This window comes from Thermococcus sp. JCM 11816 (assembly GCF_055396515.1).
Genome location: NZ_AP043741.1, coordinates 326970 through 436326, shown reverse-complemented (window position 1 = coordinate 436326; position 109357 = coordinate 326970). Strand labels below are relative to the sequence as shown.

Here is a 109357-nt window from a genome sequence, read left to right as displayed (position 1 = left end):
AGAGGAGTTCGCTGATGTTCTCGCCTGGCTCGCCAGCCTCGCCAACCTGCTTGGGATAGATCTCGAAGAGGCCGCGAAGAAGAAATATCCTGGAGTCTGTCCATACTGCGGCAAGAACCCATGCGAATGCGAGGAGAAGTTCTGAACTACCGGGTAAAAAGAGGGAAGCGGAAGTATTCAACCGAGGATTTCCCTCTTTATAACCTCGGCAATCTCAACTATGGCCTTTGAAGCCCTGGCCTCTGGGAAGGCCTCGACTACGGGCTTAAGCATGCTCATGCTCTCTGGAACGGCTCTGTCGTAGGGTATTCTTCCCAGTATCGGTATTCCTTCTTTCTCAGCCCACTCCTCAAGGCCAGTAAAGCCGGGGTTGATGTCGGCTTTGTTGATTATCAGGTAAGCCGGCTCCCTGAAGTGCTGGACGACCTTGTAAGCCCTCTGAACGTCGCTGAGCGAAGCCGGGGTAGGCTCTGCTATGAGTATGGCAACGTCTGCCCCACCGAGGCTCGCTATCACCTGACAGCCTATTCCAGCGGCCGAATCAACTATCATGTGCTCGAGGTTGAGCTCCTTCATCAGCTTCGCGGCCCACTCTTTCTCTTCGGTTACCAGCTTTCCGCTCTCGGGCCTTCCGACGTCGAGCTGGGCCGAGATGAGCGGGAAGCCGTACTTGGTTGTCGCCTTCCTGATTACCCCTGAGCGGACTTCCTCAAGGGTTATGGTTCCGGCCACCGGGCAGACCAGGCCACAGACGTTGCAGCCCTCGCAGGTGAGCTCGTTCACGACGTAGTTGCCTTCGTCATCGATGTAAATGCACCCGTAGGGACAGCGCTCGTAGCAGATTCCGCACCTTACGCAGCTCTCTGTGTTTATCCTGGCTATCTTGGCACCTATATGCTCCCTCTCCTCTTTCCACTCGGTCACGCCGAGGAGCAAACCAAGGTTCGGGGCCTCAGCGTCGGCGTCAACTGCCACAAACGAGTAATCGTCCTTCAGAAGGTAGAGGAGCGAGGCCGTTATCGTGCTCTTTCCAACGCCGCCCTTACCGCTCGCTATCGTCACCTGCATCACTCACCACCTCCAAGGAACTCTGCGACCCTTTCGGCGAGGCCTTTGAATATCTCTGCCTCGGGATAGTCCGTCAGGGCTATGGGTTTTCCCTCGACGTAACTTTTGACTATGTTCTCGCTGTAGGGGATCTCAGCCACGATCTCGGCGCCGTACTTCTCTGCCAGTTCCCTGACCTTACCAACGTCTCCGAGGTCAGACCTGTTCACCACAACCCACGTCGGAATCTTCATCAGCTTCCCGAGCTGTAGGATAAGCTCCGTGTCGTGTATGCCGAGGGGAGTGGGTTCTGTTACTGCTATGAGTAGCTTTGACCCTTCAACGGCCTTTGAGACCGTGTTCCCAGTTCCAGCGGCTGTGTCCACCATGAGAAGACCTTCCCTGACCTCTTCGGCCCTCTTCTTCGCCGCAACCACGAGCGGCATTGACCTCTCCTCTCCCTCCCTGAGCTTCCCCGTGACGAGCGTGAAGCCGTAGGGTGTTGGGGTAACGTACGTGTGGCCTATAACTCTGAAGGCCTCTTGAATGGCCCCTGGTACAGGACAGACTATCTCACAGGCCCTGCAGCCGGAACAGAGGGTCGGCATGAGGAAGGGCGTCCCGTCCTTCAGCGTCACTATAGCGTGCTCCTCACACACCTCGGCGCACTTCCTGCACTTGGTGCACTTCGAGTAGTCGAAGCGCGGCATGAACTGGTTCACGGGTTCTTCGTTTGCAAGCTCCACACCGAGGAGGATGTGGTCGTTCGGCGCCTCGACGTCGAGATCTGCCAGAGTCAGCTTGACTCCGATCTTTCTGAGCGCCACCGCGAGGTTTGTCGCGACCGTTGATTTTCCGGTTCCGCCTTTTCCACCGCTGATCGCTATCTGCAAGCTCTCACCTCCGGAAATTAGGGAAGCCGAATTGGTTATAAGCTTTGTGCATACGCTCATTACTCCCTGCTCCTCAGCCTTCTCATGTAGAACTTCTTCCCGTTGTACTCAAGCTCTATCAGCTTCCCCTCTCTCAGGAGCTTCTCAACGACGCTCCAGTCAGCGTTCGCCTTCTTCAGGAACTCTCTGACGGCATCTTCGCGCATTGGATGGACTGCCGTAATGCTCAACAGATCTTCCTCAACGTTCCCAGTAAAGGCGAAGGCGTTCCCCTCGTAGCCGATCAGGTATTCCACGCGCCCCTCACCGAGGATTTCGCTGAAGACCTGATAGGCGTGGTTGATGACCTCTTCCTTAGCGGGTTTGACCCAAGGCTCCGCCGGCGGCCTCGTTGGAACGGCTATGTAGGCTTTGTCCGGTTTCAGCTCCCTCAGAAATTCCGCTATCTTCTCGAACTCGTCGCCGTAGTCTATCCCGTCTATCAGCATCGTCTCTGTGACGACCCTTCCCCCAAACTCTTTCCTGAACTCCAGCATGCCGTCGAGGATCTTCTCAAGGCTCAGGCTCTTGTGAGGCCTGTCGATTCTCCTCCAGAGCTGCTCACTGACAGCATCAACTTTCAGCGAGACGAAGTCAAACTTCAGAAGGTCTTCCCTGACATCTTCTTTCCAGATGAGCGAGGAGTTAGTGAGGATAGCCAGGGGGATTCTGAGGGCTTTTAAAAGCTCTACCTCCTTCCCGAGGTTGATGTCGAGGGTTGGCTCTCCATCGGGGACGAAGGTTATGTAGTCTATCCTCTCGTTCCTCGCGAGGGCCTTCTCGACTTTCTCCTTGACTTCTCTGAAGATCAGTTCGGGCTCGTAGAAGGGCCTCCTCTCGATTTCCATCCTGAGGGTTTTCCCTATCTGACAGTAGACGCAGGCGTAGGTGCATACCTTGTCGGGGATGTTGTTTACCCCAAGACTCCTTCCGAGCCTCCTCGAGGGGACGGGTCCAAAGGCTATCATACCACCACCAGAATTAGGTCGACCTAAAGGCGTATAAACCTTGTGAGGAACAAAAGCAATAAACGGGAAGCACGAACAAAGGGCGGGATGTTCTATGCCGAAGATCGAGCCCTTCGAGAAGCACCGCGACAGGTACGAGAACTGGTTCGAGAGAAACCGCTACGCTTACCTCTCCGAGCTCGAGGCCGTCAAAAGGCTCCTGCCGAAGGACGGAAAGGGAGCTGAGATAGGCGTCGGGACCGGAAGATTCGCGGCACCCCTCGGGATAAAGCTCGGCGTTGAACCTTCCAAAGCGATGGCCGAGATAGCAAGGAAGAGGGGAATTGAGGTCATCGAGGGAACGGCTGAAAATCTTCCTTTCGAGGACAACAGCATGGACTACCTTCTGATGGTCACGACTATTTGCTTCGTCGACGACCCGGAGAAAGCTTTGAAGGAAGCCTACCGCGTCCTGAAGCCGGGTGGGGCGTTGATAATCGGCTTTGTAGACAGGAACAGCCCGATAGGAAGGTTCTACGAGGAGCACAAGGACGAGAGCGTTTTTTACAAAGAGGCGAGGTTCTTCTCGACTGAGGAACTGTTGGAACTCCTCAAAAAGGTCGGCTTCAGGGAGTTCGAGATAGTGCAGACCCTCTTCCACAGGCTCAATGAGATTAAGTCCGTCGAGCCGGTAAAGCCGGGCTACGGTGAGGGTAGCTTCGTTGTGATAAAGGCGGTGAAGTGATGGCCATGCTGCTCTCGGAGATTAAGAAAAAGGCTTTGAATCTCGCAAAAGGGCTTGAGTTAGTTGATTTCGGCTTTGCTCTGCCTTACACGTGGGTATTGGCTGAGGGGCCCGAGGGAAAATCCCTAGGCGTTGCAATGACCCTCCCGGAGGAGGTTCAGAGGTACACCAACTCCATAAGTGAGCCTTCCATCGAGGCCTTCATCGAAAAGGCCGACAGCCTGAACGTCATCGAGCGGACCCTCGGGATAGCGGCGGTAAACGCGGTCTCCCAGTACCACCTCGACGTCTCAGACCTTCCAGATGTTGATGTGGTTGAGCTTGTTGAAGGCTTCAGTGAGGTGGCAGTGATAGGCAACATGCCACCCGTTGTCAGGGCACTCCGCGAGAAAGGAGTTAAGACACTCGTTTTCGAGAGGAACCCGAAACTATGGGACAGGGAGACGCTCAGCGACGCTTTGGAATACATCCTCCTTCCCGAGGTTGAAGCGGTCATCGTCAGCGGCTCGGCACTGGTTAACGGAACGCTCGAGATGATCCTCGACCGGGCGAAAAAGGCAGAACTGATAGTCCTGACTGGCCCAACCGCTCAGATACACCCGGAGCTTGTCAAAGGGACTAGAATCACCCATCTTGCGGCTATGAAAGTTGTGGACCTTGAAAGGGCGCTCCTCGGCCTCAAGCTCGGCTCCTTCAGGGGCTTTGAGAAGGGGAACAGAAAGTACGTGGTAGGGGTTCACTAATGGCGTAGTTGGGGCAGAAAACGGGAAGTTTTTTCCACGTATCCCCTCCACTCATCGCCGAACCTCTCCTCGAGGGCTTTCTCCTCCTCGCCTATGAACCCGAGCACGCCCGCCCAGTAAACGAGAGGAAGTAAGAGCATGAAGCCTCCGAAGAGGAGAGAGAAGCCTGGAATCACGAGAAAGCCCCAGATGGAGTATATCGGATGCCTCACCCTTGAGTAGCAGCCCTCCGTGAGCAGCTTTCCCTTCGAGTAAGCCCTTGAGACCTGAAGGTAGCAGAGAAACCAGAGGGAGAGGCCGAGGAATACCATCAGGAGCCCAAGGGCTGGAAACGCGAGAAAGCTAACCCCAAGCCTCTCGTTGAGGTAGAATGCAACAACGGCATAGATGGAAGAAATGAGGGCAACCTTTGGAAAGATGCCCCAGAACTTCATGTTCACTCCTCTATCGGCGGTTTTTCGGCCTTCTTTTTCTGCACCTGCTCCCAGAGGTCGTCGAAGTTCTCTACGACCCTCTGGAGTGCAAGGTTTAGATCCCTTGTTCTCGTGAAGAAGGCCACCTTGTTGGTCTTGTCCCTTATCCTGAGGAAGTTTGGACCCATCCTGAAGGCCGCTAAAACGTCAACGTCGAGGAGCTGGCTGACGACTGCCTTGAACTTCCTCGGGTCGCCGTGCCCCTCGTCGTGTTCTTCCTCTATGTCTTTAGCCTTGTTGTGCCTCTTTTCGAGGAGTTTTATGCTTCCATCCTCGCAGATTTCGTAGATCGCGAAGAACTCTGAATCACCGTAGTGTGCATCTATGAGGTGTTCATCATCTTCCATTCCGAACGCGACTTTAAGGCATCTCTTCTCAGCCATGAGCATCACCCTAATTAGGTGTCCCTAATGGGTTATAAGGTTTCCCTATGTTCATAACGTATCTGACTAGAAAAATGAAAGTTCAGAAGTCGATGTCCTCAAACCACTGCTCTATTAGATCTTCTGGAATTTCTTCCTCTTCTGTCTGTTCCTGCATGAACTGCCACATCTCGAGGTGCCTCTCAAGTATCATTGCGTGTTCCTCAGATATTTCTGCAAGCCATTTGAAGAGCCGTCTCCATTTTTCCTTTCCAGCTCTCATGGAGAGCTCCCTATAGAGCCGAGCGCTTGCGCGTTCAGCATCGATGGCATAGCGGTAGAAGTCTTCGACATTCATGTTTGGATCGGCTAGGGCTTTCTCTAGGAATTCAATTGCGGTTTTGATGTCCTCTATCCCGTGGATGTTTTCAGCTTGGATCCTGGCTTTTTTCAACAGCTCCCCGTTCCTCTCTGAGTGGCTGGCCAAAAGTCTCAAATCTTCTTTGAAGTCTTTGGGTACGAGGGGAATAAGCGCCCGGTACAGTCTTGCCTTCTTCTCTTCAAGCATTACTAGCTCGTTCATCCGCATCACCCAATTTTACTAACTTTCAGTTAATTTAAACCTTTCGATGCATCTATTAGGCTCACCGAAAACTTTAAATGCTGTGCATATGCACAAAATAATAGACGAAAGAATGGAGGTGGTTGGCATGAGGATCGCTGTCCCGACTAACGGTGGAGGTAGAGAAGACACTGTCGCCCCAGTCTTCGCGAGGGCACCGGCATTTTACATAGCGGACGTTGATGAGAACGGGAACATCGTTAGCGAGAAGGTCATTCAGAACAGTGCTGCAATGGCCGGCGGAGGGGCCGGACCAATGGCAGTTCAGACCCTCATCAATGAGGGCGTTGAGGCAATAATAGCTCCACAGGTCGGCCCGAACGCACTCGGTGCCATACAGGCCGCTGGTATCAAGCTCTACCAGGTCGCCCCAGGGACGCCCGTTGAGGAGGCCATAAAGAGCGTCGTGAGCGGTGGAGCGGCCCAGTTCACGGCACCCGCTCCGCAGGCTCCGGTTGTTCCAGCGGCCCCTGCAACTCCAGCAACACCGGTGCCGCCAGCGTACGGCCCAGCCTACCCGGCTTATCCTGCCTACGGCTACGGTTTCGGCCCTGGGTGGGGCAGAGGCTGGGGTCGCGGATGGGGTAGAGGACGCGGCTTCGGCAGAGGTTGGGGCAGAGGAGGAAGAGGCTGGGGAGCGAGGCTCAGCTACTGCCCGTGGACAGGAATGCCCAGCAGGAGAACCCTCCGCTGGTATTACGGCTGGTGGTGAGGCCGTTCCCTTTAACTTTTTGAGGTGTTAGAAATGCCACGCGGTTACGGAAGGGGCATGGGCAGGGGTGGAAGATTCGGCCCGTATCCACCCTATTACGGGGGCTTCTTCGGCCGCTTTGGCCTCTATGGCATAATAGACCTCGTCTTCCTGCTCCTGATCCTCTACCTGCTCTTCAAGCTCTTCCTAGTGGCTTCAGTCTACGTCGTAGCCCTCGTGTTGGTTTACATCCTCTGGGGCTTCCTAAGTCCGAGGAGAGGCCGCTGGTTCTGGCCTTAGCTCTCTTTTCCATGCTTCTTTTTCAGGCCGTTCAATACAGGTTTTTGAGACGCTCTATCGAGAGGTATGTGAACAGCAGTGTTAGAAATACTAAGACCAGCGCCGAATAAACCGGATGAACGACCTCTGTGTATTTCAGCATCGAGAAGCGGAGCCCCTCCACGAGATAAGTCATCGGTGTCAGGTAGCCTGCTATCAAAAACCAGCGTGGAAAGAGGAGGAGAGAAGCTATCGCACCGCTCGTGAACATCATAGGGAGTCTAAGGAGGTTCAGCCAGGTCATGGCGCTTATTGGGTTCTCGACGACGAGCGAGATATAGAGAGCCAGCCCCGAAAAGGCCAGCCCGCCGAGGAAGGCGTAGCCAACAACCATAGGCACGTTCCAGATTGGATAGACCATGAAGTGGGACACCAGAGCGAGGCTTACTAAAGCCACAAAGAGGCCGAAGAGGGAGCCGACTAAGAGCTTGGCAAGGATTATCTCGATGTAGCTCACAGGAGCAACGAGGAGGCGCTCAAAGGTTCTGAGCCTCCTCTCGAAGATTATGGACGAGGCCACAAATGAAGTCGTACCGAAGACTATCGAGATCGAAACGAGACCCGGGGCGAGGTGGTCTATGTCGCCGAAGCGGACGATGAACGCTAATGTGAAGACGATCGGAAACACCACTCCCCAGCTTATTGAGCCCGGCTTGAGAACGTACTCCTTGAGTTCCTTTCTCGCTATCGTGAGAACCTTCAAAGCGGACACCCCCCACAGCCGCACGCCCCGCCTTTTGGAACCTCTGTCGTCAGCTCTATGAAGACTTCCTCTATGCTCGGCGCCTCGGTCGAGACCTTGAGGATCTTAAAGCCGAGCTCTCCCCTGAGCCTGCACAGCTCTGCCATGAAGACATCGGCATCGGTAACCGTTATCACGATATCTCCCTCATCGAATGTCGGCCCGTAGATGTAAAGAGCATCGAGGAGCTTGTTGGAGAGCGGCTCGACCTGAAGCCTGACTCTCGTTCCCTTCCCAATGAGCTTCGGAAGCTCCGTCCGCGTCCCCTCGGCGATTATCTTTCCTTTGTTCATTATAGCGACTCTCTGCGGTATCGTCTCAGCTTCAACCATATTGTGGGTGGTAAGGAAAATAGTCATGCCCCTCTTGTTCAGCTCCCTTATGAGCGCCCTAAGGGCCTTGGCTGAGTGGACGTCGAGCCCATTCGTCGGCTCGTCTAAAAACAGTATCTCAGGCTCGTGGACTAAGGCGGCCGCTATCGTTACCCTCCTCTTGAAGCCCGAGCTGAGCTTTCCGAACTTCCTCTTTGCAGGGAGGTTGAACTCCTTGATTAGTCTGTCAACGTTCTCCCTTGGAGCGTCGTAGAGGTCTGCGGTGAACTTCAGGTTCTCCTCGACGGTAAGCTCCTCGTAAAGATTGGATATGTCGGGGACAAGGCCTATCGAGCGCCTAACCATTAGACCTTCCTTCTTCACGTCGTAGCCGTTCACGTAGGCCTCTCCAGAGGTTATCCTGGTGAGGGTCGTGAGCATTCTCACGGTCGTTGTCTTTCCGGCCCCGTTCGGACCGAGAAGTGCAAAGGCCTCCCCGCGCTTAACCGTGAAGCTTATCCCCCTAACGGCCTCAAAGTCGCCGTACCTCTTCACGAGGTTTTTCGCTATTATTGCTTCCTCCGCAGCCATATCAGCACCCCGAGGAGGGCTATTCCGACCAGAATTCCACCAGCAATGAAGGGGTTGTAGCCGGGTTTTACTGAGCTTTCCTCTCCCGCGGTTTCCGACTGGCCCTGGGCGGTTGGAGCAACTGAGTAAGCAACTATAACGCTGTAGCAGTTGTCTATCTCGTGGGAGCCGTAGTCAACAACGAAGTAGCCCGTGGGCGAGAAGCCGACGTGGTAAACAGTCCCGTTGAAGCTCTCGAACCACTCGACCGTCCCGTTGGGGGCTATAAGCTCGGCGTTCTTTCCGTAGGCCACCACAGTGTAGCCTTTAAACGTTGCAACGTCGTTGGCATAACTCAGGAGGGGCGTTGAATAGAGGAGCTTTCCGGCAGAGTCAAGGAGCGTCACGTTCCCCGTCATTCCTGCGGCCGCTATGTACTCCCCGTCGGTTGAAATCGAGCGGACGTAGCCGTTGAAGTGCCTTTCCCAGGTAACTGAGCCGCTATCCGAGAGGAAAATCAACTCGCTCCAGCTCTCGTCCTGCGGAACTACAAGAACTGCTATGCCGTTTTTGAGAGGTACAATCTTCCTAACGGCTCCATTAAATGCTTTCTTCCACAGGAGTGTTCCATCGAGCTTGAATACATGTATTCCAGCATTGCTACCTGCGAGAACTCTTTCACCTGAAAGGACAACGCTCCAGACGTATTTCCCAATGTTCTTCTCCCACTTCAGCCCCCCGTCCTGGAAAAGGTAAACGTAGCCAGCGGCATCTCCAGCGACGGCGACTTTCCCATCGGCCGATATGGAGACGCTCACAACAGCTTCCCTTAGCTTCCTTTCCCAGAGCAGTTTTTTGGGCTCCGAAAACGCCTGAACCCAGCTTCCTTCCGTCCCTATCAGGAGGACGTTGTTGTCAGAAAGGGCCGAAGAATATGCGATGCCCCTCGTTGGAGCTTTGAGGAGGAGCTTTCCCTCGGGAGAGAGCAGCTCAGCGTCATAGCCAAAGGCTAGCCCAACGTAGCCTTTCGAGTTGAAAGAGACCGAAAACGCCGCGCACTGGTCGGTGTAGCTCCATATTTGAACGGGCTCTGCGAGGGCCAGCGGGAGGGTGAGCGTTAGCATTAACATAAGGACTGCAGGAAGTCCAAACTTCATCGTTCGCACCAGCTTTTAATTTCAAAACCCAGAAATAAACCTTCCGCATGGGATCCGAACTCCGCTCGGGCTTAGTCCTTATCGTTCTTTGCCACTATGAGCCTGACCACGCCGCTGTAGTAGGCTTCCTCTTTCTCCACTTTGAAGTGCTCCCTCACGAGCCTGTGGGTTTCTCTCAACGGGTCATCGTCAAGGAGAGGCTTCAGGAGGAGTTTCATAGGCAGGAGGAAAAGGTAATTCACCAGCCTGCTGTCACTTCTCGTGTGTTCGAGAAAAATTGCTCTTCCGTTGGGCTTGAGAACGCGTTTTATTTCTTCCATTGCCTTCTCCGGCTCCGGGACAGTACAGAAAACGAAGGAAGAAACAACCGTGTCGAAGAAGTCATCAGGAAAGGGAAGGCTCTCCGCCTCGGCAACCCTGAACTTCACGTCCATGCCAAGTTCTTTCGCCCTCTTCTTGGCAACTTCAAGCATCTTTTCCGAGCCGTCAACGGCGTAGAGCTCAACGCCCGGAGGGTAGTATCCGAGCGTCTTTCCGGTTCCAACGCCGATTTCAAGTGTCCTCCCTCTGGCGAGAGAAACCGCCTTCTCCCTGAGCGGGTTGAAGAACATGTTCAGTGGTCTCTCCAGAAGCTCGTAAAAGCCCGCTATCCTGTCGTACTTCTCGCGGTACATAAAAGACACCGGGAGGGGGCTCACATGCCCCCGCTTACAGCAAGCTCGATTATCTTCCTTATCTCGACGAGGAACTCCATCGGGATGTCCTTGAGCATCGGATCGAGGAAGCCCTTGACTATAAGCTGGGTTGCCTTCTCCTCGTCCAGTCCCCTCGACATGAGGTAGAACAGCTCTTCTTCCCTTATCTTGCCTATCGCCGCCTCGTGGCTGAGTTCAGCGTCGTCCACCTTGCTTATAAGCCCAGGATATGTCTCCATCACTGCTTTATCGCTCATTAGGAGGGCGTCACAGCTTATGTGCCCCTTCGTTTTCGGAGCCTCGGCCTCGATGATTCCCCTCGTTATGACCTTGCTCTCGTCCATTATGACTGCCTTGCTCGCGTTGATCCCGCTCGCTCCTGGCCCCTGGAGGAACATCCTGCCGCCGAGGTCAACGTAAAAGTCCTTCTGGCCAAGGATTATGCCGTTCAGCTCGACGTGGCCGCCTTCATCCACCCAGTAGTGCGGGTCGCCTATGTTGCTCTTCCCTGAGCCAAGGGTCACCGTCGTGTTGATGAAGCGCGCGTTCTTCCCAACCTTTGCCCTCGTCATTGGCCTCGTGTGCACATACTCGGGCCAGTTCTGGAGAACTGTCAGCTGTCCCTTTGCTCCCTCGTGGAAGTAGGCCTCGGTCATGTCGAGGTGGAGGGAGTGCTTGAGGAGTATCGGGGCCGTACAGCCCTCGATGAGGTGGAACTCTGTGTTCTTCTCGGCTATGATGATTATGTGCGGCGCCTGGGCCAGCGCGCTCTCCTGTATGAGGAAGAACAGGTGAAGCGGGAAGGGAACCTTCAAGCCTTCCTTCACGTAGAGGAATATTCCGCCGTTCCATACCGCCGTGTGATAAGCGGTCAACTTGCTCTCATCTACACGGAAGAGCTTGAGGAAGTGTTGCTTGACTATGTCGGGGTATTTTCTAACGGCCTCCTCTGTCGGGAGGACTATGAGGCCCTTCTTGGCCCAGTCCTGCAGGAACTGGTTGTATATGACGCCCGTGTCTGTCTGAACCGCAAGCCCGGCTATGTACTTCTGCTCCACCTCGCTTATGCCCAGCCTGTCGAGGAGGGCCTTCATCTCGGGTGGAAGGTCGTCGAGGCTCTCTATATGATCTGGAAGGCCTTTTACCTCTGGTTTGGCTATGAAGTGGAGGAGCTGCTCCTCGCTTATGACAGGGTCTTTGTGAGGCGCCCTCTCAAAGGCTTCCAGCGCCTTGTACCTTATCTTTGTCATCCACTCCGGCTCTTTGTTCCTCCTTGCGAGCTCCTCAATCTGGTTCTCGATGATGGCCTTGGCATCAGCGAGTGTTATCGTCTCGGTCATGCTCCCACCTCCTCGAATATCTTGGCGAACCCTTCGCGGTCTATCTGGTCTACCAGCTCACCGGAGCCGGTCTTGACGATCCTGCCGTCCTTCATGACGTGAACCGTAAGCTTCTCCCTGTCGAGGTGGCCGAGGATTCTGCCGTAGTGGGTGATGAGGAGTATCGCCGTCCCGCGCTGGTGGAGCTCCTCTATCTTCCTGCTGATTATGCTGAGGGAATCCACATCAACGCCGCTGTCCGGCTCATCCAAAATGAGAAGCTTCGGCTCGATGAGAAGTGCCTGAAGTAGCTCAAGCCTCTTCCTCTCACCGCCGGAGAAGCCAACGTTCACGTAGCGGTGTAAATCCTCCTCCTTGAACCAGAGCTCCTTGGCCTTTTCAACTACGAGATCGTAGGCCTCAGCGGGGTCCATTCCCTTCAGCTCCACAAGCACCTGCTGGAGGAACTCTATGACTTTAACGCCGTCAACCTCCGGAGGAACCTGAAAAGCGAGCAGAATTCCCCTCTTTGCTCTCTCGTCAGGGCCGAGTTCGGTGATGTCCTCTCCCTCGAAGAGGATTTTTCCATCGGTAACTCTGTACTTGGGATGACCCGCTATCGTCAGGGCCAGCGTTGACTTTCCTGAGCCGTTCGGCCCCATGATTACATGAAACTCACCCGGGTTAACTTCAAGATCTACGCCCCTTAGAATCTCCTTGTCCTCAACTGAGACGTGAAGGTTCTCAACTTTGAGCATTCGCCCACCTCCATGGGTAACGTTGATGGGACGTTTTTTAAGCATTTTGGAACAGACTTGTGTAATGAGCATATGCACAAGGCTTTTAACTTAGGCTTTCCTAACTCCGATGGAGGTGAAGGACATGAGGATAATCGTGTCAACTGTTACCGGAGGTCTTGATGACAGGGTGAACCCGGCCTTTGGAAGAACGCCAACGTTCACGATCGTGGACGTTGAGAACGGAGAGATAGTGAACGTTCAGGTGGTACCGAACCCCGGCTACTCACAGCCGAGGGGAGCGGGGGTTACGGCGGCGCAGTTCGTCATAGACCAGGGCGCCGACGTTGTCATATCTGGCCAGTTCGGTCCCAACTCCTCAGGAGTTCTGCAGGCCGCCGGCATAAAGATGGTCTCAGCCCCGGCCACCATGACCGTCAGGGAGGCCGTTGAGGCATTCCTCAGGGGAGAGCTGACCACTGCAGTCTTCGGTCCCGAGGGCGGAATGGGACCAGGCATGGGACGCGGTATGGGCGGCATGGGTAGAGGAATGGGCCGTGGCAGAGGCGGTGGAATGGGAAGAGGCCGCGGAATGGGAGGCGGCAGAGGAGGTGGATGGGGCTGGTGAGGCCCTTCACTAACTACTTCTACTTTTCTTTCTGACAAAACTTTAAATCTCTTCACGACCAAAAAACAACGGTGAACAATGATGGAGATTATTGAGGCCGTTTACGAGAATGGCGTCCTGATACCCCTGAAAAAACCCAAACTTAAGGAGCACTCAAAAGTCATTATCAAGATAATAGATGAGGAAGAACTTGATAAGCTTCTAGACTCACTCATCATTGAGAAGGTTGAGAACATAGACTACAAAAGGCTTAAGGAGGCCTATTATGAGTTGCTCTGAGGTCTTCGTGGACTCTTCTGTCCTCGTTGGGCTGAATCTAGGAGACGAAAAAGCGAAGAAGCTCGTGAAGTCCCTCATCGAGGAGGGCCACGCCCTTGTTATAAACCCAATAGTATTTTCCGAGACAGCTTACAAGGTTATGTTCACTCTCGCTATCAGAGATGGGCTGAAAGGTGTCTACGACCTCAAGAAACACTTGGATGAGTACACGTGGGTTTATGAAAAGGTCAGGGACTCAATTGAGAAGCTCGTGAAGAGCGGATTTTTGAGGGTTCTTGAAATTGACTGGCAAATCTCAAGGCTCTCCGCCGAGCTCGGGGAGAAATATGGTTTGCTGACCAACGATGCCATGATAGTAGCCACCTGCAAGTCCTATGAAATAGAGAAGATAGCAACTTTTGACAGCGACTTTGAGAAGGTTGATTTCCTGGAAGTTATCTCTCCTTTAATCTCAGAACAAGACGGATAACGAAACTGTTTGGTGAGCAGTATGAAGGTCACAATCCTTTTTGAAAACCACGCCGGCTGGAGGAAGGGCCTGATAGGCTACCACGGCTTTTCTGCCCTTGTAGAGCACAACGGCCACAGGGTTCTCGTAGATACGGGCACGGACGGTAGGGTGCTCCTCAACAACATGGGGGAACTTGGGGTTGAGCTGGACTCGATAGATGCCCTCTTCATAACCCACGGCCACTACGACCATACAGGCGGAATAGCCGAGCTGCTCAAAGCTCGGAGCGAACCGCTCGACGTTTACGCCCACCCAGGGATCTTCGCCAGAAGGATAGCCCTAAAGCCGAGGCGGAGGGAGATAGGGATTCCCTTCACGATGGAGGAGCTTGAGCGCCTTGGGGCAGTCTTCCATCTGAGCGAGAAACCCTTCGAGTTCCTTCCGGGCTTCATCTCCTCCGGAAAGATTGAGAGAAAGACATGGGACAGGGCCGTTGGCTACCTTGTTAAAGACGGAAAAGAAGTCAAAGACCCTGTTAAAGATGACATCGCGCTCATACTTGATCTTGGAGACAGCGTGGCCGTCATGACCGGGTGCGGGCACAGCGGAATCCTCAACATTGCTCGGCATGCGATAGACCTGACTAGAAAACCGGTAAAGGCCCTGATCGGCGGCTTTCACCTGAGGGGAGCACCCGAGCATCTCTTGGACGATGCCGTTGAAGGGCTCAGGGAGCTCGGCGTGGGAACTCTCTACGCTGGCCACTGCACAGGAATAGATGAGTACGCCTATCTCAAGGGGCACTTTGGGCTTGCGGAGCCTCTATTCGTTGGGAAGGAGATTAGGGTATAGTTTTTTACCTTTGGAATCAAACTATTCTTGGTGATGTGGATGCTTGGTATAGACCTCTCTGGGAAGCTGGCCTTCACGACCGCCTCAAGCAAGGGCATAGGCTTCGGCGTTGCGAGGGTTCTGGCAAAGGCTGGAGCGGACGTAGTACTCCTCTCCAGAAGCGAGGAGAACCTGAAGAGGGCAAAGGAGAAGATCAGGGCCGCGAGCGATGTTGAGGTGAGCTACATCGTTGCAGACCTCACCAGGAGGGAAGACCTTGAGAGAACGGTGAAGGAACTTAAAGATATCGGCGAACCCGACATATTCTTCTTCTCCACAGGCGGGCCCAAGCCTGGCTACTTCATGGAGATGGACATGGAGGACTGGGAAGGGGCAGTTAAGCTTCTCCTCTATCCTGCGGTCTATCTCACGAGGGCACTCGTTCCGGCTATGGAGCGGAAGGGCTTCGGGAGGATAGTCTACTCCACAAGCGTCGCCATAAAGGAGCCGATACCGAACATCGCCCTCAGCAACGTGGTCAGGATATCAATGGCCGGCCTTGTGAGGACGCTCGCGAAAGAGCTCGGGCCGAAGGGAATAACCGTCAACGGCATAATGCCCGGCATCATAAGGACAGACAGGATGATACAGCTGGCCAAAGACAGGGCAGCCAGGGAAGGCAAGACCGTTGAGGAAGCTCTTCAGGAGTACGCGAAGCCGATACCCCTCGGAAGGCTGGGAGAACCGGAGGAGATAGGCTACCTTGTGGCCTTCTTGGCCAGCGACCTCGGGGGCTATATAAACGGCGCCATGATTCCGGTTGATGGTGGAAGGCTCAACTCGGTATTCTGAGCTCGCTTTCTTCGCATCCATCTCTATTTTTGGAGATTTCGAGCTAAGACTCATTCCAGAATTCTCCTCAACAACATATACTCCCTCTCATCCAGGGCGTTTTTGTCAATAACAACTATGAGCGCCCCTTTGTTGGAGATAATATAATCTCTTACCGTGCTCATCATCTTTGCTATCGACGGGAATTCGTTGTGTATTCTAAGGTATTCCAACCCCTCCACAAGCACAATGCCCTTGACACCGCTTCTTTCTGCCTCCAGGAGATATCTGTGGACTGTCTCGACCATTTTATAAAGGTCGGTCGGCCGGATTGTGTTTGGAATCTCCATATTGTTCGCTGTGGTGAAGAAAAAGGGTTTCCAGCTCTCTGGGGGCTTTAAAGTTCTCAGAAACGCAAGAACGGGGACGTTTTCCAGCTGGGCTTTGATATTTTTGAAGTCCTCTGGCGAAATTATTTGGACCCCTTCAAACTCCGGTATCTCGATGTTCTTCACATCGTAGCCCCTTAGGAAGCGCGGGCTGAAGATTACCCGGTAGTAGAAGTAAAGCGAGCCTATTCCAAGCACTACCGCGACTATCTGAACCGAAGGCAGCAGCTTATGTGCCGTGAGGCCGTACTGGTATGGTAGGGGGTAGATTATGGAAAGCAGGCCCGAGAGCGAGACAAAGATTCCCAGCATTTTTCCGTCCCTGCCGTAGTTCCTGGAGAGCACGTCCATCCCGAGTATTCCAAGCATCATTATCAAAAATCCGCCGAGGAAGTATATATCCCAGGGGAGGTCTTTTTTGAGTATGCTATCGGCCACACCGAGGATGAGTAGAAGGATGAAAGCGGCCCTGTAGAGTCCTTTCATAAAAGGACGCGATGAGTCTTCCCATATCAGATAAAAGAGGCCCGCAGAAGCCAGGGCAAAGGCAAGCGCGATGAAGAAGTTCTCAACGCTCATGCCAGCAAGGTCAAAGACCACCTCGAAGATTCCTGCGACATGGGTGAGCGCGAGAAAGAGGGCGGATTTCCTCCTACTCATGTGATAGGCGTACAGAAACATGGAAGCACCGAACGTTCTCACCGCTATCAGCGAGACGGCACCTATCACCGAGGAATTCACCATACTCCCTTCCCCTCAGATATGACGCTATGTTATGCAGTTATATAAACCTTTGCGGAATGGGGAAAAGAGGGCTATGCAACTTTTTTCCCTATCTCCCGGCAACCTTCTCGTAGGCTCGCTTTATCCTCTCGTAGCTCCCCTTTGTGAACGTGCACTCCTTCACGCAGACCGAACAGCCGAGGGTTCTTGAGAAGACGACGGCGCACTTCGTGTAATCTATGTGCACCTCCCGGCTGTTCTCCCTCTTCGGCGTGATGTATATCGCCTGGGCCGGGCAGGCTCTAACGCAAGCGTTGCAGCGGTCGCAGAAGTCTGGAATCCACTCGTATTCCCGAACGCGCTCGTCGGTGTAGGGAAGCTCAAGATCGGTGTAAAAAGCCCCTATCCTCACGCTTGGCCCGTTTTCAGGGGTTATCAAGAGCCCGTGCTTGCCTATGTATCCCAGTCCAGCTTTCTGGGCCAGAAGCGGGAAGTTCGTGCTCCCGCCAACGGCCGGGTCGGGCTGGGCGTTGTAGCCTCTCTCCCTCAAAAACTCCGCTATCTTGTAGGCCGCCCGGGTTAAGCGGTAGTAGGTTCTCCAGACTTCTATACCTGCTCTAACGCCGGGTGCCTTCGCTATCTCCTCCTTCCTCATCTCGCCGATGAGCACTATCGCATTCTCGAAGAGCACGGTTCTATTAGAGAAGACCAGTTCCGGAGTAAGCTTCGTGTATCCGATCTTCAGAACGCCGAGCGATTTCGCATAGCTCTCAAGCTCCTCAAAGAACTCCGGCGGGGCGATCTTCTTGCCCCTTCCAGGGTTCTTTCTTACGCTCGTCACGCTCTTTCGGGCGTAGTAAGCCGTGCCCACAAGATATGGAAGAACGAGGGCCATCTTGAGGATGTGGATTCCAGGCTTTCCGTATAACGCAACAACCTCGGGCACCAGGCGGCCCTCTGGGGAGTCCGGCGAGTTCTCAAAGGCCGGTTTAAGGGTCGTGTACTTCCTCACGTCCGGGAAGACTGCGTAGACGAACTTCCTCGCGAGTTTCGCCTTGAAGCTCATCTCACCACCGAAGACCAATCGGGGAAAAGGAATAAAAGGATGTTGTAACTACTTGGGTTACATCACCCTATCGGTGAGCAGTATGCTCGATGAGAAGCTCGTTGAAAACCTCAAACGTCTTGGCCTTAAGGACTATGAGGCGAGAGTTTACGCCGCTTTGGTGCTCCTCGGCCCTTCAAAGGCAAGCGAAGTGGCAAGGGAGAGCGGCGTTCCGAGGCCGAAGGTCTACGAGGTGCTGAAAGAGCTTCACAGGAAGGGCTTCGTTGACTTCAGCGAGGGGAAGCCGGCCTTCTTCCGCGCGGTGGAGCCGGAGAAGGTCATAGGGGCACTCAGGGACGAGTACATAAAGTCGGCCGAAGAGGCGATAATCTCCCTCAAGAGCGGGGGTAAGCGGGAAGAGGAGTGGTACCCCGTGTGGTACCTACAGGGGGAGTGGAACATCCGCGGGAAGGCCGAGGAACTCATCGAAGGGGCACAGAGGGAGGTCATGGCGGCCTTTGCTGACAGGCGCTTCTCTAGGAAGCTTGCAAGAGCACTAAGGAACGCCCACGGGAGAGGGGTTGAGGTTACCGTCCTTCTCCTCGGAGGAAAGAGGCCGAAGTACCTTGAGGGAGTGAGAGTTGAGTTGGTTGACCCGAGGAAGCTCCAGAGAAAGGAAGACCTTAGAGACATCTTCATCAACTCGATGTTTGAAGGCCCCTACGCTGTTAAAGCCCTGATCATCGTCGATTCCAGGGAGTCGCTCATGATATACGAGGAGAAGGGCGCACTAAAGGGCATCCTCGTGACGATACCCTTCATCCCGACCTTCCAGAGGGCGGCGCTGCTCTATCTTATGGACGAGACAGGGATTTAAAGTCATTTTCTGAATCTTCGGGTGTCTTTCTCGGGTTTTTCCTTTTCTGCCGTGATATGGAGAGAATAGTTAAAATACTCCTAACCCTATAGGGGGAGGGACTAAAATGAGGTTGCCAAAGAGGTACATCTTCTGGTTCATCATCGCTTCCCTTTCGGCGCTCTTCGGTGAGGTGGCTATAGGTGCCACTCTCTATCCGTTCTTCTCCCCTTGGGGGATCCTCGTTATCCTCCCCCTTTACGGCCTCCACGCGCTCGTTCTGGCTTCCATAGTCTACCGCTTCGGCAGGCCGCGCTTCGAGACCCTCTATCTGGCGGGCGTCATCTTTGGCCTCTACGAGGCGTACATCACCAAGATAATCTGGAACCCGGACTGGGAGTCCCCGATTCAGGTGGGTGGAATCAGCGTTCTCGAGCTTCTCGTTGTTGTGTTCTTCTGGCATCCCTTCATGTCTTTCATGATGGCCGTTGGGACTGCCGAACTGCTGACTTCAAGGAGAAAGCTACTTCCCGAATTCGTCTTAAAGCGGCCCCTTCTCTTTGCCATGGTTCTTGGGGCCCTGGAGAGCTCAAACTCTCCCTCGCCAGTTCATTCATTTCTATCCCTGGCCTCAACGCTGGCGGTGATTCTCCTCCTCGTGCGGTGGTGGAGAAACCGCTATGAAGGAGAAAACCTGGACGACCTCCTTCCCACGCTGGGAGAGCTAAAGTTTCTCGTCCCGATCCTTTTGATGTATTACGTCGTCCTCGGCCTTGGAATCAAGAGGGAAGCGATACCCGGGCTTGGGCCTCAGGCCTTTGTCTGGTTTCTCTACGCCCTCACGTTCTATCTCCTTTACAGGGCGCTCAAGAAGTCGAGGGGGCTGGAAGTTGAGCAGACTGCCGCCCCATCGTTGAGAAAGCTGGCCGTGCTCTCGGCTGTTTGGATTATCTCTGGAGTTGCATTCTCCACCCTGGAGCTTTTCATCCCCGAGTTAAAGTTCGTGATAATCGCCCTTCTCTGGCTCTTTGGGGCCGTAGTAGGCCTTGTAAGCTTCTTCAGGAGTGCACAGTGGGCACTGGCGGAGTGAGACACCTTTTTATACGGCAGCGTGCTAGATAACAGGAGGTGTTAAGGAATGGCTATTATGAGGCTGTGGCACGGGCGCGTGCCGAGGGAGAAGAGAGACACCTACGAGCGCTTTTTGATAGAGAGGGCGGTTCCAGATTACAGCTCCGTCGAAGGGCTTTTGAAGCTCTACTTCACGAGGAGGGACGAGGAGAAAGAAACCCACTTCCTGCTCGTGACGATATGGGATTCATGGGAGTCCATCAAGAAGTTCGCGGGAGAAAATCCAGAGCTGGCCAAGTACTACCCGGAGGACGACGAGTTCCTGCTTGAGAAGGAGAAGTACGTCCAGCACTACGAGATATTCTATGAGAAGTGAGCAAGCTTTTAATTTTTGGATCCCAATAATTTTTTGGTGATGGGGATGAAGAGGTCGCAGTTGTGGGCAGGGCTGATAGCCCCGCTCGTTGCTTATTCTGGAATTCTCACGGCTATCTATGTGAACCGCTCGTGGTGGAGGTTAACCGACAACGCGATAAGCGACCTCGGGAAGCTCGGCCTCCCCAACAACTGGCTCCTCAACGTGCCGCTCGTTATAACGGCGGTGCTGGCAATTTACTACGCCCTCGGCGTCCTCGACATGGCTAGAAACAGCGTAGAGAAGGCTGGGATCTGGGTGCTCATAGCGGGCTTTGTCTTCTTAGCTCTGATAGGCATCTTCCCAGAGGGAACATCGCCCCACTACTACGTCAGCTGGGGCTTCTTCCTGACGGCGGGCTTTGGGCTCTTGATAGCCGGCATCGGCATGGGACTCTCAGGAGAGGGAAAGATGCTGTACTTCACGGTAGTTCTATTCGTTCTGGCGTGGATTCTCGCCATCTGGGCCATGAGAACTTTCAAGGGTGTTGCGATACCAGAGTTCATCGGAGCACTGGCGGTTACGATCTGGCACTACGCAGTCCTTTCAAAGATCTGGGGCAAAACCCGTTGAGTTCTCTCTTTTTCTTTTTCCTGCTAACTGGAACTAGAGAAGGGAGAGAAAAGAAAAAGAACCCACAAGCTCAGAGCTGGAGGATCATCTGGGCGGGATCCCTTATTGCTGGCCCAAGACCGAGGATGTAGATGGCCAGATACCAGAAGCGCCTTTCTTCTTCATCCGTAACGAGCTCCTTCAGGGCGTAATAGACCACAACGAGGATCAGGGTTATCCACGGATAGTAGATGTAGGCCCCGAACCAGTTGACGAGGTGGTTTTCAATCCAGTGGACTTCACGGTAGCCGTAGAAGTGTATCGCAACGACGGTTGAGGCCACGTCAAAGTAGTGGGCGAGGACAGGGTAGAGGTAGAGCCTGTCGAAGGGCCTCCACCTGTAGAATATAAACACTGCGGCAAAGCTAACGGCTGTGTGGATAAGGGTAAGCTCGTAGGGCTCCCAGTTTTTGGCGTGGGTCACGAGGAGGTAGTTTGCCCAGAGCGCCAGTATCGTTCCCCATGCAACAGTTATCTTGGGATACATTCCAAGCTTTGAATCGGCGTAGATTGCAGGCAGTATCAGAAAGAACGCCGTGAAGAAGATTCCGGGAGTGAGGATGAGCGGATGCTGGGGCAGGACTCCGCCGTCCACAAGCGCCCTCACAGTTGCGCCGAAGACGACCATCGGTGTAACGGCCCAGAAGAGCCTCTCGTCCACGGGTATCTTCAGCGGTTTGATTATCCATTTGTATGTGTAGATAACACCCAGACCGAAGAGGAGCGCATATACAAAGGTGTTAACCGCGTTGTAGCCGCTCCTCGTGAACATCGGTTCCCAGAAATACCTGTAAAAGAAGTCAATTACAGCCCCTTCAACGCTCATTCTAACCACCGGACTTTGTTGAACTGGTGCTTTAAAGGACTTTTGGGCGCAACCTATAAATAGAACTTCCACCCAGTTTGATTGATGCCGGGCTTTTTCCAGCCAGCGATTGAAACCAGCGGGGTAAAACCCTTCGAGGACTTCCCGATTGAGTTCTCCGAGGGGACCCTATCGGGGGTCATTTCCACAGATGAGCTAGCCTCTGTTCTATTCGTCCACTACCTTGCCGCCGGCTGTCCCGACGATAAAAAGGCCTACGTTGTTGCCCCTGGCAGGTTGGTTTATCCAAAGACTCTCTCACTGCTCGGAGCCGACCCGTCGAAGCTCCTCATAGGCAGCGTTTACTCCCCCGATGAACTCATCTCGGCGCTGGACCTCGTTGAGGAAGGCTCTCTTCTCATCGTCGGGAACTTCCCTGCACTAAACCCATCTTCCGAGACCGTCCTTGGGATAAGGAAGGTTGTGGACGATAAGGGTCTGATAGCTGTTCTCCACCACTCTCCCGTGGCCTTCAACGAGCTTGATCATCCCGGTGAGTTCACGCGCCTGTTCAAACTCCCTGAAGTCCTTGATGCGCTCTTAATCCTGAGAACGAACTCGTACCGCGGCCACTACCGGCTCAACATGACCCTCTCAAAAGCTCCCCCCGAGTGGGTGGGCTCCCTCGGCGACCACTCCATACCAATTGACGGCCTCGTCAGGCCCCTCCTTGGTAAAGGTTGACGTGCCCGAAGCCGAGGACGTAGCGGGCGTAGAGGGCCAGGGAAAACCCCACCAGAAGGAGCGCGAGAACCGCGTAGTCCCTGGGCTTCATTTCAAGGTCCCTCAGAAAAGTCCTCTTCTTGCTCGCTCCAAAGGCCCTGCTCTCAAGGGCAATGCTCAGCTCGTGGGCGGTCTTAAGCGACGCGACGATAAGCGGGATGAGGACTGAGGTCATCTTCCGCATCCTGGTTAAGAGGTTTCCCTTGTCAAGTTCCAGTCCCCTGCTCCTCTGGGCGTCCATTATGGTTCTGGCCAGCCAGTACAGGGTCGGGATGTAGCGGAGGGCTATGGTCAGGGTCAGGCCAAGCTCGTAGGGAAGACCGAGCCTGACGAAGCCCAGGACGAGCTCTTTCTGCGTGGTCGTCATGAGGAGGAGGAACGTAACGAGCGCGAAGCCGAGAAGTCTCGCCGAATATGCGATTCCGATGAAGAACCCCTCAAGGCGCGGTTTGTAAATCACCGGCCAGAGGGCGAGGGTTATCAGGACTATCGGGAAGAGAGGCTTCAGAAGCCTGAACTGGTAGGAAAAGTCCGCACCTGCAAGCACTTTTCCGATGATGAGCAGGCCGATAAACAGAGCGAGAAGGAGGAGGGGCTGGTTGAAGAGCATGAGTGTGATTATCCCGAGGAGCATCCCGATTATCTTGACCCTCGGGTCGAGGGAGTGCATGAAGCTGTCTTTCCTGATGTAGAACTGCCCGATCACACTTCTCCCCCCAGTCTCGCGAGGATTTCCTCAATGCTCCTCACAAAACCAACCCCAAGCCTCTCTCCCAGCTCGACTACCTCGGGTCTCTCAAGGCCGTACTTCTCAACGTCAAAGGCCGTGAAAAACTCCTCGACCGGGCCGTCGAAGAGCTTCCGCCCCCCGTGGAGAAGGACTACCCTCTCGGCCAGCCTCACGACGAGGTCCATGTCGTGGGTTATCAGTAGTATCCCATGGCCACTCTCGTGGAGGGAGCGTATCACCTCAACAACCTCCTCCTCTGCCCTCGCGTCAAGGCCAGTTGTTGGCTCGTCGAGAACCAGGTATTTCGGCTTCATCGCAAGGACGCAGGCTATAGCCAATCTCTGCTTTTCACCGCCGCTGAGGGAGTAGGGCGTCCTGTCCTCAAAGCCCTCAAGCCCCACTGACTCCAGCGCCCACTTCACCCTCTCCTCAACCTCTTCCTCGCTCAGACCGAGGTTTCTCGGACCGAAGGCGACCTCGTTAAAAACCGTCTCCTCGAAGAACATGTGCTCCGGGTTCTGGAAGACGTAGCCAACGAGCCTGCTGAGCTCCGCGACTGTGTGCTCCCTCGTGTCGAGGCCGTCCACGAGGACTCTTCCCTTGGAAGGCTTGAGAAGGCCGTTGAAGTGCTTTGCGAGTGTCGTTTTTCCGCTCCCGTTTGGCCCGACTAGCGCCACTATCTCCTGTCCCATTTCGAAGTCTATGCTCCTGAGGACTTCCTTCCCGTTGTAGGCGAAGTGAACGTTTTCAGCTTCGATCATCGGATTGGAATTGAGGGGAGCGTTAAAAAGCTTTCAGGTTGTCCAGAAGCTTCGGCAAAAGCTCCCTGGCTGTGCCCAGGAGACTGACGTCGCCGAGTTCGAGCGCCATTGATGTAGCTCCTTCTGGAACCGGGTTCTTCACGTTGATGCCGACGCCAACAACGGCGAAGCGGATTGCGTCTAGCTCCCCTGCAACCTCCACCAGAACTCCAGCTATCTTCTTGCCGTGAACGAAAACGCCGTTTTCAGAAACCTCCGCAGGAATTCCTTTCCCCTGCAAATACTCGGCTATTACTTCCCTAGCCGCCTTGGACATCTTCCCAGCCTCGGAAAGGCTCAGTTCTGGACTGGCCACAAGGCTGAACCAAAGTCCACCCGGGGGTGAAAGCCACCTGCTCCCCTTCCTCCCCCTGCCCGACTTCTGAGAGCCCGCGATTACGAAAAAGTCTCTCCCCCTTTCAGCCAGCTTCCAGGCGACGTCCATCGTTGAGCTCGTTTCCTCTAGGTAGTACGCCTTAACTGGCAGTTCCCAGGGGTACGGCACGTCGGGCCGTTCCCTCAGGAAGTATCCAGCGTGAGAGGCCTCTATTTTGTAACCGAGCCTCTTAAGCTCTCTTATGTGCTTCCAGACTGCAACCCTGGAGATCCCTAGTCCTTCCGCGAGCTTCTCGCCTGAAACTGGCCCATCCTCGATTGCCGCGAGTATTCTTCTCTTCACTGCACTATCTCTCATAAGCCGCATGGTTTTCGTTAACCTAAATCTTTTAAAAGATTAACCAAGTTCCCATCGGTGGCTAAAATGAACGCACGAGAAGTTGCTTACGCTGGGATATTCATTGCCCTCATAGCTGTGAGCGCCCAGATAAGCGTGAACATAGGCCCGGTTCCGCTGACCTTTCAGGTCTTTGCCGTCCTCCTGACGGGCCTCCTTCTCGGCCCCAGGCTCGGCTTCCTGAGCGTCCTCTCCTACGACATAGCCGGAGCAATTGGCCTTCCTGTCTTCGCTGGCTTTACTGGAGGTATAGCGCACCTCTACGGCCCGACGGGAGGATACCTCCTTGCCTTCCCGATAGCAGCATTTATGGCAGGGCTTTCAAAGGGAAAGGGCGGAAAGGCAAAGCTCGTCGCTTCCCTGGTTGCCATAGCTTTGATCTACGTCCTCGGCTGGCTCCGCCTGGGCCTCTACTTTGGGGGCAACTTTGGAAAGGCGTTTGAGCTCGGCGTTGCCCCCTTCGTGATTCCAGACCTCATTAAGGCCCTTATAGCGGTGGAGATTTCGGAGGTCGTGGAGAGAAGGCTTGAGCTCTAAACAGCCAGTTTCCCTTTATCTTACCTCTCTCCAAGGTTCTCCTCGGCGAAAGCCTTATCGAGCGAGCTTTTCACCCTGAAAAAGCTGAGAGAAACCTTCGGGTTCTTCTTTATCAGCTCTTCAACTGACACCGGCTCGAAATCAAGGAACTCGGTGATGGAACTAAGCGTTTTGTGCCCCTCGCTGAGCGCGGCCTCTATGGCCGCGCTAAGTGCATCCGGCTCATAGACGGCATGTGTGACTTCTGCGGTTCCGTCCTTCCATACGGGTATGACCGCCTCGGGCTCGTCTTCAAGGTAGAGGCCGATTAAATAATTCACGAGGAATGGCTGTATGAGCGGCATGTTGCCCTCGGCGAGGAAGAAAGGTTCGTCGGGCATGGCCTTGAGGAGGGCTTCCATTTTATTCCTTGCAATGACCGGCACAGGGTTAGAGACATGGAGAGAGTAAATCCTGAGCTTGTCCTTTCGGACTATGGTCAGAACCTCGTCAATCCGCTTGCTCATTCTGAGCCTCATCTCGGTGAGCTTTACAACTAGCTTGTCCTTTATGGGAATTGTGTAGTTTTCCCACGGCTTTTCTGGAAAAGCTAGGATTACTGCTTTCATGCTCCTTCCTTTGAGGAGGTTCTTTAAAAGTCAATCGCTGCCCTCTGCGAAAGATTTATATACTCGAGGTTACTAAAACTGGATTGGAGAAAACAAACGGAGGTGAGAAAATGGCGGAGATGATAATACCCTACCCACAGCTCCAGAAGATCCTTGAGAGGACCTGCGAGCTCGCGGTTATCAAGCCCCGCGCTGAGGAGATGATGGACATCGTCGAGAAGAAGCTGGCTGATCTCTTCGAGGTCGCCTACGAGAACGCGAAGGCCGAAAACGCTGACACGATAAAGATGCGCCACATCCCGATAACCAGGGGCTTCAAGAACAGTATGAACCTCTTTAGGGCGGTCATTGAGGACGAGGGCGTTGAAATAGAGCCGATAAGGAAGTACGTCCTCAAGAAGATACCCGGCGACAGGCCGCTTGAGGAGGACGTCGTGAACGAACTTCCGATCATAGCCGGAACTCTCTTCGTGCTCATCGGAAGGGTTATCAAGGCCCTCCACCCGGAGATAAAGAACGTCTACCCGGAGCACATCGAAGAGGCCAAGAAGGTGCTGGATTACACGCTGTGAAGAAAGATATTGAACTTTTGACTTTTCCTATTTCTTGATCTTACTCTTGGTGACTATTGTTACAATTCTTCTGCATCTGAATTTTTGTTTTGATTTATGCTCAACTTGGAGAAAAATTAAAAAAGAAGATACGATATTTATCGTGGTGATCTAAATGACACACCTCAAAAAACTTGTTCTAGCACTACTTTTGATAGGAGTAGTCACAATAAGTGGATGCGTTAGCATTGAAGAACATGTGAAGGTCTCTTCGGATGGTACTATAGAGTCTATGACTCTGGTACTGGAAATGCCACGGACGGTGTACTCTCTCATGGTTCAAAACACAACAACAGGAACATTTTGTGGAGACATTCGAGCAAATATAACGTCTGATCTTAAAGATAAAGTCACCTGTGAAGAGTCCTTTACAGGAGACAATGTTACAATAACAATACATGCAGAGCACGTAAAGCCCAAAGATAACGCCGACTTTGCTAAGGGTATTGAAATCTATAAGGAGAATGGATATCTAATCTTCAAGGACAACACTTGGCATGAAGAATCTGCAAAGGATCAGGAGGATATCAAAGAGTATGGAAGCTTAGTTACAATAGATTACTATCTCGAGATGCCAGGAAAAATCATAGATTCTAATGCTCACAAAGTTGATGGGAACAAAGCTGAGTGGCATTTAGATATGTATACTGCCAGTAAGACCCCAATCTATGCAAAGTCAGAGATACCAAACTCCAGTATTTGTGGTCCAGGGATTATAATGGCACTTGCAGTGATTCCTCTCTTGATGATGAGGAGAAAAAGGGCATAGCTTCCTCTCTGTCTTATTGTCCCTCTTAAATCTACTCTCTTATCACCCTTTTATCTATGAGTACGTGAGTTATTAAAACGTTTTAGCGTTTTATAGGAGAAAATGGAAAAATGCATGCATCATTTATTAAGCCACCTCTCCATCCACCCAGCTATCAGCTCAAGTCTCCTAACCCTGTGCTTTGGCTTTCCGCTCCTGCTGAGGTCGTGGTTCTCGCCCGGGAAGAGGGCAAGCTCGACGGTTTTACCGAGGTACTTCAGAGCCGTGAAGAACTGCAATGCCTCCGGAAGCCAGCAGCGGTAGTCCTCCATGCTGTGGATTATGAGGAGCGGCGTCTCAACGTTGGGTGCGTACTTTAGCGGGCTCTTCTCCCAGTAGCCTTCGGTGTTGCTCCACGGGTCGCCGCCTATCTGGTCGGGCGCGAAGAAGTAGCCGATGTCCGTCGTTCCGAAGAAGCTCGTCCAGTTCGATATCGAGCGCTGGGTCACAGCGGCCTTGAAGCGGTTTGTGTGCCCGACTATCCAGTTCGTCATGAAGCCGCCGTAGGAGCCGCCGGTAACCCCTATCCTCTCAGGGTCGATGAAGTCAAACCTCTTTACTGCCTCATCAACGACTTCCATTATGTCCTGGTAATCGCGCTCGCCGTAGTGTCCCCTTATGTCGGCGAACTCCTCGCCGTAGCCGTCGCTTCCCCTCGGGTTGGAGAATATCACCGCGAAGCCTTTAGCGGTCAAAACGTGGAACTCGTGCATGAAGGCGTAGCCGTAGGCCGTCTTCGGCCCGCCGTGTATCTCCAAAACGGCCGGATACTTCTTGCCCGGCTCAAAGTTAACCGGCTTCATAATCCACGCGTCAATCTCAACGCCGTCGCTGGCTTTGACCTTGAAGTGCTCCGGCTTCGAGAGGCTGTACTCCTTTATCCAGCCGTTGAAGTCGGTTACTTTCTTCTCCTTTCCGTCGCGGAGGACGTAGAGCTCAAGCGGCGTAACCGCGTCCTGGGCTGTGAAGGCTATGTAATCCCCTATAGCAAAGCTCTCGACGCTCCTGTCTCCACCGATGACGCGCTCGATCTTGCCGTCGAGGTTGACCCTGAATAGGTTCGCCCTCGGACCGTCGGTAGCTATGTAGTAGACCCAGCCGTCCCTAAAGACAAGCTCGGCCCTCTGGGCACCCCTAACGTCGCTGTTGAGGGAGTTATAAGCTGCCCTGTCGAGGTCTTTCGTCAGCTTTCTCATTTCTCCTGTCTCCGGGTTGTAGTGGTAGATGTGGGTGTTCGTCGGAATCCCGCGCTCGCGCGTGTTGGCCTTGAGGATGAAGGTTCCGTCGTCTAGCGGGATGAAGTCGGAGATGCTCCACTTGCCCGGCGTTAGCCTCTTTGCTTTCCTGCCCTCAAGGACGTAGAGGTCGCTAACCATCGGCTTCCTCTCGCGGTCTTCCTGGGCGGTGAAGTAGAGCTTGCCATTGTGGAAGCGGATCTGGCCGACATCGAGGTTCTTCGGGGTGAGACGCTTCTTCTTCCCGCTCTCGACGTCAACGAGGTAAACCACGCTCCTCTTCCCATAGATCCAGCCGACACCGTTGAACCAGAAGGGAAGCTCCTTGATGATGTGGACGTCGTCCTTGGGCTTCTTCTCGACGTCTATAGGAGTAACGACAGCTATGCCCTTCCCGTCCTCTGTGAAGCGGAGGTTTTTAATTCCGTACTTGAACTTCGCTAAAAGCCTCGCCTCGCCGCCGTCGGTGGGGATGACGTAGAGCTCGGCTTCCTTGCTCTCCTTATCGCGCTTCGATGTGAAGGCAACGAGCTTGCCATCCGGCGAGAAGCGTGGGTTGGCGTCCTTCTTCCCAGAGGTGAAGGGCTCGACCCTTCTGCCGTCGTAGAGGTAGAGCCTTGAGAAGTAGTCGTCTTTCTCGACGCTTATCTCCGTCACCTGAAAAACGAGCTTTCTCCCCAAGGCGTCTATGTTTCCCACGAGCTTGAACTTTCCGAGGTCCTTCTCGGTCAGACCTTTCACCATTTAGAATCACCGAATAAAGTCGGGCTTTTTCGTATAAAAGCTTAGCGTTTCGATGTTTGTTTTAATTAGGGACAATGCGAAAGAGTAATAAAGATAATTTTCAAGTTCCGTCCATGCGTCTTATACTAAAAGTTGTCTCGGTTTTGGTTGCGGTGTTGCTCATAATCTCCACGGTACAGTGGATAGCGTTCCATCGGGCTGAGGAGAGAGTGGAATCCTTGCCCTGCGACACCAGGCTTGCTCCTTACAGGGTTGAAGTCGAGTCGATGTTGCCTCCCTCTAAACTTCTAAAAAACGCAACAGGATACCGCCTAGATGATGGAAAAGTGGAGGCTATAGTTCCCGGAAGGCTTGGCTCACACAGTCCGGATTATGAGATTATTCTTTCAAGGGCTGAGAGTGACCTAAACTTTAGTGTTGCCTCCTTGAGAGATGTCTTGAAGGCAGGGAACGAAGAAATTATAGACGAAGCGTTCTATTCTCTGAAGATAGACTACTTCAAACTGAAATTCGTGAAGGAATACAGGCAAACCAACATCACGGAGGTCAGTTTTAAGCCATCACCTCCCCTAAAATGGGTACTTCGGGCGAGAAACGTTTTTATGGCATTTTTACAAAGCTCTTACGTCCGCGCCGCAATTGCTGCGCTTCTAATAAGCACCGCGTTCTTTGGGGCGATGCTTCTTGGGATGTTTCTTATCGCAAAGCTTCCCGAAATGAACGGCACTCTAAAGTCCGCCCTTGCTCTCGCAGTCTTGGTTATCGTTTTTGTGGCAGTTTTTGGAGGGTTAATTGTCGTTTTCAAACATTTTGGTCCAGCTGATAATGATGCTATCCCAGAGATACCAAAAAATCCTTGTGAGAAGTCCTACAACCTCTATCCGAACTTAGAGGACTTCCACAGAACTGCTCTAAACCATATCTGGGAAAGCGAGAGGAATACTACCTCATGCGAAGTGCTCCAATATCTCCACACGGCTTTGAGTGAGGAAGAACTAGACACCCTCCAGAAAACCCTCAACGTTTCCTGCCCTTAGCTACCTTTTTAAATCCCCCTCATCCTTTTCTTTCGGGAGGTGGCGGCCGTGACCGTCAAGGTCCGCTTTGATAAGGAAGTGAGGGAGTACGCTAAAGGCGAGAAGGTTAAGGATTCGGTTCTCAAGATCACCGAGACGGCCCTTGCTCAGGCCCTTGAGAAGTTCCACAGGAGAATGATAGTCATAGAGGGAGACACGCTGAAGAAGGCCGAGCTGGCCGGAATCCTCGCTGGTGCTTCCGCGAGGGTTCTCTCTGATGTGGTTGGCGAGCTCATCGAAAAGCGCCTTAGAGATGAGAGCGAGGATAAAATCGAGGTTCTCTACGCCACGGATGCCCTTGGCGAGGAGACCTTTGGAAGGAAGCGCTACGAGGCCTTCAGGAAGCACTTCGATGTTCTGGCCGGTTCCGAGGTGAACGTTACGGCTGTTACTTTCAAGCACACGAGAGAGATACTCGGAAGAACATACGACCTTCTTGTCTTGGACATGAGTTATGATTACTCTCCCAACGACCTCGGAAGGATCATCGAGACAGTCCGCGGCGGCGGGCTGATATTTATCCTTGCCCACCCGTTCGAGAAGTGGAAGGACATGTGGACGGGATTCCACAAGAGCCTCGTCACGCCGCCGTACACTATAGAGGACGTCAAGAAGCGCTTCAACAGGAGGCTCATAAGGAAGTTCACCCAGCACGACGGGATATACATCATCACCGAGAACGGAAAGGCGAAGAAGAAGCCCAAGAAGAGTAAGAGCCAGGCCAAAATACGAGCGAGGAAAGGGGTTGAAATCCCTGAGGAGACCATCTTCCCGAAGGAACTGTACGAGATGGCCCTCACGAGGGGACAGGTGGAGGTTCTCAAGGCCTTCGAGGAGCTTGTCGATAAGGAGGGAATGCTCGTTCTTACTGCGGATAGGGGCAGGGGTAAGAGCGTCTCCGTTGGAATAGCGGCTGTAGGCCTCGCCGTTGCTCTGAAGAAGAGGACGAGGATAGTGGTTACCGCGCCCGAGCTTGAGAACGTCCAGTCCCTCTTCAGGTTCGCCAAGAGGGCCCTGGAAAAGCTCGGCTTTAAGCCCTATGTCGTCGAGGAGAAGGGCCTCATAAAGGAGCTCTACGCGAGGAAGATAGGCCTACGCTATTACCCTCCAGCGGAGGGCTACAAGAAGAACGCTGACCTCTACATCCTCGACGAAGCAGCGGGAATCCACGTGCCCATACTTCACAAGTACCTCAACAAGCCGCGCGTTGTCTATTCCTCAACGATCCACGGCTACGAGGGCGCTGGAAGGGGCTTCTCAGTCAAGTTCCTGAAGAAAGCCAGGGAGAAGCGCTCTTTCAAGGAGCTCCACATGGAGGAACCGATAAGGTACGCCTACGGCGATCCAATAGAGAAGTGGCTCTTCGACGTTCTCCTGCTCGATGCAGAGCCCGTCGAGCTGACTGAGGAGGACTACGAGCTGATAAAGCGGAAGGAGGTCTATCTGGAGGAGCCGGACCTCGACGACTGGTTCGAAAACGACAGGGAAGACCTCAGGCACTTCGTTGGCATCTACATTTTGGCTCACTACCGCAACAGACCGAGCGACGTGGCCCTGCTGGCCGATGCCCCGCACCACGAGGCGAGGGTCCTCCGCCTGAAGAACGGCAAGATAGTCACGGCCGTCCAGATAGCAAAGGAAGGCGGAATCCCGAAGAACGTGATAGACAAGATGGCCAAGGGCTACAAGCCGCGCGGGAACATCATTCCGGACATGATGGTCAAGCACCACTACCTCAAGGAGTTCGCCAAGCTGAAGGGCTACAGAATAGTCAGGATAGCAACTCACCCGGATGCAATGGACATGGGGCTCGGAAGCAAGGCCCTTGAGCTCCTCGAGAAGGAGGCGAGGGAGAAGGGCCTCGACTGGATAGGTTCTGGCTTTGGAGCCAGCGAAGAGCTCGTCCGCTTCTGGGTCAGGAACGGCTTCGCGGTTGTCCACCTCAGCCCGGCCAGAAACCCTGTCAGCGGTGAGTTTACTGCCATAGTCCTCAAGCCAATAAGCAAGAAGGCGAAGGAGCTCATCAAGAAGGCCAACGACGAGTTCAGGATCAGGTTTACCGAGTGGCTTGGCGACACCCACAGGGAGCTTGAGCCCGAGATAGCGCGCTGGCTCTTCGAGACGCCCTTCGGCGAGGCCGTTGACTATCCAATTCACCTGACTGAGACCCAGAAGAAGCGCCTCGATGCCTTCACGGGCAAGGTTCTCACCTATGACACTGTGGTGGACGCTGTAAAGCCGATAGTGAAGCTCTACTTCCTCGACGGCTGGATGAAGCCCTACCTCGACGAGAGGCAGATAAAGCTCCTCATATACCGCGTCCTCCAGGCCCACAGCTGGGAGGAAACGGCAAAGCTCATCGACAGGACAGAGATGTTCACGATGATCGAGGTCAGGGACATCATCAGGGGCCTCTGGTACTACTACAAGAGGCTCCTCACCTGAGAGTTTTAGCAATTTTTTTAACCTCTTTTAACTACTTCCGTTGGTTTGAAAATTACGGCGGTGTCAGCGATGCCCAGTGGATGGGAGAAGATAGTTTCGATGACGAAGAGCGGAATGAGGATCATCGGCCAGATGAAGCGGAAGGTCTCGAGGGGAAAGAGGATAGCGCTTCTCATAGACGGGCCTAACATCCTCAGGAAGGAGCTCGGGGTAAAGCTTGAGGACATTGCGGAGGCACTCAGCGAGATCGGGGATATAAGGGTTGCCAAGGTCATTCTCAACCAGTACGCGCCTCAGGGGCTTATCGAGGCAGTCTCAAATCAGGGCTTTGAGCCGATCATAGTCTCCGGCGAGACCGGCGTGAAGCTCGCCGTCGAGGCCATGAAGGAGATCTATAACCCGCACATAGACGTCATAGCCCTCGCCACGAGAAACGCGGAGTTTTTGCCCGTCATCCTGAAGGCGAAGGAGAAAGGAAAAGAGACCGTTGTTATCGGCGTTGAACCGGGCTTTTCAGTGGCTCTTAAGCACGCCGCTGACTACACGATCATTCTCGGCGGTGAGGAGGAATGAAGGAGCGGTTTTTCAAGATTCTAAAGAGGGAGAGCGAGAAAAAAGAGGAAGAGACTCCAAAGAAGACGATAGGGCTTATCATAGACGGGCCGAACATCCTCAGGAAGGAGTTTGGGATAAAGCTTGAGGACATCCTTGAGGCCCTCAAGAGGATAGGAAACGTGAGGGTCGCAAAGGTGATCCTGAACCAGTACGCCCCACAGGGACTTATTGAGGCCGTCGTAAACCAGGGCCTTGAACCTGTCATCGTTGCTGGAGACACCGACGTCCGCGTTGCCATAGAGGCGATGGAGCTGATCTACAACTCCGACGTTGACGTCATAGCCCTCGCATCAAGGGATGCTGACTTTCTCCCGATAATTATTGAGGCAAAGAGGCGCGGCAAGGAGACCGTTGTTATCGGCGTTGATCCGGGCTTTTCTGTGGCCCTTCAGAACGCGGCGGACTACGTAATCAAGATGGAAGGGAGAAAGACCCCTGAAAACAAAGAAGGGTAAGTTAATGGTCTTTTTGCCGCAAGTTCCCAAATCTGCCCACAAACTTTTTTAAACGCTTCTATTATCGAGTTATTGAAGATAACAACTTGTTAATCCCTGGGGGTGAGAAAATGAGGAAGATGGGTGCATTGTTCGTGCTCGGGGTGATCCTAGCGTCTCTCTTCGCGGCTTCCTCGCCGGTTTCGGCAGAGGAGACGCTGACGGTCTACTCCTACGACAGCATCGAGCCGTGGATGAAGGAGATAATCCCCATCTTTGAGCAGAAGTATAACGTCAAAGTCCGCCTCGTACTCTTCGGTGACGCTGGTGAAGTCCTCAGCAGGCTGATAATGGAGAAGGACAACCCGCAGGCTGACGTCGTCGTCGGCATAGACAACAGCTACCTTCAGAAGGCCATAAACGAGGGGATTCTCGTCCCGTACAAGCCGGAAAACGCCAAATACATCCCCGACTGGATAATTAAGAACTTTGACCCAGAGTTTTACTTGACGCCCTACGACTACGGAGCGATAGCGGTGGTGTACAAGAAGAACGAAGTCCCAAACCCACCCAAGACTTTCGAGGAGCTCACAAAGCCCGAGTGGAAGGGCAAGCTCATAGTTGAGAATCCGCTGACGAGCTCCACGGGAATGGCATTCCTTCTCTGGACAATTGCGGTCTACGGTGATAAGTGGCCCTACTACTGGGAAGCCCTGAGAGAAAACGACGTCATCGTTGTCAAGGGCTGGTCTGCAGGCTGGGAGATGTGGGACAAGGGGCAGGCTCCTCTCTTCGTCAGCTACGCAACTGACCCGGCCTACGACGCCTGCAACTACAACGACACCAGCATTGGAGCGGTATTCCTCAACAACACGGCCTACGTGCAGATAGAGGGCGCTGGTATCGTAAAGGGAACGAAGCACCTAGAACTTGCAAAGGCCTTCATTAACTTCCTGATAAGCAAGGAGGCCCAGGAGAAGCTCCCGCTCAACCAGTGGATGTACCCTGTGAACAGCGAGGTCGAGCTTCCAGAATGCTTCAGCTACGCCCTCGACGTGAGTAAGGCTAAGGTCGTTTCAATTCCCACTGATGAGCTTGCGAAGAACACCGACAAGTGGCTCAAGGAGTGGAGGGCAATAATGGTCGAGGGCAAGAGCGCCTCAGAGATTTCGCCGACGAGCACCGCATCAGCCGAGAAGTCCGGCGGCATCTGCGGGCCTGCTCTACTCGTCGGTCTCGCCATCCTTCCACTCGCGCTGAGGAGGAGAAGGTGAGCCTACTCTCCTCCCTTTTTCCAGACTATTTTTCCGTTTACCATTGTCATCACGACGTCACTTCCCCTGGCCGAGTACACGAGCAGGGAGTAAGGGCTCTCCCTCGGCTTGAACCACGACTTTCTGGCGTCTATCAGAAGGAGGTCTGCTAGGTAGCCTTCCCTGATGAGACCGGCTTTAATCCCCAGCGCCCGTGCGCCCCCGACGGTTGCTATCTCGAAGATTTTTCTTGCTGGGATGGAATGGGCTTTTCTTTCGAGGATGTTCGCAAAGAGTGCCGAAGTCCTCATCTCGAGAAACATGTCCATTATGCCAACGGGATTGGGAGAGTCGTTGCCTATGGCCACGTTCACCCCAGCGTGAAGAACTTCTGGGAGGTTTATCGTCGTCCCTTCAAGCTTCACGTTGCTCGTTGGACAGTGAACGAGCGTTGAGCCTGCTGATGCGAGGGTTCTAATTTCTTCGTTGGTAAGATAGACGCCGTGGACTCCAATCAGACGGTCGCTTAACGCCCCAGCTTGCTTTAGATACTCCACCGGTTTTAGACCGTAGCGTCTTTTAACTTCCTTCACTTCGGCCCTGCTCTGGGCGAGGTGGACGTGAATTCTGGCGTTGGTCTCCTCCGACAGTTCGGCCATCTCCCTCATAAGCTCCAGACTGACCGTGTTGGTCGCGTGGGGAGCGAGGGTGGGCGTTACGAGTTCGCTCTTTTCCTGCCAGCGCCTGAAGAATTTGAAACCCTCCTCTGGATCGGCGTGTGGAAAATCTACCAGATCCATTACAGTCTGTCCGATAAAAGCCCTTATCCCCATCTTCTCGGCTTCCCGAGCTATTTCGTCGGCGAAGAAATAGTGGTCGTTTATCGTTGTCGAGCCGTTCATAAGGGCCTCCATGATACCTATTCTGGCCCACTCTCGGATTTCACTTGTTGTCCATTCCAGTTCCATAGGCCAGATTATCTTCTCTAGCCATTCCTCCGTTGGCATGTCCTCTCCAAGTCCTCTAAACTTCGCCATCGCCACGTGGGTGTGTGCGTTTATCAAGCCTGGAATCACAAAGAAGCCTTTTCCGCCGTAAACCTCATCGGGGCCGAATTCCCGGACTTTCTCGGCGGGGACTACGGCGCTGATAGCATTTTCCTCTACCAGAACAGCATGGTTTTGAAGAATTCTTTCGGCGTCAATGACGTCTCCGATGAGCGCGATCATTCTCCCACCGTTTGTATGTTTGACAGTCGAGTAATTAAGCCTTTTGCCGTTTTGACATCCAAATTTCCAAAGGGTTTAAATTTGGGAGAGAAAAGCTATCCCCATGCCGCATTTGATAGAGATAAAGTCCCGGCCCGTGGCACTCTCGCTCTGGTTCAATTGACGCTATTCTTGGTAACATAGATATTAGTTAGTGTTATAAACCCGCTTTCAAAGCCTCTGGAGGTGGTTAAAGGTGATCGATAAGGTTTACTGTGCCGATGTCACGCCCGAAATGGAAGGGAAGAAGGTTAAGCTCGCTGGATGGGTCTACAGAAAGAGGGAAGTCGGAAAGAAAGTCTTTATAGTCCTCCGCGACTCAAGCGGAATTGTCCAGGTCGTCTTTTCAAAGGATCTGAACGAGGAAGCTTATAGAGAGGCCAAGAAAGTCGGAATTGAATCGAGCGTTATCATCGAGGGAACGGTTAAGGCCGATCCCCGCGCGCCGACCGGTGCCGAAGTTCAGGGAGAGAAGCTCCAGATAATCCAGAACGTTGACTTCTTCCCGATAACCAAGGATGCGAGCGACGAGTTCCTGCTCGACGTCAGGCACCTCCACCTGCGCTCCCCGAAGGTCGCGGCGATAATGAAGGTCAAGGGCACGCTCATGCAGGCGGCAAGAGAATGGCTCCTCCAGGACGGCTGGTACGAGGTCTTCCCGCCGATCCTCGTCACCGGAGCAGTTGAGGGCGGAGCGACGCTCTTCAAGCTCAAGTACTTCGACAGGTACGCCTACCTCAGCCAGTCGGCCCAGCTATACCTTGAAGCGGCCATCTTCGGCCTTGAAAAGGTCTGGTCGCTCACTCCGAGCTTCAGGGCCGAGAAGAGCAGGACGAGGAGACACCTCACCGAGTTCTGGCACCTCGAGCTTGAGGCCGCGTGGATGGACCTCTGGGACATCATGAAGGTCGAGGAAGAGCTTGTGAGCTACATGGTTCAGAGGACGCTCGAGCTGAGGAAGAAGGAGATCGAGCTCTACCGCAAGGACGAGGTCAAGACCCTCAAGAACGCCGTTCCACCGTTCCCGAGGATAAGCTACGACGAGGCCATAGACATTCTCCAGAGCAAGGGCGTGAACATCGAGTGGGGAGAGGACATGGGTGCCGACGAGGAGAGAGTATTAACAGAGGAGTTCGAGAGCCCGTTCTTCGTCTACGGCTATCCGAAGCACATCAAGGCCTTCTACATGAAGGAAGACCCAGAGGACCCGAGGAAGGTTCTTGCCGCTGATATGCTCGCCCCAGAGGGGTACGGCGAGATAATCGGCGGCTCCCAGCGTGAGGACGACTACGACAAGCTCGTGCAGAGAATCCTTGAAGAGGGCATGAAGCCTGAGGACTACGAGTGGTACCTCGACCTCAGGAAATATGGCAGCGTTCCGCACAGCGGCTTCGGCCTCGGCCTTGAGAGGCTCGTCGCATGGGTTCTCAAGCTCGACCACGTCCGCTGGGCAACGCTCTTCCCGAGGACGCCGAGCAGGCTGTATCCGTGACGCTTGTGCAAGGGATGAGTGGAATTCGCGGTGCTCTTCATAATTTTCATTTTAGTGCTTTGTTTTGAGATCAGCAAGGCTTTTTGAAAAAAAGCTTGACCAAAAGTTTGAATGTCTTCGAGTTCGAGATTGACCTAATAATGGGGAGTTCTCCGGTAAATTAGCGAAGAAATAGGGGTTTTGTTTTTAACGCCCTTGGACGTTATACCGTGAGCAAACCCTTTGAAAAATTGCAAATTAAGCCGAGAATCTAAAAATGAAGCGAGAATTGTGAAGACATTGGCTTTTTTCAAAGCGGACAAGACATACCAGTCGAAAACATTCTGCCAGCGCTTGTGGGAGGATGTTGGGGGGCGTTAGCCCCCCGGAGAACTAGGAAAGAAGGAAGGTGGGGAAACGTAGTTTCCCGGTTTTTGGAGAACGGAGGTTTGAGAGTACAGGAAACTTTGCAGGGTAAAGTTTCATCAAAGTTTGTGGTTCTTGTCTGTGAGCTATTGGAAAGGATTTTTCACTAGAAAATGGCTTATTGGTTGTGAATTCCGCTTTTATTGGCCTTATTTTTCGTGAGTTTTTCTTTTTAATCGACGCCACAAGGGCGTCAAGGTGAGAGAAACTCTTTCTTAGTAGGCCAAATTTTGGAATTCGTGCCTTTTTAGCCTGAGTATCACAAAATCATTGTAGAAGTGCAATTCTAAAAGGAACCACGAGCCTTGATCAAACTTCGCGAGGAAGCTTTTGGGAAAAGCTTCACCAAAAGTGCTCCCTTTCTTTTGACTTTCCTGTCAAAGAGTGTATTCTCTACCAGAAAGCAACTTCACGCGGGTTTACTCTCAAAATCTCCTGTTGATTGCGATTTCACATTTCTTTTTAGCGCTCGAAGAGCGCTATACGGTGAGGAAATCCTGTATATTTTAGCAACTCGATAAGTAAACCCACTCAAAAGTCAGCTCGCTAAAAACGCATACTACTCTTCCGCCATCCGTTAAGGACGCTTGAACGCTAGTGAAAGCGGCGCTGAAGCTTTTGGAAAAAAGCTTCACCAAAAGTTTGAATGTCTTCGTGATATTGACTGAGAATTAGGCTTCTCATGACAAATTTGCAGATGAATAGGGGTTTCCTTATTTTTAACGCCTTTCGGGCGTTATACTGCGAGCAAACCCCCTTGAGGATTTCCAATTGATGGTGAGAATCTCTGAAAAGCTGGGCACTCAAAAGGACATTCCATCTTTGATGAAACTTTGCCCTGCAAAGTTTCTGTGGTGGGCCCGCGGGGATTCGAACCCCGGACCTCCACCTTGTAAGGGTGGCGTCATAACCATCTAGACCACGGGCCCGCCCGGAATAGGAAAAAGGGGAGGGTTTATAATTTTTTCTACTTCTCGACTCCCCTCCTAACTTTCACGGCCAGTCCCTGCTGGAATATCTTCAGCTCCTCGCCGTTCAGGAGGGTCTGCCCAGTCGCGAGGAGCTCATCGTCCCTGTTAACAACAAGAACCTCGTCGTAGGGCCTTATGTTCGGGTCTGCATCAACCACGAACTTCGCGAAGACGTTCTTCCCCCTCCTTGCGAACGGTTCTGCATCCTCGTCCACTACAACACGCATCCTCGGGAACGACAGGACTCCGTGGAGTCTCTTCGCACCCTCAATTCCAAGCGTCAGCAGGCCGTCCTCCGCTCTGAAGGTAGCGAGATGCTTGCCCTTGGCCTTTATCTGCCTCGGCATCCCGGTCTTCCTTGAGAGCTCGACAAAGGCGTCCTTGAAAGCCTCGCCAGCTCCCTCGCCGAACTGGTACTCTGCAACCGCCATAACGTACTTCCTGGCTTCTCCCTTCTCGGGCTTCTCAACTGTGAAGTCTTCTTCTCCTTCACTCTGGGCGAACGGATAGCTGAGCGAGAGGTACTTCGGAACCTCACCGAAGATCGGGTGGCTGATGGTTTCAGGAAACTTTGATCTAACGCGCTCCGCCCTCTCTCTGGCGCGCTCAACGATTGGCCACCTTAGAGCCCCCTCGCTCACTTTGAAGAAGGCGCTCGCCTTTGTTACCGGCTCGTTCTTCTCAAGGTATTCTCTGTACTCGAGAAGTCTCTTGTAAGCCGCGTAGAGTTTGGGATGGGAGCGGGCCCTCTCATCCACGAGGCGCCACAGCTCGCCCTCTTTTATAGCTTGCTTAACCCTGTTGAGTTCCTCCCTTATGACCCAGAGGTTGTGGAGAGCCAGAAGCCTCGTCCTCTCCTCTTTCGGCATCTCACGGAGCTCCTGCGGCGTATAGCGGGAGCACACGGGACAGGAGCACGGGAAGTACTCAAGTTCTTCCAGCCTCTTTGTCCCCTCGGGTGTCATGTAGCGGTCGTCCTTGGCGTAGAGGGCATAGCTGGCCGAATCGAAGAGGTCTATGCCCATGGCAACCGCCAGCGCGAAAATCATAGGATGCCCTGCGCCGAAGAGATGAACCGGCCTGTCTGGTCTGAGGCCCACCTTCGAAGCTATAACGACATCCACCAGATCCATGTAGCGGTAGCTCTCCATCAGCGGAACAACCGCGCCAATCGGGTGTATCTCGAAGTTCATCCTGCTGAGCTCTCTCGCGGCGTACGTCCTGAGGTCTGGATAGGTTGAGCCCTGTACAGCGGCGTTCATCGCTATCTCCTTGATTTCTTCGGCTTCCTTCGCTCTCTCCAGCGTTATCCTCAAGTCTTCCTCGGCTTTCTCCCTCGGCGCGTCCGGTGGCGTCGGAATGTCAAGGAAAGTCCCTATGTCAACGCCTATTTCATGCTGAAACTCGACGATCTCTCTGTTGGTTACCTCGACGCCGCCGTAGCGCATGAGCTGGAAGGAACCAGAGTCAACCTCGATTATCCCATCGTAGTCAAGGAGTTTGTGTATCCCAACTTCAAGCGCCTTCTCCCTAAGCTCTGGAGTCTTGTATATTATATAGGAGTTCGTGATTATCATCCCAAAGCCCATCTCCTTAAGCTCCTTTGGCGTCACGATCAGCTGTTTCGGGTTGATGACGGGCATTATTGCGGGGGTTTCTACGGTTTTCCCGTTGACCGTGAGCTTTCCGATCCTGCCGGAAGCGTCGCGCGCCTTGACCTCAAACCTGAAATCGACCATTTTTCTCACCTACCTTGAATTGGAAGGGACCTTTAAAAAGGTTCAAAGGGAGGAGAACAGGCTAACGAGGATAAAAGCGAGAACACCGGAAGCCGTTGGAGCAGTGACCCAGCCGCGCAGAATGCCTTTCAGGGCCTTTTTGTTGGGCCTCTCGCCCTTATACAGGCTCACGCCCGATATTGCACCGACGATGGCCTGACCTGAGCTGACCGGGATTCCGAAAAGGTTGGCCAGGGTAACGGCCAGGGCCGCGCCCATCTGGGCCGAAAACCCGGAAGTCGGGCCGAGAGGGGCCAGGTCTCTTCCCACCGTCATCATGACCTCGTAGCTGAACGTCAGCGCTCCAACTCCGAGGGCAACTGCGAGGAGGCCCTTAACCCCAACTCCTCCATCTGCCAGTCCTATCACGTTGGCGAGCTCGTTTGCTCCTAGGTTGAAGGAGGCGTAGGCCGAGGCGGTGAAGGCGAGCCACTTCTGCGTCAGCTCAAGGATTTTAATGTGCTTTATCCTGTTGAGGAGGCGCTTGTACGGGATGTACGTCCCCACGGCCAGAACTCCAGCCAGGGCAGGAGATACAACCCAGGTGAGAACGATCTTTCCGATAACTGGCCAGTTCACGGGAAGGCCCTCCGCGAGGGAAGCCCCAATGAGGGCACCTATTATAGCCTGTGTGGTGGATATTGGGTTTCCCCAGAGGCTGGCCAATGTTACAGTTATAGCGGAGCTGAATAGGACAAGTCCAATGGTTACTGGTTCCATGCCCCTGGCTAGCCCGCTCACCGTGTTAGATACACCCGAACCGCCGAGAAAAGCCCCTAGAAATACGAAGACTCCAATGAGGAGTACGGCCCTCTTAAAGCCGAGTATTCCGGAGCCTACGGCGGTTCCAACGGCCTTTGCGCTGTCGTTCGCTCCTATTGCCCACGCCATGAAGACCGCTGTCGCTATCAGCATCATAGGCATCCCTATAGTCTATTGTGTCTATATAGTTTATGTAGCACAGAGGAGTGCATTGTATTTAAAAATCTTTCTGATAAGCTCTGAAAATCAGCATTCTGCAGTGTGTCTTCAGGTTAATTACCGGTAGCTTGGGCTACAGCTTTCCAAGCACCCATTTGGAGTATCCGTAGAGGTGCAATATCAGGTAGAAAACCGCCCAGAACCAGAGAACGGCGGGGAATATTAATGAGGTTGTAATACCCCCACCCTCGACGAGAACGGGTATAAGCATTGTAAGTGTCTCAAAGCCCCACCAGAGCCCAAAAGCCCACCAGTAACCAAAAACCAACAGGAGAACAGGAACTACAATATCGAGGATTGCTATAAAGTCACCCAGCAGCAGGAACCCCCATTCTTTCGTGAGGCCACCCCCAAGGTTCCTGAGGTCACCAAGGAACCACCTCTTCCTCTGGCGCCAGAGTTTTCTGATGTCCTTGGGCATCTCCGTCCACACCCTCGCTTTTGGCGCGTAGACGACCCTTCCGAGTTTCTTTATGGCCTTTGTCGTCGCGTAGTCTTCAACCGGGTCTTCCACGAAGCCGCCGATCCTCTCAAGAGCCCCCTTTCTGAACGCCGATATTGGTCCAGGAGCGACGCTCAGGTCTTCAAGCTCCTTGGCCCTCCTGAAGGTCGCTATCCTCAGGTGCTCAACGTCCTGCGCTCTCTCAAGAAACGAGTTCCCGAGAACCCTCACCTGGCCACCAACTCCAAGAACGTCTTCCGAGTAAAACCTCCTGACAAGCTCTTTGACGGCGCTTTTCTCAAGCGCGCTGTCCGCGTCGGTGGTGACTATTATTTCCCCAGTTGCTTTGGACAGTCCAAAGTTCAGGGCCTTTGATTTCCCGCCGTGGGCAATCCTGAAAACTTTAAGTCTGGGGTCTTTAATGGATGAAGCCACATCGTACGTGTTATCCTCGCTCCCGTCGTCCACGAATATGACCTCGAAATCTGGATAGTCCTGTGCGAGAGCGGCCTCTATTGCCCTTTTACACCGTTCCCCTTCGTTGTAGGCGGGAATTATTATGGAGACCTTAGGGGTCTGGTCTTTAGTTACATAATTCCTGAAAAGGCTAATTATGTAATTAACGAAGAAGTAGCCGTCCCAGAGGAAAACGATGACCAGCGCCGTTAGGAGGAGGGGGTGCATGTATGAGAGTTAAAATAAGGTCTTTTAATCGTTACTTAAGCTAAGCACCGGCTTTCTTCCCAGCTTGTATTTCACGACGTAGCGGCCGTGTTCAAAGTCATCTTCTACCGCCTCAAGAACCTCAACCGGTTCAAGCTCAAGGCCGAACTCCATGGCTTCCCATTTTATGTCGTCAAAATAGTCGTAAAGCCCACAGGTGGCGCAGAAGGAGCCCTCGAACTCTATTATCACTTCGTCTCCTTCAATCGAGAGAATCCTCGCGTTTGCCTCGCTCCCGTGAAGCCTGTTGAACTCGGCGAGGACTTTCTCTATCTTCTCCCTCACGTCCATCTTCTCACCATGTCTGGTTTTGATCCATCACTTAAAAAGTTTGTTAGACTAACCGAATAGTTTAAAAATCCAAGTCCGAGATGGAGAACGATGAGCGGGATAAGGTGGGCCGAGAGGGAGTACACGGACGAGGAGATTTATTCCATCCTTAGCGAGCCGGTTAGGGAGTGGTTTAAGCGGAAGTTTGGAACATTCACCCCGCCCCAGCGCTACGCCGTCCTTGAAATCCATAAAGGTGAGAACGTTCTCATTTCATCCCCAACGGGTTCTGGAAAGACTCTCTCGGCATTTCTCTCCGCAATAAACGAGCTGATTCTCCTTGGAAAGGAAAGCAAGCTTGAGGATAAGATCTACGTCCTCTACGTCTCACCCCTCCGCGCCCTGAACAATGATATCAAGAGGAACCTGGAGGGTCCGCTGGCGGAGATAAAGGAAGTGGCCAAAGAGCTCGGCTATGAACTGCCTGAGATAAGGGTAGGGATAAGGACGAGCGACACATCGAGCTATGAGAAGAGCAAGATGGTAAAAAAGCCACCTCACATTCTAATAACAACCCCAGAAAGTCTCGCCATTGCCTTAAACGCTCCCAAATTCAGCGAGAGGCTGAAGACGGTTAAGTACGTCATCATTGACGAGGTTCACGCACTCGCTGAAAACAAGCGCGGCTCCCACCTCGCGCTGAGCATTGAACGCCTACAAGAGATGGCCGAGAACGAGTTCGTGAGGATCGGGCTGAGCGCGACGATTCACCCGCTTGAGGAAGTCGCCAAGTTCGTCTTCGGCTTCAATGACGATGGAACCCCCAGGCCTGGCCTCATAGTGGACGTCTCCTTCGCGAAGGAAACAGAGATAAAGGTCGAGAGCGTTGTGGAAGACTTAATCTACACCGATGCCGGAACGCTCAGCGACGCCCTCTACAACCGCCTGGCGGAGCTGATACGGGAGCACAGGACGACGCTCATCTTCACCAACACGAGGAGCGGCGCCGAGAGGGTGGCTTTCAACCTGAAGAAGCGTTTTCCGGAGTTTGAGGGTCTGATAGAGGCCCACCATTCCTCATTGTCGAGAGAGGTTCGTTTGGACGTAGAGGAGAAGCTGAAAAGAGGAGAGCTGAAGGCGGTTGTCACCTCGACAAGTCTTGAGCTCGGAATTGATATTGGTACAATAGACCTCGTCGTTCTCATCGGATCGCCAAAGAGCGTTAACAGGGCCCTGCAGAGAATCGGTAGGGCTGGACACAGGCTCCACGACGTAAGCAAGGGGATTATCCTCGCCCTCGACAGGGACGACCTCGTTGAGGTTACTGTCTTGGCTCACAACGCGAGAAACAGAAGATTGGACAGGGTTAGAATCCCGAAGAATCCGCTCGACGTCCTCGTTCAGCACATAGTCGGCATGGCCCTCTACAAGGTCTGGGAGGTCGAAGAGGCCTACCGCCTGGTTAGAAGGGCCTATCCCTTCCACGAGCTTCCCTTTGAGGACTTCATGAGCGTCCTGAAGTACCTTTCAGGTGGCTATGAGGGACTTGAGGACAGAAAGGTCTACGCCAAGATATGGCTCGAGGACGGGAAGTTCGGAAGGCGTGGAAAGATGACGAGGGCTATCTACTACATGAACGTTGGCACTATTCCAGACGAGGCAAAGATAAGGGTTTACACGATGGACAAGCAAATGATTGGGACTGTTGAGGAAGAGTTCGCCGAAAGGCTGATGCCGGGGGACATCTTCGTCTTGGCCGGCAGAACCTACGAATTCGTGAAGAGCAGGGGCAACAAGATATACGTCGTCCCGCGCGAGGGGGCGAAGCCCACCATCCCAGCCTGGTTCTCTGAGATGCTTCCGCTGAGCTTTGATTTGGCCCTCGACGTTCAGCGCTTCAGGAGGGAGGTGAAGGGGCTGTTGAACAACAAACGGGCCAAGTCCCTTCTCATGAGGAAGTACGGAATAGACGAGAGGGCAGCCAAGGCCATAATAGCCTACTTCCGCGAGCAGGAGAGGTATTCAACAGTCCCCGACGACGAGACGGTTCTGGTGGAGGAAGTTGAGAAGGATAACACCTACGAGTACTTCTTCCACACGCTGATCGGAAGGAGGGCCAACGACGCCTTAAGCAGGGCCTTCGCCTACGCTGTTGGAAGATGGAAGGGGGTAAACGTCGGCATAGCCCTCAACGACAACGGCTTCCTCCTTAGAGTTCCGAAAGAAGCCAGGCTGAGCGAGAATGAAATCATGGAACTCTTCCAGCTGGAAGATCTGAGGGAAATTCTCAAGAGGGCTCTCGACAACACGGAGCTTTTGAAGAGGCGCTTCAGGCATGTGGCGAACAGGGGCTTTCTGATCCTGAGAAGATACGTGGGAAGGAGCAAGCGCCTCGGCAGACAGCAGGTCATAGCGGTTTCGCTCCTCAAAGTCCTCAAGGAGCACTACCCTGACTTCCCGCTCCTGAAGGAGGTTTACAGGGAGATCATGGAGGACAAGATGGACGTTGAGAACGCCGAACTGTTCCTGAGCTGGGTGCGGGAGGGGAAGATCAAGGTCGTCTTCGAGAGGAACGAGCTTCCGAGTCCGTTCGCCTTCAACCTTGAGGCAATAGGTTCGAGCGATGTCGTTCTGATGGAGGACAGGAGGGAGATGATAAAGGCCCTCCACCGGAAGATAATGGCCTTAATTGGGGAAAACGCCACCTAATTTGGCTTTTTTAGCCTTTCAAAACGCTTAAGACGCCCTAATAATTTTCTGACTTTATTTGCTTTGCCTGTGTAAAAATGTGTTCCTGGTTACATCACTTTTCACCGCCGGTGAAAACAAGCCTTAAGTATTTTACAGTCATAAAATTGTCGGGTGGTAGCATGAAGGTGAAAGTCGGAATAAACGGTTACGGGACAATCGGGAAGAGGGTTGCTTACGCCGTTTCCAAGCAGGATGACATGGAGCTCATCGGCGTAACCAAGACGAAGCCCGACTTCGAGGCCTATCTGGCGAGGGAGAGGGGCATTCCTGTCTATGCCGCGAGCGAGGAGTTCTTACCGAGGTTCGAGAAGGCCGGCTTTGAAGTTGCTGGAACGCTCAACGACCTCTTGGAGAAGGTTGACGTAATCGTTGATGCCACACCGGGTGGAATGGGTGCAAAGAACAAGGCCCTCTACGAAAAGGCCGGAGTTAAGGCGATCTTCCAGGGCGGTGAGAAGGCAGAGGTTGCTCAGGTCTCATTCGTGGCCCAGGCTAACTACGAAAAGGCCCTCGGAAAGGACTACGTCAGGGTTGTCTCCTGCAACACGACTGGATTGACCAGAACGCTCTCAGCCCTTCAGGAGTACATCAACTACGTCTACGCTGTCATGATTAGGAGGGCCGCAGATCCGAACGACTCAAAGAGAGGTCCAATCAACGCCATAAAGCCCACGGTTGAGGTTCCTTCCCACCACGGGCCAGACGTCCAGACGGTTATTCCGATAAACATCGAGACGATGGCCTTCGTCGTGCCCACTACCCTCATGCACGTCCACAGCGTCATGATTGAACTCAAGAAGCCGATAACGAGGGAAGATGTGATAGATATCTTCGAGAACACCACCAGAGTTCTCCTCTTCGAGAAGGAGAGGGGCTTTGAGAGCACGGCCCAGCTCATAGAGTTCGCAAGGGATCTCCACCGCGAGTGGAACAACCTCTACGAGATAGCCGTCTGGAAGGAGAGCATAAGCGTGAAGGGCAACAGGCTCTTCTACATCCAGGCCGTTCACCAAGAGAGCGACGTCGTGCCAGAGAACGTGGATGCGATAAGGGCCATGTTCGAGATGGCGGACAAGTGGGAGAGCATAAAGAAGACGAACAAGAGCCTTGGAATTCTGAAGTGATTTCAGAAACGTCTTTAAACTCGCCCTCAATTTCTTTTTGATGGAGAATGGAAGCTGAAGAGTACCTTCTCCTGCTCGGGCTGGCGCTGGCAGTTCTTGCCCTCGTTTTTCCTGGACAAACACTCAGCGGGGAATTCTGCGAAGGGTCCCACGGGAAGCTGGGAGACTATTACGTCAGCGTTTCGGGCGGTTTCCTGCGGGTATCAGCCGTGAGCGGGGATGTATTCATCGCCCACGGTCAGAACGTTATTCTGAAGAGAGTACCGATTGAGTACTCGTATCTACCAGACAGCGGATGCTACATCCTTAAAATCAGGTACAAGGGAGGGACTTCCCTCTACGCTTTCGCCGGCGGGCTTGCCCTTGCTGGCGGGGCCTTTTTTTACATGGCTTTTCTGAAGTACCGCTGAGTCTATCTTTCTTTAAAAAAGGTCTTCATATCAACAAAACTATCCAGCAAAAGAAATAAGAAATGGATAAAAATGGATAAATACCACCGAGGCCAACATGAGATGGTGGTGACATGTCAGTATCAAATACGCCAGAAGAATGGGCGTCAGCATTCCCTTCAAGGCGTGATCTAAAAGAGAGGCTCGAGTTCATCCGCCTCTATGTCTTCAGGCTCAAGCAGAACCCGGACGAGGTTTTCAGAGAGCAGGTTAAGCTCATCAACTCCCTCCTCAAGTCGTCGAAGAGCTTTCCGCTATCAAGAGAGAAGTACCTCCGCCTTAAGGGGGAGCTGAGGGTCAAGAAAGGCTAAACCCCCAGCTTCTTCCTAACTTCCTCAACGCTCAACCCCTTAACCAGCAAATCCTTCTCCCTGCTCGTCTCTCCCCTGACTATGTTGACTTCCGCTCCGAGGAGTTTCGAGAAGAACTTCACGACTTCCTTGTTGGCCTTGCCCTCAACTGGCGGAGCCGCTATCCTGACCTTCAGCCTTCCGCGCCACCCGTCTACCCCTTCAATCGCGTTCTTCTTTGCCTTTGGCTGGACGTAAATCATTATCAGGACTCCCTCTTTAGTCTCCTTGATGAACTTCATATCAATCCCTCCACTCGTACTTCCAGACTATTTCCGGCGGGAATTCACCCCGCTTAAGCTTTTCGAGTATCTCATTTGCCACCGAATATGCAAAATCGAAAGTTTTCTTGTCTATCAGCCTGTAGTTCAGCGCCATCTCAAGCTCATCCTCGTCGAGGAGAAAAGCTTCCCCGCTCGGGAAGACGAAGATATCTAAGAACAGGTCGAGCATCTCTATCGTGTCTCCATAACGCTTTGTATAAGCCAGAACATCAACGTAAAGCCCCTTGAAGTATCCTTTCTCATCGTAAACTTTGAGGATGTCGTAGTTTCTCCCGATGAATGCAAAGTACACCATCTTATAGCCGTTGTCTACGACCTTAACGCCGTTTACGAAGAGGGGCGCCAGCATGCCTGAGAACTCCGATTTTGCAACGACTACGTCCCCAATGTCAGCGAGAACTTCGTCTTCTCTCTCAAGCACTCTGTTTGGAATGCGTTTGTAGATGAGGTGGATTTTTGAACTCATGTTTAAGGGAGGATTAAAATTGATTAAAATGATTTTTGTATTCTGTTGGAGTTCTCTCAACGGCAGGGATGTCTCCAATCTCAAGCCAACCACCCTCAGAGAAAAGACCCGTGACCCAGTTTGGGATCTAGGGGTTTTCTTCGATCTTCAAGCACATTCGACAGACTTTTAAACGCTGAGCCATAGCTTTTAACATGAACATCTACGAGATGCTCGCGCTCATAGCATTCGGATACGTTCTCAAGCGTCTGTTTAAGTCTGAGAAGCCCTTTGACTACATCCGAATCCTCACAAACGACATTCTTCTGGCCTTCTTCGTCTTCGGCAACGTCGCGAGCAAGGATTTGGGATACTTACTCAGCATAAAGACGGTTTTCATCTACGTCTTTCTCGTAATAGGCATAAGTCTTGGCTCCTCTTACCTCTACGGCAGGTTCGTTCTCAAAAACGACCCCTGGGCTGGTGCACTCATGGTTCTCTCGGTTTACCCGAACACCGCGGCCCTAGGCTTCCCGATAGCGAGCCTCTTCTTGGACGACATAACCCCCGCAATTCTCTACTCAACAACCAACAGCCTCATCGTAATCCCGATAGTGACGTTCATAGCGGCCCACTACTCCAGCGGCGGTGCTTCACTAAGGAGGAGCATCGAAAAGGCCCTGAAGTTCCCGCCGACAGTCGCCAACCTGCTTGCCCTCGCCCTTGTGATAGCTGGAATCCGCCTTCCGGGCTGGATCATCGAGCCCATTAAGACGATCGGCTGGTGGAGCATCCCGCTCCTGATAATCTACTTCGGCTCGCGGATAACCCTCAGCAGGTTCGAGCTCAGGAAGTTCCTCGAAGTGGGGGCCTTTAGGATAGCGATTCCATTCATCTTCGTCTTCCTCACCCTCAGGAACGCCAGCCTAGAGGTTTTCTACTCGGTTCTGGTCGAGGCCAGCATGCCGCCGGCGATAGCCGCCAATGCGATTCTTGCACAGTACCAGCTGAAGGCTGAGGAGGCAATAAGCGTTACCTTTGTCCTTACTCTCATCGTTATCGGCCTCTTCATGGCCTTAAAGGCTCTTCTCTGACCGATGCCTTTTTAGTCCTTCGATGGATTTTTGAACGGTGATAACATGGAGCGCGTCGTTGAGATTCTGAAGGAGATACTTGAGATACCGTCCCCAACAGGCTACACGAAAGAGGTAATGGAACACATTGAGAAAAAGCTTACCGAGGCAGGGATTAAGACCTACTACACCAACAAGGGCGCCCTGATAGCGGGCAACCACCCCGAGCCTGAACTCGTGATTGCGGCACACGTTGACACTCTAGGTGCGATGGTAAAGGGCATCCTCCCCGACGGACATCTGAGCTTCACGAGAATAGGCGGCCTTCTCCTTCCTGCCTTCGAGGGGGAGTACTGCACGATAATCACCCGCTCAGGAAAGCGCTACCGCGGGACGCTCCTCCTCAAGAACCCGAGCGTTCACGTGAACAAAGAGGCAGGAAAGAAGGAGAGAACAGAGGAGAACATGTACATCCGCCTCGATGCAGAGGTGGAGAAGAAAGAAGACACTGAAAAGCTCGGCATAAGGCCCGGCGACTTCATTGCCTTCGACCCGAAGTTCGAGTACGTGAACGGCTTCGTCAAGGCCCACTTCTTGGACGACAAGGCGAGCGTGGCAGTGCTAATTGACCTCATGCTCGACCTTAGTCAGACCCTTGAAAAGCTCCCGGTTGCGTTCTTCTTCTCGCCGTACGAGGAGGTCGGCCACGGCGGTTCGGCAGGCTATCCCAAGAGCACGAAGGAACTCCTAGTCGTTGATATGGGAGTAGTTGGGGAGGGAGTAACAGGGAAAGAGACCGCCGTCTCAATAGCGGCCAAGGACTCGAGCGGCCCCTATGACTACGAGATGACGACCAAACTAATCGAACTTGCCGAGAAGAGGGGAATCCCTTACACCGTGGACGTCTTCCCATACTACGGCTCGGACGGGAGCGCGGCCTTGAGGGCTGGCTGGGACTTCAGGGTTGCCCTCATCGGCCAGGGAGTCCACGCCAGCCACGGCATGGAGAGAACACACGTTAAGGGAATGCTCGCCACGAAGGAGCTGATAAGGGCATACATCGAGGAGAAGTTCCTCTGATTGGTCTTTCCAAATTTTTATCACATTTGCCGAAAAGCTTAAATTGATTCTCAACAGAATCATTCTCATGAGAATTATTCCCAGAAGAATTGAAATGAAAACCTTAAGATATCCCGGCTGGAAGATGCTCTACGGCCGCAGAAAAACAGGGAAGAGCTTTATAGCAAGCAGGTTCTTAGATCACGACCTCTATTACTTTGTACAGCGAGATGGAGCCATCCTTGAGAGGAGGAGTGGTGCAAGGTTATCATATCAGGAACTGCTGAAAGAGCTATCCAAGAACCTTGGGGAGAAAACAATCGTTATTGATGAGTTCCATAGACTCCCTGAGGACTTCCTCGATTTCCTGCACGCAAACGCTGGGAGAAGTGAAAAGGATCTGGTTCTCCTCACGTCAACGCTCTGGCTCTCACTGCGGCTTCTCTCCAAAAAGGAAAGTCCCTTACTTGGGGTAGTGCTGCCGATAAAAATCGGACTTATTGACGAGAGAGAAGTTATCATCGAGCTTTCAAAGGAAGTGAGTGGAAAAGAGCTTGTGGAAGCTTCCACGTATCTTAGAGAACCTATGCTTGTTCCCCTTTACAAGCCACCACTGAGGGAGTTCATGGCTCAATACCTGTACTCATCAGGGCCGGTCGTTGAAGATTTAATCGGCGAGGCTTTCACTGAAGAAGAAATCCTGTTTTCTGAGGTTTATCGAGCGATTCTCCACGCAGTAGCGGATGGAAAGTCCAAGAGCGGCGAGATAGCGAGCTACCTGGTGTCCCAGGGACTTCTTGACTCGCCCTCAAGCATCCAGAAGTACCTCAAAGTTCTCTCCACAATGGACATCATACGGAAAGTTCCCATCTTCCGAAAACGCAGGAGGTTCAGTTACTCCATAGCATCCCCCCTGCTGGATTTGCACTTCTACCTCAGCTCCAAGTACGCGTACACCGAGCTGGAAACCCCACTTGAGTTCATAAGGAGTGCCGTTAATGAGAAAGTCCCGAGACACGTTGAAAAATACATCGAGAGCCTGCTGGGAAAGGTATACGGGCTCAGACCAGTTAGAATCGAAGAACCTGACCTTGAAGTGGACATAGCCCTTCAGGGCTTCAAGCGTCTTGAGCTAGTGGGGGAAGTGAAATGGAAGAGCAGGGTAAAGAGAGAGGAAGTTTGGAAAATCGAGGAAAAGCTTTCAAGGTTCAACTGTAGAAAAGTGCTCGTCGTTCCCGATGAAAGCGTCCTTGAGTCAGAGCCAAAAACCGTTGAAGTGCTCACCCCAGAGGATCTCTTGACTCTCGCCCAGAAAAGCCTGAGAAAGGAGCTCGGGGAAGAATGAAGCTTTCTCACTCCCCCATCAGCTTCTCTATCAGCTTTGCCTTCTCCTGGGCCTTGCGGAGATGTTCCACTGTTACCTTGGTGTATATCTGGGTAGTTGAGAGGTTCGAGTGGCCGAGAAGCTCCTGTATGGCCCTTATATCCACCCCTTCCTCAAGTAGGTGAGTCGCGAAGCTGTGGCGGAGCTTGTGTGGCGTTACCTCAACCCCAGCTTTCTGGCCGTAGCGCTTGAGGAGGTACCACACGTTCCTTGTTGAGAGCTTATCCTTCCTCCTTCTTCTGTCCTCGACGAGGAGGTATTCGCTCTCATCGGAGCGGCTCTCGAGGTAGGCCCTTATCTCGTCGGCGAGGTACTTCGGGATTGGCACGACCCTGTCCTTCGCTCCCTTTCCGCCCCTTACCACTATTAGCCCTCTGTCGAGGTCAACGTCGTCCTTTTTGAGGTTGCACAGCTCGCTAACGCGCAATCCAGCGCCGTAGAGGAGAAGAACAATGAGCCTGTCTCTCTTCCTTGTTGGCGGTATAACAGAGAGAAGCCGCTTAACTTCTTCCCTAGTGAGTGCTTTCGGCAGGCTCCTCGGGACTTTGGGAGGCTTCAGCCTCTCGGCTTCATCGTCAAGGCCCTCAAACCGAAAGTAGGCCCTCAACGCCTGGACGACGAGGTTGAGGCTCCTGTTAGAGTAGCCGTTTTTCCTCAGATGGGCAAGAAATCGGAGGGCGGAGCGGGCGTTCAGATCGCCGCCCCACTCAAGGTATCGCCTAACGTAGTAGGTGTACATCCTGATGGTATGGGGGCTTTTACCCTCAAGATCCAGATAGGTCTCGAACTCCTCAATGACCTCGTTAGGCTCACTCATTGTCCATACCCTTCAGGAGCCTCTCCAGCTCTTCCGGCTTCACCTCGGGGTTCTCAACTATGTTCTCGGTTTCCGGCTCCACGGGTTTTGGCTCTGCGGGATAAACCCTTGGCTCCGCTTTGGGCTTTTCGCTTTCAAGCTCATCCTTGACCGCGAGGCTGAGGTAAACAGTCTTGAGGAGCTCTTCTATCAGGGCATCCTCCTCGGCAAAGATGTAGCCTTGGCCGACTATTATCTTTCCGTTAAGGCCGAGCTTCTCAACGGCCAGTGCGAGAATCTTTTCGTCGGGTACGGGCTCTGCCGGGAAGAGGTTCTTCCAGGCGTCCTCTATCTTCACTGGCCTGGCCCTCTTTTCGAGGAGCTCTTTAAGGCCCTCGTTCTCGCTGGTTAGTCTCTTATACTCCGAGTATAGTTCGTCGTACTTCTTCTGAAGCTCTTCGTGCTCCTTGTAGAGGGCCCCGTACTCGTTGGCAAGCTCGTCGTACTTGCCCTTGATGTCGAGGAGCTGCTTCCTGAGCTCCATGTACTCCGGAAGAACCTGAAGACTCTTGAGACCCGCCCTTACGAGCGTGTTTTTGAGTTCCTTCCTGACGAGCTCAACATCAACGTGCTCAAGGTCGTGGCCGAGCGGGAGCTTCATCCTCTCAATGTGGCCGACCATCTCACCGAGCTCGTTGAAGAGCCTCTCGGCAAGCTCTCTTCCTACCCTGTCCGCGTCGGTCGCTATGATAAGCAGGTCCGCGCCGGCCGCGGCGCTCTTCGCTATCTCAACGTTGGTAGTCGGGATTATCGCTGATATAGTGATGTTGTACTCGCTTCCAAGGGCGAGCCCCTGGAGGGCCTTGCTTACGACCTCTACGTCGCTCGCACCCTCTACCAGAATCCTTACGTCAACTATTGCCATCTTTACCACCTAAACTCATCTTGGACATCGGGTTTAAAACCGTTCTCATACTTCAACCTCAAGCTCGGGCCTTTCGAGGACGATTTTTCCATCGGGCAGGAGTGAGATGCTGAGGGCGTGGATTTCAACGCCCGCTTTTCTGGCCCCTTTGAGGAGCCTCGCTATCTCGGGGTCGCCTTTCTCGTAAGGCCTGAACTTTTCAACACCTGGCATTGCGCCGATGAAGAATATCATGGCCCTCTTTCCAGCTTTCGACAGCTCGATGAGCTCCCTTATGTGTCTCTGCCCCCTCGTTGATGGACAGTCAGGGTACATTGCATATTCCCCTTTCTCACCGCCCCTTAGGACGGCACTCTTCATCTCGGCGTAGACATCACCGCCGGGACATTCAAAGAGGTAGTCGAGGCGGGAGCTTCCGACTTTGATCTCCTTCTTCTTTATGGAACAGTCCCTGAGCCAGGGGACGAGACCTAGCTCAAGGGCCCTCTCAAAGGCTCTTGCCTGCGTTCTGGTGTCGATCACTGCTCCTTTGCCCTCTTCATCTTCGAATGCGACTAAAACAAAGTCAGTCTTCCCCCCTTCCTTCGGAACGCAGAAGGCTTTTCTGCCAGGGATCATGAACTCTTCTAATCTTCCAGTGTTCGTTACCAATGCTTTCCTGGTCTCACCGTTTACCTCGACTAGAGCAACGAAGCGGTTGAGACGCTTAAGGAACGTGCACGGGATGACTTTAAGAGTGAGCAGTACGGGCTTCGCCATGAGTAAACCTACACCGAAAGACGTTTTTAAACCTTGGTGACAAAAAGGAACGGTGGTTCAATGATACCCGAGGAGTTCATCAAATATGCCTTCGAGGAGAGGGTTGCTGGAATAAGAAAGCTCGCAGAGGGGAAGTTCGACCCCTCGGTTTTGCTCGGCTTCACGCGGCACAACCCGGCAATAATAACCTGTGGCAAAGCAGGGCCGAACGGGTCGATCAAGGGTATTGGCTTCATTCACAAGGAGGAATATCTAGAAGAGACCCTCCAGAAGCTCCGCGAGGAGCTGAAAAAGCCCTACAACCCCAGAGATGCTCTCAACTTTCTCCTCAACGAGATATATGTGAGGGAGAAGATAGACTTCACCAAGCTGGTATCCCTTGAGCTGGCTAAAAAGCACACGTGGGCGAACATTACAGGAGGAAGCAGGGAGGCGACGGTGCTCTTCTTTACCCCACCAAGCACTTCCTACGAAGTCCGGTGTGAGGTTGAGGTGCACGAGGACGACGAGGTGTGGGAGTACACAAACGCCGTCCACGACGTCTTTCACAGGCCAAAGAAACCGAGGGACTGGAGCAAGACGCCCGCTTATCTTTTCAAAATCAAGGAGATTTACGACAATGGGGAGAAGGCGATGGGTGTGAGGATTTACCCATAATTGTGTAGGGTAGGGGAAGGGTAATAACCTCAAACTTTTATCCGGTCACTGGATAATCCAGTTGGTGGATAATAATGAAGTTCAACCATCAGTGACACAACACGTCTGTCCTCGTGGCAAAGGACTTCAGGAGAAAGTGCGACGACTGCCTAACCATCGAGGAACTGCTCTCCCACCTAAACCCTTAAATATCTCCGGCCCCACTTTTAGATGGAAATCTAAACGGAAGGTGATGGGAATGGTCGACTACGAACTGCTCAAGAAGATAGTTGAGGCCCCTGGTGTTTCGGGTTTTGAGTTTCTCGGCGTCAGGGACGTCGTTATAGAGGCCTTCAAGCCCTACGTGGACGAGATAAAGGTTGACAAGCTCGGCAACGTCATAGCCCACAAGAAGGGCAACGGCCCAAAGGTTATGCTCGCGGCACACATGGACCAGATCGGCCTCATGGTGAACCACATCGAGAAGAACGGCTTCCTCCGCGTCGTCCCTGTTGGTGGCGTTGACCCGAGGACTCTCATAGCCCAGCGCTTCAAGGTCTGGATCGACAAAGGTAAGTTCATCTATGGAGTCGGCGGAAGCGTTCCTCCGCACATCCAGAAGCCCGAGGAGAGGAGCAAGGCTCCTACCTGGGATCAGGTCTTCATCGACATCGGCACCGAGAGCAAGGAAGAGGCCGAGGAGATGGGTGTCAGAGTGGGAACCATAATCACCTGGGACGGCAGGCTTGAGAGGCTCGGAAAGCACAGGCTCGTCAGCATAGCCTTCGACGACAGGATAGCAGTCTACACCCTCGTCAAGGCCGCGCAGGAGCTCGGCGAGACCGACGCTGACATCTACTTCGTTGCCACAGTCCAGGAAGAGGTTGGCCTCCGCGGTGCTAGGGTCTCAGCTTTCGGCATCGACCCAGATTATGGCTTCGCTATTGACGTTACCATAGCGGCCGACGTTCCAGGAACTCCGGAACACAAGCAGGTCACCCAGCTCGGAAAGGGAACCGCAATCAAGATAATGGACCGCTCGGTCATCTGCCATCCAACGATCGTCCGCTGGATGGAGGAGCTCGCCAAGAAGTACGAGATACCCTACCAGTGGGACATTCTCCTCGGCGGCGGAACCGACGCAGGAGCCATCCACCTCAACAAGAGTGGTGTTCCGACTGGAGCCATCAGCGTTCCGGCGCGCTACATCCACTCAAACACCGAGGTCGTTGACGAGCGCGATGTTGACGCTGGAGTCAAGCTGATGGTCAAGGTTCTCGAGCACATCGGGGAGCTTGAGCTTTGATTCCTTACGTTCTTCCCAAATTTTTATAAGCAATCTCTTTGAGTCTTGATTTTGATATGGAATCAGGAATATTCAAAGTCCCGGCCAGATTTTCATGGGAGGCCCTAAAGAGGATAACATCAAGGCCAGACGTCCTTATAGCTTCCCTGCCGTTTCCCGGGTCGCTTGATGGAAAAACTGTCTCAATACGCCTCCCTGGGAGGGTGTTCGGTTTCGCATTCTCCGGAAGCTTTGAGATGACGTACGCCGATAACACTACAACTTACATAATGAAGTCCCCTCTGGGGCTTCTAATAGTCACCATCCAGCTTGATGGGGGTTTTCTGGTTTCTAGGGCTTCGGCCGACCTAGATGAGAGGTTTCTAAAGAAAAAGCTCCTCAAAATTGCGGAGGGCTTTGGGAGGACTGCCCTGGCGTTTTCTGAGAGCTACGAGAGAGTTATACCAAAAATAAGGCAGGAACACGGCAAGATCGTAGTATCTGACCTGAAACCTGGAGATCTGATTCATCTGGCCAGATACGTCCGTTTCTTTGGAGGAAAAGACACTTTTGAGATCGTTGGAACAGGGAAGGGGGAAATCAAGATTAAAGTGAAAGGCGGAAATCTCGAAGGGATCGAGTTCAGAGAAGATGGGAGTCTGGCAATAGTGGAAATCAAAAAACCCCTTCTCGGCGTTTCGGAGGATGAACTTTCAGACCTCGGCATCGGAGGAAGATACATCTTCAAAGTTCTCTGGGACTGAGTTTTCGGGATGAACCTCGGCGATCCCCTGACTTCTTCCATCAAAGAGCACATTCCTGTTCCTCCACAGCTCGAAGGCCAGAAACGTGGCCCCCATGAGGACACCGAGGATTATGTAGGGCGTTTTACTCGGAAGTGGCAGACCGCGGTGCCAGTTGTGGAGCAGGTAGTTCTGGTAGAGGAACAAATAGCCGAGCCACGCTATTAGCACTGCCTCCACGATGTACTCTGCTATTTTTCCCCACCGCTCTTCCATGCCCATCACGGCAAAGGTTAAAACGGGCCGGTTAAAACCCTTTCCCATGAGTGAGTACTTTCCCTACGAGAACCTCAGACCTAACCAGAGGGAGTTCATAGAACTCATCGGCGAGGCCGTCAAGAACGGCGAGAACGCGATAGTCGAAGCTCCAACGGGCTTTGGAAAGACGATCAGCGTTCTTGCTGGAGTTCTCCCCTTCGCCAAGGAGTACGGCTACAAGGTTCTCTATCTTGCCAGAACCCACAGGCAGATGGACAGGGTTATTGAAGAGCTGAAAGCCATCCATCGAAAAAAGCCCGTTTCTGGCGTCGAGCTTAGGAGCAGGAAGGAGCTGTGCCTTCACACCTACCTCAAACAGTTCACCACCGATGCATACAACGCCATGGTCGTCTGTAAAAACCTGAAGAAGCTCGGGAAGTGCCCCTTCTATGAGAACGAGAAGAAGAAAAAGGCCGAGTTTGAGGAAGTCATACGGTTTTTCCTGACCGAACCGAGCCATCCGGCTGAGATCCTCAACTACGCCGAGACGCTTGAGCTGTGTCCCTACGACCTCACCAAGAGAATAGCGGAGAAAGCCGACGTAATAGTGGCCAGCTACCTCTACGCCCTAAGTCCAAGCATAAGGGAGAGCCTGATAAGCTCCCTCGGCGTTGATTACTCCGACCTTATTGTCATCTTTGACGAGGCTCACAACCTCCCAGACCAGGCAATCTCGGCATTGAGCGACAGGTTGAGCATACACACGATAAACAGGGCAATAAAGGAGGCCGACGAGTACAGGGAGCACGAGATAGCTAACTTCCTGAGCATTCTCGGGAAGGGGCTTGAGAAGCTGTACTCGGAGAAGCTGGCAGAAAGGGACGTAGAAGAGGCCCCAGTACAGCCAGAGCTGGTGTTTGCTCACGTTGTTGATATCCTTGGGATAAACGAACGCTGGCTCGTTAAGACGCTCAACGAGATGGTTTCGGTTGGGGATGCCATAAGGGAGGACCGCATAGAGAAAGGTAAACCCCCGAGGAGCTACGTTGGTAGGGTCGGAGAGTTCCTCCTGCTGTGGCTCTCCCTCATCGGTAGAGACGACTACCTCTTCCTGATGACGCGGGAGAAGGGTATGAGCCTTGAGCTCGTTGCCCTCGACCCGTCACGGGCGCTGTCCTTCATAAAAGACGTTCAGAGCGCGATATTTATGTCCGGAACTCTCACGCCGCTTGAGGCCTTCAGGGACGTTATGGGCATTGAAAACGCCAGGATGAAGAAGTTCCCGAGGATGGTGAAGAGGGAGAACGCTCAGGTGCTTGTTGCCAAGGACGTCTCGACGAGGGGAGACGAGCGCTCCCTCCAGGCTTACAGGAAAATGGTCGACTACATAGTTGAAGCGGTAAAGCTCATTCCCAAGAACGTCGGCGTCTTTACGGCCTCCTACGAGGTTCTCCAGGGCCTTCTCTCGGCAAATCTCGACGTAAAGCTCGAGGAAACTGGGAGGGCAGTTTTCATAGAACAGCAGGGTGTCTCTTCGAGGGAAAACGACCTCATGATAGCCCAGTTCAAGGCCCACGCGAAGGGAAACGGCGCCGTTCTGCTCGGCGTGATGGGGGGAAGAAACAGCGAGGGACAGGATTATTCTGGCGACGAGATGAACGGCGTTGTCCTCGTCGGAATCCCCTATGCGAGGCCGACGCCGAGGGTGCAGGCCCAGATAAGGTACTTCGAGAAGAAGTTCCCCGAAAAGGGCCGGTATTACGGCTACTATCTCCCCGCACATAGAAAGCTCGTCCAGGCAGCTGGGAGGGTTCACCGCTCCGCTGAAGAGAAGGGGAGCATCGTAATCCTCGACTACCGCGTACTCTGGAGGAGCATAAGGAAGGATCTGCCCGACTGGATGAAGGAAACTATGAAGCCAGTAACTCTCCCGACGATGAGACTCTACCTCAAAAGGTTCTGGTCTAACGGACGGTGAACTCCTTCTCCACCCTGACCCTCGCCCCGTTCACGTAGGCGTGCTTGACTACCATGTACCTGCCCGGTGGAAGCTCAAGGGGGAGCTTCTGCTCGATCGTCTCACCTGGTATGAGTACAATCCTCTTCCTCAGGAATACGATCCCTGGGTCAAGCTTCTGCCAGTAGCCTATGAACTCGTAAAGCTCAACCTCGTTGTCGATCTCGACCTTCGTGGTGTTCGGGTTTGTTATCCAGAGGACAAGCTCGCCTTTTCGCTGCTTGACTTGTATCTCAAGCTCGACCTCTGGAGGAGAACCGTAGGGTATAATCCCAATGCTGTCGTTGGAGGGGACTTTAATTATCTTCATCGGGATAAGAATACACGCTTTTCCAGAAAAGGTTTTCGCAAGAAACAGTTGGGGTACTCGGGCAAGCTTCGGAAGGAAAAAGTAATCAGTGCATTTGCTCTGGTATCCTAACATTCAGTCTAGAGACTGAGTACTAGTTAGGGGCTTTAGAAAAAGCTCCACCAAAAGCTTGAATGTCTTCGAGAATTGGCTTAATGCAGTTAGATTCTCTTGATTGATGGACAGAGAAGTGGGGGTTTTCTTCCTTTTTAACGCCCTTCGGGTGATATGCTGTGAGTAACCCTCTTAAAATTGCTTATTAAGCGAGAATCTATCAAAAGGGAGCGAGGATGCAAGACATTAACTTTTCAAACAGGTGAGTTAGAAGAGTCATGAACATTTCGTCATCCGTTTAGGACGCTTGAACATTAGTGAAAGCGGCGCTGAAACTTTGCTTTGCAAAGTTTCATCAAAGTTCGTGGTTCTTGATTAGAAGGTGGTTCTAGGAAGATTTTCATTCACAGGAACTCACTGCATGAGTGTGAATTCAATTTTAGTAAGGGTTCTCGATGTGAGTTTGCTTTTTAATCGACGCCCGTAGGGCGTCAAGGGGAGAAAACTCCCTTTAGAAGGCCAAAATTGGGAAATTCATTAATGTTTAGCTTGAGTATTTTGAAAATCCTTGTGGTGGAGCAATTCTAAGAAGAACCACGAGCCTTGATCAAACTCAATGGAACTACCGTTCCGTGCGTTGAAGCGGAGCTTCAACGTCGCGCAGGAAACTTTTGGAAAAAGCTTCACCAAAAGTGTTCCCTTCTCCTTGAGCTCGCCTGTTAAGGAGTAGTGTATGCTCTACCAGAAAGCAAGTTCGCTTGGGTTTACTCTCAAAATCTCTCATTAATTGTGATTTCAGTTTTCTTTTTAGCGCTCGAAGAGCGCTATACTGTGGGGAAATCCTGTAAATCTGGCAACTCGATAAGTAAACCCACTCAAAAACTAGCTCATTAAAAAAGCATACTCATCTTCCGCTAGCGCTTTCGCAAGAAAGGGCTGCTGTGGTGCCGGGGCGGGGCTTTGAACCCCGGACCTCTCGGTTTCTCAGGCTCCCCCGAAGGGGAGCGGCCCTATGAGCCGAGCGCTCTGACCAGGCTAAGCTACCCCGGCACTTCCCGAGCGCTCGTCCTATACCTCAAGGAGGGCATTTTTAAATCTTTCGGCGTCACCAATAGTCGCCGTACGCGTACTGCCACGTGAGCCTTCTCCTGATGGCCTTTCCGTAGTAGTAGCCTATCGCGATGCCCGCCAGCAGGCCCCCGAGATGGGCGTAGGCATTGACCCCAGGAAGGACGCTGTTTATCAGGAACAGGAAAAAGGCGTTCATCATGGCTGCCTGCATATTTCCACCGACGACACCGCTTATCGTTATCAACGCTCCGACTATTCCGAAGAGAGCACCGCTGGCTCCCGCGCTGACAGTCATTGGGGGCTTGAGGAAGAGCGTCAGGACGTTTCCGACAAGCCCAGAGGCGATATAGGTCATCACAACCCTCCTCGGGCCGAGAACCCTTTCAAGCTGTCTCCCCATCGTCAGGAGAAAGTACATATTGAAGAATATGTGGATTATGTTGACGTGCACGAACATCGCCGTGAAGAGCTGCCACCAGTAGCCGTAGTTGAGAACCGCGTAGTTCCACTGACCGAGGAGTGCCAGGACGCTGCTCCTTATGCTCAGAAAGTTCCCGCCGCTCAAAACTGCCTCGACAACGTAAACGACGACGTTGATTAGGAACAGCGTGAAGGTTGCCCGCCCGTAGCGGTGGAAGTAGTGCTCAAGGCTCATCTTTCATCGCCTCCAGGATGGTGTTCAGGAGCCTCTCGTTTGCGACGGCTATTATGTTGGTTTTCTCAGTTGCGCTGAGCTTGACTTCGAACTCCCTTCCCCTTTCGTCCGTTACTATTCCGCCTGCTTCCCTCACAAGGAGGACTCCAGCTGCAACGTCCGTCGGCCTAACGTAGTTCCTTATGTCAAAGACCCCATCTAAGGAGCCCCTCGCAACGTAGGCAAGCTCCACCGCTATCGCCCCGAGCACGCGGACTCGCTTCACCTTCTTCACGAGACCGAGGCATCTTCCCCGGGTATAGAAGCTCAGGGCTTCCTTCCCCGGTTCGGGTTCGTTCACCCTTATCCTCTCTCCGTTGAGGTACGCACCTTCTCCGGGCTTTGCCTCATAGAAGTTCTTAGGCAGGAACTCATAGATTGCCCCGTAGACAGGCTTCTTCCCCTTGAAGACCCCCAGGCTGAAGGCGAAGATTGGTATCCCGGCCGAGAAGTTGTAGGAACCGTCCAGAGGGTCGACGACAACGGTGTAGTCACTCCCGCTGTCAACCGTCCCGACCTCTTCGCTGACGACGTTTACTCCGAGAGGGACGAGCCTCTTGAGTATTATGTCCTCGGCGACCTTGTCCACGTACTTTGTTACGTCTCCGCTCACGTTAGTCCCAACGTTCTCGCCGGCTTTTTTTGTCCCAAAGAGCGGCATTATTTTCTCTTCAAGCTCCTTGGCAGTATTCAGCGCTATCTCACTCCAGTTAAACTCCATAATATCACCCCAGTAAGGCTATAAGCAGGTTTCTCGTCCCAGGCCCAAAACCGAGGACGAATATTGCCAGTTTGACGAAATTTATCAGCTCGGGGTCTTCATCTTCCATCATCCGGTCGAGTATGTAAACGACTGGAATCAAAACCAGCAGTTTTTCCAGATACATTACTGCAGGTGTGCTCGTTAGGTCTATGAGCGTCCTTGCGAGGACGTGCTGCTCCCAGAAGCCGAAGAACTGGATTCCGACAAAGGTCGTGGTCGCGTCATAAAAGTGGGTGTAGAACAGAACTTTGTTGTCGGCTATTAGCCTGAACTTCTTCGCCAGAGCCCAGATAAAGGCCTCGGAGACAGCAAGGCTCGGGACGAAGTACTTGAAGTACTCCCATCTGACAGAAAACTTCCCCCAATTGATGATGATTATGAAAACCAGCCCTCCCACGAGCACCCAGCCGAAGTCGCGGTATATCAGGTAGAGCCTCTCATCCGGGCCAAGGTGTCTCCACACTGCAAAGAGGGAAGCTATCGCAAAGGCCGCTATGACGAAGTAGCCTCCAGGACTGACTGTAAGGTAAGTCCTCGGAAGCAGGCCCTCATCTGTTATAGCCCTCATCAGCGGGCCGAGGACTATGTAGGGCATCAGGGAGAGGAAAAAGCGGTCGTCTATCCTTATCCCCATCCTCTTAAGCATTCGGTAGAGGAGAAGAACCATTATTCCAAGAATTACCGCGTAGACAAGCGTGTTAACAGGGTTGTAGCCCTGGTTGTATTTTATCGGCTCCACAAAATACCTGTAAAAAAACTCCCCAACTCCCATTCGACCACCGTAGGAAGTCTTCCGATAGCCTTAAAGCTTTTCCCACCAATAGTTTTTCGGCGGTAAAAATGGAGAGAAGGATTCATCTCATGCAGCTCCCGAGGGAGGTACTGTTGGGCGAGAACCTCACGGGAGAAGTCGTTAGCGTTGCCAAGAGGATAGGCCTTACTGGAAAGGCGCTCGTTATCTACGGCCCAAAAACGAAGGAAATCGCAGGTAAGGATGTGGAGGACGCGATAAAATCCGCGTATGAGGTGAGCTCCCTCACCATCAGAAAAGGCGCAACGATGGAGGAAGTCGAGAGAACGATTGAAAAGATCAAGGACGAAGGCATTGGCTGGGTGATAGCAGTTGGCGGCGGGAGCATAATAGACGTCGCCAAGCTCTCTTCATTCAAAACGGGCGTTCCCTTCATAAGCTTTCCAACAACCGCTTCTCACGACGGCATAGCGAGTGCGAACGCTTCAATAAAGGACCTCGGCTCAAAAACGTCCGTGAAGGCCGTTCCACCAGTTGCCGTCATTGCCGACGTCAAGGTCATCAAAACGGCACCCTACCGCTACTTAGCGGCTGGCGTTGGGGACACGATAAGCAACTTAACCGCTGTGAGGGACTGGCAGCTTGCCCATAGAATCAAAGGTGAATACTACAGCGAGTACGCGGCTTCCCTCTCGCTCATGAGCGCCAAGATGGTAATGCGGAACGCCGATATAATCCGCCTCGGAAACGAGGAGTCCGTCAGGAAGGTCATCAAGGCGCTCATCTCCACCGGTGTGGCCATGAGTATAGCCGGGTCTTCAAGACCAGCAAGCGGCGCTGAGCACCTCTTCAGCCACGCCCTAGACATGCTCCTCGATAAGCCCGCCCTTCACGGCGAGCAGACGGGCCTCGGGACGATAATCATGGCCTACCTGCACGGTATGAAGTGGGAGCGCGTTAGGGAAACCTTAAAGAGGGTCGGCGCACCTACAAACGCATACGAACTTGGGATCGACCCCGAGGTTATAATCGAGGCGCTCACCATAGCCCACACCATAAGGCCCGAGCGCTACACCATCCTCGGAAAGGACGGTCTAACTCGGGAGGCCGCTGAAAAGGCCGCTAAAATCACGGGAGTGATATGATCATCCATCAGGAGGTGTTGAAAGTGGCCATAATCACGTTAGTTGGGGAAAAGCTCGCAAAACCGGGGGTTGAGTTCATATTCTACGGTCCGGCCGAGCCCTGCAAGACCTGCAAGCTCGCGGGCGTTTGTGTCGGCAACCTTGAGCCTGGAAGGCGCTACAAGATTCTCAGGGTAAGGAGCATGCCTTCCCACTCCTGCCCGCTGCACGAGGGAAAGGTCAGGGTAGTGGAGGTGGTCGAGCCGAGCATAGAGGTGGCAATAGAGCCGAGGCTTGCAGTGGTGGGCTCGGTGATAACGCTGAAGCTCGAGGACTGCCCCGACCTGGACAAAAGGGATCTTTTCAAGCCGGAGGGGCTCTTTGACGGGGACAGCGTGAAGATAATCGAAATAACTGGGGAAGTCGAGTGCAACGGCAAGACATACAAGATAGCCAAGGTCATGAGGAAGAAGGAGTGAGTTATCTCTTCTTACATTTTTTGCTTGAAATGAAGAGAAAAGAGGACTTCAGCTCCACGTCTCCGCTATGACGTCGTGCTTGTGGATGCTCTCGTTGCTGATGACCCTCACGTGGATTCTGCCCCTGAAGCGCTCCTTGGCCTTTGCGAATATCTCCCTGGCCACGTCCTCGACGAACTTCGGGTTGGCGAACATTCCCTGGACGACGGCGTTCTCGTCCACAGTCTTTAGGAGCGTGTAGGTCGGGTGGCTGAAGGAGCTTTCGACGACGTCTATCATCTCCTCAAGTGGAATCTCTTCCTCAAAGGGTGCCCTTATCTCCAGCTCGCCGATGGCCCTCTGGATGTGGGTCTTGCCGTTGTTGTTCGCCATGGCGTGCGGACAGGCCGTGTTTCCTATCACCCTCACCCTGAGAACCTTCTCGAAGGAGCCGTCCTCATTCTTTATGACGCCGACCTCGACGTCGTAGGGTTCGTAGCTGGTCTTTTTACTGGCCGGAGTGATCCTCGGGATTATGAGGTGCGTCTTGATCCAGACCTCCGCCCTCTTATGCGGGTGTTTTCCTTCGAGCCTCTCTATGACGGACTTTCCAAGCTCCTCTAGGGAGCTGTGGACTTTTGCCACTTCCTCCTCGACAGCTTCGCTCATAGCTTCTGTTATGCTCTCCACGAGCCTGCTCATGTGGATGCCCTTCTTCTCGGCCGGCACGTCTATGGTTACCTCTATGAGCGGAAGGAATGTGTACTCCCTTCCCTTCCAGTTTATCTTGGCGACCGTCCTTAGGTTCGTTATGCCGACCCTTCTTAGAGGCTCTCTGATTTCGGGAACTTCTTCCTGTGTCTCGACGAACATTCTCTCACCCGACTGGAGTAGGCCTGCGGGTTTTTAAACCTCTCCCGAAGAGCAGAGGCCGAGGATGAAAGACTTCAGGTTTTCGGCGGTGTCCTCATCGATAACTACCGAGTTCTTCCTCAGCAGGATTTCGTCCCCTATCATCGAAAGCTCGTACCCGAAGACCCCCACCCTCGTCCCGTCGAAGAACTCAAAGGTATCCTCCGGGCGCGCGCTAAAGAGGTTTGGAATCCAGTGGTTGTAAATTCCCTCGAGCCGCGGGTAGACTAGGAGAACTGGAACTCTTTTTGCCCCCAAATACTCGCTGACAAGGCGGGAGTACGTGTAGGCCTGATAAAGCTCGTCGCTCTTCCTAACGAGTTTTCTATGGGCCCTATTCTCTCCCCTGTGATACACGTAGAGGTTTCTGTATTTTACCTCAACGACGCAGGTTCCTTCGTCAGTGCTGACCACTATGTCTGGAAGGGGGTTGCCCATCATGAAGAGTGCGCCAAATCTAGCCTCGATTTCGCCCGCGTTTTTTATGACGTGGGGCAGCTGAACCTGGAATCTCACCTCTGCTTCGTTGTCGAGGACGGTCTTCAGCGTCCTGTAAACGAGCGTCTCAAAAAGCTCATCCATCCTGATGAACACTCCTGGAAGGAACTTCCTCGAACCTCCCGCGGCCAGCCCGAAGTACATTACCCGTGCCAGCCTGAAGACCGTTCTGAACCTCTCGTTGAGGTGGTTGAAGGAAACTTTCCCGAAGTCGCCGGGTTTTGGGTCACCCACGTCCCTGAAGAGGTCGAGAAGTATTCCTCCGACTTTCCTCGTCTCACTCAGGCGGGCAGACTTTACGGCGACTTCCAGGGCACCCTTTAGAACCCTGTTGAGGGGATTGTCCTCAAGAAGGAATGAGTACCTGACGGGCAGGTCGGCCTTCCATGCTGGCCTCCGGGCGAGTTCATTTACAAGGATTCTGCCGCGGACGGTCTGGGAGCTTTCCTCAATCTCCCCGTATTCGTAGTAGAGTCCTCTGGACAGCGCTCTGGAGAGCATGAGGACGTAGAGATACTTGAAAATTTCGTCCAGCGCCTTCTGCCTGCCGTATTCAAACACCAAGGCCCTAATTTCGCCCGGCTCAAGACCCATCTGGTAGTACATGTTGAAGAGCTGAAGGAAGAACAGCAGAGAGCGGCCGTCCTCCCTGTCGTACCTGAAGGGCTTTGGCAGTACCTGCACAAGCACAATCCCGTCATCGCCCAGGTAATAAGCGAATCCCACACTCCCATGGGTCTTCAGGTGGTATTCATCCCTTCTCGGATCGTAGGTGACTGTAAAGACCGGACTATCGCCGCCATAGAGGGAATTCACAGCCTCGGCGAACTTCATTAGTTCTCTTTCCCCTGTCTGAAGCCCGAGTTTCTTCAGTTCTGAGAGGGGCCTGTTCTCAAACTCGTAGAGGGTTACGACTCTGAAGTCCCTCATTTCTCTGTCACCAGCTTGCGGAGGGCTTCAATGAACTCGTCGTCGTCCATCTCGATTATACGCCCTTTCTCGTCTATGAACCCGAACCCCGGCAGGGAGCGCCTTATTGCCTCCCAGTTGCCGTAGAAGTATTCCTGGAGAAGAGGGAGTATCTTGTAGTAGAAGACGTCCTTGAGTGCCTTTGCCCTCTCCTCCGGCTTAGCCTTTATGACCTCCCTGAAGTAGCCGTGGCCTATCGTGTAGTCCTTCCCCCTCTCTTCCTCGATGACCCTGTTGAGCGTCGAGAGGAGGTGCTGAAGGTTTACACCGCCGACTTCGATATCCCCGAGCTCCTCAGGGCGAGGCAGTATCTCAAGGAACGCAAAGCGCCTCCTGAGGGCCATATCCAGGAAAGCTATGCTCCTGTCCGTGGAGTTCATGGTTCCAATTATGTAGAGGTTGGGGGGAAGGGCGAAGGGCTCTCTGGAATACGGCAGGGTTATTTTTGTCTCGTACTCCATTCCGAGCCTTTTATCGGGATCGAGTAGGGTTATGACCTCACCGAGGATCCTTGAGATGTTTCCCCTGTTTATCTCATCTATTATTAGGTAGAACTTCCCGCGGGGTTTGAACTCGCCCTTTCCTGTTTGAAGGTATTCAAGGACGGCTTCCTTTTTCTTCTTGTAATCGGCCTCTCCCTCGTCCGGGTGGAGGCCGCGGAAAATCGCCTCGACTGCAAGCCTCTTTAAAATGCCGTCCTCAACGACATAGAGCAGTTTGCCCTCCTTTTCAACGGGCCTAAAACCTTCAACGAAGTCCTCATAGCTGTACGACTGGTGGAACGTAACGACCTCAACCTTATCGGCATCTTTTGAGAGATCCAGGGCAAGCTTCGTTTTTCCTGTTCCAGGGGGTCCGTAGAGAATTACGCCGCCGAATCTTCTGAGAACCTCCTCAAGCTGGGTGAACTGGTCGTAAGTAATGTCCCCCTCCCCAGGGGCGGCCTGCGTGGAGACGTAGGAGTATAGATAGTTCGAATCCGGGCGAACGTAATAGTAGAACCTGCCGCTGGCGCTTACTTTTCCAGAGGATTTGCCCAGAACGAGAACGTCTCCGCTCCTAGATATTCCCGAGAACTTTGGGTCAAAGGCTTCTGGGTTGTACCTGCCGAAGACTGTTCTGTCCACAATGTCATCCAGTTTTAGAGAGCCCTTTTGAAGGAGGTCTTCGTACGTGACAAAGCCCCCGTACAGATAGCCCCTGAACTGGCCTATAAGCAGGAAAAGGCCCTTTTCGGTGAACTTCGTGAACACGAGCTCTCCCGGCAGGGGAATTATCTGCGCTTTCTTGGATGTGAGGATGTAGAGCTCCTTCCCGAGCTTCGTCCCGAGGACCGCTATTGGCTCGTTGTCCCTCAGTACGATGTCCCCTATTGCGCCTTTTGTCGGGGGCGCTGGGGAATGGGCCGAAATCGTCTCTACTCCGTCCCAGAATTCAATCGGCGAATAATATGGGTGAGGCGGATAGTTTATCCTCCCTATCCGGAGGGTGGGGTTTTTCATCCCGGGCTCTTTGAAGGTGTGGAGTATGTAGATTTCATCTTCGGTGTCATGGATGGCATGGAAAAAGGCGTAGCCTCCCTGAAGGCGAGGTATGAAGACTGTCTCAAGGTCGGCGGGGGCACTGAAGTCGAGTCTCATGTCGCCAAATATAACAACCCTCTCCATGTTGGTCAGGCTCACGTAGATGGGAAGCCTTGAGAAAGTTACCCTTAGGGCGTGCTCTTTTGGGTTTTCATCCTGAAACGGATAGAGTGCTATTTCCCCAGTACCGCACTTCATAAACACAGCCACGTTTTCAACGCCCGGAAAAACGACAACGTCCTCCTGGCAGGGAATCCCAACCCCACTCTTCCACCCTAGAAGAGGGTTCCCCTTCGTATCAAAGATGTGGAGAAACCTGGAGTCGTAGTCGTCCCTTATGAGTACCGAGAGGTATTCCCCGTTCTCTGAAATTCTCATGTCCTCTATAACGTAATCAACGTTGCTGCCCTCGTATTCTTCCCTGAGGCTTTCAGCTATTTTTTCCAGAGCGTTTTCGGAAATCTCAAATCTGCCCACGTGAACCACCGAGGTAATGTGGGGCAACTCCTATATAACCATAACTGCCCTCAGTGGTTTGGAAAATCACTCCCCTCGAAAAGAAGAGTAAGAAGTGGTGTACAAATTTGCCAGGTAGTAGACAGTCCTCAGAGGTATTCCGAGCTTTCTGCTGATCTCTTTCATAGGCACGCCCTTCCGGGCCAATTCAACGACCTGTTTTATCGTTTTCTCATCGTACTTCTTTGGCCTGCCCCTCGGATAGCTCTCTGGCAAAAGCTCCACCCCAAGCTGATTCAGGGCCATGATGACTTTTTGAGACACCTTAGGGTAAAGGCTTGGCGGACACGTGATTTTCCTGACGTTAGGCGAGCGCTCTAGGATTTTGACGACTACCTCCTTTGTTGGTCGGAGGTTCACATATACCTCGCTCACATCCTCGTTCAGGGCCTCATCCAGCTTCCTGATGAGTTCTGAGTACGTCTTCGCCTTTACCCTGACCTTCATTCAATCACCCCTGGAGCAGGGCGAGGAACTGCTTGGCCTTGTCGCTCTTCGGCATGAACTTGTCAAACTTCTTCGCCTCTTCCTTGGTGAACAGGACGTTTGCAAGGCCCGATATCACGAACTTCTTCATGGCCTCGGTAAGCTCGTCCTCGGGAATTCCCAGTATTTCGGCAACCTTCTTCTCGTCGTAGTGGCTTATGCCGTAGAGTAGAACTCCTCCGAGGAGGTAGTTGGGAACCCCGCTGAGGTCCTTCTTCCTTCCAACGAGCTGTTCCTCCATCTCGCACTTTCTTATGATGTAGAGGCTTCCCTGGCCTGTTTTGAAGTTTGGATCCCACCTAAAGGGCAGGTCGAGGATTGAGTAGTGGCAGTCGAGACAGCTCTTTATCCCCGGGAAAACTCCGAGGGTTTCCCTGTCTGCTGGCGACGTGAGGAAGTAGTAGCGGAATATGTCGAGTCCCAGCAGTTCGGCGCCCTTTTCGGGATTAAATGAGGCATAGGCCAGTGCCAGGTTGTCCACCGTGTAGTGGTTGTTTATGAGCACTCCCCTCGTTTTGACGAGGCTGAGAACCCTCCAGCGGAAGCGCCTTCCGAACTGCTTCCTCAGCTCGGCCTCGATGTCTGCATCGGCGGGAAGGCTGACGTGGGCCTTTTTCAGGCGGTTGTTCTCAAAGTACTCCACCTCAAGCCTTATGCTCCTGGTTTTAACCATTCCCTGTTCCCTGAGCCTGCCCTTGATCTCCTTGAAGGCGTCCCTCACGGAGAGGCTCTCCCTGGCGAGGAGCTTGAGGACGTCTCCCGAGTACGCCAGGTAAGGCAGTATCTCCACTCTCCCGATGCTGTAGGGCTTTCTGGTGGCCTTCACCTTCTCGTCCTTTATCTCGGTCGCCTTTATCTCACTGCTCCCCCTCTTGAAGGTGTAGTTGGCGTCGAGAATAGCTAACGCGATTTTGTGGGCCGTTATCGCCGAGCGGAGCCTCTCCAGGGCGAGCGTCCTGTAGTGCCTCTTTCTGTAGAGCCACTGGAGGTGTGGATCGCGGTTTTTCCTGTCTCCCATCGGTACGGAGGGGCCTCCCTCACCAACTCTGCGCTCAAGCTCCTCCTCAAGCTCCTCAAGGAGGGAAAGGTTGCGGTTTAGAGTCAGGGCTAACCTGACGGGGTCAAAGTCCTGGAAGAGCTCGCCCAGGTCTATGCCTATATCGTCCAGTATCTTGTTGACCTGGGCGACGAGTTCTTCCGTCGTCGTCATGGCAGGAGATCACCGTTGTTTATCTTTTCTGGGAGATACTCCTTCGCGACGAACTCGAGGGACTTGTTGGCTAAAGCCTGCTGTTCAATCCTCACTCCCCACTTGAGGGCGAGCTGGAGCTGTCTCTGCCACTCCTTGTTCTGGAACCAGGGGTAGTTCATCTCCTCGAGGATTCTCTTGTAGTCTCCCGTTGGGCCGCCCTTCTTGTTCGGTGGAATGCCCTTGAGCTTCTCGGTGACGTTCTCAAGGCCGTACTTCTTGATGTCGTCCATGGTCATGCCCACGAACTTCGATTCAGGAGTTGCCAGCTTGTCGCTGAGGTAGGCGAGGTTGATCGAACCCTGCTTTATGGTCGAGTATATGTACCAACCGTAGGGGTCGCCATCGGTGAAGACAATGATGGGCAACCCTTCCTCGTAGTGTAGTCTGTGGATAAGTCTCCTGACACCACGTGAGGCCTGTCCCTGTGTGGCTATTATGAGGGCGTTCTCCCTCTTCGGGAACTTTTCCTCGATGAGACGGTCGGCCATAGCCGCTGTCTCGACGACTAAGGCGTAGTCAACGTTTATCTCCGGGAACTGGATGTGCTCCACCGTTCCTGGAACGGCCCATCCACCGCTTCCGAGCCTGCTCGCGTTGAACTCGTCTTCCCCATCGCGGATGACGATGTCGCCGTAGATGTAACCGCGCCTGTCGGCGGTTATGTGCATCTCCTCCCTCAAAACGCCGAACATTCTCTCAAGGTCTTCGATGATCGGGTCGCTCTCGCTCTGGTCTTCGAAGGTGTTCTCCCTCGTTCCAGGAATGGTGTGCTTGTTGGCGTAGTAGGCTTCACGAAGGCTCGCGTGCTTGCCCTCACTCACGAGCCTCTTCACGTAGGCCATTATGAGGAGCGTCTGCATGAACTTTCTCGCATGGGCAACGTTGAGGAAGTAGCGCCTCGAGAGCTTGTCGCCCATCTTGATGAGCCTCGACTTTTCATCAAAGTATACGTTGCTCAGCCCGCGCATCGGGATGTCGAAGTGGGGGTTTTTGCCTGCTTTGATGTCCTCAAGGATCCTCCTTGCGTGCTCGTCGAGCATCTTCAGGACTTTCCTGGGGTCGTAGGAGAACTTCTCCTTGGGCCTCTCCCTCTGGATTTTGCGCTTAGGCATTCTCGGCCACCTCCTCGGCTGCTACCTCTTCAACCTCCGCGCTTGCAAACTTGCTCTCGATAAACCTGATGAAGTACTCCCTAATCTTCTCCTCGGGTTCTCCCGTCAGTATGCTTAAGGCCCTCGCTATCTCAGGGACGTACTTCTCGAAGGTCTTCCTTCTCTTTACCTGGGCCAGCTTCCTGTGCTTGCCGCTCAGGTAGGTCTGGAGCCTCCTCGCGGCGTCCATTATTGCTAAACGTATCTCGTTGTAAATCTCGTCAACGCTCGCTATGCTCTGCTTTCCTGTTCCAGTGTAAGGAACGTGGACCGAAACGACGTTTATCATGAGGACGAGCGGTGCCCTGTCAAGGTCGTCTATTTTATAGCGCTTCCAGTCTATAGAGCGGGCCGCCTGGGTTGTCACACACGAACCTGCATCGAATAGGAGCGGCACCCTGTTGGCGTAGCGGTAGAGGTCGAAGCCAGCCGGAATCTCGCCGCCGTACGCTATTCCAACCTCGACCTGGAACGGGATACCACCTGAGTAGACTTTTGGCGGTCTGGTGACAGCTGTCACGAACTCCGGTTTGAGGATTCCCTTAAGGCCCTTCTCGATGTTCTCCTCGCCGATGGGCCTTAGGCCATGAGTTGGGGGCGCCAAGAACTTCATGTACTTGAAGGCTTCGACTATCTCCTCAGCCTCGTGCCAGGTGAGCTTCTCGGGCGGCTTCTCCATCATCTTGGCGACCTGCTTGACCACCTTGGTGTAGCCCTTGAATGCCCTGAGAACGGCCTTGACGTGTCCCTCCATAAGCTTTTGGTAGTACTGCTCCTGGAGCTTCTTGTCCTCCACCGTCTTTATCAGCCTGAGGGCCGCGATGTACTCGATGAGTTCATCAACCTTCTTGTCGCTTATCCTCGAGAACTCGCCGATGAGGAACCTTCTGACGGTGTTCCTCCTCGTCTTCTTGGCCAATCTGTAAACGTCATCGGTGAGGACTCCCTTCGGGTGGGGCTTCATCTCGACCGGCGGTTCCGGGATGTAGTCGCTCGACCTCGGAAAGACTATGAGTTTTCCGTCCGGTTCAATAAGCTCGATGTGGGCGTGGGGGTTGGCTATAGCCGTTAGCTTGAGGTACCAGAAGACACCCTGCTTGGAGCGCATGTACTTGACGTTCTTAACTTCGAGCTCTATCCTCGTCCCGCGCCAGCCCTTCGGGTTTGGATGCTTCTCCTTCTTGACGATTTTACCCTCGTTCTTGTCAACGTCTATCTTAACCCATGCCTCGATTATCTCGTCGTTTCCGGTTGATGTTATTACCCTCGTTGCCTTTCCGCTCGTTATCTGGGCGAACATAACGGCGCCGCTTATACCGATACCCTGCTGACCGCGGCTCTGTATGTTCCTGTGGGCTTTAGTTCCAGCGAGCATCTTTCCGAAGACGTGAGTTATGTACTTCTCCGGTATTCCAGGCCCGTTGTCTTCAACTACAACCTTGTAGTGCTCGTTTCCGAGCTCCTCTATTTCAACTCTAACGTAGGGCGGGATTCCTGCCTCCTCACAGGCGTCGAGGGAGTTGGTTACCGCCTCGTGGACAAGGGTCGTCAGCGAGCGGACCTTGCCCGTGTAGCCGAGCATTGCGGCGTTTCTCCTGAAGAACTCGCTGACGCTCTGAATCTTAAACTCCTTGAAGAGCTGGTTAGCCTCGGCCATAATCACTCCTCCTCTTCTTCAAATTCATCAAGGTCTTCGGGCAGTTTGCCCTCGAGGGCCTCATAGTAAGTTGTGGCCTCAAGCTCGAGGTCTTTCTTCCTCCGCTCGAGGTAGCGGTAAACAACACCGTGCGGGGAACCCCTTGCGAGCTTCTCAACGGCGGTTTTGGCAACTTCAACCTGTATAGGGTTCCCGATTATCGCGACGGTCTTTCCATAGACGCTAATGTCAGCACCGCTCATCTCCTCAATGATTTCCCTCGTCCTTCCCTTTCTTCCGATGATTCTGCCCCTGACCCTCGGCAGGGCGTTCTTCTCATTGCCGACAACGATGTCGGTGAGGTTCACCACCTCAAGGGTCTCCCCCTCGTTGAAGAGCCTGAAGGCCCTCTCGGGAGAGAAGCCCCTTCCGATGGCCATAACCACGTCTCTCGCCTTCCACACCGCCAGCGGGTCGTCGGTTTCTTCCGTCGCTGTTATGAAGACCTCACCCGTCTCACTGTCCACCTCTATCTTCGTCTTGGTTCTCCTCTCGATTTCCTTCTTCGTCTGCCCTTTCTTCCCGATGAGTACCGCTATCCTCTCCTTCGGGATTTTAACGAACTCTTCCTGCTCACCAAGAGCGGTGAAAGTGATCTCTTCCTCATCCTCTTCTCTCTCAACCCTACCGTCCTTATCAACGCGCTCATACTTCTTAAGGAGCCTCTCAAACTCATCCATAATCTCACCCCTCAACGAGCTCGCGGAACTTCTTCTCAGGATCCTCAACATCAACGCCCTTCTTCCTGAAGTAGTTGGAGACGTTGGTTATGTCCCTCCTCAGGAGTTCAAGGCTCATTCTGTTTCTTCTCACAGTCGCCTGCGACCAGTCTATCACCACCGGGCCGTCGTGGAGGAGTATGTTGTACTCGCTCAAGTCGCCGTGAACCATGTCACCGCGCTTCCAGAGGCGCTCTATAACCCCCATCGTGAAGTCGTAAAGCTCCTCAAAATCCTCCTTACTCAACTCCTTCTCAACGTCCTTGAGGCGTGGAGCTGGGGTTTCATCGCCGACGAACTCCATAACGAGGACGTTGTTTCTAAAGATTACTGGCTCTGGAACCCTGACGGCATATTTTATCGCCCTCTGGAGGTTCTTGAACTCCCTCCTCGTCCACACGAAGACGAGCTTCCTCATGTCCTTAGGAAGGTATCCGATTCTTGGATCAGCTGCCAGGTACTCCCATATCCGCCTGAACTCGGTGGTGTAAGTCCTGTATATCTTGACCGCTATCCTTTTGCCCTCGCTGTCCAGCCCGGCGAAGACGTTGGCCTCTTTCCCCGTGCTGATTACTCCGTAGAGGGTCTCTATCTTCCCTCTCCTGTGGAGGTAGGCAAGCGTTTCCTTCGTCGTCCTGTCAAAGACCTCGTTGGCTATCTTGTAGAGCTCGCTGTCCTTCTCTCTTCTCTCCCTGAGGCCGAGCATCTCCTCGATTTCCCTGTCAAGGAACTCTTCCCTCATTGTCCATCCCTGCTAATTGATGGAAAAGCGGCTCAGAAGAGGAGCTCGCCGCCGCTGAGGAAGTCCTGGGTTATCTTACCCTTCCTCAGGAGCCAGTCAACCTGGGTTCTCGTGTAGCGATAGACGATGTCCCCGCGCTCGTCGCTCTGGACCGGCCAGGGCTGGACGATAACCACATCACCAACGCGCATCCACATTCTCCTCTTGAGCTTGCCAGGGATCCTGCATCTCCTTACCTTACCGTCCTCACAGCGGACGTCCATCCATCCTGCTCCGAGGGCCTGCTCGATCACTCCGAAGAGCTGTCCCTTGCTCCTGTCTGGAAGGGGAACGCGAATTACCTCATCACCTTCAACATGCCTGTCGTTCTTCTTTTTACCAGCCATGAGCATCACCTCCCGTGAGTCGTGATTAGGGCTTATAAGCTTAGCCCTGCAAAAATTCTCCAAAGACCCTACGGATAGAACTTTAAAAAATTTTTGCAAAAAGAGTTCACAATCCTGTCCACTTAGTACACATCAAAGTTTAAAAGAGAACCGGACATTGTGAGTACGGGAGGAAAAATGAAAGCGGTTGAAGCCGAGAATTTAACGATCTTATACAGCGGGCAGCCCGCTCTGAGCGATGTAACGTTCACCCTGGAGGAAGGAAAAACACTGCTCCTCCTCGGGCCAAACGGTGCGGGGAAGACGACCCTACTGAAGACTATAGCATGCTTTCACAGGGAATACACCGGGGAGCTTAGGGTGTTTGAGAGACCACCCTGCGAGGCGAGAGAGCTTATAGGCTATGTTCCCCAAAGCCAGAGTCTAAACGAGAGAGTTCCCCTAACGGCGCTTGAAGTCGTTGCCATGGGCGGTGTTTACAGGAGGGGCTTCGTCCACTTCAGGATACCCAGAGAGGTAATAGAAAAAGCCGAAAAAGTCCTGGAGTTCGTCGGCCTCGGAGGGATCGGAGACAGGCTCTTCCGCGAGCTCTCTGGCGGGCAGAAACAGAGGGTTCTCCTCGCGAGAGCACTGATGAGCGATCCAAGGCTGCTCCTACTTGACGAGCCGCTTTCGGCACTCGACCCAAGCGCGAGGGCAGAGGTTGCCAACGTTCTGGATAAGATAAAGCGGGAAAAGGGAGTGACGATGATAATCACGACACACGACATTAACCCGCTCCTCGAGATAGGGGATCTCGTGATGCTCATAAACAGGAGGCTGATAGCCTTCGGCAGGCCTGAGGAAGTTCTCACAGATGGAGTTATAAAGTCAGTCTACGGCCCGATGGCGAAGGTTATCCCGGTCGGCGGAAAGGTCTACTGCATAACCGGAGACTTCCACATCCACCGCGGGGGTGAGAGGATATGATACCAGAGTTTCTCATCAGGGCCCTACTCGCGAGCATAATGGTCAGCGTCCTTCTCGGACTTCTAAGCCCGATAATCAACACGAAGGGGCTTGCTTTCCTTACCCACGCCCTCTTCCACGCTCTCCTGTTCGGTGCAGTCCTGGGAATGATACTGGCACTTCTTCTTAATAACTACGGCCTCGTCATTCTCACGGCCTTAGTAGTGACAACGCTCCTGGTCATCCTCATAGCCCAGCTGGAGAAGATAGGGTTCACTTCTGACTCCGCTGTCGGTATAGTTTCCAGCTTCGTCGCTGGGCTCACCGTTCTCGGCTTCGGTGTCCTCTACAAGGTCATGGCTACGAGACCCTACTTCCCGCTGACCCAGAACATAGTCTCGTATCTAACCGGCGATATATTCCTCGTCACACTGGACGACCTGACGGTTCTTATCGTCGGTGGGTCGGTTGTGTTCTTCGTTCTGCTGCTCCTCTACCGCGACTTCCTGTACATCAGCTTTGATATGGAAGGCGTTGAGAGCTACGGAGGCAACGCGAGGGTGTATCTCACGATCCTTTACGTGCTCGTTGGAGTAATCGGTGCTCTTATAGTCCAGACCGTCGGTCTGATAACTCTCCAGGTAGTTGCGATCCTTCCTGGTGCGATAGCGCTGATGGTAAGTTCTGACTTCAGGAAGGTTCTCGGAATAAGTCTACTCCTAACTCTGACCGTCCAGCTTACCTCAGTGGTTCTTGCCTACTTCACCGCCATACCCCCAAGTGGTATAGCCACGATAATGCTGGGCATTGTCTATGGTGCACTCTTATTTAGGAGGTGAACCAATGAAGATAGCGGGCATTGACGAGGCCGGGAGGGGGCCAGTTATCGGACCAATGGTGATAGCGGCGGTTGTGGTGGATGAGAATAGCCTCCCAAAGCTCGAAGAACTGAAGGTCAGGGACTCTAAAAAACTGACACCAAAGAGACGGGAGAAGCTTTTCAATGAAATACTCGGAGTTTTAGATGATTATGTAATTCTGGAATTGCCTCCCGATGTCATTGGTTCCAGGGAGGGCACGCTCAACGAGTTCGAGGTTGAGAACTTCGCGAAGGCCCTGAACTCGCTCAAGGTAAAGCCCGATGTAATCTACGCTGACGCGGCTGACGTTGACGAGGAACGCTTTGCGAGAGAGCTTGGGGAGAGGCTGAACTTCGAGGCTGAAGTCGTTGCGAAGCACAAGGCCGACGACATCTTTCCCGTCGTCTCAGCTGCTTCAATCCTCGCCAAGGTTACAAGGGACAGGGCGGTTGAAAAGCTCAAAGAAGAGTACGGGGAGATAGGCTCTGGCTACCCAAGCGACCCAAGAACGAGGGCTTTTCTTGAGAACTATTATCGGGAGCACGGTGAGTTTCCGCCGATAGTTAGGAAGGGCTGGAAGACGCTGAAGAAGATAGCAGAAAAAGTTGAGAGCGAGAAAAAGGCCGAAGAAAGGCAGGCTACTCTTGACCTCTACCTTGGGAAGGCCTAAGTCTTTCCGACGCAAACCTTGCAACCTCAAGGATTTTTGCTTTGTAAAATGCCAGAGACTCCATGAAAGCTTCCCATCTTATTACCTCATTCAGGAAAACGCCCATTGAGACCGCCGCAGGCGGGACGAGGACCGTGGCGTAGAAACTGAACTGAGTTTTTCCTCCGAGGATGTATTGGAGGGCGAAGAGTCCAACCGTGCTCCAGAAAATAAAGAAGGGCTCGCTAACTCCCGGCTTTTTCCTGTAGACCCACGGCAGGGCCAGTATCATGACAACCATTCCCATAAGGAGCACGGGGTCAGTTGATGCGAAGACGTTTGGGTTAAAGTGGAACGGGAACGGACGGTAGTTTACGAACCACTCCCAGAAGGGAGATGTGTTTGGGTTCGCACCTTTGTAGCTGAGGTGCCACTTAAAGCTCCCAAGGAACTCGTTGAGCCACCTCTCGAACCCCATCGCCTTTATTGCTGGGATTTCGGGTACTAAAAACGCAATTCCCGGGATTACAACAACCGCTGAAAAGAACCTGACAAAGGAGTTCTCGCTCTTAAGAGACTTCCACAAAAGTACCGGCCATCCAAAGGCTCCGCTGAGCTTTGTAGCTCCAGATAGACCCAGCAACACCGCGGAGGATAATTCTCTTCCGTAAACAACGGCAAGGACGAAGAGGGCAACGAAGAACGCCACGTGGATGTCGAGCATCGCAGTTACAGCCGTTGCCTGGAGCGTCGGATCCGCCGCGACGAAGAGAAGTGCTATAAGGGACGCAAGATAGCTTTTGCTTATTCTGTACGTTGCAAGAACAACGGCCAGCTCAATGAGGGCAAACTCTATTATTCCCGGGATTCTCCAGGCAATTGGTCTGTCCCCGAGGAGAAGCATGGAGAGCATTAGGATGTCCTTCCCCATGAACGGGTGCTCCGTGTTGAGGTAGTTCTGTATGTTCTCCTTGTCAGGATACCTGAACCCGGGGATTACATCGTAGCTTCCAGCTGGCAGGTCTGATTTTAATCTCTGGAGAAAATCTTCGTAGTTCTCGGCAGGTATCTCATAATAGACTCCGGGAAACTCTCTGTACTCCATCCTGTATCTGGCATCGTTGATCCCTGCAACCCAATCCGTCATGGCGAGATTTTTTATCTTTGCACTCGTGTTTGAAAATACAACGTTCACGCCATACGAGCCGTTGTGGATGTAGAAGACGTCAACGCCGAGCCTGTGAAGGAGGTTTCTGCTCGCTGGAACGTACCAGACCTCGTCTCCTATGTAATCGTTCAGGTCCGGACGCGATGCAAAACTGTACGAATACCAGATTGTTCCGATCATGGTAAGGGCAACAACCGCAACAAACACCGCCCTGATTATTTTTTCCCGCTCCATTCTAACCCCCAATGGTCATGGCGGGCAACGTTTTTAAGCCTCTCTCTTAACCTCCCAATATGCTCGAGGGAATCACAGAGGAGAAGATCAGAGAGGCAGAAGAGCTTATAAAGAGGGGCTATAGCGAGAAAAAGCTCCGCGCCAGGCTTGGTAAGGACTGGGAGCTGATAGCGGAGATAGCCAGGGCCAGAATCAGGGCTAAGGACAAGTTCTCAAGGAGCGACCTCTGGATGGACATGGAAGGACTGCGCTACGCCACCCACGAGGTCGTCGCCAAATACCGCGCCGAGAGGCTGAAGGAATTTGATGTGAAGAGCATAGCCGACGTTTCCTGCGGTATCGGCATACAGCTCATCTTCTACGCCATGAAAGTAAAGAGAGCCTACGGAATAGACATCGATCCGCTCAAGATAGAATTCGCCAGAAGGAACGCCGAGAAGTACGGTGTCTCGAACATCGAGTTCATAAACGCCGATTCTCTCTCGCCAGAAACCGTTGAGAGAGTGGATGCGGAGGTAGTATTCTCCGATCCTGCGAGACCACCTGAGGCCCCCGAGAGAGACCTTGAGGGACTTCTCCCAAGCCCCCTAAAGATCTACGAGGCCTACAAAAAGAAGACCCGGGCATTTATCTTCGACCTTCCGCCGCAGATGAAGCGGGAGAAAGTCCCATGGAAGGGAGAGTTTGAATACATAGACCTCTTTGGGGCGCTGAACAGGTTGACCTTTTACACGGAACCCCTCGCGAGGGCTGAGAGGAGCGCGGTCATTCTTCCAGCGGGGGCACGTCTTGAAAGCGACCCTTCCCTTGAAGACATCGTTGAGTGGGCGGATAGGCCGGGCGATTACCTCTACGAGATACCACAGAGCATCGATTATGCGGATTTAATAAACGAGCTCTTCCACAGGCTTCCAGTCGAGGCCAGAATGCTGCTCAGGGAAAAGAGGAGAGTCCTAGCTACCGGAGACGAGCCGATTAAAAGCCCATACCTCAAGAGGACTTACAGCGTCGTTGGGGTTCTCCCATTCCATCCAGTTAGGATAAACGACTTCCTCAGAAAGGAGGGCTTTGGAAGGGCAACGCTGAGGATAAGCGTCCCCGAAAGCGAGTACTGGAGGATCAGGAAGAAAATCGAGGAGAACCTAAAGGGTGAGAGAAGGGCCTTCGTCTTCAAGGTGGGAGAAAAGGCGGTAATAGCTGAAGAACTATAACTCCTCGATTTTCGCGTTCCTTATCTTCTTTGAGCCTATTCTGAGGTCTCTGAAGTAGTTTATGTGTTCTTCAGGCAGAAACGAGTCGAGGCTGGTCGGTTTAAGCCGCTTCTTCCTCTGAACTGGCTTTTCTTTGGAAATCTTTTTCGGAGTTGCATCGCCGATGAACTCGTCGAGCTTCCTGTCCATAGGCATCCGATAAAGGATGGACTTCAAGTATAAATGCTTTTTTCCAGAAAGCTTTTAACTCTCCCCCCTTATCAGCTTGAGAAGTAAAGGTGGTGGCCATGTGCGGCATCATTGGTTACATCGGTGACAGAAAGGCCTGCGAAGTCATTGTGAAGGGTCTCAAACGGCTCGAGTACAGGGGTTATGATTCTGCAGGGGTCGTGACAGGAAATGGCGAAACCCTAGATGTTAGAAAAGGGGCTGGGAGGATAGACAAACTCACGGAGAAGCTCGGCTTCCTTGAGATGGAGGGCAACAGGGGCATCGGTCACACCCGCTGGGCCACTCACGGTGTCCCGAACGACATCAACGCCCACCCCCAGAAGGACTGTACTGGAAAAATCGTTCTCGTTCACAACGGTATAATTGAGAATTTTGCTGAGCTGAAGGAGGAGCTCCTCAAGAAGGGACACGTGTTCAGGAGTGATACAGATACCGAAGTTATCGCCCATCTTATTGAAGAGGAGCTGAAGAGCTCTGAAAACTTTGAGGAGGCCCTTAGAAAGGCACTGAATAAGCTTAGAGGTTCTTTTGCACTTGCCATAGTTTATGCGGATGAGCCCGATAAGCTTTACGTTGTTAGGAATGAGAGCCCGCTCGTTCTGGGTATCGGGAACGGAGAGATGTTCGCGGCGAGCGACGTGCCCGCTTTCCTCGAGTACACAAATAAGGTCATCTTTCTGGATGACGGCGAGTACGCAATCCTGACAAAGGACTCCTACGTCGTCAAGAGAATCGACACAGGGGAAGTCGTCGAAAAACCCGTCCACGAGATAAGCTGGACGCTGGAGATGGCCGAGAAAGCTGGCTATCCCCACTTCATGCTGAAGGAGATATACGAGCAGCCAAGGGCCATCAAAGACGCCATTCACGGCAACAGGGAGATCATCAGGAGCGTCGCCGAGGAGATAGCGAACTACGATAAAATAATCTTCGTGGCCATGGGCACTTCCTATCACGCCGCCCTCGTTGGGAAGTCTCTCTTCCAGAGGCTCGCCAAGAAAGTTCCGATCGTCGAAGAGGCGAGCGAGTTCAGGTATGAATTCGAGGATCTGATAGACGATAAGACCCTCGTCATAGCGATAACCCAGAGCGGTGAGACGGCAGACACCCTAGCGGCAATGAAGCTTGCGAAGAAGAATGGCGCAAAGGTTCTCGCAGTGGTCAACGTTGTGGGCAGTATGGCAACGAGGATAGCCGATTTAACTCTCTACACGCACGCCGGGCCGGAAATCGGGGTCGCGGCCACAAAGACCTACACGACCCAGCTCACGGTCCTCACAATGCTCGCAATAGAGCTCGCGAAGGTTCTCGGCACTGCGAGCGAAGACTACCTTGAGAAGCTTGAGGATGAGCTTATGAAAGTTCCGGAACTCGTTGAACTCGCCCTAAAACACGACGAGGCTCTTAGGGAGCTCGCCGAAACGCTCAAGGACAAGAGGGACTTCTTCTACATCGGCAGGGGGATAAGCGTCCCAACGGCCCTCGAAGGAGCACTCAAGCTCAAGGAGATAAGCTACATCCACGCCGAGGGGCTGAGCGCGGGCGAGCTGAAGCACGGGCCGCTCGCACTGCTTGAAGACGGTGTCCCTGTGGTTGCAATAAACCCGAGCGGAAAGGTCTTCGACAAAATGGTGAGCAACATTGAGGAGGCAAAGGCCAGGGGGGCTATGATAATCTCCCTCTCCGATAGGGAAGAGCTAAGCAGGGTCTCGGACGTTCTGGTGAAGATGCCTGAAGTTGATGAGCTGTTGAGTCCGATCGTCTACGTTGTTCCGCTCCAGCTCCTTGCCTATCACCTGGCCGTTTTGAGGGGCAACGACCCCGACAAGCCGAGAAACCTTGCAAAATCAGTTACTGTGGAGTGAGGTGGTCAATATGAAAACCGAAGCCAAAGAAAAATTGAAAAAATCCGAACCTGGGGAGGGACAGGCCTTCCCCAAGGCCTACCTTTATTTCAAAGAGTACGGGTTGCCCGTCCTCGTCCTGCTGTTGGCCTACATTGGGTACAGGATCAGGGCAGTGACTTCCGGTTTCAAGCTGTTCCTCGATCCAGATACGTTCTATCACTTCGAAATGTACAAGCTGGCAATCCAGGATTGGATTCCCAAGTATTATGCCTATGCGGAACCTCCGATGGGCATAAAGCCCTCAGGGTACCTCGGTCTCTACACGGTTCAGGCTATGTTCTATAAGTTCGCACATGCCTTGTTCGGCATGAACGAGTTTGAGGCCTTTAAGGTCTGGCCACCCTTCGTTGGGGCAATGATGGTCATAGGCACGTATCTGGTAGTCAGAAAGCTCCACTCAAGCTGGGCGGGCTTCTGGGGAGCGGCCCTGATGATGGGCTTCTGGGGGGCTATAGAAAAGACGTACTCGGGCAACAACCGTGGAGAGGGCCCCTTCGTGATGTTCTTCCTGTTTACAGTCTATTTCCTGCTCCTCTATCTCGACGAAGAGCGCTGGAACTGGAAGAAAGTCCTTGGGCTGGTCTTTTTCCTTGTCCTCAGTCCACTGTACATGGGAGTTTGGACGGGGAGCTCGCTGGGTGTAATGATTCTGCTCGCAACTGGCGTGGTAGTGCCGGTGATATTCTTCACGGTAGGGGACACTGAACACCTCAGGCGCTTTGTCACTGAGTACTATCCTGCCTTTGGACTTTCCATTATAGCTGGAATTTTCCTCGCCCAGAGTGGCTTCGTTGGCATTAGAAACTTCCTTGTGTTCTCCTTTGAGGTTCTCATAGCGGGTACGGTGCTCGTCCTGATAATGCTTTACGGTGAGAGGTTTCTGAACTTTTCAGACTGGATGCACAGGCTTGGAACCGTAGTTGGTATTGGAATTGCCGGCTTCCTGGCCTTTTACGCCTACTTCGGAAAGGCCCTCTTCAACTTCCTCAGAGCGGCCACTCAGTCAACTCCCCTTTACCAGACCGTCGCCGAGCTCCAGACCCCAAGCTGGAGATACATAATAGCAACGTTCAGCCTCAAACCCAAAGGCTCACAGGGGGACAGCATAATTTTCATATTCTCCCTCTTGGGCCTTTTTGTTCTCGGCTGGAAGTTCTATAGGGGGGTAAAGGAGAAGCGCTACGAAACCTACAAGCACTTCATACCTCTGTTCCACTACCTCGGCACAATATACCTCTTCAAGCAGGCAGTTCGCTTCTCCTTCCAGGCTTCAGTAGCCGCGATAATCCTGGCGGCTATTGCAATGGGAGAGGCCTTCCTCTACGTTGAGAGGATGAGGGACACGGTTACTGTGAAGGCACTATATACGGCCTTCCTGATTCTAATGCTAGTTCCAATGCCCTATGTGTCCGCTAGCTACTCCTATGATGCTATGAAGAGCGAGAGTCTCAAAATTAGATTAACTAACTCCAAAATGCCTGGAAGCGTTCCAGAGGCCTGGACCGACGCCCTTCTGTGGATTAAAAACAACAGCGACCCCTACGCAACAGTTCTAAGCTGGTGGGACTACGGCTACTGGGAGGAGTCGAGCCTGCTGAGCCACCGCAGAGCGGTAAGCGATGGTGGTCACGGCTACGACAGGAGATACATCATAGCCAAGTTCTTCTCCCACAGCGGGAACGCAGGAGAGGTTGACCTGGAAGCCTGGGGAGACGACTACGTTATAACGTTCCTCGATCCCTTCGATGGATCGAGCGACTTCGGCAAGTTCAACGCCATAGCCTACCTCGGCGGTGCGATAGCCTATGGAGAGAGATATCCAATGTTCAGCTATGTCTATTACAACGACATCGTGGTCACCAACGATACCATAGCAGTCAAAGCTGGAAACGGGTACGTGGTACCTGATATTGTAGTGGATCTAATCAGAGGCCAGGTATTCAAGAACAAGGAACCGACCCACCCGTTTGTCCTCTACATATATCCTTACATGACTTCCAGCAACCAAATATACCCCATTGGGATTCTAGCCTACGAAAAGATAGCACTCAGCAACTACCTCCAGCTTGGATTGGGGGTTCCGATTTCGCTCAACGGAGAGGAGAGTGAGAAGCTCTTTGCAAACTTCAAGCTCGAATACACCGGTTACAATGGCTACACGAAAAAGCAGGGGGTCTATGTCCCAAGCGTTAGGGTCTATAAGTTCACCCCGTTTGCAATACACCGCATCGAGGCCATGATGAACGGAAACTGGACTAGAGTTTATGATTCGATCAACGGCGGCGGACTAGAGGTTAAGAGCGGCAACACTACTCTGCCCTTAACTGGCGAACAGAAGCTCAGGCTCTACATTTCGGCGTTTGGAAGAGACGTAAAGAACGGAACGCTGATATTTGAAGCCTACAACGGTACAGAGCTGGTTGACAGGCAGGTTCTTGTGAAGAACCTCAATATTGACCACCTCAACGAAACTCCCGTTGAGGTCACCGTGAAGATTCCGCAAGCAGAGAAGTACCGCTTCATCCTGCTCCAGGAGGGTCCCGTTGGTGTCACAAACGGCCCTGTTTACGTCAATGGAAAGCTCGCAAATCCAAGCATGCCGCTGAAACCTGGGGAAAGTGGCAATATCGAGCTTACGGAGGCGTTTGAGAAGGACTACACGAACGTCAAGTTCACTCTGAGGGGCGTTGTTTACTACTACGTGGCACCCAACGGCAACGACATAAACAGGCCCGAGTTCTACCTTGAGCCTCACATGGACATAATCGGCTACATCCCTGTTGCAGAACTGGATAAAGTCCAGGAGGGGGACAACTTAATCAGAGGTCAGGCCAGCGTCCCGAAGGACTTCTTCGATTCATATATCCAAGAACTGAAGCAGAAGTACGGGGACAAAGTCGTGGTGGTTGGCAAGCGCCTTGAGCCGATATTCCTCACCCAGAAGGAGTACGTGCTGTGGGAAGGCCATTAGAAATTTTCCAATATTTGGCCCCCTAATTTTAGATTTTTTCCAACATTTTGTCGATTCATCTTGTATTTTATACAAAGAGAACAGAAAACTTTAAATTCTGAACGGCACAAAATAGCATCGGGCGAGGAAGGTGTTTGAAGTTATACCAGAGAAGTACAGACCCCTGATGCAGAGGCTTTTCATATCCAAGATATCAGACGCCTTAGACTCCCTTGGGATGAGGTTAGTGAGCAGTTCGATTTACGTTAATCCTGTCGGAAAAGAGGTATTCCTCAGGTTTCATCTTAGGGTGATTCAGACGAGTTTGGCAGGTTCTATTGATGTTGAGCCGACCGTTAAAGGACTTATTGAAAAACTTGTAATGGAAGCCAACGAGTCGCTTGGGAGGGTTTATGGTGTAACTTTCATAATTGAGGACGTTAGTATTGAGCAGGAACTCCCAAAAGACCACGAAAGTCTCCAAGATCAACCCAAGTTGGTACTTGACGTCCCCCTCGAGCTGGAGGGACCTTTCAGACGGATTGGGAAGGGGCTTGTGATTTCCTTACGGGAATGGGGAATAGCCGCGGCATCAATCGTTTTGGGAGTTGACCCCTCAGGTTTAAATCGCGTTAGTCTGGTCGTAAAGCTGAGAGAACCGATGGGAAGGGAAGAAAAGGCTTCCCTCGTTAAAGCTCTCAGGGAAAAGCTTGCGGGGTACATAAAACTCTTGATAAAGAAGCCGATGCAGACTTCTGTTAAGATCATTGATCCCAGCGATAAAGTCGTTGCCAAGGTAATGAAGAAAACAAAGCTCATGGAGAAAGAAGTGGAGAACATCATCGGCAACGAAGACGTTAGGGCTATCATGAAGGCCCTTGGAAAGCTCTGAACCTTTACTCATGTTCCTTCCTCTTCTCCTCGCGTGAGTGAATGTAATCCAGTAAAGGCTGTATCCTCTTCCATACTTCACTTATCGGCCCGTCGCCGTCAACCCTAACGTATATCCCCTTGGCACGGTAGAACTTGATTATCGGCTCCATGTTCTTTGAGTATATCCTGTACCTCTTCCTGACGACCTCTTCCCTGTCGTCTGCCCTCTGGATGAGCTCGGAGCCGCAGACATCACAGATTCCTGGCACCTTGGGTGGATTGTACTTTACGTGATAGACTGCTCCGCAGTTGGGGCATATCCTTCTCCCGGAAATCCTCTCAACGCTCGTGTCCTCATCGATGAAGATTTCTAGGGCCAAGTCTAGCTTAATACCATGGTCAAAGAGGTAGTTCTCAAGGGATATGACCTGTTCTGGCGTCCTTGGGTAGCCGTCAAGGATAAAGTTCTCCCTCTGGCGGCGGAGCTTTGAGATTATCAGGGTGTTAACGATGGTATCTGGAATGAGGTCTCCCCTGCTAAGGTAGGCCTCCATCTCCCTGCCGAGAGAAGACTTCCTTTCGATTTCTCTCCTGATGAGGTCTCCCGACGAAATATAGACGAGGCCGTACTTTTCCATTATTGTTCTTGAGTGCGTACTCTTCCCGCTTCCAGGCGGGCCGAAGATAAGTATGTTCACGGACGACCACCAATAAATATTTATGCACCTGAAGTTGAATAAACTTTTGGTGGTGCCGATGAAGTTAAACACTGGCTACGTCCGCGCCAGTGGTTACGCTCACAAAGTAAGGAGGGTGCTCTTCGCATTAGTTAAGGGAAAAGTTGATCCCAAGGAGGTCGTCAGGGCCGCTGGAGAGCTTAACTCAAAGATATTTGAAGAGTTCCAGAAGTTAGGTGTTGAGAAGGAAGACGTTGTCAGGATAAGCGTTGAGTTCTCCATCAAGGATGGTTCAATAGTGTGGGACTACGACACCCTGTCTATCGAAGTCTACAAGAAGAGCGAGGAGGAAAGGCTCGCAAAGGCCATGGAGGAGGTTGAAGCAAGGGAACGCGAGTTAGACCAGAAGATAAGAGAGGTCGAAGAGCTGGCGCTGAAGCTGAGGAGTGTTGCCGAAGAACTCGTGGAAAAGATAGAGGAGCTGAAGCAGGAGCATACATCCCTCAAGCTGAAGGCTGAGATGGAAGAGAGCTGAACTTTTTTCTAAGATTTTTCAGAAATGAAAGGTATAAAAGGACAAAAAAGTTGCTAGGACTACAAAGTCCACTGAACGAGCTTCCTGACGGCTTCCCTCAGCTTCTCCTCGTCCTCTGGCGTTGGGTAGCCTTTGCTCTCAACTGTCGCAACGTGGTCGAACTTGCTTCTGGTGATCATCGTTTCGATTTTCCTACCAGCAACGCCGCCCCAGCCGAAGGCCCCGACAATGAGAACGGGCTTTTCGTAGTTGGCCTTGTCAACGATCTCGTAGAGGGCGTAGCGTATTCTCGGGTGTATCTCGGCCTCGTAGGTTGATGCGCCAATTATCAGGGCTTCAGCGCTCGGAACCTCGCCGAGTATGTCGCTGACCGCTGGAGCTTCCTTGTCCGTGAAGCGGTAAACTACAGGTTTCTTTCCGTGCTTCCTTAGTTCATCAAGAACGATCTCCATTCTCCTTTCAACGAAACCGTACATGGAGTCGTAGATGACGAGAACCTTGTCCTTTTCGGAAACCCCTGCACCAACGCGCTCGTAGTGTTCGAATATCCTGAGCGGGTCCCTCTTCCACACCAAGCCGTGGCCGGGGAGTATCATCCTAGCGCTCTCAACTATTCCAAGACTCTTCAGCTTCTTGATGTTCTGGACGATGTACTTGTGGTAGTGGCCGATAACGGTGACGATGTACTTGGTCACGTGCGGGAGGTACTTCTCCACGAACTCCTCATCACTGTCATCAATGGTTTCGGGAATTGAGTACCCGCCGCCTGCGTCGCAGGAGAAGATTATCCTGTCCTCAACGACGTAGGTTATCATCGTGTCGGGCCAGTGAAGCCATGGAACTGCTATGAATCGGAAGGTCTTTCCGCCGATCTGCATCTCCTCGCCGTCCTTGACGACCTTGAAGTTCTCGACAACTTTGTCTCCATAGAACCCCTGAAGGAGGTTCCTCGCGAACTGGGTTCCTATCACCTGGGCCCTGTAGCCGTTCTCCTCAAGGACTTTGGGCAGGGCACCGCTGTGATCTGGCTCTGTGTGGTGGACGATTATGTGGGTTATCTCCTTTGGATCAACGAGCTTCCTAAGTGCGTCCATAAAAAGGTCGGTGTACTCTTTCTTCACAGTGTCAAAGAGGACAACTGCACCGTCGAGCTTCATCAGGTAGGCGTTGTAAGTTATCCCCTCGGGAATGTCCCATGTGGCCTCGAAGTACCTTATTTGGTCATCATCAACCCTTATGATGTAGAGCTCCGGATCAGTACAGAGCTTTTCAACCCACAGCCTCGGCATTTCCATCACCGAACCCCTTTGGTGCGGAAACATAAAAAAGCTTTCCCCAAACCATATGTTTTGGACAGAATTGTTGCCCTAAAGAGGCTAAAAATAAGAGATCAGTGGAGCACTTCAAAAATCTCCTCCAGATCTGGAAGCTCGCTTATCGGGTAGACTTTGAAAAAGACTACCCTTCCTTCCTCATCAACCAGCACGTTCGCCCTCTCTGAGAAGCCACCGTCTTCTCTAAATATGCCGTAGAGCTTTGAAACAGCCCCGTGCGGCCAGAAGTCGCTCAGAATCCTCAGCCTCTTCAGCCCCATATGTTCTGCCCACGCCTTCTTGCTCGGCACGGGGTCAACGCTAATCCCAACGGGAACGACGTTCAGCTCCTCAAAGCGCTCGTAGTTCTCTTCCAAAGCTTTCATCTGCTTCTCGCATATCCCAGTCCACGCAAGCGGGTGGAATGAGAGGAGGACTCTCTTGCCCCTGAAGTCGCTGAGTCTGAATTCTTTTCCGTCTTGATCTTTTAGGACAAAATCCAGAGCCGTTTCACCAACTTTCACACTATCACACCCCAATTAGTTTTGATCGCAGGAATAAAGCAAGAAAAAGAAAAAAATCATTCTGGGCCTTTCAGAGCTTCTTCCCCTCAAAGAACTTCTTCACCAGCTCGGGCTTCGGCTCGCGCTTCCAGAGCGGTGTCTTGTCCTTCTTATAAGCTGGAACCTGCTCCTCAAAGGTGGGCTTCTCGTGGATGTAGAATATTCCGAGCGGGAGCGGGTCGCTCTCCAAAGCCCTTCTGAAGGCAGCCTCCCTGTCGTAGGGGTCGTGGTCGTCCATCCAGTATGTGTGCTCCCTGTACCAGGCGTAGGTGTTCACCTTGTTGAAGCTCACACACGGGTGGAGGATGTCCACTATGGTCAGGCCTTTGTGCTGGATGGCCTTCTTGATGATCTCGACACTCTCCTTGAAGTATCCCATAAAGGTTCTCGCGACGAAGGAAGCATCCAAGGCTATCGCTAGGGCGAGCGGGTTGAAGGGCTCCTCAAACACTCCCCACGGCTGGGTGGGGGTCTTCATGCCCTTCATGGTCGTAGGAGAGGCCTGTCCTTTAGTCAGTCCGTAAACCTGGTTATCGTGGATGAGTACTGTTATGTCAGGGTTCCTCCTTATGGCGTGGAGCAGGTGGTTTCCGCCTTCGGCGTACATGTCGCCGTCTCCACCCTCGGCTATGACCGTAAGCTCGGGGTTGGAGGCCTTCACACCCGTGGCTATTGGAATAGCCCTCCCGTGGAGTGTGTGGTAGCCGTTGGCGTTGATGTAGTGCGGCATTTTTGCCGCCTGTCCAATACCGCTGATGATAGCAACCTGGTTGGGTTTTAGCCCGAGTTCGGCCAATGCTGAGATGAGAATGTTCCTTATGCCGAAGTTTCCACATCCAGGGCACCATGCTACGTCCTGGCTTCCGGGTCTCTTAGGCTCAAAGAGCTCCCTCCCAGTGGGAAGCTGGACGTTCATTCTATCACCCCCTTGAGGCCATCAAGAACTTCTTCAACCGAGAACGGCCTCCCGTCGTACTTCAGAATCTTGTGGTGCACCTCAACGCCGAACTCCTTCTTGAGGAGCTCCGCGAACTGGCCGGTGATGTTGTTCTCCACATCGATGAGAACTCTGCCCTCGAAGAACTCTTTCACCTTCGGGTTGAGCGGATAGACCCAGCTGAAGTGGAGCAGAGCAACGTCGTCCCTTCCGAGCTTCCCAAGGGCCTCTTCAACCACGTGGAGCGTCGAACCCCACGCTATCACTAAGTATTTGGCATTCTCGCTCCCTATAAGCTTCGGAAGCGGCGCGTTCTTTTTTATGGTCTCAAGCTTCTTGATGGCCCTCTTCTCCTGCATCTTTATCGTGAGCTCGGCGTCTTCAGTTATGTCGCCCCACTCGTCGTGCTCGTTTCCGTTCGCAACTACAACCTCCTCACCGTAGCCCGGAACTGCCCTTGGAGAGATTCCGTCCTCAGTCAGCTCGTACCTCCGATAGCCTGGCTTCGCCTCGACGATGTAGCGCTCGAACTTGACCTTCTCCACATCCGGGGCCGGAAGGTTGTAGTAGGTGTCAACGAAGTACTGATCGGTGAGAATTATCACGGGAACCTGGTACTTGTCCGCTAAATTGAACGCCTCCGCCGTAAGGTAGAACGCCTCCTCAAGGCTTCCTGGGGCGAGGATTATCCTCGGGAAGTCGCCGTGGCCGGAGTAGAGGACGAGGTTCAAATCGCCCTGCATCGTCCTCGTTGGGAGACCTGTAGCAGGCCCTGGCCTTTGGGCGAGATGCACCACCACCGGGTTCTCAGCCATTCCGGCTAAGCTTATCGCCTCGCTCATCAATGCGAAGCCGCCGCCAGAAGTGCTCACCATCGCCCTCGCTCCAGCGTACCACGCTCCAAGGGCCATGTTTATGGCTGAGATCTCATCCTCGACCTGCTCGACAACTATCTCGAAGTCCTCCGCGTGCTGTGCTGCGAAAGTCGAAACTCCCGTTGATGGACTCATTGGGTAGAAGCTCAGGAAGTCCATACCCCCAGCGAAGGCGCCTATTCCGACCGCTTCCGTGCCGGTCAGGAGGACTTCATCCTTAACTTTCTCATCTCTCTCAACCTCGATCTTGATAGTCCCTTCCTCGCAGAGCTTCACTCCCAGTTCGTAGCCCTTTCTTGCCGCTTCAATGTTCTTCCCCACAACGTTCTCTCCCTTACCTCCAAAGCGCTTCCTTATGTACTCCTCAACGGCTTCAAAGTCGCCGTGGAAGAGGCCAACTATAAGGCCGGCCGCTGTAGTGTTGAGGTAGAGCTGGCTTCCGACTTCCATGGCCATCTTCGTGAGCGGGACTTCGACGAGGTTGACCTTGTCCAAAAACTCCTCCTCAACGTTTTCTTTCTCCCCTAAGACGACGGTGTTCTCGCCGAGCCTGCCCTTAACCCAGCTCAGAACGCCCTGCTTGAAGGGCACGAGGATGTCTATCCTCTTCACGAAGGCCCTGACGCGCTTTGAAGAAACGCGTATCTCCGTGGTGTTTATTCCGCCCCTGACTCGGGACATGTACTCCTTGTTTGCATAGACGTGGTAGCCGGACTTCTTGAGGGCGTGAGTGAGGATTTCCTCAACCGTCTGGATGCCCTGTCCGGCCGCTCCGCCGAGAACTATGGAGACGTCTTCCTTAAACTCACTCATGCTTCCTCACCACCAGGGCCGCCCTGGGTCTGCCCTTTGGGAGGGCCTTTCCCTTGGGTATCATCCTAAAACTAAAAACGGAGAGAATGCGCCTTAGAGCACTTCTGTTCATTTTTAACCACCAACAGGTAATAGTATGCAAAACTATATAAAGATTTCCGACATCATTCGGTTGGAGATGTGATAATGGGTGGTATCAAAATTGAACCTAAGACGGCAATATTCGCCGGTGGCTGCTTCTGGTGCATGGAGGAGGCCTTTGAGAGACTTCCCGGGGTGATTGAGGCAATCTCTGGCTACACCGGCGGCTGGGTGGAAAATCCAACCTATGAGCTCGTCTCAACAGGTGAAACCGGCCACAGGGAAGCGGTTAAGGTGATTTACGATCCATCAAAAATTTCCTACGAGAGACTTTTGGATGTTTTCTGGCGGAACATAGACCCCACGGATCCAGGCGGCCAGTTCGCCGATAGGAGCGAGCAGTATAAGACCGCTATATTTTACCTCAACGAGGAGCAGAGGGAACTCGCGGAGGAATCGAAGAGAAGGCTTGAGCTTTCGGGAATATTCAACGAGCCGATAGCTATCGAGATTCTGCCAGCGAAGGAGTTTTATCCGGCTGAAGACTACCACCAGGGCTACTACTTTCGCTTTGAGACGAACTACAAACACTATAAGCTCTACTCCGGAAGACTGGGCTTCATAAAGTCCGTCTGGGAGAAAAACCGGCACTTCAGGCTCTTCCCTGAGAGAGAGCGCTACTGGCTTGGCTACGTGAAACCGAGCAATGCAGAGCTTAAACGCCTGCTAACTCCCCTCCAGTATAGGGTTACACAGCTCGGCGATACGGAAGAGCCTTTCCACAACGAGTACTGGAACAACCATGAGGAAGGAATATACGTTGATGTGGTCTCCGGCGAGCCCCTGTTCAGCTCGCTCGACAAGTATGACTCCGGAACAGGATGGCCGAGCTTTACAAAGCCCCTGGAAGAGTGGGCCGTCGTTGAGGCTGGAGAGTGCGAGGGCTTCCTCTGCGGGCGGGAAGTCCGGAGCCGCTTTGCAGGTTCCCACCTCGGACACGTCTTTGAGGAGCCCACGCCAACGGGAAAGAGATACTGCATAAACTCCGCGGCACTTCGCTTTATTCCAAGGGATGAGCTTAGAAGATACGGCTACATTGTCTATGAGGAGATTTTTAAGTAGTCATTCTAAAAATTAGGTGAGTGCTCATGGGAGTGGTAATACGGGGGAGAGATCAGGAGTTTCCGGTCAGGAGGGATTCCTGGTACTTAGTCGTCTATTTTAACGAAAGCCTCCAGTATCTCTCTATCCCATCTTCCAGCGAGAAAGATCTTGAAAGGCTCGCTCTCGTGAGATTCCTCTTTGAACTGTCTGATGTTCCACACATAGTTTTTGGCATGGCCAGGGAGGGCGTTTATGAACTCGGTGAGAAGTTTTTCGAGCGGCTCAAAGAGGAACACGGCATAGACTCGCGCTCCAGTACTGAGAAAGACACCCTGACCCTCCTTAATGAACTTGAAAAGATGGAGGCGTTCTACACAGGGCTTGGCTTCCTTGAAGACCTTGAAGAAGTGATGGACATAAGAAAAGCCGCGATGGAACTCCTTGAAAAACTGAAAAATGGAAAGTGAACTAATTTCTGCTCCTTATTTCTTCCAAAAGGCTGCTGACTTCTTCCCCGCTGAGCGGCCAGGGGTAGATCCTAAGGTCGGCGATGTCCCCGTGGAAGTAAAGGAACTCCGGCGTTACAGAGTCCGCCGTCTTTCCGTAGCCGAGGGTGAAGAGCTCCTTCCCCGGGATGTCGACAAAGAAGAGCCTCATGCTCTCGTTCCCGAAGTTGTAGTGCCTCCAGGTCATCTCCCTTCCGTTCAGGTAAGCGGTGTTCCCGTCCTCGCTCACGACCACGACGAGGTGATACCACCTTCCGGGCTTGAGGTTAAAGCCGCTGTCGAAGCAGAGGGCAGGTTTATCTCCCTCCGGAATCCAGGTGACGTAGAGCCTCCTGTTGTTCTCACCGTTGTGCCCTATCTCAATTATGAAGAGGCTCTTTCCTTCCCTGTCGCCAAAGTAGAGGATTGGGAGGACATTCTGGTCGGTTTCCTCGTAGCGGAAGACGAGTGAAATAGCTCCAACCTTCATGTCCGATATTTCTCCGATGGCATTGCTGAGGTCAACGTAGCCGTTCCCATCAAAATGGAGCACTCTTCCATATGCAGTGACGTTGCCGATTAAGGTTCCATTGATGCTCTTGATGGGCCCAGTTGGAGTGGTGTAGAGTTTGAGCACTCCTTCTATGGGAGTCCCATCAATTGAGACTTCCTCCGATGTCATCTTTGAGTTCTCTTGATAGATGGCACTTGCAACGACTCCAATCGCTATGAGGTCTATAACTATGGCAATGAGGAGTATCCTCGCCCTGTCCATGCCACCACCCATTATGACTAGATGAGGATGTTGATATTAGGGACTCGGTGAAACCTGCCTGGTTCGATATGTTCTACATGTTCCAAATCGTTTCTTTAGCAAGAATAGTCACTTTGATGCTGTGGGCTTCAATTTTTTGGGAGCAGAAACGCCAATTCCGAGAACGGAGCGAAGCAGTTCTAATTCCCTCCTGTCCCAAGCATCTTCCTCGAGGAGAATTATGAGCGCACCGTTTTCGACCACGAGGATATCGTGTATTGTTGCCAGGGCCTTGAGGAGAGCCTTAAAATCGTTGTACATCGCGAGTAATTCAAGGCCCTCTATAAGAACCACCGGAGTTACACCCTTGTTCTTTGCCTCTGCAACGTACCTTGCCACCATGTCCACGATTTTATGGAGCTCGGTCGGGTATATGCTCGTCTCGTCCCTTCCAGCAGCTGTTATCCAGTAGGTTTTCCATCCTGGAACGGAGAGGCGCTTTCTCATGAAGGCCAGCACGGGATAGTCCTTTAGGTTCTTCTCGTCTACCTTCTGGGCTATGGTGACTCCTGGGGCTATATTGACCTCCTCTGGGGCCTTCTCTATCATCCCTCCTGGCAGGACGAGGAGAGCATATACTAATGTCATGATAGTTGGGGCCGTTAGAGTTGCCAAATCACTTGGCTCAACGATTAAAACCCTCCTGTTCCCAATCATAACGGCGATTCCAACTGCTCCGATCCCGAGGAGAACTATGCTAGCCCCAAAGAGGTAGGTCCTCCAGCCGTACCGCCTCCCGAGGAACTCGATTATTAGGAAGCCCGCCAGGGCAAGGGTTATACCCGTGAGCGCGTAGGGATAGCTCACGGCCCCAGTTGGGCTTCCCAACCCAACTTCCAGAGAAAGCGCTCCAAGAACTGAAGAGCATATGGGAAGGAGGTAGGAGGCCATTTTCATTGTGAGTGGCATCATAGTGTCTATGTTCTCCTCGTCGAGGAGAAGATTAAGGGCCGTGATTATAGTCGTACCCACAACACCGACTATAAGGCCAAAAAGAGTAGGATCACCACTATAGGCAGCATAATCTACAGCACCACTCAATAAAAGCGCGATTCCAAGGAATAGGGCTGATTTTCTCTTTGTTCGAAGATGGATGTAAGCGAAAACGAGGAGAAGGACTGTCCTTAGTGATGTACCCAAAAGTATGTTCATAAGCTTCCCTCTTTGGGGGGGAAAGTGCTTTATAACGCTTTTGCCAAATTCTTGGGGGTGAGCGCATTGGCTAGTGATGAAAAGAAGAGGATAGGGATAAATGAAGTTAGAGCCATGGCAATACGCTCCGAAATAGGCGCCGCCAGAGTGTATGAAGCACTTGCGGAACTTACCGAAAATGAAGAGATGAAGAAACTCTTCCTTACTCTGGCGAGGGAGGAGTGGGGCCACAAGGAGGTTGTGGAGAGGCTGATAAACGAGAAAACCCTTAGTCCTGTGGTAGAACTGCCAGAGGAGATAGTAACGGAGTTCGCCGTTCTCTATGAGAACGCTGAGAGGCTGCTCTCCCCTGAGACAACTGCTAAGGACGTTGTAGATGTGGCCCTTCGGGCAGAGCTGGCGAGCGAGAAGTTCTACGCGCACCTAATAGATTACGCAAAAGATGAGAAGGCAAGAAGCGCCCTCCAGATGGTGGCGAGCATGGAAAGAGATCACTACTCAAGGCTGATGACGTGGAGGCTCCTGCTCTGAATCACTCGGCCTGGGCGTAGTAGCACCTCTTCGGCGAGACTATCTTCCCTTCTTCTTGAGCTTCTTTATCGCCCTGCCAACCTCCTTCTTATCGAGACCAGCTAACTCGGCTATTTCAGCAGACTTAAGCGGTCTACCCGCCTCTTAAACACGAGCTCGACACTCATCTTCCCTACCCCTCTGGTTTGCATTTTGAAGTTTTGCAATTCGAACTTACGGGTTTAACAGCCGAAAGGGTTAATAGGGACGGTGTTCAATATAGTACGGTGATTCTGCATGGAAGTTACTGAGAAGGAAATCTTTGAGATTGCCGTAAACTCCGAGATCAGGGCCAAGGAGGCCTACGAAAAGCTCGCTTCTATGACCAAGAGCGATATCATAAGGGATGAGCTTCTCTTTCTCGCCAAAGAGGAGGACAAGCACAGGGAGATAATAGAGAGGATGGCCGAGCGCTTTGCGGCCGAAGGTGGCGAGTCGAAGAAGATAGAGATAGAGGTCATGGGAGAGTTCAAGGTCATAGCTGAGAAGATGGCCGAGGCCATCAAGAAGCCTGATATCAACCTCGACGAGATATACGAGATAGCGATGCAGGCAGAGTTGGTGAGCGAGAAGCTCTACAAGGAGCTCGCCAAGTACGCGAGTAACGAGAAGACCAAGCTCCTCCTTGAGATGCTCGCGGACATGGAGAGGAACCACTACAACATCCTCAAGAAGCAGTACGACTACATAATGCGCTATCCAGAGCTCTACAAGGAAGAGCTCTACGACCAGCTCATGAAGGACATAAACTTCAACTTCTGAGGTCTTTTGCCTTTTCTATTCTCTTTCAGGCCCTGTTGTACCTCGCAAAGAAGCCGTAGAATATCAGCGTTGCCACCACGTACAGCGTGGCAGTGGCGTAAAACGGATAGCTGAGCGAGATTGAGAAGAGCACTCCGCCGATGTAGTTCCCAGCGCCGCGCATGAATGTCGAGAAGGCCCTCCTTATCCCGGCGGCGGTGGCTTTCTCCTCTGTCGTGAAGAAGCCCATCATGAAGGAGTCGTTTATCGGCCAGACGATGTTCATGAGGATGGAGCGGACGATGTAAAGGAAGGCCGCCAGAAGGAAAACGTCAATTAGCGGAAACGTGGCGAAGAGAAGGGCCGCGACGAGCTGGAAGGACGTTATGACGTTCACAGGCCCTATCTTCTCCACCAGCTTTGGAAGGCCGAAGGAGCCGAGCCCCATGACAAGCTGCTGGAAGAAGAAAACGCCGCTTATTGCCGCCAAAGTCTGGCCAAAGCGGATGTTGAAGTATAGGCTCATGTAGGGAATTGTTATACCAGCCCCAAGCCCGATGAGGGCGCTTGGCAGGGAGAACTTCAGGATTTTGATTACCAGCTCTCGGTTCCAGTTTATCCTCGGGTTCTTCACGGGGACATCGTGGATAACAAGCAGTGCTGGAATTACCAGGGCGAACTGGAGGAGCGCGAGCGAGATGACCAGCCGGTAGGCTATCTCAGGGGTAAGCCCGAAGGTCTCGGTTAGAAAATCTGGAGCAAAGCCCGCTATGAGAACTCCGATTGCGTTGAATATCGTCCCGAGGCCGAAGCTGATCGAGAAGGCGTGGTGCCTGAGCTTTTCTCCAACTTCCTCGCTCAGCAGTGCAGAGAAATTGGGCTGTCTGATGCCCATATTAACACCAACGAGGAAAAATCCGAGGAGTAGGAAGTACTTGTTTAGCGCCAGAACCTGGAAAAGCCTCCCCAAAAGGCCTAAGACTGCTCCCATGAGAAGGGTCTTCCTATAGCCAAGCCTGAGGGAAATCTGGCCAGCTATGAGGAAGAACAGCCCGCCGGTGAAAGTCTGAACCGAGAAGAAGAGCCCCATGGAGTCCATGCCGTAGCCGAGGGCGCGGAGATAGAATGGCATTATGAATATCGAGAACTGGAGGAACAGTTGACCCACTGCATTGGCCGCTATGAGTATCTTCGCGTCCCTTCCGTAACCGCTGAGCATGGTTGAAGTTCCTGTTGGTGCGTTTATAAGGTTATCGAAACGCTTCTCCCAAGCTGTTGCTGAATGGAGTGCTGAATCTTAGAAGGGGCAAAAAAGTTGGAATCCTCAAGCCCCGTAAAGCTCTTTTTTCAGCTCTTTCTCTATGGAAAATGCCTTTCTAATGTCTCCAATAACCACAGCTCCGACCAGTTTTCCGTCCTGGAAGAATGCCTTGGTGTGCTCGTCGAGCCACTCGCCCTCTCCCCTCGTCTTTCCAATGATGGCTATCGGCAGGTCGCCGAACTTGAAGACTGAGGAGCGGAGTTCGAAGGGATAGCGGTCTTCTTTTCCCCTCAAGAGGTTTGCCAGAACCTTCGCGTGGCCGGCGGCGGCCTTTGCAGTGCCGCAGATGATCCCGCTGTACTCTGCGCAGTCTCCGATGGCATAGACATCCTTAGCGGATGTCCTGAAGTGGTCGTCTATCAGAATCCCTCTTCCTGTGTGTATGCCGCTCCTCCTCGCTATCTCGACGTTTGGAATGATCCCTATAGCGCAGATTTTTACTTTCCCTTCAACGTAGCCCCTTGTTGTTAGAAGGCCGTTCTCATCGGCCTTCAGGAGTTCCGCGCCGAGATGGAACTCAACTCCTGATTCCTCCAGCTTTTCCCTTATCAGGCTACTGAGTTCTTCATCGAGGCCGAGAAAAGTATCCCTCCTGTGGATCAGCTTGACGCCGTAGCCGGCCTTTGCGAGGTTCCCGGCCAGTTCGAGGCCGATGAAACCTCCGCCGATTATCACAGCCTCCCCGTGCTCCTCAAGCAGGGCCTTTATCCCCTCCGCGTCCTCAATGCTCCGGAGCGTGAGGAGGTGCTCGCCACCTTTCACCGTCGGCTCCCTCGCTCTCGCTCCAGTGGCCATAACGAGGATATCATAAGGGTATTCGCCTTTATCCGTGACGAGAACCTTCCTCGCCCTGTCTATCAGTTTAGCCTCTTCGCCAAGCTTCAGGTTTATTCCTTTCCTCTCGTACCAATCAAGGGGGTATATGAAGAGCTTTTCCTTCTCAATCAGACCCGCTATGTAGTGGCTCAGCATGGGCTTTGAGTAGAATGGGACTTCTTCTTTCTCAACGATGAGTACTTCGTGCTCTCCCGAGAGCTCCTTGGCAAGCTCAACGCCGCCGGGGCCGTTTCCGATGATAACGATTTTCATAATCTTTGCACCGACAGAATTTCTCCGCGGTGTATTTAAGGAGTTCGAGAACTCTAGGTTTACAACCACAAGAGACAACAATGTCTCAATCCCCTCACGCAAAAATATACCTCCATTGCTCAATTATAATCCTGTGAACTGTACTCTCGGCACTGGTAATCCTTATCTGGTGAATACCCTGCTATCATAGGGGATCTGCATGGATGTGCTCAAAGTCCTTAAATGGTCCGGCTTAACGGGCGGCATCGTCTACTGGCTCTTCGTCGCGTGGGGCATAAGCAGAAACGGGTGGTTCTCTTTCTTCCACAACGCCCTCAGCGATCTCGGCGACCCCTCGGAGGCAACTGCGCCCTGGATCTACAACTATGGTCTGATAGTGACGAGCATCTTCGTCCTTGCCTTTGCCATCTATCTACTCTTGAATGCCAAAAACAAGCTCAAACGGTTGGAGGGGCTTACATCAGCATCTCGGCAATATTTCTGGCTCTCATAGGGATTTTCCACGGCGGAACAAGGCCCCACGTCTTTGTCTCGACGTACTTCTTCGTCCAGTTCTTCCTCGGGGCGCTGGTTTACGGTGCTGGAAGCGAGACGAGGGAGGTTAAGCATGGCTCCCTTGCGATCTTCCTGCTTGCCCTGTTTGGGGCTTTTGTCCACTGGCCTTCCGTGGCCCTCGAAGAGACTTACGAGATAGCGCTGATTATGGCCTTCACGCTCTTGGTAGCACTGAAAAGCGGAAGCAAAAACGCTTAATTCTTTCCAATATGCAAGCGATAGTGTTAATAACCCCCTCGACTAACTATCATTATAGGTCACTTGATGTTTCTTCTTGATTTTTTGCCGCTTCGTGACTAAAAGAAGGTTTTAACGATGAAAACGAAAAAACTTGCAGGCTTTGCCCTGCTTTTAAGCGTCGTAATGCTCGGCGCGTTCATTTCAGGGTGTATCGATCAGGGAAACACAACTGGGACAGGTACAACTCCCAAAGAAACGACTCAACCCACGACAACCAAGGAACCCCCAACGACAACTACAACGCCCAAAGAGACCACCACGAGCACTCCAACGGAGACGAACCCTCAGCCCAACTGGGAGGCCGATGAGGAGAAGCTTGATGGGTTAATCGAGCTCTACGACAAGGAAATCGCCAGCGCGAAGGAAAAGCTTGAAAAGCTCGGCCTTGAGCTTGAAAGCCCCGAAATCCAGAACTGGGAGAAGTCCGCCGAGGTTCTCACGGAGATGGCCGCTAACGAGAGCGACATCGAGAAGAGGGTCTACATCCTCCAGAACTTGGCAGAGTTAAAGTACTACGAGGCCCTGAACATGAGGTCGCTCGTGGGAGTGGGTGCAGTTGAGACTGCCTACTGGGAGAACGCCAGCAACGGAGAGCCGATTACGGACTTCTACAACATGCGCGGCGAGTTTTTCTACATCTCAAACGGCGAGATATCGAAACTGAGCCGAGAGAACATGGTAGAGAAGATGATAGCGGTTAAAGGCTACCAGATGGAGGGTCTTGAGATATACCACGTCGGCACCGGGAGCACTTTGGTGGCTATCCGCGAGGGTGGAAGGACCGTTGGAGCTGGTCAAATAGCGGTCGCGAGAGTTGGCGTTCCAACCTCGGGCAATGGGACAATTATACAGGTCCTCAACTGGAATGGAACTCCGTTCCACAACAAGTACCGCCCGCAGTTCAGGCTCGTTAACCCCGAAACCGGCGAAGTCGTGAAGGAGATAACCCCCGACGAGAACGGCATTATGGTAATCCCGCCGATAAACACCACCCTCCTTGGAATAGCTGACGACGGCTTCTGCTACAGACCTCTGCCGCCGGACACCAACACAATAGAACCGATTCCGCCGCCGGCTGATGACGAGCCGGTATTGTGCCTCGCACCCCAGCTTGCACCGTTTATCTTTGAGCCGACCGACAGCGACACCGGGCCCTACAACCCCGCCCCGCTTGAGCAGGCCTACTTAATGCCCGGGAACTACACCGTAACGGTAATCTCGATGAAGGCCGACCTCAAACAGCTGGCGGAGCAGCTCGTCAACCTTAACATGGCAGTTGGGAGCACCCACTTCGAGACAAAAGATGCGAAGAGGGCCCTTGACGCATTCCAGAGCGCCATAACGGGCTCTTCGTTGAAGGCCTCGATGCAGACCCCGAGTGAGCTCTGCTCGTGCACAATCAGCCCCCTCCTCGGCGGAATCTTCATGGACGAGTTCGACGAGAAGCCCTTCGGCGAGCTTCCGGACGCGAGGATAATCAACACAACCTTCGGAAACGGGCCGTTTATTCCCTTCCCGGTGGAAAAGGCCAAAGAAACCGGCTCTGAGGTGATTATTTACGCCGTAACCGACGCGAAGGGCAGAACCACCGTGATACTCGGCGATCCTGGACTCAACGATGCTGAGCTCGGAGAGGTCGAGCCGAGGTTTGCATCCATAGCCCCAAGCACCAGGAGACTCGCGCCGGACTACCTCGACAGGGTCTTCCTCGAAGTCTACACCGGTAGGAACCCCCAGACAGGCAAGGAGATCAAGGTAATCGCCTTCAAGGTTCTGAACACCGATGGAACGGTCGGAATTAGGACGACAGCGTTCATCGAAAACGGCCAGATTAGTGTCGTCTCACTACCCCTAAGCGGAACCCAAGAAGGGAAGCTCTCAAACGCAGAACAGGCGAGCGAACGCTGAAAAAGTAAAGGGGATTAATCGTCCTCTCTTTCTTCCTTTTCTCTGTCTTCTTTAGCTCCTGTCTCAAACTAGCCCTGCGACGAGTTTCCAATGCTCCCAACGTAGTAGTTCTGCAGAACCTCGTAGGCGCCCTGACCGTGCTTGGAGAAGAAAACTTCGGTGGCGTTTGTCCCGCAGTAGGCTATTATCGCCTCCCTGCCGCCGCTGTGGGTGTCTATGAGTGGGGTAACGTTGTAGACGTCGTTTCCTATCACGACCCAGCAGTCGTTCTCCGTGTTGTGCTTCGCCACCTCCTCGAGGGTTAACCCCACGGAAGTGCTGTTGGATGCTGAAACCGGGCTTGAAAGTGACGAAGAGCCTCCCGGAACGAGCGCCAGGAGGAGTACCACTGCAACTAAAGCTGTCCACGCCCCAAGGACTGCTCTTTGGGCCTTCTCGCTCTTCAATGCCCTGACCCTTTTGAGTGCAATAGCCAATCCGGCCGTTGCGTGGACGTAGAGGAGGGGTATGAAGAGGAAAGCTGCCAGCGTGTGAACTCTCCTTGCCGTGGAGTAGTCCAAAAGGCTTCCCAGGTTCGACGATGGGTTGCCCATGGCTAACCCACTCGCCATCAATGCCAAACTGACTATTACCAGCAGCTCCCCCGAGATTACAAGCGCCTTGAAAGTTCCCTTCACCATCTCACCTCAGCACTCTTTGCATGTGTTTATTCCGAGGAGCTTGTAGAGGGCGCAGAACCCCGTGAGGCCCGTGATGAGTGCTATCAGGCCGACTATAAGTGCCACGGTTTTATAGGGTATCTTGTCCGCTGCCCAGAGGCCGAGCAGTATAAGACCCAACAGGACCCTTACTGCCCTATCCACAGTCCCCTCGTTCCTCTCCATGGACGTCACCTCAATTTTTCCATGGATTCAAAAGGCTTATATTCATTTCCCAGGAAAATTTAGGACAGAGCCTTCAAAATGAAGGTGATCCTATGGACGAGCGCGACCTAAAGATATACCGTATCCTCCGGGAGGACGGCAGGACGAAGGTCTCCGCTATAGCGAGGGAGCTCGGGATAAGCCATCCCTCCGCCAGGGAGAGGCTTGAGCGGCTTGAGAGAAAGGGGGAGATAAAGGTTCAGGCCCTCCTCAACATAAGGAAGAGGGGCTTCGTCTCCGCCGTGGTGAACCTCCGCGTGAGGAGCATGGACGAGGCAGAGAGGCTCGCCGATGTCTTCGCGAGGTGCCCCAGAACGGTCTTTGTGGCGACGACCACCGGGAAGTACAACCTCAACCTGGCCCTTGTTGCCGAGAACTACTCCGCCCTTGAGGCCACCATAGAGAACACGATACGCCCTCTGGAAGAAGTGAGGGAGATGGACGTTTCCCTCGGCTCCTCTCCAGCCTATCCAGAGTTCGTGGACTTCAAGCTCGACCCCGTTAGAGAAGTGGCCCCATGCGGAAAGGTCTGTAAGGGCTGCTACCTCTACGGCAAGAAGTGCCACGGTTGTCCCGCGACGGTCTACTTCAAGGGCTTTGGGGGTGAGTGAATGCACTACCTCCACGACGAGTTTAGGAAGAGAATCCAGCCGGTTGAACCTCTGGTGGAGCTTATAAGGGAGAGGATTCCCAAAAAGGGCATTCTCGTAGATTTTGGAGCCGGGACGGGATACTTTACGCTTCCACTGGCGAAGCTCTTTGGGGAGGTCTATACTGTCGATATAAACGCAGAGAGGCTGGAGTACCTTAGGAAGAGGCTTGAGGAAGATGAGATAACGAACGTAAAGCTAATCCTCGGGGACGAGCTGCCCGACGTGAAGGCTCACCTGATACTCCTATCCAACGTCCTCCACGAGCTCCCAGAGACGGAAAAATTCTTGGAGAAGTAGCCGAAAGGGCTAACTACGTCCTCGTGCTCGACTGGAGGAAAATCCCCACTCCGCGTGGGCCGCCGTTGGAGGAGAGAATAAGCGAGGAGGAGGCGAGGAAAATGATGGAGGAGCACTTTACCGTCGATACCTTCGAGCTTTACCCCTACCACTACTGCCTGCTTGGAATCCGTCATTCCCGTTAACTTTTTCTTTATGAACGCCCAAGCCCATGGAAAGAGTGCAAATGGAGGGTGTTAGATGAAAAGAGTTGCGGCGTTGCTGATTCTTCTCCTCTTGCTGGCCGGTTTTGTGGCGCCGATGAAGGAAAGGGTGAGCGAGAAGGTGAAGCCGAACTCGGGGGCCTCGCCTCCTTTGGAGTATTCCTCATCTTCGCCGGAACCGCCTACTACGCGCTCACCAAAAGGGGCTCATAATAGAGCACCGAAAAGGGAGCCCTCAAATAGTGGTTAAGCCAGAGAGGCCCTACATCACGGTTTTCGGCCCGGTTTATCCTATGACAATTTATCACGCCTTCACGATAGCCGGAACCCTCTTAACGCTCATCCACTTCGCAACTTGCACTGACTACTCAACCCTGGCTGGAAAAGCCGGCCTTAGAATGGCAATAGTCCTTGTTCTGATGAACATAAGCGGCTTCTACGGGCGGTACGTCCACGTTAAGCTTGAGCTGGCCGCGAGGAAAAAGCAGAGCGGGAGGCTCAAACGCTTAGCGGTTCTGCTGGGGAAATGGAAGATCTTTCATGTTGCCCTAGCCGTGATCTTCCTGATTCTCCTGGGAATTCACGTCGCGGCAGTTGGGGACTGAGCACGGGTTATTTTTTTCTTTCCCTGCTCCACAAAACAACGTTCGAAATTTTTAGAAAACCTTATATCCAAATTCGAACCTATGTATGAAGTGGAGGGATAATATGGCCGTGAAAATGGGCATCAAGTTCTTTGACGAGAACATTCTGAAAGACGGGTTCCCGGATGGCTTCACGGTTCTTGTAGCGGGAGAACCCGGTGCTGGAAAGACCATCTTCGGCTCCACGTTTCTATATAACGGCATGGAGCAGTTTGGTGAGAAAGGCGTCTACGTTTCTCTCGCGGAGACAAAGGAGGACTTCTACGAGGAGATGAAGGGTCTCGGAATGGACTTCGAGAAGTACGAGAAGGCGGGCCTCTTCAAGTTCATTGACCTCGTTACCGTAACCCCTGAGGCCGTGGAAAAGGAAATAGAGCTCATGATGAGTGAAATCCTCACATTCCAGCCCAGAAGGATAGTCATAGATTCCATCAGTGCCTTCGCCCAGCTCCTTGGGCTGGAAAAGACGAGGGTGTTTCTCCACACGACTCTTGGAAGGTTCATAAAGGCCTTTGGCGCGGTGGCCTTCCTCATAGCGGAGAAACCCCTCGGAAAGGAGGAGATAGGCTTCGGTGTTGAGGAGTTTGTGGTTGACGGCGTAATCGTGCTGAAGTACTCAAAGCTCGGGGAAATCGTGAGGAGGGTCATGGAGATACCCAAGATGAGGAAGCGCTCCGTTGAGAGAGCCGAGTACGAGTACGTCATAACCTCTAAGGGAATACGCTTCCTTGAAATTCCGGAGCTCGTGAGGGGCACTGAAGATGCCTCCACCGAGAAGATAACGACGGGCATTGAAAAGCTCGACGAACTCCTTGACGGGGGAGTGTACCGCGGCTCGATAACTCTTTTTGTGGGAATGACGGGTACCGGAAAGACGACCTTCGGCCTGCACTTCGCGATAGCCAACGCCCTGCAGGGCAGGAAGGCGATTTACTTCGGCTTCGAGGAGCCGATAGGACAGCTGATCAGGGCCGCGCGGGGCTACGGGCTCCCCGTGGATGAAGCTCTCCAGAACGGCCTGAAGCTTGAGGGGTGGATTCCTGAGGCTAAGAGCCCAGTTTATACCTTCCTCAAGGTAAAACAAATGATAGAAGATCTCAAGCCCGAGGTGGTTGTCATAGACAGCCTCACGGCATTAAGAGAACACATGGACGACAAGGAGCTCGCAAAGATGGTTCGCTACCTCAGTCTTCTCATCAAGGAGCACAACATCGCGGCCTACATCACCCTAAACGCGGACACGAACTTTGAGACGGTGCCTTTCACGAAGGCCAGTACTCTCGCCGACAACATCATAGGGCTCCGCTATGCTATCAAAGATGGAATCATAGAGCGCTACCTCTCGGTGATAAAAGCCAGAAGCTCAAACCACTCCAGAAAAATCCACAGGTACGAGATAACTTCCGAGGGGGTGGTTATATATGAATGAGGGCCAGAACGTTATAGTTAAGGCCGTTGTCCACTCGGTCGAGAAGGCAAACCCGACGCTCAAGTCCCTATTGGAGCTCCACCTTAAAAACACGACGGGGCAGGGGTTTGAGCTTGCCTACAACGACCCAAAACGCTTCAAGGAAGCGGTTTCAAAGCTCTTCGGCGAGTACAGCGCGAGGCTCCTTGAGATGCTCATCATAAGTTACTTCAGAGAGAAAGCTGGCCTCATGGAGGAAGTCAACACTCTTGAGGAGCTCGTTGAGTATATCCAGAGAGTTTACAGGTGACGGAGGATGAGCGAACCACTGGGCATTTTGGCCCAAGCCGTTGAAAGAATAAGCCCGACTCTAATCCAGTTCGAACTGGGGAGTGATGTAGAGGTAATACTGATGAAGCTCCTTTACAAGCTCCGTCCGAACTACGATGACTTTCTGGTAATTTCATTCTACGACGGCTACGCGGCGTTCAGAAAGTACGTGGAAAACATCTTTGAGGAAGAGTACGTCAGGAGGGTGTTTGAGAGTGCCAAGCTCCTTTCGATAAACTCATTCCTTGAAGAGGACTTCAATCCCCTGGAAGACTTAAAAACATCCCAGCCAGAGATAATAGCAGGTAGGGCTCTCAGAATAACTGAAGCTCTTCCCCGAAGAACCCTCGTTCTCGTTCTTGGTCTCGATCTTTATGGCGTTAGAGAAGGAGAGAAGAACCTTATCCAGCTCTTTCCAAGGTTAATGACGGTTCTTAACAGATGCAAGGATTTCAGAACGATTGTGACGTTCAACACGGGCATATTCAGTCCTTCGGTGGTCAACATTCTAGGGAGCTTCGTCTTCAACGTTGTCAAGGTCGGCCTCGAAGTGGAGGGCAAGGAGATCAGGCGTTACATCCAGTTCATCAGGACGCCATTCCTTGAGTACAGCCTGGAAAAGTGGTACTACACGCTGATAGGCAAGATCGTGACGTTCAGAAAAGAGGAAGAATAATGGAGCATCATGCCTGAAGATGCTCTTCCTCCCTTCTTAGCTTTTCCCTAACCTCATCCCTTATCGGCTTTAGGGCCCTTGCATACTTCTCAAGTGTTTTGAGAAGTCTCTCAACTCTTTCCTTGTACTTCTCGTCTTTCAGCTCATCGCCCTCGAAAAGGTCGTCCACGTTGTAGAAGAGCACCTGACCAACCGGGAGCATGCGATAGTTTACCGCGGCCAACCTCAGCTCCTGGAGGAGCCTCACTCCACCGGTCACCACCGAGACAGTCACTATTCCTACGGAAAGGGCCTCGTACTCGTCGAAGATAGTATCGAGGAGAATCTTCAGCTCTCCAGGATAACCGCCATTGTACTCTGGAGCGACTATCACGAGGGCGTCCGCTTCAAGAATCTTTTTCCTATAGCGTTCCATTTCGGGCGTTATTTTCCAACGGTGGGTGTGACAGAGAAGGTAATCTTTGACATCAATAAGCTCGGCTTCCCAGCCCAGCTCAGATGCTTTTCTGGTTATATACTTCGCTACTCTCTCGCTCTTCCTCCCTTCCCTTGCCGTTCCCAGTATTACCTTCAACCTCATGTTACCACCATGATAAATTCGTTTCTCGGGACTTTAAGATTATCCTTTCGAAGTGGAAAACTTCGATGTCCGGATTTTTCCATTTCTTTAGGCAAACCTTTTTAAGTTAGGGTGGCCTAATTAATGTCGAGGTGAACCGAATGGTGAAGGTTGGAGAAGTCGTTCCCGACTTCGAGGCAGATGCGTACTTTCCCGAGAAGGATGACATCGGAAAGCTGAGGTTTTCTGACTACCTGGGCAAGTGGGTCGTTCTGGCCTTCTACCCGGCGGACTTTACCTTCGTCTGTCCGACGGAGCTTGAGGAGCTGGCCGAGTATTACGACGAGTTCAAGAAGGAGAGCGCTGAGGTAATAAGCGTCTCAACCGACACCGCTTACGTTCACAAGGCCTGGCACGACACTTCACCGGGAATAAAGAAGATAAAGTACCCGATGCTGGCGGATCCAGCTGGAAAGGTTAGCAGACTCTTTGGCACCTACATCGAGGACGAGGGTGTCTCATGGAGGGCAACCTTCATAATCGACCCCGACGGCAAGGTCGTCCATATGGAGATGCACGACCTCAGCATAGGAAGGAGCGCCAAGGAAATCCTGAGAAGGCTCAGGGCCTCCAAGTACGTCCGCGAGCATCCTGGTAAGGTCTGCCCCGCGAGCTGGGAGCCCGGGAAGGAAGCCCTAGATGTCAGCCTTGAGCTGGTCGGCAAGATCTGACTTCCCTTCTTTTTCACCTTCTTGAGAAGAACTTTGAACGTGTGTGCACCCTTGGAAAATTTGTTCCGGACTTAATTTTCAGGTTTGAAAACTTTTCCACCAGATATTTTCACTTTTGGATGGATCGCTTTTGGGAAGGGTTCAAGATTGAGTATTTCGTGTGGGTTCAGCCCCATGGGTGTTCGACCTTCGAATTTCAAAGGTTTGACAGGTGGAATCTCCTGATGTTTTAAGAGAAACTACTGCAGCGCGGTTCGAAGCTTCAATTTGGCAAAGGTAAAACTAATAAACAACCCAACTTATTTTAGACCGACCTAATGAACTTGGGGGTGGATAAATGATAGGACAGTTCCTCATTACGTTCAGAGAGGTTTTGGAGGCCGCGATAATCGTGGCCATCATCATTGCATACCTGAAGAGAACCAACAGGGAAAGTCAGATCAAGGACGTGTGGACTGGCGTAGCTCTATCAGTCCTCGCGAGCGTCGTTTTGGGAGCGGGGATACT

At 52.7% G+C, this 109357-nt stretch carries 117 protein-coding genes, 2 tRNA genes and 1 pseudogene (2 of these 120 only partly in view); 59 read left to right on the top strand and 61 right to left on the bottom strand.

Annotation, left to right across the window (positions count from 1 at the left end; translation table 11 throughout):
- Positions 1-145: the 3' portion of a MazG nucleotide pyrophosphohydrolase domain-containing protein gene (locus tag ACZ5TN_RS02460; RefSeq protein ID WP_011249651.1), read on the top strand. 149 nt of this gene lie to the left of the window's left edge; 145 of the gene's 294 nt are visible here — the last part of the coding sequence; its start codon lies beyond the left edge, outside the window; the stop codon is at positions 143-145.
- Positions 146-177: 32 nt separating this feature from the next.
- On the opposite strand, the gene ACZ5TN_RS02455 is transcribed toward ACZ5TN_RS02460, so the two are convergent.
- Genes ACZ5TN_RS02455 through ACZ5TN_RS02445 form a run of 3 tightly spaced genes read right to left on the bottom strand, consistent with a single transcriptional unit; the run spans position 178 to position 2947 of the window.
- On the bottom strand, positions 178-1068 hold the full coding sequence (locus ACZ5TN_RS02455) for a nucleotide-binding protein (RefSeq protein ID WP_464917057.1): 891 nt from the start codon (positions 1066-1068) through the stop codon (positions 178-180).
- The gene (locus ACZ5TN_RS02450) at positions 1068-1940 is read right to left on the bottom strand and encodes a P-loop NTPase (RefSeq protein ID WP_464917056.1); all 873 of its coding nucleotides are present in this window, start codon (positions 1938-1940) and stop codon (positions 1068-1070) included. The genes ACZ5TN_RS02455 and ACZ5TN_RS02450 overlap by 1 nt, the downstream gene beginning before the upstream one ends.
- A 59-nt stretch (positions 1941-1999) precedes the next feature.
- Complete coding sequence (locus tag ACZ5TN_RS02445) at positions 2000-2947, bottom strand: radical SAM protein (protein ID WP_464917055.1); 948 nt, start codon at positions 2945-2947, stop codon at positions 2000-2002.
- Between the two features lie 94 nt (positions 2948-3041).
- Between ACZ5TN_RS02445 and ACZ5TN_RS02440 the strand changes: the two genes are divergently transcribed.
- Together ACZ5TN_RS02440 and ACZ5TN_RS02435 are read left to right on the top strand one after the other, a co-directional pair.
- The gene (locus ACZ5TN_RS02440) at positions 3042-3671 is read left to right on the top strand and encodes a class I SAM-dependent methyltransferase (protein WP_464917054.1); all 630 of its coding nucleotides are present in this window, start codon (positions 3042-3044) and stop codon (positions 3669-3671) included.
- Between the two features lie 5 nt (positions 3672-3676).
- Entirely contained in the window at positions 3677-4414 is a 738-nt protein-coding gene (locus ACZ5TN_RS02435; RefSeq protein WP_464917467.1) for a Rossmann-like domain-containing protein, read from the top strand.
- On the opposite strand, the gene ACZ5TN_RS02430 is transcribed toward ACZ5TN_RS02435, so the two are convergent.
- The 3 genes from ACZ5TN_RS02430 to ACZ5TN_RS02420 form a co-directional block, all read right to left on the bottom strand.
- Positions 4411-4848 (bottom strand): methyltransferase family protein, encoded by a 438-nt coding sequence (locus ACZ5TN_RS02430; RefSeq protein ID WP_464917053.1) that lies wholly within the window; start codon positions 4846-4848, stop codon positions 4411-4413. The genes ACZ5TN_RS02435 and ACZ5TN_RS02430 overlap by 4 nt on opposite strands.
- A 2-nt stretch (positions 4849-4850) precedes the next feature.
- Positions 4851-5270: a NifB/NifX family molybdenum-iron cluster-binding protein gene (locus ACZ5TN_RS02425; protein WP_464917466.1), complete on the bottom strand. Its 420-nt coding sequence runs from the start codon at positions 5268-5270 to the stop codon at positions 4851-4853.
- An 82-nt stretch (positions 5271-5352) separates the two neighbouring features.
- The gene (locus ACZ5TN_RS02420; RefSeq protein ID WP_464917465.1) at positions 5353-5838 is read right to left on the bottom strand and encodes a ferritin family protein; all 486 of its coding nucleotides are present in this window, start codon (positions 5836-5838) and stop codon (positions 5353-5355) included.
- 121 nt (positions 5839-5959) lie between these two features.
- Here ACZ5TN_RS02420 and ACZ5TN_RS02415 point away from each other — a divergent pair, with 121 nt between their 5' ends.
- Positions 5960-6583, top strand: coding sequence for a NifB/NifX family molybdenum-iron cluster-binding protein (locus ACZ5TN_RS02415; protein ID WP_464917052.1), 624 nt, complete (start codon positions 5960-5962; stop codon positions 6581-6583).
- Between the two features lie 33 nt (positions 6584-6616).
- Positions 6617-6862: a hypothetical protein gene (locus ACZ5TN_RS02410; protein ID WP_464917051.1), complete on the top strand. Its 246-nt coding sequence runs from the start codon at positions 6617-6619 to the stop codon at positions 6860-6862.
- A gap of 31 nt (positions 6863-6893) precedes the next feature.
- Here ACZ5TN_RS02410 and ACZ5TN_RS02405 read toward each other — a convergent pair whose 3' ends face one another.
- The 6 genes from ACZ5TN_RS02405 to sufC form a co-directional block, all read right to left on the bottom strand.
- Positions 6894-7613, bottom strand: a complete 720-nt coding sequence (locus tag ACZ5TN_RS02405; protein ID WP_464917050.1) for an ABC transporter permease — start codon at positions 7611-7613, stop codon at positions 6894-6896.
- Positions 7601-8545 carry an ABC transporter ATP-binding protein gene (locus ACZ5TN_RS02400; RefSeq protein WP_464917049.1) on the bottom strand — a complete coding sequence of 315 codons (945 nt, stop codon included), beginning with the start codon at positions 8543-8545 and terminating at the stop codon, positions 7601-7603. Before ACZ5TN_RS02400 ends, ACZ5TN_RS02405 begins: the two co-directional genes overlap by 13 nt.
- Positions 8524-9681: a WD40 repeat domain-containing protein gene (locus ACZ5TN_RS02395; RefSeq protein WP_464917464.1), complete on the bottom strand. Its 1158-nt coding sequence runs from the start codon at positions 9679-9681 to the stop codon at positions 8524-8526. Before ACZ5TN_RS02395 ends, ACZ5TN_RS02400 begins: the two co-directional genes overlap by 22 nt.
- A gap of 71 nt (positions 9682-9752) precedes the next feature.
- Complete coding sequence (locus tag ACZ5TN_RS02390) at positions 9753-10355, bottom strand: class I SAM-dependent methyltransferase (protein WP_054840284.1); 603 nt, start codon at positions 10353-10355, stop codon at positions 9753-9755.
- A gap of 20 nt (positions 10356-10375) precedes the next feature.
- A complete protein-coding gene (smsB, locus tag ACZ5TN_RS02385) occupies positions 10376-11716 on the bottom strand; it encodes an SUF-like minimal system protein SmsB (protein ID WP_464917048.1) in 1341 nt (446 codons plus the stop codon).
- Positions 11713-12453, bottom strand: a complete 741-nt coding sequence (gene sufC, locus ACZ5TN_RS02380) for a Fe-S cluster assembly ATPase SufC (RefSeq protein WP_464917047.1) — start codon at positions 12451-12453, stop codon at positions 11713-11715. The genes smsB and sufC overlap by 4 nt, the downstream gene beginning before the upstream one ends.
- A 124-nt stretch (positions 12454-12577) precedes the next feature.
- On the opposite strand from sufC, the gene ACZ5TN_RS02375 reads away from it, so the two are divergent.
- From ACZ5TN_RS02375 to ACZ5TN_RS02355, 5 genes are all read left to right on the top strand, one after another.
- The gene (locus ACZ5TN_RS02375) at positions 12578-13060 is read left to right on the top strand and encodes a NifB/NifX family molybdenum-iron cluster-binding protein (protein WP_464917463.1); all 483 of its coding nucleotides are present in this window, start codon (positions 12578-12580) and stop codon (positions 13058-13060) included.
- A gap of 81 nt (positions 13061-13141) precedes the next feature.
- Positions 13142-13339 (top strand): antitoxin family protein, encoded by a 198-nt coding sequence (locus tag ACZ5TN_RS02370; RefSeq protein WP_054840282.1) that lies wholly within the window; start codon positions 13142-13144, stop codon positions 13337-13339.
- A complete protein-coding gene (locus tag ACZ5TN_RS02365) occupies positions 13326-13808 on the top strand; it encodes a type II toxin-antitoxin system VapC family toxin (protein WP_464917046.1) in 483 nt (160 codons plus the stop codon). Before ACZ5TN_RS02370 ends, ACZ5TN_RS02365 begins: the two co-directional genes overlap by 14 nt.
- A 21-nt stretch (positions 13809-13829) precedes the next feature.
- Positions 13830-14642, top strand: coding sequence for an MBL fold metallo-hydrolase (locus ACZ5TN_RS02360; RefSeq protein WP_464917045.1), 813 nt, complete (start codon positions 13830-13832; stop codon positions 14640-14642).
- A 39-nt stretch (positions 14643-14681) separates the two neighbouring features.
- Entirely contained in the window at positions 14682-15473 is a 792-nt protein-coding gene (locus ACZ5TN_RS02355) for an SDR family oxidoreductase (RefSeq protein ID WP_464917462.1), read from the top strand.
- Positions 15474-15523: 50 nt separating this feature from the next.
- Here ACZ5TN_RS02355 and ACZ5TN_RS02350 read toward each other — a convergent pair whose 3' ends face one another.
- Positions 15524-16585 carry a DUF835 domain-containing protein gene (locus tag ACZ5TN_RS02350; protein ID WP_464917044.1) on the bottom strand — a complete coding sequence of 354 codons (1062 nt, stop codon included), beginning with the start codon at positions 16583-16585 and terminating at the stop codon, positions 15524-15526.
- Positions 16586-16673: 88 nt separating this feature from the next.
- Positions 16674-17630, bottom strand: coding sequence for a 4Fe-4S dicluster domain-containing protein (locus ACZ5TN_RS02345; protein ID WP_464917043.1), 957 nt, complete (start codon positions 17628-17630; stop codon positions 16674-16676).
- An 82-nt stretch (positions 17631-17712) separates the two neighbouring features.
- Here ACZ5TN_RS02345 and ACZ5TN_RS02340 point away from each other — a divergent pair, with 82 nt between their 5' ends.
- The 4 genes from ACZ5TN_RS02340 to ACZ5TN_RS02325 all read left to right on the top strand — a co-directional run bounded on the left by ACZ5TN_RS02340 (position 17713) and on the right by ACZ5TN_RS02325 (position 20524).
- Complete coding sequence (locus ACZ5TN_RS02340) at positions 17713-18486, top strand: TrmB family transcriptional regulator (protein ID WP_464917042.1); 774 nt, start codon at positions 17713-17715, stop codon at positions 18484-18486.
- Between the two features lie 106 nt (positions 18487-18592).
- Entirely contained in the window at positions 18593-19555 is a 963-nt protein-coding gene (locus tag ACZ5TN_RS02335) for a hypothetical protein (RefSeq protein WP_464917041.1), read from the top strand.
- A gap of 48 nt (positions 19556-19603) precedes the next feature.
- Positions 19604-19912 (top strand): antibiotic biosynthesis monooxygenase, encoded by a 309-nt coding sequence (locus tag ACZ5TN_RS02330; RefSeq protein ID WP_054839818.1) that lies wholly within the window; start codon positions 19604-19606, stop codon positions 19910-19912.
- A gap of 39 nt (positions 19913-19951) precedes the next feature.
- Positions 19952-20524, top strand: coding sequence for a DUF998 domain-containing protein (locus ACZ5TN_RS02325; protein ID WP_464917461.1), 573 nt, complete (start codon positions 19952-19954; stop codon positions 20522-20524).
- A gap of 70 nt (positions 20525-20594) precedes the next feature.
- On the opposite strand, the gene ACZ5TN_RS02320 is transcribed toward ACZ5TN_RS02325, so the two are convergent.
- Entirely contained in the window at positions 20595-21389 is a 795-nt protein-coding gene (locus tag ACZ5TN_RS02320; RefSeq protein WP_011249694.1) for a DUF63 family protein, read from the bottom strand.
- Between the two features lie 84 nt (positions 21390-21473).
- On the opposite strand from ACZ5TN_RS02320, the gene ACZ5TN_RS02315 reads away from it, so the two are divergent.
- A complete protein-coding gene (locus ACZ5TN_RS02315; protein WP_464917040.1) occupies positions 21474-22112 on the top strand; it encodes a hypothetical protein in 639 nt (212 codons plus the stop codon).
- Here the strand turns inward: ACZ5TN_RS02315 and ACZ5TN_RS02310 are convergent.
- Genes ACZ5TN_RS02310 through ACZ5TN_RS02300 form a run of 3 tightly spaced genes read right to left on the bottom strand, consistent with a single transcriptional unit; the run spans position 22087 to position 24384 of the window.
- On the bottom strand, positions 22087-22857 hold the full coding sequence (locus ACZ5TN_RS02310) for an energy-coupling factor transporter transmembrane component T family protein (RefSeq protein ID WP_011249696.1): 771 nt from the start codon (positions 22855-22857) through the stop codon (positions 22087-22089). The genes ACZ5TN_RS02315 and ACZ5TN_RS02310 overlap by 26 nt on opposite strands.
- Positions 22854-23642: an energy-coupling factor ABC transporter ATP-binding protein gene (locus ACZ5TN_RS02305; RefSeq protein WP_464917039.1), complete on the bottom strand. Its 789-nt coding sequence runs from the start codon at positions 23640-23642 to the stop codon at positions 22854-22856. The genes ACZ5TN_RS02310 and ACZ5TN_RS02305 overlap by 4 nt, the downstream gene beginning before the upstream one ends.
- Before the next feature lie 22 nt (positions 23643-23664).
- Positions 23665-24384, bottom strand: coding sequence for a biotin--[acetyl-CoA-carboxylase] ligase (locus ACZ5TN_RS02300; RefSeq protein WP_011249698.1), 720 nt, complete (start codon positions 24382-24384; stop codon positions 23665-23667).
- Positions 24385-24441: 57 nt separating this feature from the next.
- Here ACZ5TN_RS02300 and ACZ5TN_RS02295 point away from each other — a divergent pair, with 57 nt between their 5' ends.
- Complete coding sequence (locus tag ACZ5TN_RS02295; RefSeq protein ID WP_011249699.1) at positions 24442-24951, top strand: biotin transporter BioY; 510 nt, start codon at positions 24442-24444, stop codon at positions 24949-24951.
- Between the two features lie 20 nt (positions 24952-24971).
- Here ACZ5TN_RS02295 and mobA read toward each other — a convergent pair whose 3' ends face one another.
- Positions 24972-25559, bottom strand: coding sequence for a molybdenum cofactor guanylyltransferase (mobA, locus tag ACZ5TN_RS02290; protein WP_464917038.1), 588 nt, complete (start codon positions 25557-25559; stop codon positions 24972-24974).
- Between the two features lie 110 nt (positions 25560-25669).
- Between mobA and ACZ5TN_RS02285 the strand changes: the two genes are divergently transcribed.
- Entirely contained in the window at positions 25670-26131 is a 462-nt protein-coding gene (locus tag ACZ5TN_RS02285; RefSeq protein ID WP_464917037.1) for a DUF1931 family protein, read from the top strand.
- Between the two features lie 154 nt (positions 26132-26285).
- Positions 26286-26939 (top strand): CGP-CTERM sorting domain-containing protein, encoded by a 654-nt coding sequence (locus ACZ5TN_RS02280; RefSeq protein ID WP_011249702.1) that lies wholly within the window; start codon positions 26286-26288, stop codon positions 26937-26939.
- A 119-nt stretch (positions 26940-27058) separates the two neighbouring features.
- On the opposite strand, the gene ACZ5TN_RS02275 is transcribed toward ACZ5TN_RS02280, so the two are convergent.
- Positions 27059-28957, bottom strand: coding sequence for a S9 family peptidase (locus tag ACZ5TN_RS02275; RefSeq protein ID WP_011249703.1), 1899 nt, complete (start codon positions 28955-28957; stop codon positions 27059-27061).
- Between the two features lie 155 nt (positions 28958-29112).
- On the opposite strand from ACZ5TN_RS02275, the gene ACZ5TN_RS02270 reads away from it, so the two are divergent.
- From ACZ5TN_RS02270 to ACZ5TN_RS02250, 5 genes are all read left to right on the top strand, one after another.
- Positions 29113-29994, top strand: a complete 882-nt coding sequence (locus tag ACZ5TN_RS02270) for a hypothetical protein (RefSeq protein ID WP_143598670.1) — start codon at positions 29113-29115, stop codon at positions 29992-29994.
- A 48-nt stretch (positions 29995-30042) separates the two neighbouring features.
- Positions 30043-32478, top strand: a complete 2436-nt coding sequence (locus ACZ5TN_RS02265) for a tRNA(Met) cytidine acetyltransferase TmcA (RefSeq protein WP_464917036.1) — start codon at positions 30043-30045, stop codon at positions 32476-32478.
- A 69-nt stretch (positions 32479-32547) separates the two neighbouring features.
- Positions 32548-33051 (top strand): TIGR00288 family NYN domain-containing protein, encoded by a 504-nt coding sequence (locus ACZ5TN_RS02260; RefSeq protein WP_464917035.1) that lies wholly within the window; start codon positions 32548-32550, stop codon positions 33049-33051.
- A complete protein-coding gene (locus ACZ5TN_RS02255; RefSeq protein ID WP_011249707.1) occupies positions 33048-33548 on the top strand; it encodes a TIGR00288 family NYN domain-containing protein in 501 nt (166 codons plus the stop codon). Before ACZ5TN_RS02260 ends, ACZ5TN_RS02255 begins: the two co-directional genes overlap by 4 nt.
- Positions 33549-33658: 110 nt before the next feature.
- Positions 33659-34801 carry a thiamine ABC transporter substrate-binding protein gene (locus ACZ5TN_RS02250; RefSeq protein ID WP_464917034.1) on the top strand — a complete coding sequence of 381 codons (1143 nt, stop codon included), beginning with the start codon at positions 33659-33661 and terminating at the stop codon, positions 34799-34801.
- A gap of 2 nt (positions 34802-34803) precedes the next feature.
- On the opposite strand, the gene ACZ5TN_RS02245 is transcribed toward ACZ5TN_RS02250, so the two are convergent.
- Positions 34804-36009, bottom strand: coding sequence for an amidohydrolase family protein (locus ACZ5TN_RS02245; RefSeq protein ID WP_464917033.1), 1206 nt, complete (start codon positions 36007-36009; stop codon positions 34804-34806).
- Positions 36010-36244: 235 nt separating this feature from the next.
- Between ACZ5TN_RS02245 and asnS the strand changes: the two genes are divergently transcribed.
- Positions 36245-37540, top strand: coding sequence for an asparagine--tRNA ligase (asnS, locus tag ACZ5TN_RS02240; protein WP_464917032.1), 1296 nt, complete (start codon positions 36245-36247; stop codon positions 37538-37540).
- Between the two features lie 1257 nt (positions 37541-38797).
- Here asnS and ACZ5TN_RS02235 read toward each other — a convergent pair.
- From ACZ5TN_RS02235 to ACZ5TN_RS02215, 5 genes are all read right to left on the bottom strand, one after another.
- A tRNA-Val gene (locus ACZ5TN_RS02235) sits at positions 38798-38874 on the bottom strand.
- A gap of 38 nt (positions 38875-38912) precedes the next feature.
- Positions 38913-40655, bottom strand: a complete 1743-nt coding sequence (gene tgtA, locus ACZ5TN_RS02230; RefSeq protein ID WP_464917460.1) for a tRNA guanosine(15) transglycosylase TgtA — start codon at positions 40653-40655, stop codon at positions 38913-38915.
- A 42-nt stretch (positions 40656-40697) separates the two neighbouring features.
- Positions 40698-41618 (bottom strand): anion permease, encoded by a 921-nt coding sequence (locus ACZ5TN_RS02225; RefSeq protein WP_464917031.1) that lies wholly within the window; start codon positions 41616-41618, stop codon positions 40698-40700.
- Between the two features lie 130 nt (positions 41619-41748).
- Complete coding sequence (locus tag ACZ5TN_RS02220; protein ID WP_464917030.1) at positions 41749-42801, bottom strand: glycosyltransferase family 2 protein; 1053 nt, start codon at positions 42799-42801, stop codon at positions 41749-41751.
- A gap of 24 nt (positions 42802-42825) precedes the next feature.
- The gene (locus ACZ5TN_RS02215) at positions 42826-43131 is read right to left on the bottom strand and encodes a hypothetical protein (RefSeq protein WP_054839808.1); all 306 of its coding nucleotides are present in this window, start codon (positions 43129-43131) and stop codon (positions 42826-42828) included.
- A gap of 90 nt (positions 43132-43221) precedes the next feature.
- On the opposite strand from ACZ5TN_RS02215, the gene ACZ5TN_RS02210 reads away from it, so the two are divergent.
- From ACZ5TN_RS02210 to ACZ5TN_RS02195, 4 genes are all read left to right on the top strand, one after another.
- Positions 43222-45819: an ATP-dependent helicase gene (locus ACZ5TN_RS02210; protein WP_464917029.1), complete on the top strand. Its 2598-nt coding sequence runs from the start codon at positions 43222-43224 to the stop codon at positions 45817-45819.
- A gap of 161 nt (positions 45820-45980) precedes the next feature.
- The gene (locus tag ACZ5TN_RS02205; protein WP_464917028.1) at positions 45981-46985 is read left to right on the top strand and encodes a phosphorylating glyceraldehyde-3-phosphate dehydrogenase; all 1005 of its coding nucleotides are present in this window, start codon (positions 45981-45983) and stop codon (positions 46983-46985) included.
- A 47-nt stretch (positions 46986-47032) separates the two neighbouring features.
- On the top strand, positions 47033-47395 hold the full coding sequence (locus tag ACZ5TN_RS02200; protein WP_464917027.1) for a hypothetical protein: 363 nt from the start codon (positions 47033-47035) through the stop codon (positions 47393-47395).
- A 113-nt stretch (positions 47396-47508) separates the two neighbouring features.
- Complete coding sequence (locus ACZ5TN_RS02195; RefSeq protein WP_011249718.1) at positions 47509-47745, top strand: hypothetical protein; 237 nt, start codon at positions 47509-47511, stop codon at positions 47743-47745.
- On the opposite strand, the gene ACZ5TN_RS02190 is transcribed toward ACZ5TN_RS02195, so the two are convergent.
- Together ACZ5TN_RS02190 and ACZ5TN_RS02185 are read right to left on the bottom strand one after the other, a co-directional pair.
- Positions 47742-48026 carry a DUF167 domain-containing protein gene (locus ACZ5TN_RS02190; protein WP_011249719.1) on the bottom strand — a complete coding sequence of 95 codons (285 nt, stop codon included), beginning with the start codon at positions 48024-48026 and terminating at the stop codon, positions 47742-47744. The genes ACZ5TN_RS02195 and ACZ5TN_RS02190 overlap by 4 nt on opposite strands.
- A 1-nt stretch (position 48027) precedes the next feature.
- Entirely contained in the window at positions 48028-48534 is a 507-nt protein-coding gene (locus ACZ5TN_RS02185) for a ribonuclease FAU-1 family protein (RefSeq protein ID WP_464917026.1), read from the bottom strand.
- A gap of 194 nt (positions 48535-48728) precedes the next feature.
- Here ACZ5TN_RS02185 and ACZ5TN_RS02180 point away from each other — a divergent pair, with 194 nt between their 5' ends.
- The 3 genes from ACZ5TN_RS02180 (at position 48729) to ACZ5TN_RS02170 (ending at position 51990) form a co-directional block, all read left to right on the top strand.
- Positions 48729-49607: an AEC family transporter gene (locus tag ACZ5TN_RS02180; protein ID WP_464917025.1), complete on the top strand. Its 879-nt coding sequence runs from the start codon at positions 48729-48731 to the stop codon at positions 49605-49607.
- A gap of 45 nt (positions 49608-49652) precedes the next feature.
- Positions 49653-50666: a M42 family metallopeptidase gene (locus ACZ5TN_RS02175; RefSeq protein ID WP_464917024.1), complete on the top strand. Its 1014-nt coding sequence runs from the start codon at positions 49653-49655 to the stop codon at positions 50664-50666.
- Positions 50667-50733: 67 nt separating this feature from the next.
- Complete coding sequence (locus ACZ5TN_RS02170; protein WP_011249727.1) at positions 50734-51990, top strand: AAA family ATPase; 1257 nt, start codon at positions 50734-50736, stop codon at positions 51988-51990.
- A 7-nt stretch (positions 51991-51997) separates the two neighbouring features.
- Here the strand turns inward: ACZ5TN_RS02170 and xerA are convergent, their stop codons facing one another.
- Genes xerA through sfsA form a run of 3 tightly spaced genes read right to left on the bottom strand, consistent with a single transcriptional unit; the run spans position 51998 to position 54509 of the window.
- On the bottom strand, positions 51998-52846 hold the full coding sequence (xerA, locus tag ACZ5TN_RS02165; RefSeq protein ID WP_464917023.1) for a site-specific tyrosine recombinase/integron integrase: 849 nt from the start codon (positions 52844-52846) through the stop codon (positions 51998-52000).
- Positions 52839-53750, bottom strand: a complete 912-nt coding sequence (locus ACZ5TN_RS02160) for a toprim domain-containing protein (RefSeq protein ID WP_464917459.1) — start codon at positions 53748-53750, stop codon at positions 52839-52841. The genes xerA and ACZ5TN_RS02160 overlap by 8 nt, the downstream gene beginning before the upstream one ends.
- 45 nt (positions 53751-53795) lie before the next feature.
- Positions 53796-54509, bottom strand: a complete 714-nt coding sequence (gene sfsA / locus ACZ5TN_RS02155) for a DNA/RNA nuclease SfsA (protein WP_464917022.1) — start codon at positions 54507-54509, stop codon at positions 53796-53798.
- Between the two features lie 36 nt (positions 54510-54545).
- Here sfsA and ACZ5TN_RS02150 point away from each other — a divergent pair, with 36 nt between their 5' ends.
- From ACZ5TN_RS02150 to ACZ5TN_RS02140, 3 genes are all read left to right on the top strand, one after another.
- Complete coding sequence (locus ACZ5TN_RS02150; RefSeq protein ID WP_464917021.1) at positions 54546-55166, top strand: hypothetical protein; 621 nt, start codon at positions 54546-54548, stop codon at positions 55164-55166.
- A 238-nt stretch (positions 55167-55404) separates the two neighbouring features.
- Entirely contained in the window at positions 55405-56451 is a 1047-nt protein-coding gene (locus tag ACZ5TN_RS02145) for a M42 family metallopeptidase (RefSeq protein ID WP_464917458.1), read from the top strand.
- A gap of 56 nt (positions 56452-56507) precedes the next feature.
- Complete coding sequence (locus ACZ5TN_RS02140) at positions 56508-57194, top strand: hypothetical protein (protein WP_464917020.1); 687 nt, start codon at positions 56508-56510, stop codon at positions 57192-57194.
- Here the strand turns inward: ACZ5TN_RS02140 and ACZ5TN_RS02135 are convergent.
- Positions 57144-57455: a hypothetical protein gene (locus ACZ5TN_RS02135; protein ID WP_011249734.1), complete on the bottom strand. Its 312-nt coding sequence runs from the start codon at positions 57453-57455 to the stop codon at positions 57144-57146. The two genes, ACZ5TN_RS02140 and ACZ5TN_RS02135, sit on opposite strands and share 51 nt — an antisense overlap.
- 40 nt (positions 57456-57495) lie before the next feature.
- Between ACZ5TN_RS02135 and ACZ5TN_RS02130 the strand changes: the two genes are divergently transcribed.
- Entirely contained in the window at positions 57496-59409 is a 1914-nt protein-coding gene (locus ACZ5TN_RS02130) for a helicase C-terminal domain-containing protein (protein WP_464917019.1), read from the top strand.
- Here ACZ5TN_RS02130 and ACZ5TN_RS02125 read toward each other — a convergent pair.
- The 5 genes from ACZ5TN_RS02125 to ACZ5TN_RS02105 all read right to left on the bottom strand — a co-directional run bounded on the left by ACZ5TN_RS02125 (position 59396) and on the right by ACZ5TN_RS02105 (position 63151).
- Entirely contained in the window at positions 59396-59758 is a 363-nt protein-coding gene (locus tag ACZ5TN_RS02125) for a hypothetical protein (RefSeq protein WP_464917018.1), read from the bottom strand. The genes ACZ5TN_RS02130 and ACZ5TN_RS02125 overlap by 14 nt on opposite strands.
- Positions 59759-60793: 1035 nt before the next feature.
- A tRNA-Met gene (locus ACZ5TN_RS02120) sits at positions 60794-60901 on the bottom strand.
- Positions 60902-60956: 55 nt separating this feature from the next.
- On the bottom strand, positions 60957-61577 hold the full coding sequence (locus tag ACZ5TN_RS02115) for a rhomboid family intramembrane serine protease (protein WP_464917017.1): 621 nt from the start codon (positions 61575-61577) through the stop codon (positions 60957-60959).
- The gene (locus ACZ5TN_RS02110) at positions 61567-62337 is read right to left on the bottom strand and encodes a bifunctional fructose-bisphosphatase/inositol-phosphate phosphatase (protein WP_464917016.1); all 771 of its coding nucleotides are present in this window, start codon (positions 62335-62337) and stop codon (positions 61567-61569) included. The genes ACZ5TN_RS02115 and ACZ5TN_RS02110 overlap by 11 nt, the downstream gene beginning before the upstream one ends.
- 4 nt (positions 62338-62341) lie before the next feature.
- Positions 62342-63151, bottom strand: a complete 810-nt coding sequence (locus ACZ5TN_RS02105; protein WP_464917015.1) for a DUF63 family protein — start codon at positions 63149-63151, stop codon at positions 62342-62344.
- Positions 63152-63219: 68 nt separating this feature from the next.
- Between ACZ5TN_RS02105 and ACZ5TN_RS02100 the strand changes: the two genes are divergently transcribed.
- On the top strand, positions 63220-64275 hold the full coding sequence (locus ACZ5TN_RS02100; RefSeq protein WP_464917014.1) for an NAD(P)-dependent glycerol-1-phosphate dehydrogenase: 1056 nt from the start codon (positions 63220-63222) through the stop codon (positions 64273-64275).
- Entirely contained in the window at positions 64272-64733 is a 462-nt protein-coding gene (locus ACZ5TN_RS02095) for a UPF0179 family protein (protein WP_173254059.1), read from the top strand. The genes ACZ5TN_RS02100 and ACZ5TN_RS02095 overlap by 4 nt, the downstream gene beginning before the upstream one ends.
- 48 nt (positions 64734-64781) lie before the next feature.
- Here the strand turns inward: ACZ5TN_RS02095 and ACZ5TN_RS02090 are convergent, their stop codons facing one another.
- The 10 genes from ACZ5TN_RS02090 to eif1A are packed head-to-tail and all read right to left on the bottom strand — an operon-like array spanning position 64782 to position 75622.
- Positions 64782-65585 carry a GTP cyclohydrolase IV gene (locus tag ACZ5TN_RS02090; protein WP_054839802.1) on the bottom strand — a complete coding sequence of 268 codons (804 nt, stop codon included), beginning with the start codon at positions 65583-65585 and terminating at the stop codon, positions 64782-64784.
- A 33-nt stretch (positions 65586-65618) separates the two neighbouring features.
- Entirely contained in the window at positions 65619-67052 is a 1434-nt protein-coding gene (locus ACZ5TN_RS02085) for an McrC family protein (protein WP_464917013.1), read from the bottom strand.
- Entirely contained in the window at positions 67049-69160 is a 2112-nt protein-coding gene (locus tag ACZ5TN_RS02080) for an McrB family protein (protein ID WP_464917012.1), read from the bottom strand. Before ACZ5TN_RS02080 ends, ACZ5TN_RS02085 begins: the two co-directional genes overlap by 4 nt.
- Before the next feature lie 57 nt (positions 69161-69217).
- Complete coding sequence (locus ACZ5TN_RS02075) at positions 69218-69637, bottom strand: DUF1699 family protein (protein ID WP_464917011.1); 420 nt, start codon at positions 69635-69637, stop codon at positions 69218-69220.
- A 4-nt stretch (positions 69638-69641) separates the two neighbouring features.
- A complete protein-coding gene (locus tag ACZ5TN_RS02070) occupies positions 69642-70886 on the bottom strand; it encodes a DUF530 family protein (RefSeq protein WP_464917010.1) in 1245 nt (414 codons plus the stop codon).
- Positions 70883-72040 (bottom strand): DNA topoisomerase IV subunit A, encoded by a 1158-nt coding sequence (locus ACZ5TN_RS02065; protein WP_011249749.1) that lies wholly within the window; start codon positions 72038-72040, stop codon positions 70883-70885. Before ACZ5TN_RS02065 ends, ACZ5TN_RS02070 begins: the two co-directional genes overlap by 4 nt.
- Positions 72033-73736, bottom strand: coding sequence for a DNA topoisomerase VI subunit B (gene top6B, locus ACZ5TN_RS02060; RefSeq protein ID WP_011249750.1), 1704 nt, complete (start codon positions 73734-73736; stop codon positions 72033-72035). The genes ACZ5TN_RS02065 and top6B overlap by 8 nt, the downstream gene beginning before the upstream one ends.
- A 2-nt stretch (positions 73737-73738) precedes the next feature.
- Positions 73739-74455, bottom strand: coding sequence for a KH domain-containing protein (locus tag ACZ5TN_RS02055; protein ID WP_464917009.1), 717 nt, complete (start codon positions 74453-74455; stop codon positions 73739-73741).
- Between the two features lie 4 nt (positions 74456-74459).
- A complete protein-coding gene (locus ACZ5TN_RS02050; protein ID WP_464917008.1) occupies positions 74460-75236 on the bottom strand; it encodes a serine protein kinase RIO in 777 nt (258 codons plus the stop codon).
- Positions 75237-75268: 32 nt separating this feature from the next.
- Positions 75269-75622 (bottom strand): translation initiation factor eIF-1A, encoded by a 354-nt coding sequence (eif1A, locus tag ACZ5TN_RS02045; protein ID WP_011249753.1) that lies wholly within the window; start codon positions 75620-75622, stop codon positions 75269-75271.
- 177 nt (positions 75623-75799) lie between these two features.
- On the opposite strand from eif1A, the gene ACZ5TN_RS02040 reads away from it, so the two are divergent.
- From ACZ5TN_RS02040 to rnhB, 3 genes are read left to right on the top strand one after another with little or no spacing between them, the layout of a single operon-like run.
- Positions 75800-76591 (top strand): metal ABC transporter ATP-binding protein, encoded by a 792-nt coding sequence (locus ACZ5TN_RS02040; RefSeq protein WP_464917007.1) that lies wholly within the window; start codon positions 75800-75802, stop codon positions 76589-76591.
- Complete coding sequence (locus ACZ5TN_RS02035) at positions 76588-77409, top strand: metal ABC transporter permease (protein ID WP_464917006.1); 822 nt, start codon at positions 76588-76590, stop codon at positions 77407-77409. Before ACZ5TN_RS02040 ends, ACZ5TN_RS02035 begins: the two co-directional genes overlap by 4 nt.
- A 4-nt stretch (positions 77410-77413) precedes the next feature.
- Positions 77414-78100: a ribonuclease HII gene (rnhB, locus tag ACZ5TN_RS02030; RefSeq protein ID WP_464917005.1), complete on the top strand. Its 687-nt coding sequence runs from the start codon at positions 77414-77416 to the stop codon at positions 78098-78100.
- Here rnhB and ACZ5TN_RS02025 read toward each other — a convergent pair.
- Positions 78069-79481: a dolichyl-phosphate-mannose--protein mannosyltransferase gene (locus ACZ5TN_RS02025; RefSeq protein ID WP_464917004.1), complete on the bottom strand. Its 1413-nt coding sequence runs from the start codon at positions 79479-79481 to the stop codon at positions 78069-78071. The two genes, rnhB and ACZ5TN_RS02025, sit on opposite strands and share 32 nt — an antisense overlap.
- A gap of 59 nt (positions 79482-79540) precedes the next feature.
- Here ACZ5TN_RS02025 and ACZ5TN_RS02020 point away from each other — a divergent pair, with 59 nt between their 5' ends.
- Positions 79541-80692 carry a methyltransferase domain-containing protein gene (locus ACZ5TN_RS02020; RefSeq protein ID WP_464917003.1) on the top strand — a complete coding sequence of 384 codons (1152 nt, stop codon included), beginning with the start codon at positions 79541-79543 and terminating at the stop codon, positions 80690-80692.
- Here ACZ5TN_RS02020 and ACZ5TN_RS02015 read toward each other — a convergent pair.
- Entirely contained in the window at positions 80687-80881 is a 195-nt protein-coding gene (locus ACZ5TN_RS02015) for a PCNA-inhibitor (RefSeq protein WP_054839820.1), read from the bottom strand. The two genes, ACZ5TN_RS02020 and ACZ5TN_RS02015, sit on opposite strands and share 6 nt — an antisense overlap.
- A 98-nt stretch (positions 80882-80979) precedes the next feature.
- On the opposite strand from ACZ5TN_RS02015, the gene glmS reads away from it, so the two are divergent.
- The 3 genes from glmS (at position 80980) to ACZ5TN_RS02000 (ending at position 86672) form a co-directional block, all read left to right on the top strand.
- Complete coding sequence (glmS, locus tag ACZ5TN_RS02010) at positions 80980-82788, top strand: glutamine--fructose-6-phosphate transaminase (isomerizing) (protein WP_464917457.1); 1809 nt, start codon at positions 80980-80982, stop codon at positions 82786-82788.
- Positions 82789-82798: 10 nt separating this feature from the next.
- A complete protein-coding gene (locus ACZ5TN_RS02005; protein WP_011249761.1) occupies positions 82799-85801 on the top strand; it encodes an STT3 domain-containing protein in 3003 nt (1000 codons plus the stop codon).
- A 130-nt stretch (positions 85802-85931) separates the two neighbouring features.
- Positions 85932-86672: a hypothetical protein gene (locus tag ACZ5TN_RS02000; RefSeq protein ID WP_011249762.1), complete on the top strand. Its 741-nt coding sequence runs from the start codon at positions 85932-85934 to the stop codon at positions 86670-86672.
- Positions 86673-86676: 4 nt separating this feature from the next.
- Here ACZ5TN_RS02000 and ACZ5TN_RS01995 read toward each other — a convergent pair whose 3' ends face one another.
- On the bottom strand, positions 86677-87351 hold the full coding sequence (locus ACZ5TN_RS01995; RefSeq protein WP_011249763.1) for an adenylate kinase: 675 nt from the start codon (positions 87349-87351) through the stop codon (positions 86677-86679).
- 58 nt (positions 87352-87409) lie between these two features.
- On the opposite strand from ACZ5TN_RS01995, the gene ACZ5TN_RS01990 reads away from it, so the two are divergent.
- Positions 87410-87865, top strand: coding sequence for a single- stranded DNA-binding family protein (locus ACZ5TN_RS01990; protein ID WP_011249764.1), 456 nt, complete (start codon positions 87410-87412; stop codon positions 87863-87865).
- Positions 87866-87924: 59 nt separating this feature from the next.
- Here ACZ5TN_RS01990 and ACZ5TN_RS01985 read toward each other — a convergent pair whose 3' ends face one another.
- From ACZ5TN_RS01985 to ACZ5TN_RS01970, 4 genes are all read right to left on the bottom strand, one after another.
- Positions 87925-89154: an FprA family A-type flavoprotein gene (locus tag ACZ5TN_RS01985; protein WP_464917456.1), complete on the bottom strand. Its 1230-nt coding sequence runs from the start codon at positions 89152-89154 to the stop codon at positions 87925-87927.
- A 101-nt stretch (positions 89155-89255) separates the two neighbouring features.
- The gene (locus tag ACZ5TN_RS01980; RefSeq protein ID WP_011249766.1) at positions 89256-89702 is read right to left on the bottom strand and encodes a peroxiredoxin; all 447 of its coding nucleotides are present in this window, start codon (positions 89700-89702) and stop codon (positions 89256-89258) included.
- Positions 89703-89772: 70 nt separating this feature from the next.
- Positions 89773-90657, bottom strand: coding sequence for a thiamine pyrophosphate-dependent enzyme (locus ACZ5TN_RS01975; RefSeq protein ID WP_464917002.1), 885 nt, complete (start codon positions 90655-90657; stop codon positions 89773-89775).
- Positions 90654-92366, bottom strand: coding sequence for a 2-oxoacid:acceptor oxidoreductase subunit alpha (locus ACZ5TN_RS01970; protein WP_464917001.1), 1713 nt, complete (start codon positions 92364-92366; stop codon positions 90654-90656). Before ACZ5TN_RS01970 ends, ACZ5TN_RS01975 begins: the two co-directional genes overlap by 4 nt.
- Before the next feature lie 186 nt (positions 92367-92552).
- Here ACZ5TN_RS01970 and msrA point away from each other — a divergent pair, with 186 nt between their 5' ends.
- Entirely contained in the window at positions 92553-93569 is a 1017-nt protein-coding gene (gene msrA, locus ACZ5TN_RS01965) for a peptide-methionine (S)-S-oxide reductase MsrA (protein WP_464917455.1), read from the top strand.
- A gap of 20 nt (positions 93570-93589) precedes the next feature.
- On the top strand, positions 93590-94018 hold the full coding sequence (locus tag ACZ5TN_RS01960) for a hypothetical protein (RefSeq protein WP_367884291.1): 429 nt from the start codon (positions 93590-93592) through the stop codon (positions 94016-94018).
- A gap of 1 nt (position 94019) precedes the next feature.
- On the opposite strand, the gene ACZ5TN_RS01955 is transcribed toward ACZ5TN_RS01960, so the two are convergent.
- Both ACZ5TN_RS01955 and ACZ5TN_RS01950 read right to left on the bottom strand, forming a co-directional pair.
- Positions 94020-94811 (bottom strand): LamG-like jellyroll fold domain-containing protein, encoded by a 792-nt coding sequence (locus tag ACZ5TN_RS01955; RefSeq protein WP_464917000.1) that lies wholly within the window; start codon positions 94809-94811, stop codon positions 94020-94022.
- A 108-nt stretch (positions 94812-94919) separates the two neighbouring features.
- A complete protein-coding gene (locus tag ACZ5TN_RS01950; RefSeq protein WP_464916999.1) occupies positions 94920-96002 on the bottom strand; it encodes a DUF835 domain-containing protein in 1083 nt (360 codons plus the stop codon).
- 57 nt (positions 96003-96059) lie between these two features.
- Here ACZ5TN_RS01950 and ACZ5TN_RS01945 point away from each other — a divergent pair, with 57 nt between their 5' ends.
- Together ACZ5TN_RS01945 and ACZ5TN_RS01940 are read left to right on the top strand one after the other, a co-directional pair.
- The gene (locus ACZ5TN_RS01945; RefSeq protein WP_464916998.1) at positions 96060-96533 is read left to right on the top strand and encodes a ferritin-like domain-containing protein; all 474 of its coding nucleotides are present in this window, start codon (positions 96060-96062) and stop codon (positions 96531-96533) included.
- Positions 96534-96809: 276 nt separating this feature from the next.
- On the top strand, positions 96810-97334 hold the full coding sequence (locus ACZ5TN_RS01940; RefSeq protein WP_054839783.1) for a ferritin-like domain-containing protein: 525 nt from the start codon (positions 96810-96812) through the stop codon (positions 97332-97334).
- Positions 97335-97359: 25 nt separating this feature from the next.
- On the opposite strand, the gene ACZ5TN_RS01935 is transcribed toward ACZ5TN_RS01940, so the two are convergent.
- Positions 97360-98532, bottom strand: coding sequence for an MFS transporter (locus tag ACZ5TN_RS01935; RefSeq protein WP_464916997.1), 1173 nt, complete (start codon positions 98530-98532; stop codon positions 97360-97362).
- A 105-nt stretch (positions 98533-98637) separates the two neighbouring features.
- Positions 98638-99723, bottom strand: coding sequence for an NAD(P)/FAD-dependent oxidoreductase (locus ACZ5TN_RS01930; protein WP_464916996.1), 1086 nt, complete (start codon positions 99721-99723; stop codon positions 98638-98640).
- A 199-nt stretch (positions 99724-99922) separates the two neighbouring features.
- Between ACZ5TN_RS01930 and ACZ5TN_RS01925 the strand changes: the two are divergent.
- Together ACZ5TN_RS01925 and ACZ5TN_RS01920 are read left to right on the top strand one after the other, a co-directional pair.
- Positions 99923-100476: pseudogene (locus ACZ5TN_RS01925) on the top strand (DUF998 domain-containing protein).
- A gap of 117 nt (positions 100477-100593) precedes the next feature.
- Positions 100594-102426, top strand: a complete 1833-nt coding sequence (locus ACZ5TN_RS01920; RefSeq protein ID WP_464916995.1) for a hypothetical protein — start codon at positions 100594-100596, stop codon at positions 102424-102426.
- Positions 102427-102494: 68 nt separating this feature from the next.
- Here the strand turns inward: ACZ5TN_RS01920 and ACZ5TN_RS01915 are convergent, their stop codons facing one another.
- Both ACZ5TN_RS01915 and ACZ5TN_RS01910 read right to left on the bottom strand, forming a co-directional pair.
- Positions 102495-103103, bottom strand: coding sequence for a cytochrome b5 domain-containing protein (locus ACZ5TN_RS01915; protein WP_464916994.1), 609 nt, complete (start codon positions 103101-103103; stop codon positions 102495-102497).
- A 9-nt stretch (positions 103104-103112) separates the two neighbouring features.
- The gene (locus ACZ5TN_RS01910; RefSeq protein ID WP_464916993.1) at positions 103113-103310 is read right to left on the bottom strand and encodes a YgaP family membrane protein; all 198 of its coding nucleotides are present in this window, start codon (positions 103308-103310) and stop codon (positions 103113-103115) included.
- 92 nt (positions 103311-103402) lie between these two features.
- On the opposite strand from ACZ5TN_RS01910, the gene ACZ5TN_RS01905 reads away from it, so the two are divergent.
- From ACZ5TN_RS01905 to ACZ5TN_RS01880, 6 genes are all read left to right on the top strand, one after another.
- The gene (locus ACZ5TN_RS01905; RefSeq protein WP_464916992.1) at positions 103403-103960 is read left to right on the top strand and encodes an Lrp/AsnC family transcriptional regulator; all 558 of its coding nucleotides are present in this window, start codon (positions 103403-103405) and stop codon (positions 103958-103960) included.
- Entirely contained in the window at positions 103961-104299 is a 339-nt protein-coding gene (locus tag ACZ5TN_RS01900; RefSeq protein WP_464916991.1) for a class I SAM-dependent methyltransferase, read from the top strand.
- A 445-nt stretch (positions 104300-104744) separates the two neighbouring features.
- Positions 104745-105107 (top strand): hypothetical protein, encoded by a 363-nt coding sequence (locus tag ACZ5TN_RS01895; RefSeq protein WP_464916990.1) that lies wholly within the window; start codon positions 104745-104747, stop codon positions 105105-105107.
- A gap of 85 nt (positions 105108-105192) precedes the next feature.
- The gene (locus ACZ5TN_RS01890) at positions 105193-106575 is read left to right on the top strand and encodes an ATPase domain-containing protein (protein ID WP_464916989.1); all 1383 of its coding nucleotides are present in this window, start codon (positions 105193-105195) and stop codon (positions 106573-106575) included.
- On the top strand, positions 106568-106864 hold the full coding sequence (locus ACZ5TN_RS01885) for a NitrOD5 domain-containing protein (protein WP_464916988.1): 297 nt from the start codon (positions 106568-106570) through the stop codon (positions 106862-106864). Before ACZ5TN_RS01890 ends, ACZ5TN_RS01885 begins: the two co-directional genes overlap by 8 nt.
- A gap of 6 nt (positions 106865-106870) precedes the next feature.
- Positions 106871-107560, top strand: a complete 690-nt coding sequence (locus ACZ5TN_RS01880) for a hypothetical protein (protein WP_464916987.1) — start codon at positions 106871-106873, stop codon at positions 107558-107560.
- A 7-nt stretch (positions 107561-107567) separates the two neighbouring features.
- On the opposite strand, the gene ACZ5TN_RS01875 is transcribed toward ACZ5TN_RS01880, so the two are convergent.
- A complete protein-coding gene (locus tag ACZ5TN_RS01875; protein WP_054839772.1) occupies positions 107568-108140 on the bottom strand; it encodes an NADPH-dependent FMN reductase in 573 nt (190 codons plus the stop codon).
- 140 nt (positions 108141-108280) lie between these two features.
- Here ACZ5TN_RS01875 and ACZ5TN_RS01870 point away from each other — a divergent pair, with 140 nt between their 5' ends.
- Both ACZ5TN_RS01870 and ACZ5TN_RS01865 read left to right on the top strand, forming a co-directional pair.
- Positions 108281-108850 (top strand): peroxiredoxin, encoded by a 570-nt coding sequence (locus tag ACZ5TN_RS01870; protein WP_464916986.1) that lies wholly within the window; start codon positions 108281-108283, stop codon positions 108848-108850.
- Positions 108851-109187: 337 nt separating this feature from the next.
- Positions 109188-109357, top strand: the beginning of a protein-coding gene (locus tag ACZ5TN_RS01865; protein WP_464916985.1) for an FTR1 family iron permease. It continues 685 nt past the right edge of the window; 170 of the gene's 855 nt are visible here — the first part of the coding sequence; it begins with the start codon at positions 109188-109190; its stop codon lies off the right edge, out of view.

Bases quoted from the DNA above. Each gene is read 5' to 3' on its own strand.
- ACZ5TN_RS02410 (WP_464917051.1), top strand. From the start codon at position 6,617: ATGCCACGCGGTTACGGAAGGGGCATGGGCAGGGGTGGAAGATTCGGC.
- ACZ5TN_RS02035 (WP_464917006.1), top strand. From the start codon at position 76,588: ATGATACCAGAGTTTCTCATCAGGGCCCTACTCGCGAGCATAATGGTC.
- ACZ5TN_RS02175 (WP_464917024.1), top strand. From the start codon at position 49,653: ATGGAGCGCGTCGTTGAGATTCTGAAGGAGATACTTGAGATACCGTCC.
- top6B (WP_011249750.1), bottom strand. From the start codon at position 73,736: ATGGCCGAGGCTAACCAGCTCTTCAAGGAGTTTAAGATTCAGAGCGTC.
- ACZ5TN_RS02140 (WP_464917020.1), top strand. From the start codon at position 56,508: ATGGAATCAGGAATATTCAAAGTCCCGGCCAGATTTTCATGGGAGGCC.
- ACZ5TN_RS02430 (WP_464917053.1), bottom strand. From the start codon at position 4,848: ATGAAGTTCTGGGGCATCTTTCCAAAGGTTGCCCTCATTTCTTCCATC.
- ACZ5TN_RS02360 (WP_464917045.1), top strand. From the start codon at position 13,830: ATGAAGGTCACAATCCTTTTTGAAAACCACGCCGGCTGGAGGAAGGGC.
- ACZ5TN_RS01875 (WP_054839772.1), bottom strand. From the start codon at position 108,140: ATGAGGTTGAAGGTAATACTGGGAACGGCAAGGGAAGGGAGGAAGAGC.
- ACZ5TN_RS01990 (WP_011249764.1), top strand. From the start codon at position 87,410: ATGAAGTTAAACACTGGCTACGTCCGCGCCAGTGGTTACGCTCACAAA.
- ACZ5TN_RS02135 (WP_011249734.1), bottom strand. From the start codon at position 57,455: ATGGGCATGGAAGAGCGGTGGGGAAAAATAGCAGAGTACATCGTGGAG.
- ACZ5TN_RS01885 (WP_464916988.1), top strand. From the start codon at position 106,568: ATGAATGAGGGCCAGAACGTTATAGTTAAGGCCGTTGTCCACTCGGTC.
- glmS (WP_464917457.1), top strand. From the start codon at position 80,980: ATGTGCGGCATCATTGGTTACATCGGTGACAGAAAGGCCTGCGAAGTC.
- ACZ5TN_RS02105 (WP_464917015.1), bottom strand. From the start codon at position 63,151: ATGGGAGTTGGGGAGTTTTTTTACAGGTATTTTGTGGAGCCGATAAAA.
- ACZ5TN_RS01905 (WP_464916992.1), top strand. From the start codon at position 103,403: ATGGACGAGCGCGACCTAAAGATATACCGTATCCTCCGGGAGGACGGC.
- msrA (WP_464917455.1), top strand. From the start codon at position 92,553: ATGGGTGGTATCAAAATTGAACCTAAGACGGCAATATTCGCCGGTGGC.
- ACZ5TN_RS01880 (WP_464916987.1), top strand. From the start codon at position 106,871: ATGAGCGAACCACTGGGCATTTTGGCCCAAGCCGTTGAAAGAATAAGC.
- ACZ5TN_RS02370 (WP_054840282.1), top strand. From the start codon at position 13,142: ATGGAGATTATTGAGGCCGTTTACGAGAATGGCGTCCTGATACCCCTG.
- ACZ5TN_RS02275 (WP_011249703.1), bottom strand. From the start codon at position 28,957: ATGGTGAAAGGTCTGACCGAGAAGGACCTCGGAAAGTTCAAGCTCGTG.
- ACZ5TN_RS02115 (WP_464917017.1), bottom strand. From the start codon at position 61,577: ATGAGCCTTGAGCACTACTTCCACCGCTACGGGCGGGCAACCTTCACG.
- xerA (WP_464917023.1), bottom strand. From the start codon at position 52,846: ATGAGTGAGCCTAACGAGGTCATTGAGGAGTTCGAGACCTATCTGGAT.
- ACZ5TN_RS02355 (WP_464917462.1), top strand. From the start codon at position 14,682: ATGCTTGGTATAGACCTCTCTGGGAAGCTGGCCTTCACGACCGCCTCA.
- ACZ5TN_RS01950 (WP_464916999.1), bottom strand. From the start codon at position 96,002: ATGAACATACTTTTGGGTACATCACTAAGGACAGTCCTTCTCCTCGTT.
- ACZ5TN_RS02005 (WP_011249761.1), top strand. From the start codon at position 82,799: ATGAAAACCGAAGCCAAAGAAAAATTGAAAAAATCCGAACCTGGGGAG.
- ACZ5TN_RS02435 (WP_464917467.1), top strand. From the start codon at position 3,677: ATGCTGCTCTCGGAGATTAAGAAAAAGGCTTTGAATCTCGCAAAAGGG.
- ACZ5TN_RS02340 (WP_464917042.1), top strand. From the start codon at position 17,713: ATGCTCGATGAGAAGCTCGTTGAAAACCTCAAACGTCTTGGCCTTAAG.
- ACZ5TN_RS02210 (WP_464917029.1), top strand. From the start codon at position 43,222: ATGAGCGGGATAAGGTGGGCCGAGAGGGAGTACACGGACGAGGAGATT.
- ACZ5TN_RS02425 (WP_464917466.1), bottom strand. From the start codon at position 5,270: ATGGCTGAGAAGAGATGCCTTAAAGTCGCGTTCGGAATGGAAGATGAT.
- ACZ5TN_RS02070 (WP_464917010.1), bottom strand. From the start codon at position 70,886: ATGACGACGACGGAAGAACTCGTCGCCCAGGTCAACAAGATACTGGAC.
- ACZ5TN_RS02345 (WP_464917043.1), bottom strand. From the start codon at position 17,630: ATGAGCTTCAAGGCGAAACTCGCGAGGAAGTTCGTCTACGCAGTCTTC.
- ACZ5TN_RS02455 (WP_464917057.1), bottom strand. From the start codon at position 1,068: ATGCAGGTGACGATAGCGAGCGGTAAGGGCGGCGTTGGAAAGAGCACG.
- ACZ5TN_RS02280 (WP_011249702.1), top strand. From the start codon at position 26,286: ATGACACACCTCAAAAAACTTGTTCTAGCACTACTTTTGATAGGAGTA.
- eif1A (WP_011249753.1), bottom strand. From the start codon at position 75,622: ATGGCTGGTAAAAAGAAGAACGACAGGCATGTTGAAGGTGATGAGGTA.
- ACZ5TN_RS02305 (WP_464917039.1), bottom strand. From the start codon at position 23,642: ATGATCGAAGCTGAAAACGTTCACTTCGCCTACAACGGGAAGGAAGTC.
- ACZ5TN_RS02215 (WP_054839808.1), bottom strand. From the start codon at position 43,131: ATGGACGTGAGGGAGAAGATAGAGAAAGTCCTCGCCGAGTTCAACAGG.
- ACZ5TN_RS02350 (WP_464917044.1), bottom strand. From the start codon at position 16,585: ATGGTGAATTCCTCGGTGATAGGTGCCGTCTCGCTGATAGCGGTGAGA.
- ACZ5TN_RS02415 (WP_464917052.1), top strand. From the start codon at position 5,960: ATGAGGATCGCTGTCCCGACTAACGGTGGAGGTAGAGAAGACACTGTC.
- ACZ5TN_RS01940 (WP_054839783.1), top strand. From the start codon at position 96,810: ATGGAAGTTACTGAGAAGGAAATCTTTGAGATTGCCGTAAACTCCGAG.
- rnhB (WP_464917005.1), top strand. From the start codon at position 77,414: ATGAAGATAGCGGGCATTGACGAGGCCGGGAGGGGGCCAGTTATCGGA.
- ACZ5TN_RS02020 (WP_464917003.1), top strand. From the start codon at position 79,541: ATGCTCGAGGGAATCACAGAGGAGAAGATCAGAGAGGCAGAAGAGCTT.
- ACZ5TN_RS02250 (WP_464917034.1), top strand. From the start codon at position 33,659: ATGAGGAAGATGGGTGCATTGTTCGTGCTCGGGGTGATCCTAGCGTCT.
- ACZ5TN_RS02325 (WP_464917461.1), top strand. From the start codon at position 19,952: ATGGGGATGAAGAGGTCGCAGTTGTGGGCAGGGCTGATAGCCCCGCTC.
- ACZ5TN_RS02025 (WP_464917004.1), bottom strand. From the start codon at position 79,481: ATGGAGCGGGAAAAAATAATCAGGGCGGTGTTTGTTGCGGTTGTTGCC.
- ACZ5TN_RS02160 (WP_464917459.1), bottom strand. From the start codon at position 53,750: ATGGCAATAGTTGACGTAAGGATTCTGGTAGAGGGTGCGAGCGACGTA.
- ACZ5TN_RS01870 (WP_464916986.1), top strand. From the start codon at position 108,281: ATGGTGAAGGTTGGAGAAGTCGTTCCCGACTTCGAGGCAGATGCGTAC.
- ACZ5TN_RS02110 (WP_464917016.1), bottom strand. From the start codon at position 62,337: ATGGAGTTTAACTGGAGTGAGATAGCGCTGAATACTGCCAAGGAGCTT.
- ACZ5TN_RS02390 (WP_054840284.1), bottom strand. From the start codon at position 10,355: ATGTACCGCGAGAAGTACGACAGGATAGCGGGCTTTTACGAGCTTCTG.
- ACZ5TN_RS02335 (WP_464917041.1), top strand. From the start codon at position 18,593: ATGAGGTTGCCAAAGAGGTACATCTTCTGGTTCATCATCGCTTCCCTT.
- ACZ5TN_RS02205 (WP_464917028.1), top strand. From the start codon at position 45,981: ATGAAGGTGAAAGTCGGAATAAACGGTTACGGGACAATCGGGAAGAGG.
- ACZ5TN_RS02015 (WP_054839820.1), bottom strand. From the start codon at position 80,881: ATGGACAGGAAGCTCGACGAGTTCATCGGCGATGCAACTCCGAAAAAG.
- ACZ5TN_RS01935 (WP_464916997.1), bottom strand. From the start codon at position 98,532: ATGCTCAGCGGTTACGGAAGGGACGCGAAGATACTCATAGCGGCCAAT.
- ACZ5TN_RS02300 (WP_011249698.1), bottom strand. From the start codon at position 24,384: ATGCGGCTTATGAGAGATAGTGCAGTGAAGAGAAGAATACTCGCGGCA.
- ACZ5TN_RS02400 (WP_464917049.1), bottom strand. From the start codon at position 8,545: ATGGCTGCGGAGGAAGCAATAATAGCGAAAAACCTCGTGAAGAGGTAC.
- ACZ5TN_RS02375 (WP_464917463.1), top strand. From the start codon at position 12,578: ATGAGGATAATCGTGTCAACTGTTACCGGAGGTCTTGATGACAGGGTG.
- ACZ5TN_RS02395 (WP_464917464.1), bottom strand. From the start codon at position 9,681: ATGAAGTTTGGACTTCCTGCAGTCCTTATGTTAATGCTAACGCTCACC.
- ACZ5TN_RS02100 (WP_464917014.1), top strand. From the start codon at position 63,220: ATGGAGAGAAGGATTCATCTCATGCAGCTCCCGAGGGAGGTACTGTTG.
- ACZ5TN_RS02170 (WP_011249727.1), top strand. From the start codon at position 50,734: ATGAGAATTATTCCCAGAAGAATTGAAATGAAAACCTTAAGATATCCC.
- ACZ5TN_RS02295 (WP_011249699.1), top strand. From the start codon at position 24,442: ATGAACGCACGAGAAGTTGCTTACGCTGGGATATTCATTGCCCTCATA.
- ACZ5TN_RS02365 (WP_464917046.1), top strand. From the start codon at position 13,326: ATGAGTTGCTCTGAGGTCTTCGTGGACTCTTCTGTCCTCGTTGGGCTG.
- sfsA (WP_464917022.1), bottom strand. From the start codon at position 54,509: ATGGCGAAGCCCGTACTGCTCACTCTTAAAGTCATCCCGTGCACGTTC.
- ACZ5TN_RS02245 (WP_464917033.1), bottom strand. From the start codon at position 36,009: ATGATCGCGCTCATCGGAGACGTCATTGACGCCGAAAGAATTCTTCAA.
- ACZ5TN_RS02225 (WP_464917031.1), bottom strand. From the start codon at position 41,618: ATGCCTATGATGCTGATAGCGACAGCGGTCTTCATGGCGTGGGCAATA.
- ACZ5TN_RS02260 (WP_464917035.1), top strand. From the start codon at position 32,548: ATGCCCAGTGGATGGGAGAAGATAGTTTCGATGACGAAGAGCGGAATG.
- ACZ5TN_RS02445 (WP_464917055.1), bottom strand. From the start codon at position 2,947: ATGATAGCCTTTGGACCCGTCCCCTCGAGGAGGCTCGGAAGGAGTCTT.
- ACZ5TN_RS01985 (WP_464917456.1), bottom strand. From the start codon at position 89,154: ATGCCGAGGCTGTGGGTTGAAAAGCTCTGTACTGATCCGGAGCTCTAC.
- ACZ5TN_RS02145 (WP_464917458.1), top strand. From the start codon at position 55,405: ATGGTCGACTACGAACTGCTCAAGAAGATAGTTGAGGCCCCTGGTGTT.
- sufC (WP_464917047.1), bottom strand. From the start codon at position 12,453: ATGCTCAAAGTTGAGAACCTTCACGTCTCAGTTGAGGACAAGGAGATT.
- ACZ5TN_RS02180 (WP_464917025.1), top strand. From the start codon at position 48,729: ATGAACATCTACGAGATGCTCGCGCTCATAGCATTCGGATACGTTCTC.
- ACZ5TN_RS02420 (WP_464917465.1), bottom strand. From the start codon at position 5,838: ATGCGGATGAACGAGCTAGTAATGCTTGAAGAGAAGAAGGCAAGACTG.
- ACZ5TN_RS02195 (WP_011249718.1), top strand. From the start codon at position 47,509: ATGTCAGTATCAAATACGCCAGAAGAATGGGCGTCAGCATTCCCTTCA.
- ACZ5TN_RS02440 (WP_464917054.1), top strand. From the start codon at position 3,042: ATGCCGAAGATCGAGCCCTTCGAGAAGCACCGCGACAGGTACGAGAAC.
- ACZ5TN_RS01920 (WP_464916995.1), top strand. From the start codon at position 100,594: ATGAAAACGAAAAAACTTGCAGGCTTTGCCCTGCTTTTAAGCGTCGTA.
- ACZ5TN_RS02085 (WP_464917013.1), bottom strand. From the start codon at position 67,052: ATGAGGGACTTCAGAGTCGTAACCCTCTACGAGTTTGAGAACAGGCCC.
- ACZ5TN_RS02075 (WP_464917011.1), bottom strand. From the start codon at position 69,637: ATGAAGGTCAGGGTAAAGGCGAAGACGTACTCAGAACTCATCAGGAAG.
- ACZ5TN_RS02190 (WP_011249719.1), bottom strand. From the start codon at position 48,026: ATGAAGTTCATCAAGGAGACTAAAGAGGGAGTCCTGATAATGATTTAC.
- ACZ5TN_RS01890 (WP_464916989.1), top strand. From the start codon at position 105,193: ATGAAGTGGAGGGATAATATGGCCGTGAAAATGGGCATCAAGTTCTTT.
- ACZ5TN_RS02050 (WP_464917008.1), bottom strand. From the start codon at position 75,236: ATGAGGGAAGAGTTCCTTGACAGGGAAATCGAGGAGATGCTCGGCCTC.
- smsB (WP_464917048.1), bottom strand. From the start codon at position 11,716: ATGACCGAGACGATAACACTCGCTGATGCCAAGGCCATCATCGAGAAC.
- tgtA (WP_464917460.1), bottom strand. From the start codon at position 40,655: ATGGTCGATTTCAGGTTTGAGGTCAAGGCGCGCGACGCTTCCGGCAGG.
- ACZ5TN_RS02315 (WP_464917040.1), top strand. From the start codon at position 21,474: ATGCCGGGCTTTTTCCAGCCAGCGATTGAAACCAGCGGGGTAAAACCC.
- ACZ5TN_RS02200 (WP_464917027.1), top strand. From the start codon at position 47,033: ATGGAAGCTGAAGAGTACCTTCTCCTGCTCGGGCTGGCGCTGGCAGTT.
- ACZ5TN_RS02055 (WP_464917009.1), bottom strand. From the start codon at position 74,455: ATGGATGAGTTTGAGAGGCTCCTTAAGAAGTATGAGCGCGTTGATAAG.
- ACZ5TN_RS02320 (WP_011249694.1), bottom strand. From the start codon at position 21,389: ATGAGCGTTGAAGGGGCTGTAATTGACTTCTTTTACAGGTATTTCTGG.
- ACZ5TN_RS02330 (WP_054839818.1), top strand. From the start codon at position 19,604: ATGGCTATTATGAGGCTGTGGCACGGGCGCGTGCCGAGGGAGAAGAGA.
- ACZ5TN_RS02220 (WP_464917030.1), bottom strand. From the start codon at position 42,801: ATGCACCCCCTCCTCCTAACGGCGCTGGTCATCGTTTTCCTCTGGGAC.
- ACZ5TN_RS02130 (WP_464917019.1), top strand. From the start codon at position 57,496: ATGAGTGAGTACTTTCCCTACGAGAACCTCAGACCTAACCAGAGGGAG.
- ACZ5TN_RS02185 (WP_464917026.1), bottom strand. From the start codon at position 48,534: ATGAGTTCAAAAATCCACCTCATCTACAAACGCATTCCAAACAGAGTG.
- ACZ5TN_RS02090 (WP_054839802.1), bottom strand. From the start codon at position 65,585: ATGTTCGTCGAGACACAGGAAGAAGTTCCCGAAATCAGAGAGCCTCTA.
- ACZ5TN_RS02255 (WP_011249707.1), top strand. From the start codon at position 33,048: ATGAAGGAGCGGTTTTTCAAGATTCTAAAGAGGGAGAGCGAGAAAAAA.
- ACZ5TN_RS01955 (WP_464917000.1), bottom strand. From the start codon at position 94,811: ATGGACAGGGCGAGGATACTCCTCATTGCCATAGTTATAGACCTCATA.
- ACZ5TN_RS02095 (WP_173254059.1), top strand. From the start codon at position 64,272: ATGATCATCCATCAGGAGGTGTTGAAAGTGGCCATAATCACGTTAGTT.
- ACZ5TN_RS01900 (WP_464916991.1), top strand. From the start codon at position 103,961: ATGCACTACCTCCACGACGAGTTTAGGAAGAGAATCCAGCCGGTTGAA.
- ACZ5TN_RS02125 (WP_464917018.1), bottom strand. From the start codon at position 59,758: ATGAAGATAATTAAAGTCCCCTCCAACGACAGCATTGGGATTATACCC.
- ACZ5TN_RS02285 (WP_464917037.1), top strand. From the start codon at position 25,670: ATGGCGGAGATGATAATACCCTACCCACAGCTCCAGAAGATCCTTGAG.
- ACZ5TN_RS01975 (WP_464917002.1), bottom strand. From the start codon at position 90,657: ATGAACGTCCAGCTTCCCACTGGGAGGGAGCTCTTTGAGCCTAAGAGA.
- ACZ5TN_RS01930 (WP_464916996.1), bottom strand. From the start codon at position 99,723: ATGAAAATCGTTATCATCGGAAACGGCCCCGGCGGCGTTGAGCTTGCC.
- ACZ5TN_RS01970 (WP_464917001.1), bottom strand. From the start codon at position 92,366: ATGAGTGAGTTTAAGGAAGACGTCTCCATAGTTCTCGGCGGAGCGGCC.
- ACZ5TN_RS02065 (WP_011249749.1), bottom strand. From the start codon at position 72,040: ATGCCTAAGCGCAAAATCCAGAGGGAGAGGCCCAAGGAGAAGTTCTCC.
- ACZ5TN_RS01910 (WP_464916993.1), bottom strand. From the start codon at position 103,310: ATGGAGAGGAACGAGGGGACTGTGGATAGGGCAGTAAGGGTCCTGTTG.
- mobA (WP_464917038.1), bottom strand. From the start codon at position 25,559: ATGAAAGCAGTAATCCTAGCTTTTCCAGAAAAGCCGTGGGAAAACTAC.
- ACZ5TN_RS02040 (WP_464917007.1), top strand. From the start codon at position 75,800: ATGAAAGCGGTTGAAGCCGAGAATTTAACGATCTTATACAGCGGGCAG.